Genomic DNA, 113,241 nt, shown 5'->3' with positions numbered 1-113,241 from the left:
TACTGCGCTCCGCCGGTCTCGCCTGGGACCTGCGCAAGACCATGCCGTACTGCGGCTACGAGACGTACGAGTTCGACGTGCCGACCCACCCGGACGGCGACGTCTGGGGCCGCTACCTGGTCCGGCTCGCCGAGATCCGGGAGTCGCTCAAGCTCGTCGAGCAGGCGCTGGACCGGTTGAAGCCAGGCCCGGTGATGGTGGCCGACAAGAAGATCGCCTGGCCGGCGCAGCTCGCCATCGGCGTCGACGGCATGGGCAACTCGCTGGAGCACGTGGCGAAGATCATGGGCCAGTCGATGGAGTCGCTGATCCACCACTTCAAGCTCGTCACCGAGGGCTTCCGGGTCCCGCCGGGCCAGGTGTACGTCGGCATCGAGTCGCCCCGCGGCGAGCTGGGCGTGCACGCCGTCTCCGACGGCGGCACCCGCCCGTACCGGGTGCACTACCGGGAGCCGAGCTTCGTCAACCTCCAGGCCCTCCCGGCGATGGCCGAGGGCGGCCTGATCGCCGACGTGATCGCCGGCGGCGCCTCGCTGGACCCCGTGATGGGTGGATGTGACCGGTGAGCGCGAGGAGTGAGCTTGCGAGCCCCAACCGCCCGCGCGAGGAGCGAGCGGAGCGAGCCCCGCAGTCGCGGGCTGAGAACCGCGCAGTCGCGAACGGAAGGCGGCTCTGATGACGACTTTCACTGAACAGACGCGGGAGCGGGCGCGGGAGATCGTCGCCCGGTACCCGGCCGACCGGTCCCGCTCGGCGCTGCTGCCGCTGCTGCACCTGGTGCAGTCGGAGGAGGGGTACGTCTCCCCGGCCGGCGTCGAGTTCTGCGCCGAGGTGCTCGGCCTGAACAAGGCCCAGGTCGGCGCGGTGGCCACCTTCTACACGATGTACAAGCGCAGGCCGACCGGCGACTACCTGGTGAGCGTCTGCACGAACACCATGTGCAACGTGCTCGGCGGGCAGGAGGTCTACGACACCCTGGCCGAGCACCTTGGCGTCGGCCACGACGAGACCACCGCCGACGGCAAGGTCACCCTGGAACACGCCGAGTGCCTGGCGGCCTGCGACTACGGCCCGGTGATGACCGTCAACTACGACTTCTTCGACGGCGTCGACCCGCAGACCGCCCTCGGGGTGGTCGAGGAGCTGCGCTCCGGCGGCCGGCCGATGCCGACCCGGGGCGCGCGGCTCTGCACGCTGAAGGAGATGGCGGTGCAACTCGCCGGCTTCGCCGACGAGCGCGAGGGCGCGGTGGCCGACGGTGGCCCGGGCGAGCCGAGCCTGCGCGGCCTGCGGCTGGCCGAGCAGCACGGCATCTCGGTGCCGGGCTACGACCCGAACACGCCGATCCGCAGCAAGGCCGAGGCGGACGCTGCCGCCGCGAGGGCGAAGGCCGCGGAACAGGCGAAGCCGGCCCCAGCCGTGAAGCCGGCCCCAGCCGTGAAGCCGGAGCCGGCCGTGAAGCCGGAGCCGGCCGCGGGCGCCGAGGCCCCCGGCACCAGGATCCCGGCCGACCCGACGCCCCCGGCGCCGCGCGACGCGCAGGAGGCCGAGGCCGCCGGCGTCGCCGCGAACGCGCCGGCCGGTGACCGCAAGCCCGCCGGCGACGAGGCCGGTGCGCAGGAGCGCTCGCTCAAGGAAGCGGAGGCATCCGCGGGAGCGAGGAGTGCGCTTGCGGGCCCCAGTCGCCCCCGCGAGGAGCGAGCGGAGCGAGCCCCGCAGTCGCGGGCTGAGAACCGCGCAGTCGCGAGCGAAGGGGGAACCCAGAAGTGACCACTCCTCGGCCGGAGACCCTGGCCAAGCTCACCCCCGTGCTGACCAAGCGCTGGCTGTCGCCGGACGCCTGGCGGATCGGCACGTACGAGAAGCTGGACGGCTACGCCGCCCTGCGCAAGGCGCTCAAGGCACACCCGGACGACCTGATCCAGCTCGTCAAGGACTCCGGGCTGCGCGGTCGCGGCGGCGCGGGCTTCCCGACCGGCCTGAAGTGGGGGTTCATCCCGCAGGGCGACGGCAAGCCGCACTACCTGGTGGTGAACGCCGACGAGGGTGAGCCGGGCACCTGCAAGGACCTGCCGCTGATGACCCACGACCCGCACTCGCTGGTCGAGGGCGTGATCATCGGGTCGTACGCGATCCGGGCCAGCCGGGCGTACATCTACATCCGCGGCGAGGCGGTGCACGCCGCCCGCCGGCTGCGCAACGCCGTGCAGGAGGCGTACGCCAAGGGCTACCTCGGGAAGAACATCCTCGGCTCCGGGTTCGACCTGGATCTGGTGGTGCACTCGGGCGCCGGGGCGTACATCTGTGGCGAGGAGACGGCGCTGCTGGACTCGCTGGAGGGCTTCCGGGGCCAGCCCCGGCTGCGCCCGCCGTTCCCGGCGACCCACGGCCTGTACGCCAGCCCCACGGTGGTCAACAACGTCGGCACCATCGCCAGCGTGCCGTACATCGTGCTCGGCGGGGCCGACTGGTGGAAGACCATGGGCACGGAGAAGTCCTCCGGGCCGATGATCTACTCGCTCTCCGGCCGGATCGCCAACCCGGGCCAGTACGAGTGCACGATGGGCGTCACGCTGCGCGAGCTGCTGGAGCTGGCCGGCGGCATGCAGCCGGGGCACAACCTGCGGTTCTGGACCCCGGGTGGCTCGTCCACCCCGCTGCTCGCCGCCGAGCACCTGGACGTGCCGCTGGACTTCGAGGGGGTGGCGGCGGCCGGCTCGATCCTGGGCACCACGGCCACCCAGATCTTCTCCGACCAGGACTGCCCGGTGTACGCGACGTACCGGTGGCTGGAGTTCTACCACCACGAGTCGTGCGGCAAGTGCACCCCGTGCCGCGAGGGCAACTACTGGATGGTCCGGGTCTACCGGCGGATCCTCGCCGGCCAGGGCACCCACGAGGACCTGGACACCCTGCTCGACACCTGCGACAACATCCTCGGCCGCTCGTTCTGCGGTCTGGGTGACGGTGCGACCAGCTCGGTGACCTCGTCGCTGAAGTACTTCAAGCAGGACTACCTCGACTACATCGAGGGACGTACCGCGCCGAAGCTGTCGGACAAGCAGCTGGTGGGAGCGCACTGATGCGAGCGCGAGGAGTGAGCGGAGCGAGCCCCGCAGTCGCGAGCGAAAGGCAAGCACTGTGACCGACGTAGCCAAGCAGACCGAGACCGTCACGCTCACCATCGACGGGGTCGAGGTCACCGCGCCCAAGGGCGCGCTGCTGATCCGGGTCGCCGAGCAGTTGGGCACCGAGATCCCGCGCTTCTGCGACCACCCGCTGCTGGCCCCGGCCGGCGCGTGCCGGCAGTGCCTGGTCGAGGTGGAGGGCCAGCGCAAGCCGGTGGCCTCCTGCACCCAGACCGTCGCCGAGGGCATGGTGGTCCGCACCCAGCTCACCTCCGGCGTCGCCAAGAAGGCGCAGGAGGGGGTCATGGAGCTGCTGCTGCTCAACCACCCGCTCGACTGCCCGATGTGCGACAAGGGCGGCGAGTGCCCGCTGCAGAACCAGGCGATGTCCACCGGCCGGTCGGACTCCCGGTTCCACGAGCACAAGCGGGAGTACGAGAAGCCGATGCCGATCAGCACCCAGGTGCTGCTCGACCGCGAGCGTTGCGTGCTCTGCCAGCGGTGCACCCGGTTCTCCGAGGAGATCGCCGGTGACAAGTTCATCGACCTGATGGGCCGGTCGTCCGCCGAGGAGATCAACATCTACCGGGACGAGGCGTACGGCGAGGAGGGCGATGCGGGGGACGTCCCGTTCAACTCGTACTTCTCCGGCAACACCGTGCAGATCTGCCCGGTGGGCGCGCTGACCGGCGCGCAGTACCGGTTCCGGGCCCGCCCGTTCGACCTGGTCTCCAGCCCGAGCGTGTGCGAGCACTGCTCGGCCGGCTGCGCCCAGCGCACCGACTGGCGGCGCGGCAAGGTGACCCGCCGGTTGGCCGGCGACGACCCGCAGGTCAACGAGGAGTGGAACTGCGACAAGGGGCGTTGGGGCTTCCAGTACGCCCGCGCCTTCGACCGGCTCACCAATCCGCTGGTCCGCGACTCCGAGACCGGTGAGCTGCGCGAGGCGTCGTGGAGCGAGGCGCTGACCGTCGCCGCCGAGGGGCTGCGGGCAGCCCGGGACGGCGGGCGGGGCACGGCGGTGCTGACCGGCGGCCGGCTGACCGTCGAGGACGCGTACGCGTACGCGAAGTTCGCCCGGGTCGCGCTCAACACCAACGACATCGACTTCCGGGCCCGGCCGGTCTCCCGCGAGGAGTCCGACTTCCTGGCCAGCACGGTCGCCGGGCGCACCGACGTGACCTACGCCGACGTGGAGAACGCCCCGGCGGTGGTGCTGGTCGGGCTGGAGCCGGAGGAGGAGTGCCCGATCCTCTTCCTGCGGCTGCGCAAGGCGTACCTGAAGAAGAAGCTGACGGTGTACGCGATCGCGCCGTTCGCCACCCGCGGCCTGGAAAAGCTCGGGGCCAAGCTGGCCCGGGTGGTGCCGGGCGAGGAGGCGAGCGTGCTCGCCGAGCACGCGACGGTGGCCGAGGCGCTGAGCACCCCGGGCGCGATCCTGGTCGTCGGCGAGCGGCTGGGCGAGGTGCCCGGCGGCCTGTCGGCGGCGGCGGACGTCGCCCGGCGTACCGGCGCGAAGTTGGCCTGGGTGCCGCGGCGCGCGGGCGACCGCGGGGCCGTCGACGCCGGTTGCCTGCCCAACCTGCTTCCCGGCGGCCGGCCGGTCACCGAGCCGGCGGCCCGGGCCGAGCTGGGCGAGGCGTGGGACATCGCGGCCGGGGTGATCCCGAGCCAGGCCGGGCGGGACACCGACGGCATCCTCACCGCCGCCGCGAACGGCCAGCTCGGCGCGCTGGTGGTGGCCGGGGTCGACCCGGCCGACCTGGCCGACCCGCGGCTGGCCGAGCAGGCCCTCGACGCGGTGCCGTTCCTGGTCAGCCTGGAGCTGCGCAACAGCGCGGTGGCCCGCCGGGCCGACGTGGTCCTCCCGGTGGCCCCGGTGGTCGAGAAGGCCGGCAGCTTCCTGGACTGGGAGGGCCGGCTGCGCCCCTTCGAGGCGGTGCTGCACACGGCCGCGATGACCGACGGCCGGGTGCTGGACGCGCTCGCCGCGCTGCTCGACGTGCAGCTCGGCACGGGCGACGTGCTCAGCGTCCGCCGCGAGCTGGGCAGCCTGCCGCCGACCCGGGCCGACCGGCCGTCCGCGCCGTCGGTGGAGCCGGCCACGGTGCCGCAGCCTGGTGCCGGCGAGGCCGTCCTGGCCACCTGGCACCAGCTCATCGACCTGGGCAGCCTCACCGACGGTGACGAGCACCTGGGCGGCACCGCCCGCCCGCCGGTGGTGCGGGTGGGCAAGGGCACCGCCGAGTTGCTCGGCGTCGCCGACGGTGACCCGGTGACGGTGGGCACCGACCGCGGGGCGATCACCCTGCCGGCCGCGATCACCGAGATGCCGGACGGTGTCGTCTGGCTGCCGACCAACTCACCCGGCTCCACCGTGCGGCGCGGCCTCGGCGCGACGTCCGGCGCGGTGGTACGGATCTCCGCAGCCGCGGTCGCCGCGACGGAGCAGGCCCCTGCGGCGGTCGCCGCAGACGAGGCCGGCCGACCGGGTCCGCTCCTCAACACCGGGGGTGTTTCCCAGTGAACGCGGTCTACCTGGCCCAGGACCCGACGCTGGCCGACTTCGGCAAGGACCCGTGGTGGCTGGTCCTGATCAAGGTCGTCTTCGCCTTCGTCGTCGCCGTGCTGGCCACGCTGCTCGGCGTCTGGTTCGAACGGCGGGTCGTCGGCCGCATGGCGGTGCGGCCCGGCCCCAACCAGGCCGGCCCGTTCGGCCTGCTCCAGACCCTGGCCGACGGCCTGAAGATGGCCTTCAAGGAGGACATCCTCCCGAAGGCGGCGGACAAGGTCGTCTTCTTCTTCGCGCCGACCATCTCGGTGATCTGCGCGGTCACCGCCCTGTCGGTGGTGCCGTTCGGTCCGATGGTGAGCATCTTCGGCCACCACACGCCGCTCCAGGTCACCGACGTGCCGGTAGCGGTGCTGGTGCTGCTGGCCTGCTCGTCGATGGGCATCTACGGCATCGTGCTCGGCGGGTGGGCCTCCGGCTCGACGTACCCGCTGCTCGGCGGCCTGCGCTCCAGCGCCCAGATGATCTCCTACGAGGTCGCGATGGGGCTGAGCATCGTGGCGGTGTTCATGACCGCCGGCACGATGTCCACCAGCGGCATCGTCGCCGCCCAGGGGGACGCCACCCGGCTGACCATCCTCGGCACCGAGGTCCCGGCCCCCGGCTGGTACGCGATCCTGCTGCTGCCGAGCTTCATCATCTTCTTCATCTCGACCGTCGGTGAGACCAACCGGGCGCCGTTCGACCTCCCCGAGGCCGAGTCGGAGTTGGTCGCCGGCTACATGACCGAGTACAGCTCGCTGAAGTTCGCGCTCTTCATGCTCAGCGAGTACGTCGCGATGGTGACCATGTCCGCGGTCACCACGACGTTGTTCCTCGGCGGCTGGCGGGCCCCGTGGCCGATCACCCTGTGGGAGGGCGCCAACTCCGGTTGGTGGCCGATGCTGTGGTTCTTCGGCAAGGTGATCGCTCTGGTCTTCGTGTTCGTCTGGCTCCGCGGCACCCTGCCCCGGCTCCGGTACGACCAGTTCATGCGCTTCGGCTGGAAGGTGCTGCTGCCGATCAACCTGGTCTGGATCCTGGTCCTGGCCGGCCTGCGGTCGATCGAGGGCTGGCAGACCAGGGACCGGCTGCTCGCCACCGCGGTCGGCGCGGGCGTGCTGCTGCTGGCCACGCTGCTCTGGCCGAGCCGCAAGCCGAAGCCGAAGCCGTCGCTCCAGGAGCAGGCCAACAGCCGCCCGCACGGCAGCTTCCCGCTGCCACCGATGGACCTGCAAGTGCCACCGAGCCCGCGCACCAAGCGTGTGGTCGCCGAGCGGGAGCCGGCCAACGTCGCCGCCGGCTCGGACTCCAGGGAGGTGTGACGTGGGCGCGATCACCGGAACGTTCAAGGGCTTCGGGGTCACCTTCTCGCACATGTTCAAGAAGGTCGTCACGACCGACTACCCGTTCAAGCCGCCGGTCTCGGCGCCGCGCTACCACGGGCGGCACATCCTCAACCGGCACCCGGACGGCCTGGAGAAGTGCATCGGCTGCGAGCTGTGCGCCTGGGCCTGCCCGGCCGACGCGATCTACGTCGAGGGCGGGGACAACACCGAGGAGAACCGCCTCTCGCCGGGTGAGCGGCACGCGTCGGTCTACCAGATCAACTACGCCCGCTGCATCTTCTGCGGGCTGTGCATCGAGGCCTGCCCGACCCGGTCGCTGACCATGAGCAACGAGTACGAGCTGGCCCGGGACAACCGGCAGGACCTGATCTTCACGAAGGAGCAGTTGCTCGCGCCGCTGCTGCCCGGCATGGAGCAGCCGCCGCACCCGATGCGGCTCGGGGACAGCGAGAAGGACTACTACGTCGGCGCGCTGACCAACCCGGGCACGTCGGCCGGGGCCGAGCACGCGACCAACAGCCCGGGCCGGTACCAGGTCCAGGAGCACCCCGGGGTGACCTTCCCCGGTGCCGAGCAGCACGCCCAGCGGGCGGCGGCGGGCAAGGGGGACGGGGCATGACCACGCAGACGGTGCTCGCCGCGGCGGGCGGGGTGTCCGGCGGCGAGGAGGTCACCTTCTGGATCCTCGCCCCGCTGGCGCTGATCGGCGCGATCGGCATGGTCGCCGCGCGCAACGCCGTGCACTCGGCGCTCTGGCTGGTGCTGACCATGCTCTGCCTCGGCGTGTTCTACGTCCTCCAGGCCGGGCCGTTCATCGGCATGGTGCAGATCATCGTCTACACCGGCGCGATCATGATGCTCTTCCTGTTCGTGCTGATGCTGGTCGGCCGGGACGCCTCGGACTCGCTGATCGAGACGCTGCGCGGCCAGCGGGTCGCCGCGGTGCTGCTCGGGCTCGGCTTCGCCGGCCTGGTCGGCGGCGGCCTCTACCGGGCGCTGGACGGCGTCCAGGCGGTGGGCCTGGAGCAGGCCAACGCCGAGGGGAACGTCCAGGGCATCGCCCGGCTGCTGTTCACGAAGTACGTCTTCGCCTTCGAGCTGACCTCGGCGCTGCTGATCACCGCCGCGGTCGGCGCGATGGTGCTGGCGCACGTCGAGCGGCGCAAGGAAGACAAGATGGACCAGGTCGCCACGATGAAGGCCCGCTTCGCCCCGGGCAACTACCCCGGCCCGAAGCCCGGCCCGGGCGTCTTCGCCACCTCCTCCTCGGTGGCCACCCCGGCCCGCCTGCCCGACGGCCGGCTGACCGAGCGTGGCATCTCGACGGTCCTGCCGGTGCGGGAGCTGACCGCCGAGGACACCTCGCTGAAGGGGACGGACAAATGACCCCGGACTACTACCTGGTGCTCGCCGCGGTGCTGTTCACCATCGGTGCGGCGGGGGTGCTCATCCGGCGCAACGCGATCGTGCTGTTCATGTGCGTCGAGTTGATGCTGAACGCGGCCAACCTGACCCTCGTCACCTTCAGCCGGATCAACGGTGACCTGAACGGCCAGATCATGTCGTTCTTCGTCATGGTGGTGGCCGCGGCCGAGGTCGTGGTCGGCCTCGCGATCATCATGTCCATCTTCCGGACCCGGCGCTCCGCGAGCGTCGACGACGCCAACCTGCTCAAGTACTAGAGGGGCCAGCAGTGGGAGAGATTCTGATGAACGCCCCGGCCGAGCCGGCAGGTGCCGTCACCTACGCCTCGGCGAGCGGGCTGCTCGGCAGCGTCTGGCTGCTGGTGGCGATCCCGCTGGCCAGCGCGGCGATCTTGCTGCTGCTGGGCCGGCGGTCCGACCGCTGGGGGCACTGGCTCGGGGTGGCCTCGATCGGCGCCTCCCTCGTGCTCGGGCTGACCTACTTCTTCCAGCTGCGCGGCCTGGATAACAAGTCGGTCGAGCTGAGCCTGTGGGACTTCATCGCCGTCGGTGACTTCAAGGTGGACTTCGGCCTGCTGTTCGACCCGCTGGCTGCGGTCTTCGTCCTGCTGATCACCGGGGTGGGCTTCCTGATCCACCTGTACGCGGTCGAGTACATGGCGCACGACGAGGGCCGGCGGCGGTTCTTCGCCTACTTCAACCTGTTCGTCGCCGCGATGCTCCTGCTGGTGCTCGGCAACAACTACGTGATGCTGTACTTCGGCTGGGAGGGCGTCGGTCTGGCGTCGTACCTGCTGATCTCCTTCTGGTACGGCCGGCCGAGCGCGGCCACCGCCGGCAAGAAGGCGTTCCTGATGAACCGGGTCGGCGACGCCGGCCTGGCCATCGGCATCTTCATCATGTTCGCCACCCTCGGCACCACCCAGTACGACGAGGTGTTCAACGGGGTCGGCTCGCTGACCGCGACCACGGTGCTGGTGCTCGGCCTGCTGCTGCTGCTCGGCGCGACCGGCAAGTCCGGCCAGTTCCCGCTCCAGGCGTGGCTGCCGGACGCGATGGAGGGCCCGACCCCGGTGTCGGCGCTCATCCACGCCGCCACCATGGTCACCGCGGGCGTCTACCTGATCGCCCGGTCCAACCCGATCTTCTCGGCCAACTCGACGCTCCAGCTCGTGGTGGTCAGCGTCGGCGCGCTGACCCTGCTGATCGGCTGCCTCATCGGCGCGGCCAAGGACGACATCAAGCGGGTGCTGGCCTGGTCGACGGTGAGCCAGATCGGCTACATGTTCCTCGGCGTCGGCCTCGGCGGCGGGGCGTACGCGCTGGCGATCATCCACCTGCTGGCGCACGGCTTCTTCAAGGCCAACATGTTCCTGGGCGCCGGCTCGGTCATGCACGGCATGCACGACCAGGTGGACATCCGCCGCTTCGGCGGGCTCGCGAAGCACATGAGGATCACCTGGATCACGTTCATGATGGGCTGGCTGGCCATCATCGGCATCCCCCCGCTGTCCGGCTACTTCTCCAAGGAGCCGATCATCGTCGCCGCCTTCACGCGGGACGACTGGACGGCCTGGCTCTTCGGCGGGGCGGCGCTGCTCGGCGCCGGGCTCACCGCGTTCTACATGACCCGGCTGTTCGTGCTCACCTTCCACGGCCCGAAGCGGTGGACCGAGGACATCGAGCACCCGCACGAGTCGCCGAAGCTCATGACGATCCCGCTGGTCCTGCTCGCGGTCGGCTCGGTGCTCGCCGGTGGCCTGATGGCGTGGAACGACGGCCTGGCCTCCTGGCTGACGCCGGTGCTCGGCAGCGAGGCCGGCGAGGCGCACCATCCGGTGCTGTCGCACACGGTGATCACGATCCTCTCGCTGCTGGTCACCGTGGGCGGGGCCGGGCTGGCCTGGTTCCTGTTCCGCACCGGCACGGCCACCGAGCCGCAGCCGGCGGGTGTGCTGGTCACCGCCGCCCGGCGCAACCTCTACACGGACGCCGTCAACGAGGCGGTCTTCGAGAAGCCGGGGATCTTCCTCACCCGGGCGCTGGTCTTCCTCGACAACCGGGGCGTCGACGGGCTGGTCAACGGCCTGGCCGCCGCAGTGGGCGGGGGCTCGGGCCGACTCCGGCGGCTGCAGACCGGCTTCGTCCGGTCGTACGCGACGTCCATCCTGGCCGGCGCGCTGCTGGTGGTGGCGGCGTTCCTGGCCGTGCAGGCGGGGTGGCTGGCGTGATCGACCTCTCTACGGCCGCCCCCGCCGGCGGACCACGCAGTGACGACGGAGGTAAGGCCGCATAATGTCCAACTTCCCGTTCCTCTCGGTGCTGACCGTGGCGCCGCTGGTCGGCGCGCTGGTGGTGGCCCTCCTGCCGCGTCGCCGGCCGGACCTGGCCAAGCAGGTGGCCCTCGGGTGGTCGCTGCTGGTGCTGGTCCTGTCGGTGGTCATGTGGGTCGCCTTCAAGACCGACGGTGACCGGCTCCAGTTCCGCGAGTCGTACACCTGGATCCCGCAGTGGGACGCCCGGTTCACCTTCGCCGCCGACGGCATCGCGCTGGTGATGCTGATGCTGATCGCGGTGCTGGTGCCGCTCGTCATCCTGGCGTCGTGGCACGACGCCGAGTCGTCGAAGCGTTCGGTGCCGGTCTACTTCGCCCTGCTGCTCATCCTCGAAAGCACGATGATCGGCGTCTTCGCCGCCGCCGACGTGTTCCTGTTCTACGTGTTCTTCGAGGTCATGCTGGTGCCGATGTACTTCCTCATCGGCAGCTACGGCGGCCACCAGCGGCAGTACGCGGCCGTGAAGTTCTTCCTCTACTCGCTGGTCGGCGGCCTGTTCATGCTCGCCGCGGTGATCGGCCTCTGGGTCGTCGGCGGGAAGACCTTCGACTGGCAGGCGCTGACCCAGGTGGACATCTCCACCGGCACGGAGCGCTGGCTGTTCCTCGGCTTCTTCCTCGCCTTCGCGATCAAGGCGCCGTTCTTCCCGTTCCACACCTGGCTGCCGGACGCCGGTGGCGCGGCCCCGGCCGGGGCCGCCGCGTTGCTGGTCGGCGTGCTGGACAAGGTCGGCACCTTCGGCATCCTGCGGTACTGCCTGCCGCTGTTCCCGGAGGCGTCGAAGTGGTTCGCCCCCTGGGCGCTGGCGCTCGGGGTGATCGGCATCATCTACGCGGCGCTGCTCGCGGTCGGCCAGAACGACCTGAAGCGGCTGGTGTCGTACACCTCGATCGCGCACTTCGGGTTCATCGGGGTCGGCATCTTCGCCTTCACCACCCAGGCCGGCACGGGCGCGGTGCTCTACATGCTCAACCACGGCCTCGCCACCGGCCTGCTCTTCCTGGTGGTGGGGATGCTGGTGGCCCGGCGCGGCTCGGCCCTGATCAGCGACTTCGGCGGCGCGGGCAAGCTGGTGCCGCTGCTGGCCGGGGTGCTCTTCTTCGCCGGTCTGGCCTCGCTGGCGCTGCCCGGCACCGCGCCGTTCGTCTCCGAGTTCCTGGTGCTGATCGGCACCTTCACGGTGAACAAGCCGGTCGCGGTGATCGCGACGCTCGGCATCATCCTGGCTGCCGCGTACGTGCTGTGGATGGTGCAGCGCACCACCCAGGGCACGCTCAACCCGGCCCTGGCCGAGATCGAGCCGATGCGCCGCGATCTCAACCTGCGCGAGAAGGTCGTGGTCGCGCCGCTGATCGCGCTGATCGTGCTGCTCGGCTTCTACCCCAAGCCGGTCACCGATGTCATCAACCCCGCCGTCCGGGCCACCATGGAGGACGTCGGCAGGACCGATCCCGCCCCCGAGGTCGGCAGCATCCAGGAGGCCGCCAAATGACCGAGCTGAAGTTGCCGTCGATCGACTACGCGGCGCTCGCTCCGATTCTGATCATGCTCGGTGCCGCCCTGCTGGGCGTGCTGATCGAGGCATTCGTGCCCCGGAAGCAGCGGCACCTGGCGCAGCTGTCGCTGGGGCTGCTGGCGGTGCTCGCCGCCCTGGTGATGGTGATCGTGAACTCCGGCGACCGGCTGATCACCGCTGGCGGGGCGATCGCCGTGGACGGGCCGACGCTGTTCCTCCAGGGCGCGATCCTGGTCCTCGCCGCGATGGCGCTGCTGCTGATCGGTGAGCGCTCGGTGGAGCGGGGCGGGGCGTTCGTCGCCCAGGCCGCCGTCACCGCCGAGTCGGCCGACGACCGGCGGCAGGCCGAGGGCAGCAACGGGGCGACCGAGGTCTACCCGCTGACCAGCTTCGCGATCGGCGGCATGCTGATCTTCGTGGCGGCGAACGACCTGCTGACCATGTTCATCGCCCTGGAGGTCTTCTCGCTGCCGCTCTACCTGCTCTGCGCGCTGGCCCGTCGCCGGCGGCTGCTGAGCCAGGAGGCGGCGATGAAGTACTTCCTGCTCGGCGCGTACGCCTCGGCGTTCTTCCTCTTCGGCGTGGCCCTGGTGTACGGGTTCACCTCCGGCATCCCGGGCCGGTCGGCGGGCGTCGACTTCGCCACCATCCACGCCGCGGTGACCGAGTCCCCGGCCAGCGAGGTGCTGCTCTTCGGCGGCGTGGCGCTGCTGGCGATCGGCCTGCTGTTCAAGGCCGCCGCCGCGCCGTTCCACGTCTGGACGCCGGACGTGTACCAGGGCGCCCCGACGCCGGTCACCGGCTTCATGGCGGCCTGCACCAAGGTCGCCGCGTTCGGCGCGCTGCTGCGGGTGTTCCACGTGGCGTTCTCCGGGGCGGCGTGGGACTTCACCCCCGTCCTCGGCGCGGTGGCGGTGCTGACCATGCTGGTCGGCGCGGTGCTGGCGGTGACCCAGACCGACATCAAGCGGCTGCTGGCGTACTCGTCGATCGCGAACGCCGGGTACCTGCTCGTCGGGGTGCTCGCGCCGAGCAAGGACGGGCTTTCCGGCACGATGTTCTACCTGGTCGCGTACGGGTTCTCGGTGCTCGCCGCGTTCGCGGTGGTGACCCTGGTCCGGGACGCCGACGGGGAGGCCACCCACCTGTCCCGCTGGGCCGGGCTGGGCCGGCGCTCGCCGTTCTTCGCGGCGATCTTCACCTTCATCCTGCTCGCCTTCGCCGGCATCCCGCTCACCAGCGGGTTCATGAGCAAGTTCGCCATCTTCGCCCCGGCGCTGGACGCCGGCCAGGCGTGGCTGGTGGTGGCGGGCGTGCTGACCAGCATGGTGCTGGCGTTCCCGTACCTGCGGGTCGTGGTGATGATGTGGCTGTCCGAGCCGGGCGAGTCCACCCCGACGGTCACCGTGCCGGGCGGGCTCACCTCGGCGGCCCTCACGATCGGCGTGCTGGCCACGCTGGTGCTGGGCGTCGTCCCGGGCCCGCTGCTCGATCTCGCCAACGGTGCCGCCGAATTCGTCCGATGACCGACCTTTCCCCGCGACGGGGCCGGCACGCGAGCGCGTGCCGGCCCCGTCGCCGTATCCCCCGTCCCGAGCAGGTCGAACGGGTGTGGCATGGTGGATAGCGTGGTGATTCCGGCTGGCGAGCGTTCAGGTGCCACCGGCTCCGTTCGGCGGAGTCGGGAGAGCACTGGTCAGTTCGGCGCGCTCGGCCTGCATCTGGCCGATTCCCGCGTCGAGGCGTCCGTGCTGGGCCTGCTGGAGTCCGTCGAGGCGGAACTGCGGGCCGGGGTGGCCAGCGCCGACCCGCTGGTGACCGAGGCAGCCCGGCACCTGGTGGACGCCGGCGGGAAGCGGTTCCGCCCGCTGCTGGTCGCGCTGGGCGCCCAGTTCGGCGATCCGACCCGCCCGCAGATCGTCCCCGCCGCCGTGGTGATGGAGCTCACCCACCTGGCGACGCTCTACCACGACGACGTGATGGACGAGGCCGCCGTGCGCCGGGGCGCGCCGAGCGCCAACTCGCGCTGGACGAACTCGGTGGCAATCCTGGTCGGCGACTACCTGTTCGCCCGCGCCGCGGACGTCGCGGCCGAACTGGGCACCGAGGCGGTGCGCCTCCAGGCGCGCACCTTCGCCCGGCTGGTGCACGGGCAGATCGCCGAGACGGTGGGCCCCCGGGACGGGCAGGACCCGGTCGACCACTACCTGGGCGTGATCGCGGAGAAGACCGGCTCGCTGATCGCCACCTCGGCCCAGTTCGGCGGCCTGTTCGGCGGGGCGTCCGTCGAGCACACCGAGGCGCTGACCAGGTACGGCGAGACCGTCGGCGTGGCCTTCCAGCTCTCCGACGACCTGCTGGACATCGCCAGCGAGTCAACGCAGTCGGGCAAGACCCCCGGCACGGACCTGCGCGAGGGGGTGCCGACGCTGCCGGTGCTCTACGCGCTCGCCACGGACGACTCCGACGCCGCCTCGGTGCGGCTGCGGGAGATCCTGGCCACCGGCCCGCTCGTCGACGACGACCTGCACGCCGAGGCCCTCGGCCTACTCCGCGAGTCCCCGGCCCTGAAGCGGGCCCGGGAGACGGTCCGCAGCTACGCTGAGGACGCGCGGGCGCAGCTCGCCCCGCTGCCGGACGGGCCGTCCCGGCGGGCGCTGGAATCCCTCTGCGACTACATCGCCGACCGCACGAGCTGACCCCGCCTCAGCGGGCGCGCAGCAGGCGGGCCGCCGTGAGCATCAGGGTGGCCGACAGGAGCATGGCCGCCGCCGCCGCGAGCCACATCGCCGGGTAGCCGAAGGCGGTGGCGGTCGCGCCGAGGGCCAGCGGGCCGAGGCAGCCGCCGGCGTATACCCCGGTCTGGGTGATCGAGGTGGCGGCGGCCGGGGCCTGCGGGTGCAGCCGGGCCACCGCGAAGGTCATCAGCCCGGGCCAGGCCCAGCCCAGGCCGAAGCCGAGCAGCACGCCGGCCACCAGCGGCACCGGCCCGGCCAGCGCGAGCAGGGCCAGCCCCAGGGCACCGACGACGAGCATGCCGGCGATGACCGCGACATGGCCGCCGTCGCGGCGGTCGGCCAGCCAGCCGGAGCCGATCCGGGCGGCCACGCAGACCACGCTGCCGAGGGTGAGGGTCAGCCCGGCCAGGCTCGGCGACAGCCCCCGGCCGGCGGACGAGTCGACCAGGAAGGTGCCGAGCGCGTTCGCGGCGGCAGCCGCCAGCGTCGCGGCCACGCCGACCGTCACCAGGCCCCAGCTCGCCCCGCCGGCTCGTCGGGTGCCGACGGGCCGTTCCGGGTGGGCCTCCCGCGTCGGTACGAGCGCCAGCGCGGCCAGCGCGGCGAGCGCGCCCGCCACGAAGGCCCACCGCCAGCCGGCCGTCACCGCGACGGTCGGCACGGCAAGGCCGGCCAGCAGGGTGGAGAGCGGGACCGCCGCCTGCTTCACCCCGAACGACAGCCCCTGCCGGCGGGGCGGCACGTGCCGGACCAGCGCCGCGTTGCTGGCGAGCTGCCCCAGGGCGTTCGCGGCGGCGCCGAGCGCCAGCAGCACGACCAGCACCGGGTACGACCGCGCCAGCGCCGCCACGGCCAGCATCGACCCGGCGGAGAGCAGGATGCCGGCGCGGGCCACCACGGCCGGGCCGAGCCGTTCCACGAGGACGCCGGAGGGCACCGAGGCGACCGCGCTGACGCCGAAGTACACGGACACCACGAGGCCCAGCCCGGCCGGGGAGAAGCCCAGGTCGGCACCCATCTGCACGGCGAGGCCGCCGACCAGGAAGACGGGCAGGACGCAGGCGACGGTGGTGGCGACGGCCCCCGCGCCGGCCCGGAGGGGGTGGCGGGCGACGGGCGGGGACGCGGGGTGCGGCGCGGTACGGGTCATGGTCCCGCAAACCTACGCGAGCCCACCTCGGACAACTCACCGTGTCGCTCGGCGCACTGACCGTTTAGGATGATCTGGCGTCGTCGATCCGAACAGGCATTTCGCCGAACGCCTGGATTTCATATGGTGTAAGTCCCCGGCGGCGGAGGTGGTTGTGCGCGACCCCTTGGCGGAACCTTCGGATCTCATCCGGAGCGTGTCCCGCGCGCTACGCGTGCTCGAATCGGTCGGTCGTGCCCCGAAGGGGTTGACCGTCAAGCAGATCGCGCGGCGCTGCGAGCTGACCGTGGCCACCACCTACCACCTGGTCCGCACCCTGGCGTACGAGGGCTACGTGATCCGCCGGGAGGACGGCACGTACATCGTCGGGCTGGAGATCGCCGACCGGTACCGCGAGCTGGTCACCGCGTTCCGGGGGCCGGCGCCGGTCGGCGAGTGCCTGCGGCGGGCCGCCCTGGACACCGGGTACAGCCACTACCTGGGCCGGTTCGTCGGCGGCCAGGTGGCGATCACCGCCGTCGCGGAGGGGCCCCGGTCGCCGTACCTGGAGGACATGGTCCCGGGCTTCGACGAGGGGGCGCACGCCACCGCGCTCGGCAAGGCCCTGCTGGCCACCCTCACCGCCGAGCAGCGCTTCCGCTACCTGCGGGAGTACGGCATGCGCCCGTTCACCAACGCCACCCTGACCAGCCCCGAGGCGTTCGAGGCGGACCTGGCGGCCGGCGACCGGCGCGGGATGCAGCTCGAACTGGGCCAGTTCCGGCAGGGCGTGGCGTGCGCCGCGGTGCTGGTCACCCCGGACAAGGACCTGGAGCGCCGGATGGTGCTGGCCTGCGCGCTGCCGGCCAGCGAGATGATGACCTCCGCCCGGGTGGTCCGGGCCAAGCTGCTCACCGTAGCCCGCGCCGTCGCCGACGCCGCCGTCGAGGGCTGAGACGACAGGGCCCCCTCCCGGATCGGGAGGGGGCCGCCGGGCATGCCGCCGCGGGTCAGCTTCCGATCGGGCCGCCGTCCAGGCGCCAGGTGACCACCACGCCGGGCTTGGCGTAGTCGCCGTCCGGCCAGGTGGAGGCCGGGTTCTCCACCGAGGCTCCGGTGATCTCGCCTGGGTGCTGCACCGCCACGAACACCGACCGGTTGTCGCCGGTGATGAACGGCCCACAGGTCTCCGCGCCGAGTGGCACGGTCAGGAACTGCTTGAGGTGCCCCCGCTCCGGACCCTCGACGGCGGTGGCGAAGAGGCCGTCGTTGCTGCCCAGCGCGTTGCCGTCGGTGGAGATCCAGAGGTTGCCGGTGGCGTCGAAGGCGACGTTGTCCGGGCAGGAGATCGGGGAGACCTTCGTCTTGTCGTACCCGGCGAAGTGGGTGGACGGGTCGGTCGGGTCGCCGCAGACGATCGGCAGCGACCAGGCGAACGTCTCCGCCGCGTTGTTGTTGCCGTCCTCGACCAGCTCCAGCACCTGCCCGTGCTTGTTGAGGTTGCGCGGGTTGGCCTCGTCGGCCGGCGCCTTGCCCGGCTTGCCCCGGTCGGTGTTGTTGGTCAGCGCCACGTACACCTTGCCGGTGAGCAGGCTCGGCTCGACGTCCTCCGGGCGGTCCATCTTGGTCGCCCCCACCTTGTCGCCGGCCAGCCGGGTGAAGGTGAGCACGTCCGCGGCGGTCATCCCGTCGACGTACGACCGGTTGCCGCTGACCAGCCTGATCCAGCGGCCCCGGCCGTTGAACGCCCCGTCGGCGGGCAGCGCGCCCGACCCGTCGATCTCGGCGGCCGAGGTGCCGTCGAGCTGGGCCACGTACAGGGTGCCGGACTCCAGCAGGGTCAGGTTGTGCTTGCGGGCCACCCACGAGTCGCCGGCCATGAACTTCTTGTCCGAGACGAACTTGTACAGGTAGTCGAACCGCTCGTCGTCGCCCATGTACGCGACCACGTGGCCGCTGCGCGCCACGATGACGTTCGCGCCCTCGTGCTTGAACCGGCCCAGCGCGGTGTGCTTGCGCGGCCGGCTCTCCGGGTCGAACGGGTCGATCTCGACGACCCAGCCGAAGCGGTGCGCCTCGTTGGGGTGCTTCGCCAGGTCGAAGCGCTCGTCGGCGCGGTCCCACCTGCGGTTGCCGCTCGGGTACCGGTCGGTGGTGCTGATGCCGTACCGGGCCAGCTTCGGCTTCAGCTCCTCCGGCGCGCCGTCGCCGCCGACGAGGTACTGGTTGAAGTTCTCCTCGCCGGAGAGCACGGTGCCCCACGGGGTGACGCCGCCCGCGCAGTTGTTCAGCGTGCCGACGACCGTGCGGCCCTTCGGGTCGGCGGCGGTCCTCAGCCACGCCGAGCCGGCGGCCGGGCCGGTCAGTTCGAACTTGGTGGCCAGCGCGGTGACCCGCCGGTTGTACGCCCGCCGGCCGCCCTCGACCGGCCGCCACTGCCCGGTGCCGTCGACCCGCTCCAGCTCGACCACGCTCATCCCGTGCGCCGCCATGGCGACCTTCACCTGCTCGACGGTGAGCGCGTCCAGGCCGGTGAAGCCGGGGAACATCAGGTCCTCGTTGGTGTACTCGTGGTTGACCACGAGCAGCGCCCGCCGGCCCCGCTTGTCCAGCGGCAGCACGCCGACGAAGTCGTTGTTGTAGCCGAACTGCTTCGCCTGCTTCGCGGCGGTCTGCCCGTGCAGGTCGAACTCCGGCGCGCCCGGCACCACCGGGTCGCCCCAGCGGATCACCACTGCGTGGTCGTACCCGTTGGGGACCACCAGCGTGTCGAGCTTGTTCGGCGGGATCGGCTTGAAGGTCAGCGCACCGCTGCCCACGCCGCCCGGCGGGCGGCCGAACCCGGCGGCCTCCGGCACGACCGGGGTGGCCGGCGCGGCGGACGCGGCGCCCGCGTTGGCCAACGCACCGGCGGCGGCACCGCCGAAGCCGAGGACGAGCGCCCCCACCGCGCCGGCCCGGACCACGCCGCGCCGGGACACCTCGGCGTCGACCAGGTCGCCGAAGTACGGGTTGTCGGAGGAGTTGGGCACCGGGTGGTCACAGGCGTTGCCGCACCGGTACAGACAGGTCATGGCGTCACGGCTGCCGTGGCGGGTGGCGCCCAGCAGAGGGAGCAGCCGGGGACGGTCGCTCATCGGGAGGTGCCTCCTGGAGGGAAGTTTCGGGGCACGCCGGGATCAGCCGTCCGACGTGCGTACCCGGCGGACGCTAGGAGGACGCGGTGAGCGCGGGTCGGCCCGAACGTGAACTGGACGTGAACACCTGCGCCGGGTACGCCCCGTCGACCTGCGGATGAACCGATCGGGGCCGCCGGACGTACTTTTGGCCGAAGGCGCCGCCGGACCATCCGACGGCGCGACCCGCTGGACTCCCCGACGCCCGAGGAGGCCGCCATCAGCGACCACGACGCCCAACTGCTGCGCGCCCTGCACGACGAGCACGCCGACGCGCTCCACGCGCACGCCCTGCGGCTGGTCAACGGCGACCGGACCCGGGCCGAGGACCTGGTGCAGGAGACGCTGCTGCGGGCCTGGCGGCACCCGGAGTCGCTCGACCCGACGCGCGGCTCGGTGCGGGCCTGGCTGTTCATCACCGCCCGGAACCTGGCCATCGACGCCTGGCGGCGGCGCTCCACCCGGGTCGGCGAGGTCTACACCGACGAACTGCCGGAGCCACCGGAGGCGGTCGACGAGGCGGAGCGGGCGGTGGAGGCGTGGACGGTCGCCGAGGCGCTGAACCGACTCAGCCCGCCCCACCGGGAGGTGCTGATCGAGTGCTTCTACCAGGGGCGCTCGGTGGCCGAGGCGGCGGCGCGGCTGGGCGTGCCGCCCGGGACGGTCAAGTCCCGCACCCACTACGCGCTGCGCTCACTACGGTTGGCCCTGGTCGAGATGGGGGTGACCCGATGACCCGCTGCGAGTTCGCACACGACGACGGCGCGTACGTGCTGGGTGCGCTCGCCCCCGCCGAGCGGGCCGCCTACGAGCGGCACCTGGCCGGCTGCGCCTCGTGCCGGGAGGCGGTGGCCGGGATCGCCGTGCTGCCCGGGCTGCTCGGCCGGCTCGACCCGGCGGGGCTGGAGCAGTTCCTGGAGCCGGCGGCCGAGACCTCCCGGGTGGACGAACTGCTCGCCGCCGCGCGGGACCGCCGCCGCCGCGAGCACCGGGCCGCCCGCGGGGCCGCCCGCCGCCGGTACGGCGTGACCGCGCTGGCCGCCGCCGGGCTGGCGCTGCTCGCCGGGCTCGGCGTGGCCATCCTCCGGCCGGCTGTCGAGGTCGCCCCGGCGCCGGCCCCGCGGGTGCCGATGGCCACCATGCGGCCGGTCGACGGCGCGGTGCCGGTGCACGCCGAGATCGGGCTGGCCGGCACCCGGTGGGGCACCGAGGTCACCATGCGCTGCGGGTACGACCGGCGGGACGGCCACCACGAGGCGTACACCTTCCGGCTGGTGGCGCACGGCCCGGACGGCGCGACGGAACAGATCGGCTCCTGGCTGGCCGCCCCCGGCGACGAACTGCGGTTCACCGGTGCCACCCACTTCACCGCCGGCGAACTGGTCCGACTGGAGCTGCTGCGCGGCGACGGCACCCCGATCCTCGCCTACGACACCCGCTAACGCTCACCCTCGCCGCGATCTTGCAGTTGCGGCCCCGGCGGAGCCGACTAATGCGGCGAACCGGGGGCCGCGAGTGCAAGATCGGCGGGGACGGCGGCGCGGCGGGCGCGGCGGGCGTGGCGCAGGGCGTCGGTGGTGAAGACCACCAGGGCCAGCCAGACCAGGGCGAAGCCGGCCAGGCGGGCCGGGGGCATCGGCTCGTGGAAGATCAGCACCCCGCAGCCGAGCTGGAGGATCGGGGCGACGTACTGGAGCATGCCCAGCGCGGTCAGCGGCAGCCGGTTGGCCGCGCCGGCGAAGAACAGCAGCGGGATCGCGGTCGCCGCCCCGGCCAGCACCAGCAGCGCGGTGTGCCCGGCGGAGACGTGGCCGAACGCGGCGCCCCCGGTGGCGGTGAGCCAGCCGAGGTACCCGAGGGCGGGCAGGGCCAGCACCGCCGACTCCACGAAGAGCCCCTCCGCCGCCGGCAGCCCGAGCCGCTTCTTGACCAGCCCGTAGGCGGCGAAGGTGACTGCCAGGGTGAGCGCCAGCCAGGGCAGCTGGCCGTAGTCGACGGTGAGCACACCCACCGCCGCCGCGCCGATGCCCAGCGCCAGCCACTGGGTGGGGCGCAGCCGCTCGCGCAGCACGGTCACCCCGAGCAGCACCGACACCAGCGGGTTGATGAAGTAGCCGAGCGCGGTCTCCACCACCCGCTCGGAGTTCACCAGGTAGATGTAGGTGCCCCAGTTGAGGGCGATCAGCGCGGCGGCGGCGGCGATCCCGGCCAGCGCCCGCGGGCGGCGCGCCAGCGCGCGCAGGAAGCCGACGTTGCGCAGCGCGGCGAGCAGCAGCGCCACGAACACCACCGACCAGACGATCCGGTGCGCCAGGATCTCCACCGGCCCGGCCGGTTCGAGCAGCTTGAAGTAGAGCGGGAAGAAGCCCCAGAGCAGGTACGCGCCGAGGCCGTAGAGGTATCCGAGGCGGATCGGGGTCACGGCTCCACCGTAAGGGGTGAAGCGGGCTCTGGTTCCTTTCCGGTGAGCTGGCTCACCCGCTGGTCGTACTCCATCCAGCGGTCCGGGGCGACCGGGGTGAAGCCGACCTTCGCGTACACCCCGTGCGCGTCGGCGGTGGCCAGCACGATCCGCCGTACGCCGAGCCCGGCCAGGTGGTCGCGGACCGCGCCGGCCAGCCAGGTGCCCAGCCCGTGCCCCCGGGCGGACCGGTCCACGTAGACGTCGCAGAGCCAGGCGAAGGTCGCCCCGTCGGTGACCACCCGGGCCACCGCGACCTGGCGACCGTCTCCGGGCCGGTACACGCCGAACGGCAGCGAGCCGGCGAACGCCCGCTCCACGGTCTCCCGGTCCCGCCCGAGCGCCCAGTACGCGTCGGTGGAGAGCCAGCGGTGCACCAGGTCGAGGTCGAGCCGGGCCGGGTCGGTGCTGAGCAGGTGGCCGTCGTCGCGGGTCAGGGTGATCACGCCCCGACGCTAACCCCGTGGCCGCGGCTCCTCGCCAGCCAATTCCCGCCCACTGGCCCCCACGGGGACGCTCAGTCGCGGTCGAGCAGGGCGCCCAGGAGCCAGGTGACGACGCCGACGAAGAGCGCGCCGAGCACCGCCTCCGGCCAGAAGCCGTCCACGTGGAACGGCAGCCCGGCCTCGCCGGCGATCCAACTCGTCAGCAGGAAGAGCAGGCCGTTCACCACCAGCGCGATCAGACCCAGGGTCAGCAGGTAGAAGCCGCAGCCGACGGTCTTGATGATCGGCTGGAGCACGGCGTTCACCACGCCGAAGATCACGGCGACGAGGACCAGCGTGACGACCGCCTCGGTGGCCGAGCCCGTGTCGAGCGTGATGCCCGGGATGAGCAGGGTGGCCAGCCAGAAGGCCAGCGCCGTGCCGCCCAGCCGGATCAGTAGACCCTTCAGGAAACCCATGGTCACGGATGGTGCCACGGACCCGCCACCGGCGGAACCCTTGACCGGCCGCGTGGGCTGCCGAGCGCCCCGCCCGGTCAGCCCGCCCGGTCAGCCCGCCCGGTCGGCCCCGCGCCGGTCAGCCCCGCGCCGGTCAGCCCCGCCCGGGCCGGCCGATCAGCTGCGACTCGATCGGGGTCGGCGAGAGCAGCGCCCAGCGCAGCGTGCGCCCGTTCACCACCGCCACCATGTCCTCCCGGATCCGGGTCAGCCAGTCCGCCGACCCGCCGAGGCCGAGCGCGGCCCCGGCGAGTGTGGCCTCGGCGGGGCTCAGCGGTTGCAGCACGGCCAGGTCGGCCCGGCCCAACGGGTCGACGTCGGCCGGGGTGAGGTCGTCCCGAACCACCAGGGTGGAGCGCCAGGCCCGACCCGGCCCGGCGGCCGGGGGCATCGGACCGGCGTCCACCACGAGCAGCAACGGCCGCAGTGCCGAGGCGGGGGCGCCGCCCACCGGCCGGCCGGGCGGCAGCACCGGGATCGGCCCGCCGGGCGCGCCGACGCCCCTGACGAACCGCTCCCACGCCCTCGGCCGGGTCGTCTGCACCGCCACCCGGGCACCCAGCGCCATCGCCCGCAACGCCACCAACTGCGCGGCGCGGACCCCGCCGACCAGCATCAACCGGGTGCCCTCCGGCCGGAACAGGCGGATCGTCACGGCCCCGCCCCGACGGTTGGTGCCCACCATCAGCCCGGCCTCGCCGACCGGCAACTCCAGCGCGTCCAGGGCGGCGGCGTCGACGGCCGGGCCCGGGACCGCCGACGCGAGCGGCAACGTGCCGGCCAGCGCCGGGAGCTGCTGGCCGTCGAGCCGGTCCACCTCGCCGCCGGCCGAGTCCACCAGCCCCCGCAGGGTCTGCGCCGCCACCGACAGCTCGCCGGGCGTCCAGGCGGCCAGCCGTACGGTCAGCTCGGCCGGCGGGTCCGCGCCGCCGACGCCGGTGCGGGGGCCGACGCAGAGCGAGACCGTGGTCGCCGCCGCCGGCAGGACGAGCAGCCGGGGCACCAGCCGGCGCCCGCCGTCGGTGCGCACGTCCGGCCCGCGGCGCACCCGGAACGTGGTCTGCAACAGCGCCCCGGTCCGCACCGTCGGCCAGGACTCCAGCACCGGGTCGCCGTCGTCGTGGTGGGCCAGGTCCGCCAGTACGCGCAGCGCGGCGTGCGTGCCGAGTGGGCGGGCGGTCACCGGCCCGAGCCGGCGGACGATCCGCCGGAGCACGCCGGAGAGGGCGATCCGCAGGTCCTCGTCGGTCCACCCGACGACGCGCAGCACCCGGATGGCGAGCAGCGCCCGGTCCCGCCCGGCCAGCCGTCCCTCGGTGAGCTGCCGGTACGAGGTCGCCACCGTGCTGCCCCCGGCCGTGGTGGCCGGCGCGGGTGAGCCGCTGAACAGCAGTTGGAGCCGGACCGGGGGCAGTTCCGGGGAGACCGGCGGCAGCAGCGTCGACGGCGCGGGCAGGCCACGGGGGCCGTCGCCGAGCAGGTCGCCCGGGTCGCCGATCTCCAGCACGGCGGTCAGCCCGCCGGCGTCGTCGACCACCGCGGCCGGGCCGCCGGCCAGCTCCGCCGCGCGTACCGTCGCGCCGGGCGAGAGCAGCTCCAGCAGGGGGCCCGGGCCGGCGGCGGGCGTCGGGGCGCGCCGTCGCCAGAGATGGCCGACGGCGACGCCGAACCAGGTGAACAGCCAGCGGCCCCGAACCCGCACCCACGCGCCCGCCAGCAGTGCCGCGGCCAGCAGCACGGCCGCCCCGGTCGCCACCGCGCCCCGGCCGACCGCCGCGGCGACCGCCGCCACCGCCACCTGAGCGGCGACCACCTGGCCGACCCGCGGCCCGGCCGGCGGTCGCGGGCCGGCGGCGGGGATCCACTGTGGTGGCAGCGGCTGCCGGTGCGCCGGCTGGGCCGGGGCCGTGCTGACCGTCACCGCGCCTCCCCAGCGCTCACCCGGCGACGCCGGACGGAGCCACGGCGTCGGTGCGGCCGGTGCCGCAGCGTCATCGTATGACTCCGGCCCGACGTGGCGGGGCCCGTAGTTGTCCACAGGGGAGCGCGCGGGGTAGCAGAACCGCCACCGGACGGCTACCGTCAGCGACGAGTTCGCTGAGCCCTTCACCCGCACCGGCGCCGCCCGCCGGCGAGGCGAGCGGCGCGTCCACGCGGGCGCGGCCGACGGCCAGCCACCAATCGAGGAGACGAGGTGACGTCCGGGGTGTCCCAGACCCAGGCAGAAGCCGCGGTGATGCAGCAGACCGCCGCGAAGTTCGAGCAGGTGGACCAGTCCCTGCAGGCCATGCTGACCGGCCTGCTGGCCGAGCTGGAGGTGTTGCAGCAGGCCTGGCGGGGCGCCGGTGGGCGTTCGTTCGAGCAGGTGAAGCAGCAATGGTCGCAGGACCAGGCGGCGTTGCAGCGGGCGCTGCGGGAGACCGCCTCCGCCATCCGCACCGCCGGCCAGCAGTACGACGCCTCCGACAGCGAGGCCGCCAGCCGGGTCGCCGGCACCAACCGCGGCATCCAGTTGCCGCTGTAGCACCTTCCCGGAAAGGGGATCATCCGATGGAGCACGGTGTGCTGGTCGTCAACTTCGCCGCCTTGCAGCAGGCCGGCGCGGACATCCAGCGGGCGCTGAACACGCTGGACAACCAACTCGGGCAGCTCGAACGGGACGCCGCGCCGCTGGTGGCGGGCTGGGACGGCGAGGCCCGGCAGGCGTACGAGCAGCGCCAGGCCCGGTGGCGGTCCGCCTCGCAGGACCTCCAGGCGATGCTGCGCGACATCAAGCTCGCCGTCGACGACTCCGCGTCCGACTACCTCGACACCGAGAAGCGGAACGTCAACCTGTTCCAGTGAGCCGTCCCCGGCGGCGTCCGACGGTAGTTCCGGGCACCGCCGGGGACGGCCCCCGCGCGTCCGACGGTGCCCCGGTCCGTCCGGCGCGGTCCGACGGCACCCGGGTCCGGCGGTGCTCCGGCTCGGCGGCACTCGGGTCCGGCTCGGCGACACCTCGTCCGGCGGGGTGCCGGGTGGGGTCTCAGGGCGCCGGCCGCCACCGTCGACGCGCGGCCCGGGGGAGCACCACGGCCAGCAGCACCACACCTGCCATGGCGGTGCCGGTGCCGGCGGCGACGGCCAGCGCCCGGTCCCGGGCCGCCGCGCGTCGGGCCTGCCGGGCGAGCAGGGCGGGATCGGGCCGGTCCGCCGGCAGCGCCCCGGCGCCCTGCTTCCGGCCAGCCGGGCCCGCGCCGGTCTCGGTCACCGCCCGGTACGGGTTGAGCACCCCGGCGCCGTACCCGTCGCCCGAGCCGTCACCCGGGGCCGGATCGGCCGTCGCCACGATCCGCTGCGACACCTCGGCGGCGGTCAACTCCGGCCGGTACTGCCGGACGAGCGCCGCCGTGGCCGCCACGAACGGGGCGGCGTAGCTGGTGCCCTCGACCCGGTGGTGCCCCTGCCCGGGCGCGGCCGTCAGCACCTCCCCGCCGGGGGCGACCAGGTCGACGTACGGGCCGACCTGTGAGAAGCCGGCCCGCCGGCCGTCGGGGCCGATCGCGCCCACCCCGAGCACCCCGTCGTAGGCGGCCGGGTACGGGCGCGGGTTCCCGCCATCGTGCAGGTTGCCGGCGGCGGCCACCACGACCACGTCCCGGGCCACCGCGTAGCGGACCGCCGCCCGGACGTCGGGATGGTCGGCGTACAGCACGAGGGAGAGATTGAGCACGTCGGCGTGGTGGTCGACGGCCCAGCGGATCGCCCGGGCGAAGTCCGCCGCGCCCACCGTCCGCCCCGCCTCGCGCCCCTCGACGACCTGCTGCTCGCTGACCCGCACCGGCAGGATCCGGGCGCGGGGGGCGAGCCCCTGGAACGCGACGCCGGCCCGCGGCATGGCGGCGATGACGCTCGCCACGCCGGTGCCGTGCCCGGCGCAGTCCCGACCACCGTCGCCGCCCGGGTCGAGGAAGTCGGCCCCGTCGAGGACCCGGCCGGCCAGTTGCGCGTGCCGCCGGTCGACCCCGGAGTCGATCACCGCGACGGTGATCCCGGCCCCGGTGGCCAGGGCGGCGAGCCGCTCGGGGGCGTACCGGAGCTGGGGCCAGGGGGTGGCCGCGACCGGCCGGACGGGCGCGAGCGGGGTGGCGCACCCCGGCGTCGCCGCGCGGGCCGCGGCCACCGGGCCGACCGGGCCCGGAGAGCCCGCCGGGTCGGGTCTGGTCGCCGCGCCGACCGGCCCGGCCGCGCGGGGGCTGCCCGCACCCCCCGGGTCGACGGTGCCGGGCCGGTCCGGCGTGGGCCACGGGTCGGCCGCGCGCGTCGGGGCGGCGGGCAGCACGGTCAGCATGGCCACCGCCGCGGCGGCGAGGATCGGGCGCGCGGTGGGCCGGGGCATCGATCGCCTCCGTATCGTGTCGGCTCCAAAACAGGATGTTAGTCCTGTCGGGATCGGTCGGCGGGGCGTCGCCGGCCAGCCATTGTGATCTTGTTACCACCTTGTAGGTTGTACGCGATGCCTATGGCCTGTTCGCGGGAGGAGAGGTGGCCGTGACCGACTGGGAGCCGGCTACCGAGGCCGAAGCGGCGATGCGGGACGCGCTCCGCGCCAACGACCAGGAGCTCTACTTCCGCGTCCTGGCCCGCACCGAGCTGCTGCTGCCGGTCTCCGCGCAGGCGCTGTCCGGGCAGGCCCCGATGGGCTGGGGGACCTGGACCACGGGTGGCCGCACGCACGTGCTGGCGTTCACCTCGTCCGCCGCGTTGCAGGCATGCCTGGGCGGGGCCCCGGCGGGCAGCCGCCGCAGCGCGTACGCCGACCTCGCCGTCGACTGGCCCAACCACGAGTGGTGGCTGGCGGTCAACCCGGGCCTGCCCATCGAGGGGTATCTTCCCGCCTGGTTCGTCTCCCAACTGTCCCGGGGCGACGTGCGGCTGCCCGGCCGCACCATGGGCGCCCGGGCCCGCCTGGAGCGCGCGGAGAACGTCGCCAGGACCAGGGCCACCGCAGTGGTCCCGGGCCGGGACGCCCCGATGTCGCCGGTGCCAAACCCGTCGGAGCCTGCGGTGGCGGGACCGCCGCCGGGCCGCCCCACGACCGAGCCGTACGTCGCCGAGGCGCCCACCGCGCCGCTGGCCGCCGCGCCCCCGGCCATCGTTCCGCTGACCACCGTGCCGCCGGAGCCGGTCTCACCCGGGCCGTCGTTCCGGTCGTCCGGCGGGGCGGGCGAGCCCGCAGCCGGTGCGCCGTACCGGCCGGGAGACGTGGACGGTCGACCTGGCCCCGCCGCAGCCGACGGACCGAACGGCGTCGACCCGGCGCCGGCCGGGTCGGCGTGGCTGAACGTCTCCCGGCGGCGGACGCCCGAGGCGCCCCCCGCGGGTGAGGTGGAGGGCGGGGGCGGCAACGGCCGGCCCACCGAGCCGGCGGCCCCGCCCATCCCTCCCGCCTCCTTCTTCGAGCCGGCGTCCGGCCGCAGCCGGGCCGCCCGGCCGCTCGGCGAGTCCCGTCGTCCCGCTGAGCGGGCCGCCCCGCCGTCCCGGTTCACCGGAGGAAGCCAGCCCTTCCCCCGGCGGCGTCCGGCCTCGGATCCGGTCACCGAGCAACCGCCGCACGCCTTCCACCCCGCCGCCGCGGAGCCGTCGACGGTGGCGTTCCCGCCCGCCGGTGCGGTCCCGTCCGCGCCGCAGCCCGAGCCGTTCCGCCCCGGTGGTGGCGGTCCGGAGGAGGTGACTCGGGCGTTCCGCCCCGGTGGTGCCGGCCCGGAGGAGGTGACTCGGGCGTTCCGTCCGGGTGGTGCCGGCCCGGAGGAGGTGACCCGGGCGCTCCGACCCGCTGACGTCGGGCCCGAGGAGCGGACGCAGGCCCTGCGTACCGGGGCAGTCGACCCCGGGGAGGCCACCCGCGCGTTCCGGCCCGGGGAGGCGACCTCACCCCGTCCCGGCCCCGCCGGTGCCGACGACCGCACCCAGGCCCTGCGTCCCGGCGGCGCGCCGCCGGAGCCGACCCGGACGTCGCCGCAGGCGGAGCCGACTCAGGCGTTCCGGCCTGTCGCGCCGGGCGACGAGCCGACCCGTCCCTTCGGCGTGCCCGGTGGCGCGCTGGCGGCCGAGCCGACCCGTCCCCTCGGCCTGGCCGGTGGGGAGGAGCCGACCCGTCCCCTCGGCCCGGCCGGTGGGGAGGAGCCGACCCGTCCCATCGGGGCCGATGGCGGCGGCCTGCCACGTCGTCGACCCGGGGCCGGCGCGGCCCAGGCGTTCCCGCGTCCCCGCCCCGGTGCGGACGGCGAGGAGCCCGCCCGGTCCCCTGCGGAGCAACCCGCCGCCGCACCCGTCGAGCAGGAGGCGGAGGAGCTGCCGACGTCGGCGGTGGAGCCGGTCTCCGGGCCGCCCGCCTCCCGCCGTTCCTTCTCGCCCATCGTCATCGAGGGCACCATCATCGAGGCGCGGGACCTGCCGGCGACCGAGCCGGCCACCGCGTCGGGCGTCGCCCCCGGCCCGTCCCCCCTCGGCGGCATCCCGACGTCGACGCCCGACCTCGGCGGGCTCGATCCGGTGCCCGAACTCGACCGGATCGACCCGGTCTCCGATCTCGGTTGGCCCGCACCGCCGTCCGTTCCCGACCACGGCCCCCCGGATCCGAGCCAGGGTGGCCACGGCCCGACCCGGGGCGACCTCGACCCGGGGCAGGGCGTACCGGTACCGCCCGGTGCCCCGGTGGGGGCCGGCGCGGTCTCCGGACCGCCCGCCCCGGACGAGCCGGGCCCGACGGCCCTGCTGTTCACCCCGTCGACGCCGTCCGCGCCGGACCCGTCGGTCGGGTCGCTGTTCCGCCCGGCCGCCTCCGGTCACGTCGACCCCGGGCCGGCCGTGGATCCCGCGCCGGCCGTGGACCCCGTGCCGGCCGTGGACCCCGTGCCGGCCGTGGACCCCGTGCTGGCCGTGGATCCCGGGCCGGGCGTGGACCCCGTGCCCGACGTCGACGCCGTGTCGGCCGAGCCGGTGCCCGCCCCGTCGGCCACCGGGGAGCCGGGCCCGGCGGGAGCCGGGGAGCCGGTGGCGGCGCGGGAGCCGGAGCCGGCGGCGACCGCCCCGGCGGCCGACTTCCAGCCGGCGAACGAGGTGGAGGAGGACCTGCTCACCGCCGCCGGTACTGGCAGCACCGACAGCTTCCTCTCCACGCTGTTGCTGGCCCGGGTGCTGCTGCCGGTGGCACCCGACTCGGCGCCCGACAGCCGGCCGGGGGACCCGGGCTTCGTCTGGCGAACCGAGCGGCTGGACGGCGAGACGTACGTCGTGGTGCACACCTCCCCGGAGCGGCTGGCCGACCACGTCGCCGAGCCGGTGGAGACGGTACGGGTCAAGTTCGTCCAGCTCATCCGCCGCTGGCCCGACGAGGCCTGGTCGTTCGCGGTGAACCCGAACACGCCGGTCGGCGCGAAGCTGCCCGGTGGGGAGATCGTGGCGCTGGCCAACTGGGCCGCCGAGGTGGGGCTCGGCGACGACGCCGGGAGCGAGCCGGAGCCCGGGCCGCAGCCGGCCGCCGAGCCGTCCACGGGTGCCGCCCGGCACGTCCCACCGCCCGTGGACCCGAACCTGCCGGTGGTGATGCAGAAGGCGGTCGCCCCGAGCCAGCTCACCTACTACCTGGAGCGCGGCTACGACCGGGTCTCCGGCTTCGTGCACCGGGCCAACGAACTGGCTCACCTGAACACCCCCGCCCAACTGCACGACGCGCTGGGTCTCGGGTACCCGGAATCGCCGTTCTCCCGGGACGCCGCGCAGATCTACGTGCTGCGCTGGCCGGCGCACCGGCCGAGCCTCTACCGGATCCCGTACGGCGGGCAGAACGAGGGCGCCATGCGGGCCATGGAGGGCTGGGTCATCGAGCGCCCACCGTTCCGGGGCAACGGCTTCGCCCCGGGCGACAGCAGCGACGTGGTGGCGGAGTTCAAGGTGGACAGCGCCCGGCTGCCGCACGGCGCGGAGCTGTGGCGGATCGGCGCGGACGGCACCGAGCGGATGGTCGCGATCCTGGACACCGACGCCCTGCTCTGGCGACAGGTCGGTGAGTCCTGATGCGCGACGGCTACGTGGCCCGCTGGGGCGGGCGGGAGTACCAGGCCAGCCCGGACGGTGACGACGTCCGGCTTTACCAGCCGGAGCCCGGCGACGGGTTCGAGGAGATCCGCCCGGGCCGGTACGTCCGGGTGCTCCCGGCGGCCGAGATCGACGAGCTGGCGTACGTCCGGACCACCTGCACCTGGCAGGGGCAGCCGTTCATCGTGCTGGCCGAGCACGACGGCTGGCTGCGGGTGGAGTACACCGGCGGGCGCTGGCCGGTGGCCCGGGCGATGGGGCTGGAGGTCTTCGACTTCGGGGTGTACCAGGGCTGGGCCCCGGCCCGTGAGGTCGCCGACCTGCGCGAGCAGCGCCTCTGACAGCGCGGACGGGGGAGCGGGTCGCCCGCTGACTGAGCCGCTGCCTGACTTCCGCCGGTCAGGACTTGGCCCAGCGCAGGATCTCGCCGAGCACCACGTCCCGGGCCTCGACGTGCGGGAAGTGCCCGACGTCGTCCAGCAGTCGCCACTCGTAGGGGGCCACCACGTACCGGCCGGAGCCCTGGGCGGTACGCGGCAGGGAGGCGGTGTCCAGCGCGCCGTGAAGCTGGAGCGTCGGGGTGATCAGGGGCTTCTGCATCAGCCGGACGAACCGGTAGCCGTGCAGTCGCAGCACCGACCGGAACGCCCACCGGTAGCCCTCCAGGGCGCAGAAGGCGGCCTGCGGGATCCGCATCGCCTCCCGGCAGCGCTCGGCGTACGCGGCGAAGTCCGGACCGTCCACCCAGCGCGGCCCGCCCCAGCGGCGCAGCACCTCCTCGACGGCCGCCGCTTCGTCGCGGGTCAGCACGTGCTCGTAGCGGGGGAGTTGGAACCGCAGGGTCGGCGTCGAGGCGGCGAACTGGCCGCGCGGGTCGGCGAAGATCGCCGCCCGCAGCCGGAGCGGGTGCGGGGCACCGAGCACCACCAGCCGGCGGACCAGCGACGGGTGGAACGAGGCGACGGTCCAGGCGATCAGGCCGCCGGCCCCGGTGCCCACCACGGTGGCGGAACGCTCGCCGAGGCCGCGGATCAGGCCGGCGACGTCGGCGGCGAGGGTGTAGCCGTCGTACCCGCGCGGGGGCTTGTCGCTGGCGCCGTAGCCGCGCAGGTCGACCGCGACCGCCCGGAAACCCGCGTCGGCCACCGCGGGGAGGATGTCGTGCCATGCCCACCAGTGCTCGGGAAAGCCGTGCAGGAAGAGGACCATCGGGCCGGTGCCGGCCTCGACCACGTGGAAGCGGCTGCCGTTCGCGCCGACGAACCGGTGCGTCCACGGCCCCTCGGTGAGGACACAGGTCTCGTCGACGGCCCCGCCACGCTGCTCGGTCATGACCACAGCCTATGACGCTGGCGCTCCCACCCGTCCCGGCGTTCGGGGCGGCCGGCGGGGGCCGGGGTGAAAAGGGCGATGCCCGGGTAGCTGAGCTGCCCGGGCATCGCGGTGGTGCGGTCGATCAGTGGATCAGTGGATCAGGAGAAGCGGACCTTGACCGAGGTGCCGTTCTCCTCGACCACCCTGATCTTGGTGCCGGTGGCCGGGAGCTTGACGCCGTGGTTCGGCAGCTCCGAGTACCAGTACTGCTTGGTGTCGTCGAACAGCGGCTGCGCGGCCTGGCCCCGGACGTACTGGGCCTGACCGTTGATGTGCAGCGTGAACGAGTCGGCCTTGCGCAGGCCGAACGTCGCGTCGTAGACCTGGACGCGGGCCCGCCACGGGTTGCCGGTCAGGTTGTAGAGCGGCGCCGGGTGGGCGTCGATGATCATGTTCCGACCCTCACCCGGGTGCTCGAACGTGTCGTTGTCTGCGAACCGCAGGTTCCAGTACGAGATCAGCAGGCCCTCCTGGTACGCGTAGTGGTCCACGTAGTCCGGGCGGGTGTTGTTGTAGCCGAAGTAGTACGGGCCGGTCTTCAGGTACTTGTCGTACGAGACGTACTTCCGGTGGCCGGCGATGTAGTAGTTGTCGAAGAGCCGGGTGTAGGACCCCGCGACGATGCTCCAGCCCTTGGCCGCCCAGTCGCCGGTGCCGGTCTCGGCGCCGTCGTTGGAGACGGTCTGACCGTCGGCGGTCACCGTGATGTTGTCACCGAAGAAGCCGCCCGCGGACAGGCCGCCGTCGGTGAGGTAGTGGAAGCGGAACTGCACGACCTGGCCGGCCAGCGAGTTCAGCGGGATGTTGATGTCGGTCCACTTGCCCGCGCTGCTGCCGCTGAGGCCCGGGGTCGGGTCGGTGTTCGACACCGGCGGGATCGGCCTGCCGTCCACGGTGCCGGGCAGCGCGCCCCAGGTGGCCCCGCCGTCGGTCGACGCCTCGAAGAAGAGGTAGTCGTAGCCCGACTCGATGTTGAACCGGCCCTTGAGCGACAGCGCCGCCGAGGTCTTCCCGGTGAGGTCGATCGTCCTGGTCAGCGTGTTGTCCAGGTCGTCGTCGTTGCCGGAGAAGAACTGCTTGGCACCCTCGAACGGCTGTCCGTAGTCGAAGGTGTACTCCCGCTGCGGGAGCACCACCACGGCGGCCTGCGGCTTGGCGGAGTTGTACTCCTGCGGGCCCAGCTCCAGGGTCTTCTTCTGGCCGGCCTTGACCACCTCGTAGTCGAGCCAGCCGAGCTGGAGCTTGTTCCAGGCGCCGAGGTCGCCGCCGCGGTCGCCGATGCTGGCGTCCTCCTTGGCGCTGAGCCGGCTCTGGGCCATCAGGGTCCAGTGCTCGTTGTTGTTGTCGCCGCCGTTGAGGTTGTTGTAGTCGTCCGGCAGGCCCAGGTCGTGCGCGTACTCGTGGTAGAAGACACTCCGGCCGCCGTTCTCCGGCTGGATCGTGTAGTCGCGGATCCAGACGCCGGTGTTGCCGATCTGGGTGCCGCCGATCGGGAAGTTCGGCGGGCCGGTGCGCGAGGTGTTGTACGCCGACCAGCGGTGGCTCCAGATCGCGTCCTCACCCTGGTGCGGGTCGGCGTCGGCCTGGTCGCCGCCGGAGTGGACGATCTGGAAGTGGTCGATGTAGCCGTCCGGCTCGTTGAAGTCGCCGTCGCCGTCGTAGTCGAACCGGTCCCACTGGTCGTAGGACTGCATGTCGGCCTTGATCTGGGCGTCGGTGCGGCCCTTGGCCTTCTGGTCGGCGACCCACTGGTTGGCGGCGTCGCGGACCAGGTCCCAGGTGTTCTGGCAGTTGTCGTCGGAGCAGACCGCCGGGTCGCCCGTCGGGTCGTTGTCGGCCTTCGGGTCGTTTGAACGGCCGTAGCGGGCGGCGTTGTACTTGACCTTGACCCAGTCGGTGACCTGGCCGTCCACGGTGTAGCGGCCGGACGACTGGGCCTCGTAGTACTGCTTGACCGACTCGTCGCCCTGCCCGGTGCCGAAGTACAGCTTGCGGAAGTAGTCCGCGCTGTAGTTCGCCTGCCACACGGTCGAGTTGTCCACCGCGCGGTTGGGCTGGGGAATCTGGTTGTGCAGCGGCCCGTCGAAGACGGTCGGACCGGCGATGTCCGGGTTGATGTCCTTGTCCGGGTACGCCGGGTCCCGCTCGTCGCCGAACTCGGCCAGGATCACGAAGATCTTGTCGGTCCGCTCCCGGGCCAGCTCGACGTACTGGTCCTGCTGGCCCGCCTTGGCGTTCCGGGCGCCGACGCTCGCCGCCGCGCTGCCGGCGGTCTCGCCGACCTTGACGACGGTGCTGCCGTTGATCTTCTGCGCCTTGGCCCGGCCGGAGAGGACCTCGCTGAGTCCCTCCTGACGAAGCGCGCGGCGCTTGTCCTCGAACTTGTCCGGCAGATCGTGATCCGCCGTGGCCTCGGTGGCCGACGGGGCGGTCGCCGGGAGCTTCGGAGTCGGCGCGGCGCTGGCGGACGTGCCGACCACCAGTCCCGTCGCCGTCAACGAAAGCCCGAGCAGACCCACTGCGACTTTCCGCACGTGGTACCTCCGGTGTGAAGGAACCGGCCCAACGGGGGTAGGGGCCGGTGAGACGTCCCACTAGTGGGACCAATGGTGAACATAGAGTCTCCTGGGGCAGGTGGGAAGATGCGTACGTCGATTTGTTGCAAACTCTTGTCGGGAATGCGCTTCACCGTCACACCTCCGCCGTTCCCTGACTGGCTGAGCAGCCCGGACGCCGGGTCAGAAATTGCAGTGACGAAGCTCGATCAGTAGGCGTCCCCGCAGACGGGAGGGGCCGATGGCGGCGCCGCCACCGGCCCCTTGGTTGGTCGAGGGATCAGTTTCTGACCACGACGACCATGTTGTCGGTCGGCTTCTTGCCCTGCGTCATGATCGTGATCGTGGTGCCGGTGCCGGCCACCTTCACCGAGTTCTGCGGGTTGCCGGCCGACGACGCAGGCGGGGCCCGCCCGGAGCAGTGTGCTCCGGACGGGCCCCGCCCGATGTCCTGACGCCGAAGGGGTCAGGGCCGCGCCGCGGTCACCCGCACCGAGGCGACGGCGTTGTCCGACGACGTCCGCTTGACCGTCAGCGTGACGCCGTAGTGCACGTTCTCGCTGGCGGGGTTGCCGTTGCCCAGCACGATCGCCCCGCCGCCCAGCGTGACGCCGTAGAACGAACGGGCCGGCGTACCGTCCGGGTTGACCACCCGGGTGGTGTACGGCGCGTTGCCCCGCGACGGCAGCACCACGGAGGCGTCGTTGTCCCGGGCGTACGGCGACCCGTTGCGCATCTCGATGCCCGGGTACCAGGTCTTGGCATCGGTGAAGCCCGGCACCGCCGGCTGCGCGGGGAAGCTCGTGCAGTACTCGCTGTACGGCTCGTCCGTGGCCTCAAGGCACTCGGTGAACGGCTTCGTCTTGTTCAGGCCGAACGCCGCGTTCGACGACTGGGGCCGGCTGGGCAGGTTGTCCAGCACCGACGGGTCCTTCTCGGCCGCCGCGCCCTGCCGCCGGTACGGGTCGAAGTGCGAGTCGACGATCAGCAGGCCGCCCTTCGCGCCGTAGCTCGGCAGGGCGGTCATCTGCCCGGTCACGTGGTTGACGTCGCCGAGCGCGGTGTCCCGGTACCAGACCAGCATGCCCGGGGCGTTGTAGGAGATCCGGTCGACCTTCCACGCCTCGTGCGAGTACACCGTGTCGTACGTGTACTTCAGGCCCTTGTCGAAGCCGTCGAAGTTGCGCCACTCGGCCAGGTAGAAGTGCGCCCGGACCTCGGTGCCCGTGTTGACGTTCCAGCCCGCGCCGGTGGTGTCGGTGAACGTGCCGCCGGTGGCGGTCCAGCCGTTCGCGCCGCCCTCGACGTCGTCGCTCCAGGTGGTGGCCCCGCCGCCGGTGACCGAGAAGTCGTCGGCGAACCAGCCGCGCTCCACGAACGCCTCGTCGGTGGCCTGGCGCAGCCGGAGCTGCACGGTCTGGCCCGCGTACGCCGACAGGTCGACGTAGTCGTGCCGCCAGCCGCCGGTGGAGCCGTGCAGGCCGTACCGCTTGCCGCCGAAGTCGGCCATCCGGCCGTTCGGGTCGGAGTAGTTGTCATCGGTGGTGACCAGCGCGCCGGCGGCGTCGTAGACCTTCTGCTCCGACCAGGTCGCCCCGCCGTCGGTGGACAGCTCGACGAAGCCGAAGTCCCAGTCCTCCTCGATGACGTAGTTGTTCCACATCCAGAACTTCGCGTCGGCCGCCGAGGGCACGCTCACGGTGCGGGACAGCTTGACGTCGGCCCAGTTCTGGTCGGCCCCGCCGTGCCACATCTTCGTGCCGCTGTGCGGCGTGGCGAGGGTGATCACCTTGTCCGGCAGGTCGACCTTGATGCCGTCCGCCGTGCCGACCGGGGTGCGCGAGGTCTGCCCGACCCGGATGATGCGCGGGTCGGAGCCGGGGGAGACGGTCTCCGGCTCGGCCCAGCCGAGCACCCACTTGTCCCAGATGCCCATGTGGGTGGGCAGCGCCTGGAAGATCTCGCCGCTGTGCGACCCGGAGGCCATCAGGTCCCAGAAGTCCACGTCGGAGTCGGCGTTGCCGGAGGTGTCGTAGAGGTCCGGCAGGCCCAGATCGTGGCCGAACTCGTGGGCGAACACGCCGACCCCGGCGTCCTCCGGCTGCACGATGTAGTTCGCGGCCTTGAGGTTCGTGCCGGGAATCGTGTAGCCACCGGGGACGGTGGAGGAGTGCGCCCAGACCGCGTAGGTGCCCTCGGCGCCGCCGCCACGGGACTTGCCCTGGCCGGCGTGCACCAGCACCAGGTGGTCGATCACGCCGTCCGGCTCGAACAGGTTGCCGTCGCCGTCCCGGTCGGCCTGGTCCTCGATGTCGTAGTCGGCCCAGGGGAAGCTCGGGTCCATCGCGGCGAGGGCGTCGATGGCGTCCGTGGCGAGCCGGCCCGCCCCGGCCGGGTTGTTCGGGTGGCCGTTCATCGCCTGCTCGCGGCCGGCGACCCAGTTGCCGTTCTCGTCCTGGAAGCAGCGCGAGGCGGCGTACCAGCCCTCCGAGTGCGGCACGGTGATCCACGGGCTGGCCTGCCCGTCCACCGTGTAGGCGCCCTTGGACATCTCCAGGTACATGTTGTGCATGGTCCGGCCGGCGAGGCTAACGCCCGGCTTACCGTCCGGCCCGGTCAGGTCCGTGCGGACCCGCTCGGTGATGCCCTTCTTCGTGTAGAGCATCTTGTCGTAGTGGGCCGGGGAGAAGTCCGGCACCCACATCGAGTTGTTGTCCTTGTGCGGCAGGGCCGCCGGGTCCGCGATGTTGTTGTGCTTCGGCCCGTTCTGCACGGTGCCGGGGACGCAGGTCCGGTCCTCGAACACCGTCTTCGGGACCATCACGCCGGTGAAGTCGTCGTTGGCCTGGTCGTTGAACTCCACCAGCAGGGTGAGCAGCTTGGCGGTCTGGGTGCTCGGGGCCTGCTTGATCTTCCGGGGGCTCTTGCCGGTCTGGACCGACTTGGCCTCCAGCTTCGCCAGCTGCTTCGCGGTCACCGGGTTGCCAGCGGCGAACTTGCGGTCGTACGCCCGGGACTCGTCCGCCGCGGCGGTGTACACCCCGTCGGTGCCCTTGACCTCCTTGCCGCCGCTGTCCGGCTGCACCTCGGGCTCGGCGTAGTTGATGTAGTACTCGTCCGCCCCGATCGTGGCTGGGGCAGGGCGGGACGTCTCGGCCGACGCGGTTCCGGTCACGGTCAGTGCCGTGGCCGCGAGGGCGATGGCGGGCAGCGCGACGAGTAGTCGTCGGCGTGACCCGGTGCGCGGATTAGTGTGCATGCCGCTCCGTTCTCGGGGCGTGGGAGAGGAATCCGGTCGGTTCGACGCACAGTGACATCCGTCGAACCGACCGATGCGGCTGAACCTAAGGGAGAGCGGGCCCCGTCCGACAGGGGTGGATGGTGCCTCTGGCCGTTCAGCCCGTTACGCCTCCTCCGACCGTCCGATCACGGGGGCCGCGTCCGGCACCGCCGCGTCCGGCCAGGACCGGTGGGCCGCAACACCATGACCCCGACGGCAATCACCTTGACAGACCTGCCAGCGAACGACGGGTGTCGATCGCGTCATCACCGCCGTGGAGGGCGAAGCAGCCGGTGGCGGCCCGGGCCGACCAGCGGCGGGACGTTCAGACCGTCCATGAGTGACGCAAAGACGGGAGGGCGGGACCGGCCGGCCCCGCCCTCCCGTCGCGTTCGGGTCAGTCCTCGTCGGACTTTCCGCCGCCCATTCCCGAGGAGATCAGCTCCATCACCGAGGAGTCCTGGAGGGTGGTCACGTCGCCCAGCGACCGGTTCTCCGCCACGTCCCGCAGCAGCCGGCGCATGATCTTGCCGGACCGGGTCTTCGGCAGCTCCGGCACCAGCAGGATCTGCCGCGGCTTGGCGATCGGGCCGAGGGTCTTCGCCACGTGGTTGCGCAGCTCGGTGATGAGCTTCTCGCCCGCCTCGCCGGAGGTGTCGGCGGTGCCACGCGGGATGGCGAACGCCACGATCGCCTGGCCGGTGGTCGGGTCGGTCGCGCCCACCACGGCCGCCTCCGCCACCGACGGGTGCGACACCAGCGCCGACTCGACCTCGGTGGTGGAGATGTTGTGGCCGGACACCAGCATCACGTCGTCCACCCGGCCCAGCAGCCAGATGTGCCCGTCGTCGTCCTTCTTCGCCCCGTCCCCGGCGAAGTACATGCCCTCGAACCGGGACCAGTACGTCTCGATGAACCGGTTGTCGTCGCCCCAGATGGTGCGCAGCATCGACGGCCACGGCTCGCGCAGCACCAGGTAGCCGCCGCCCCCGTTGGGCACCGACTGGCCCTGGTCGTCGACCACGTCGGCGACGATGCCGGGCAGCGGGGTCATCGCCGAGCCCGGCTTGGCCTCGGTGACGCCGGGCAGCGGCGAGATCATGATCGCGCCCGTCTCGGTCTGCCACCAGGTGTCCACGATCGGCAGCTCGCCCCGGCCGACGTGCTGCCGGTACCACATCCACGCCTCGGGGTTGATCGGCTCGCCGACGCTGCCCAGCAGCCGCAGCGAGGACAGGTCGAAGCCGGCGGGGATGTCCTCGCCCCACTTCATCATCGTCCGGATCAGCGTCGGGGCGGTGTACAGGATGCTGACCCGGTACTTGTCGACGATCTCCCAGAACCGGCCCTTGTGCGGGGTGTCCGGGGTGCCCTCGTACATGACCTGGGTGGCGCCGTTGGCCAGCGGGCCGTACACAATGTAGGAGTGGCCGGTCACCCAGCCGATGTCGGCGGTGCACCAGTAGACGTCCGTCTCCGGCTTCAGGTCGAACACCGCGTGCGCCGTGTACGCCGTCTGGGTCAGGTACCCGCCGGTGGTGTGCAGGATGCCCTTCGGCCGGGCCGTGGTGCCGCTGGTGTAGAGGATGAACAGCGGGTGCTCGGCGTCGAACGGCTCCGCGGCGTGCTCGGTCGACGCCTGCTCCACCGTCTCGTGCCACCACCGGTCCTTGGCCGTCCAGGCGACCTCCTCGCCGGTGCGGCGGACCACCAGCACGTGCTCCACCGACGGGCAGTTCGCCACCGCGTCGTCCACCGTCGGCTTCAGCGTCGACGGCTTGCCCCGGCGGTAGCCACCGTCGGCGGTGATCACCACCTTGGCGGAGGCGTCCTGGATCCGGTTGGTCAGCGCGTCGGCGGAGAAGCCGCCGAAGACCACGCTGTGGGTGGCGCCGATCCGGGCGCAGGCCAGCATGGCCACCGCCGCCTCCGGCACCATCGGGAGGTAGATCGCCACCCGGTCGCCGGCGGTCACCCCCAGCTCGGTCAGCGCGTTCGCCGCCTGGCAGGTCAGCCGGTGCAGGTCGGCGTACGTGATGGTCCGGGTGTCGCCCGGCTCGCCCTCCCAGTGGATGGCCACCTTGTCGCCCCGGCCCGCCTCCACGTGCCGGTCCAGGCAGTTGTACGCCACGTTGAGCCGCCCGCCGACGAACCACTTCGCGAACGGCGGGTTCGACCAGTCGAGCACCTGGTCCCACTGCTTCGCCCAGGCCAGCCGCCCGGCCTGCGCCGCCCAGAAGGCAAGCCGATCCCCGGCGGCCTCGGCGTACGCGTCAGCGGTGACGTTGGCGTTCGCGGCGAGTTCGGCCGGGGGCGGGAACTGCCGGGTCTCGTTCAGCAGATTGGCCAGTGCCTCGCTCATGCGGTGACTCCCTCGTCGCATCCGTGACCTGCGTCTCCTACCCCCGCAGAGGTTAGTCGGGGCGGTCGACGCCCGCGACAGCTCCCGGAGCACACGCGCGCCGAGCGGCCCCCGCCACGCGCCGAACTGTCGCCCGTAGCCCCTCCGGCCGGCCCTGGCGCGCCCGGGCACGCCGGTCGGACCGCCGGCACCGAGACCCGGTCGAGCGCCTCCGGCCGGGAGGGGTGCCCTTCGCGCCCGGCGGGCCGGCGGGTCGCTAGCGTGACGGGGTGACCACCGACCCGCTCGCCCCGCTGCTCGCGCTCGCCGACATCGCCCCCGCCGTCGACCGGGCCCGCGAGCGGGTCGACCAGGCGCTGCGGCACCGCGCGCTGCGCCGGCACGGCGGCCAGGTCGCGGCCGAGGTGAGCCTCCGCTGTGCCGTGGCCAGCGCCGCCCTGGAGGGGGCCGCCCACGACCGCGAGGCGGTCCGCGCCGGTACGGTCACCGACCCGGTGCTCCAGGGCGCGCTGCGGGTGGCCGGGGCGCTGCCCGGGCTGACCGAGCGCTGGCCGAAGGCGCCCCGACAGGTCCTCGCCCGGCTGCACGTGCTCGCCGCCCGGGACGTCGTACCCGCCGACGAACTGGGGCGGCCGGTGGCCGACCCGGTGGTCGGCGCCCGGCTGGACGGCCTGGCCGGGCTGGTCGCCGGCGGCACCACCGTGCCCCCGCTGGTGCTGGCCGCCGTGGTGCACGGCGAGCTGCTCAACCTGCGTCCGTTCGCCGGGCCGTCCGGGGTCGTGGCCCGGGGCGCCGCCCGGCTGGTGCTGATGTCCACCGGCTTCGACCCGCGCGGGCTGGTCGGCGCCGATGTCGGCCACCGCGAGCGCGAGCCGGAGTACGTCGGCGCGGCCGGTGCCTTCGCCACCGGCACCCCAGACGGATTGCGCTCCTGGCTGCGGCACTACCTGACGGCGGTCGAGGTCGGCGCCGACCAGCTCGCCGCCGTCGGCGACGAGATCCTCGCCGCCGCCTGACCCGTGCGCCCTGATCCGCTGCCCGACCCAATGCCTGAATCGTCACCTGGACCGCGCGCCCTGTCGAGGCCCGGCCCGGCCGTGCCGGCCCCGCCTCCTTGGCCTTCCCTCAGTCCCGCCGGATCGCCCGGTTGACCTTGGCCTGGAGTGCCCGCCGGGCGATCGGCCCCAGGTCGTCCACGATCTCGATGAGCACCGCGAGCTGGTCGAGCGCGGACATCGCCTGCTCGGCCGCAGCCCGGTCCACCCCGTCGTAGAGCTCCAGCCCGATGAACGCGGCCGACACGGCCCGGGCCAGGCCGGGCACGTCCGCGATCTCCGCGAACGGGGAGCTGGCGAGCAGGCGACCCAGGACGGTCTCGATCTCGTCCACCCAGAGCTGGAGCGCGTCGGCCGTCGGTGCGGCCAGCCGCGCGTCGGTCTGCGCCCCGGCGAGCATCTGGGCGAGGAACGAGACGTTGCCCAGTTCTCGCTCCTGCTCGTGCAGGGCGCGGCCGACGGCGAGCAGCTCACGCAGCGAGCCGGCCCGGGCCAGCCGCGCCGACCAGTGCCCGATCCGCTCGACCGTGCTGGCCCGGCAGGCAGCGGCGAGCAGGTCGTCCACGCTGCCGTAGTGGTAGAACACCAGCGCCTGGTTCACCCCGGCGGCGGCGGCGATGGTACGGGCCGAGACCCCGGCGATGCCGTGCTCCCGGATCGCGGCGACGGCGCCGTCCAGGAGGCGCTGCTTGGTGTCGGACATCCCTCTCCTCGCGTGCCGGCTTCTCCGGCTCCGGCTACTTGCGTGCCGGCCTCTCCGGCTCCGGCTCGTCGGGCGTTGGCCGGATGCGGCGGTGCGATCATCGCATCGGTCACCAACTGCGCGAGCCAGGCGACCCCGGGCAGCCGCAGCGTCCAGCCGGCCAGCGCCCAGCCGAGGTGGACGTGTTCGAGCGCGCGGGCGACGGCGGACACCCCGCGTTCCCGGTGGCCGTCGCCGCCCACGTACTCCGCCCGCCGCAGCACCCTGTCGTGCGTCGCTGCGGGCCGGAGGGCGAGGCCCGCCGGGCGCCGGCGGGCCAGGAAACGCCACACCGCCGCGCACGGCCCGCAGCCGTCGTCGAGCCAGAGGACCGCGTCCGGCCCCGACGAGTACGGCCGCCAGCGCGGCCACCAGTTCCGGATCCGCCCCCGGTACGCCCGCCAGCCCTCCGGGTACCGGCCGGCGAGGTCGTGCTCCTCGTGCGGCCCGGCGACCGCCGCCGCGAAGGCGACCGCCACCGCGCCCGCGCCGGCCAGCGCCAGGCTCCCGGTCACCGCGGCGGTCAGCAGCACCAGGGCCACCGCGCCGAGCTGCATCGGGTTGGCCAGGTAGGCGTACGGCCCGGTGGTGACCAGCCGCCGGGGCGGATCCCACGGGTACGGGGTGCCGCCGCCCCGGACCGCGAACTCCCGTACGGCGGCGAGCGCCGGCGTCGCCACCAGCAGGGCGACCTGCGCGACGAGCAACAGCCGGGACGCGGGCAGCCCGGTGAGCCCGGCCCAGGAACCGTCGCCGAGCTCGAAGGCCAGGGTCGGCACGAACCACAGCAGCAGGGCGGCGAAGAGGCCGACCTGGAGCAGCGCCCGGGCGGTCAGGTGCCGGCGGTCCGCGCACCACCGGCCGAGCAGTTGGGCGGGCAGGGCCACGACGAGCAGCCCGACCGCCTCCCCGACGAGCCAGTGCGGACCGAGGCGGACCAGCGGGTGCAGGGCGGGCATCGCCACGGCGTCGAACCACAGCAGCAGGCCCAGCGCCAGCGGTAGCGGGAGGACCCGTCGCAGCAGCATCGGCAGCGGGCCCCACAGGGCGGCCCAGCCGATCCACAGGTCCACCGGCAGCCCCCGGTACGCGCCCCGCACGGGTGCGAAGGCGTACCAGCCGGTGCGCCGGGCCGCCTCGTCGAGCGCCGCGATGCCGACGGCGCCAGCGACGAAGGCCAGCAGCGCCGCCGCCCGGACGTTCCGGTCCCGCTCCAGCCGGGCGGCGGCGAGCACGGCCAGCAGGGGCACCGCCAGGCTCAGGTGGCGGGCGACAATCATCGCGGGACCGTCATGTCCAGCAGGTGCCCGACCCCCTCGCCGAGCAGAACGTGCTGCACCGGGCCGAAGTACCAGGACGGGTCGAGGCCGCGCCGGTAGTCCACGCTGATCCGGACCTCGGTGTGCCCGGCGTCGACCGCCCGCCAGCGCAGGTCCGCATGCCGCCAGGTGAACCAGCGGGCGGTGATCGAGGTGTCCTCGACGAAGCGGAAGGTGACCTGCTGCGGCTGGGCGGTCTCGACCTCGGCGAGCAGGTGCCCGCCCGGCCCGTGCGCGCTGCCGTGGTAACCGAACATCCAGCGGTCACCCACGGCCAGGCCGTCGCCGCTGACCTCGGTGGGGGTGGGCGCGCCCAGCAGCCGCAACGGCACGGACCGGACCGGGACGGGCCGGGGGCCGGCCGCGAGCCGCTCGGTGACCCGGTCGACGGGCAGCGCCACCACCCGGACCACCTCGACCGACTGCTCCGGATCCAGCCGGGGCCCGACCCCGCTGCCCTCCAGACCGGGCAGGAGCAGCAGCGGCACGGCGAGGGCCGAGTACGCCCGGGAGGCGTCCTGCAGCGCGCGGATCAGCGCGGTGGTGCCGTGCGCCACCGCGTACACCAGCGGGGCGGCCAGGATGACGCAGACCGCCCCCTCGTGCAGCGCCACCGCCGCCAGCAGCAGCGCGATCGTGGTGACCACGAAGACCCGGCCGTGCGTCGTCCGGCCGGGGGAGAGGGCCAGGGCCGCCGCGAGGATCACCGGGAGGGCCACGAACAGCAGGGCGCTGTCGGCCCGCCCCGCGCGGACCGTGATGGTGAAGACCACCAGCCCGAAGGCCGTGATCAGCCCGGCCAGCACCCAGTTGGCGGCGGTCCGCCGCGGTGGCCGTACGCCCTGCTCCGACATGACACCCTCCCTGTTTTGAGCGGTCGCTCAATCGGAGCATAGGCGGATTTGAGCAATCGCTCAATACGGGTTTCGCCCGGCGGCTGCGGCCTGGCGGCCCCGAGCTGTCGGGGACCGCCCGGACCAGGGAGGCGGGCAGCGGCGGTGGGCGGCGGGCGGGGGCCGCCGGGCGGGCGGGCGCGCCGGGTCGAGGCCGTCACCGGGGGGAGGACGTGCTCGGCTGACGCCGCGTCCGGGCGAGACCCTCGCTCGGGCGGGGCGCTGGGGCGCAGCCGCGCTTGGGCGGGCCGCCCCGGGGGTGGCCCGCGCCCGGGTCCGGGCTGTTTTGAACGAGGCCCACCCCTGGTGGGGCCGCTCCGGGCGGGGCTCCGCGTCCGGGCGCGGTCAGGCGGCGGGGGCGCTCGGGGAGGTGGTCGGGCGCGGTGGACGCCGGTCGGCGGGGTGACCCCGGTCGTCGGTCAGGCGACCGGGGTGGCGCGGGTGCGGCGGTGCCGGCCGTACCAGGCGATGCCGATGGCCACCCCGACGCCGACGCCGAGGGCCGCCGCGGCGACCGGGACGGCGGGGCGTTCCCGCAGCCGACGGCCCAGCGGGATCGGGTGCCGGAACTCCAGCACCGGCCAGGCGTTCTCGCTGGCCAGCTTGCGCAACGCGCGGTCCGGGTTGACCACGCTCGGGTGGCCCACGCACTCCAGCAGCGGACGGTCGCTCATCGAGTCGGAGTACGCGTACGAGTCGGCGAGGTCGTAGTCGCGCAGCCTGGCCAACTCGCTGACCGCCTCGACCTTGCTCGGCCCGGCGGCGTAGAACTCCACCTCACCGCTGTAGCGGCCGTCCGCCACCGTCATCCTGGTGGCGATCACGTCGGTCACCCCGAGCAACTCGCCTATCGGCCGGACCATCTCCTCGCCGGAGGCGGAGACCAGCACGACGTCCCGGCCGGCGGCCTGGTGCTCCTCGATGAGGGCCGCCGCCTCGGCGTACACGTAGGGGTTGATCAGCTCGTGCAGTGTCTCCGCGACGATCTGGCGGACCTGTTCCACCTGCCAGCCCTTGCAGAGCGCGGCGAGGTAGTCCCGGGTCTTGGCCATGGTCTGCTCGTCGGTGCCACCCAGCCGGAACATCAGCTGCGCGTACGCCGACTTGACCACGTCCCGCCGGGTGATCAGCCCATCCCGGTAGAACGGCCGACCGAACGCCAAGGCGCTCGACTTGGCGATGACGGTCTTGTCCAGATCGAAAAAAGCGGCACTTCGGCCCACGGCGCGAAAGTCTAGCCCGATGGACTATCGTCGGCGGATGCCTGGGGTACGGACTCCGGCCCGACCCTGGGGGCGACCCCTATGACCTCTGCCCGTCAGTGACGGTGGTCACACTCTCTGAACACAATTTCGCACTGAGTGGAGGCGACACCACTCGACGTATACCGGTCTGCTCAGGCATGCTTGTGGTTGCGACGAGGACTCACGTGTCGTACGAAGCAGGCTCTCGGCGGTTGCACCCCCCGTGACCGCTGAGCCGGTTCGGCTCAACCCCCCCGGAGCCGAACCGCCCGACGACCCCCGTCTCCCCCCGACGGGGGTCGTCCCTTTTCCGGTCCGCTTCCGTCCCAGGTGACGACCCATTGACCGGGCCGGCCGGGGGTTGTCCGCCTGCCCCCTTCCCAGGCGTCCCTGGGCCGCTGCGCTTCCGGCCGGAGACCGGCCAGCCGTTGATCGAGCTGGCCGAGGTGCTGCTGCACGGACCGCACCCGCCACCCCCTGGGAACGGGAACTGATTACCGCTTACGTCTGCGGTCGCAACGAGTGCCGGTTCTGCCAGGGCGCGCACTCGGCGTTCGCCGCCGCCCTGCTCGACGAGGGCACGACCCTGGTCGACCAGGTACGCGCCGACCTGGACAACGCCCCGGTCGGCCCGGTGCCGCTGCCACACGTACGTGTATGCGTAGTTCTTGCCGCATCCCTTGTACTGCTTGACCGATGCGGCGGTCTGCCCGCCGACGGTGATGTACGCCGTCGCGCCGATCTGCACCGAACTCCCGCAGTGTGGGTTGGTCTCGGCGTGGGCGGGTCCGGCGAACGCCAGCGCCGCGGGCACAGCCAGCCCGGCGACCGCGAGGATGCGCACACTACGTCGCAAGAAGCTCTTCATCGGTGACTTCCATCAATGTACCGGGACCGTCGTGCCCGGTATCGTCATCTATCACGATGATGGCCGCCGAGGCCCGTTCGGTACCTCTTACACCGCTCTGACAACACCTGCCGACGGCGTCTGACATGGGGGATAAATGGAAGACCAGCGTGCCGCCGCCGAGTCGATTCAGGACGCCATGGCCGCCGAGAGGTTCGCCGATCAGTTGCGAACACTGCGGACCGGGGTGGGCAACCCGTCATTCCGGAAGATGGCTGGGCGGTCGGGCCGCATCTCGCACACGACGCTGCACGAGGCCGCCGCCGGGACCAGGTTTCCCTCGTGGGAGACGACGCGCGAGTTCGTCCGGGCTTGCGAGGCGGACGAGGTCCAGTGGCGGCGCCGATGGGAGGACGCTCAGAGCCCGGGGACGGGACACTCCGTCCCGGACGGCGACCTGACGCCGGTCAGCACCGATTCCTCGGCCACGGTCGAAGCTCGGGGCACCCTAGACACGATGACGTCCGGTGTCGTGGCCGCCGAGACGTCCCGCGCCGTGGACACTCTGCCGGCCGGTAGGCCCGCCGTGCCCGGCGTCGCCGCGTCTTCGGACCTCGTGCCGGTGGGCCAACGCGCGCTGCGGGCCGCGGAGCACCCGCAGGCGGCGGCGGAGGACGAGGTCACGGGTGCGCGACGGCACCGGTTGCGGTGGCTCGCCGCCGCGGTGGCGGTGGCGGTGGTCGCCGTCCTGGGCGTCACCGTCCGCGGCCGGTCGTCCCCGGACGGCTCCGGCGCCGTGGCGGCGTCGCCGTCATCGGCAGGGTTCTCGGACGCGTTGATTCCCGGCGACTCGAGCCAGTTCGTCGCCGACGTCACCATCCCCGACGGTACGCGGGTGAAGGTGAACGCCCACTTCGTGAAGGTGTGGGCGCTCGCGAACGTGGGAACGGTCGACTGGCACAACCGCTTCCTCGCGCGGATGAACCCCACCGGTGACGATGACGGTTGCCGGGTGCCGGATCGGGTGGCGATCGGCGACACGCCGCCCGGCGAGCAGGTGATGATCAGTGTTCCGGTCATCGCGCCGAGCCGCCCCGGGAAGTGCTGGGTCAGCTGGAAGATCGTCGACGAGCACGGGCGGGCCTACTTTCCCAGTCGCCGGCCAATATTCTTCATGGTCACCGTCATCGCCTGAGTGCGTCTGGCGGCAGCCGCGGTCAAGCCCGCCGAGCCGCCGCCCCGGTCGATTTCCCGGGTCCCGGCCGCCCGACCGGTGTCAGGGTGCGCATGCTCGATGTCAATCCCGGGTGCCACCCAAGCTGACAACACCAAATTCATCGAGGTCAGTGACGGCCTGACGGATCTGACAGGACAGCCGGGGTACCGAACAGCAGACCCCTTCTCGCAGAGTGATGTTCGTTCCGAACGCGACTCACTACCTACGAGGAGGATCGAGTATGCACCGTCCCTGGATAACCGTCGGGCTCGCCGCGCTCTGCGTGGCAGTCGGCGTCCCGGCCTATGCATGGGCCGGGACGCCGACTGCCGCAGCGCAGCGGACCGTCACCATGGCCGCGGGGCCTGTCGTGGACATGGAGGCCACCGTCCTGGCCGCCCAGATCGACCCCCGCCGTGCCGACCACACACTGACCCCGGGCGCGAAGAGTTCCGTGCTCGCCGTCGAGCAGGCGCTCCAGGCCCAGAAACTGCTGAACACGCAGTGGGTCGACGGCTACTTCGGCACCGAGACCGTCTCGGCGTACGCGGCCTACCAGCGCTCGCTCGGCTACACCGGCCTGGCCGCGAACGGGCTGCCCGGCACGACGTCGCTGACGAAGCTCGGGCGGAATCGGTTCACCGTCGGCAACACGATCGGCCCGGGCGCGAAGGTCCAGCGTGACGGGTACGTCGTCGACGCCCGTACTCAGGCGATGCTGGCCGAGGCCCAGCGTCTGCTCGATCGCACCCTGGTGCTCGAGCAGGGCTCGTACAACCCCGGGGGCGACCCGACGTCGGCCGGTACGCACGACGGCGGGGGTGTGGTGGACATCGCGGTCACCGGCATGACCGCGGCCACGCGTACCGCCGTCGTCCGGGCTCTACGCCAGGTCGGCTTCGCAGCCTGGGTCCGTAACCCGAGTCAGGGTGACTGGCCGTGGCACATCCACGCCGTGGCGATCAACGACACGGACCTGTCCAGCCAGGCGCAGCACCAGGCCGGCGACTACTACCTCGGCATGAACGGCCTGGCCAACCGTGGCCCGGACGACGGCCCCCGGATTCCGATCAAAACCTGGGAGCAGTACCAGCGCGGGCAGTGACCCGCATCCGACCCGATCCACCAACCATCGCCCACTGTCCAGAGAGGACACCATGAACATCCGCAAGAGTCTCGCCGTCGTCGGCGCCGCGCTCGCCATGACCACCTCCATCCTGAGCGTCGCCTCGCCGGCGTCGGCGGCGTCCCGGGACGGGGTCTGCGACAGCGGTGAGTTCTGCTACTACTACAACAGCGACGAGGCCGGCTCGGTCTCGGACTTCACCGGGTCGCTCGGCGACTACGGCACGACCCAGCCGTCGTGCTACGAGTTCAAGGGTGCGGGCAACGGCCAGGGCGTGTGCGTGAAGAACAACGCCGCGTCGGTGTGGAACCGCACCAGCACGACCATACGGGTCTACTTCAACAGCAACTTCGCCGGTGCGAGCCAGGACTTCGCGGCCGGGGCGAAGGGCAACCTCAACGCCACGCTCAAGAACAACAACGCCTCGCACGACATCGTCGGCTCCGGCGGCGGCACCTACCCGGCCGACCCGCGCGCGTCCGAGGCTGTCGCGTTCGCGAGGGCGCGGCTCGGGCACACCGACTGGAACAACCAGTGCGAGCTGTTCGTCGAGCGGGCGTTCGGCACCAGCGGCCGGTTCGCCACGGCGCTCACGCACTACAACTGGCAGAAGAACAACGGGCGCATTCACACCGGCTCGGTGCCGCCTGCCGGAACGGCGGTGTTCTTCACGTCCACCACGTCGGCCGGGCACGTCATGCTCTCCATCGGCGGCAACAGCGCCATCAGCACCGGACCGAGCGTCTACCAGACCAACTCGTTCCGGGACCGGTCCGACTACCTGGGCTGGGCCTACGTCCCGAGCAGCTGGTGACCCGGCATGCGCTCGCACGCGCACCGGAGCAGCGCCCAGGCCAACCTCCAACACCTGCTCCACTTCTGAGAGGCGGCTGCGGATGACCATCCTGAAAAGAGCTTCGGGCATTCTGGCCGTCCTGGTGGCAGCGCTCGTCGGCGTCGCGGTGGCGCCGGGCGCCGCATCCGCCGCCGGCCGGGACGGGGTCTGCGACAGCGGTGAGTTCTGCTACTACTACAACAGCGACGAGGCCGGCTCCATCTCGGACTTCACTGAGTCGCTCGGCGACTACGGCACGACCCAGCCGTCGTGCTACGAGTTCAAGGGTGCGGGCAACGGCCAGGGCGTGTGCGTGAAGAACAATGCCGCGTCGGTGTGGAACCGCACCAGCAAGACCGTGCGGGTCTACTTCAACAGCAACTTCGCCGGTGCGAGCCAGGACTTCGCGGCCGGGACGAAGGGCAACCTCAACGCCACGCTGAAGAACAACAACGCCTCGCACGAGCTGCTGAGCACAGGCGGGCCGACGGGCTGCAGTACCGACGGCACCAACAGCACGCTGCCGAGCACTATCCTGGTCTACCGGGTCGGTCTCGGGCGAGTCGACCGGGTCGACTTCAAGACGTACGTCAAGAACGTCCTCCCGAACGAGTGGGTGACGAACTGGCCGGACGCCTCGCTGGAGGCCGGTGCCGTAGCCGTCAAGAGCTACGGCTGGTACTGGGCGCTGCACTCGACCCGGAAAACCCCCGGCGGACAGTGCTACGACGTCCGTGACGACACCGCCGACCAGGTCTACCGGCCGTCGTCGGCGCAGGCGTCGACGTCCTCCGCGGTGGACAGCACCTGGTCGGCCCGGATGACCCGGAGCGGCAACATCCTGCAGGCGCACTACTGCGCGACCACGACCGCGTGCGGTGGCTGGGTGACCGGGGACTGGCTGTCGCAGTACGGCTCGCGTGATCTCGCGAACGCGGGCAAGAACTACCAGGCGATTCTGCACTACTACTACAGCAACGTGGCCCTTTCCTGACGTCACGCGCCAACCGCGCCGCCCGTCGCAGATCCGCGACGGGCGGCGCGCTCGTGCCTGCGGTACGTTACGGCGCCACCCGTCGGCCGGAGGCGACGCGGCTAGACGCGGATGCGACCGTGGGCATCGCCGATCTCGAAGCCGCCCTGACCACGCCCTGCCGAACCGGCGACGGTCAGGGTGCCCGGGGCGAAGAAGCGGCGGCTGCGGCGATCGCCGCAGCGACGCACTCATAGTCCTTGACCAGGGCGCCGACCAAGCGCGGATCGGGCTCGACTGCCTCGACCAACCCACGCACCAGGTCGCGGATCCTGGCCTCGGGCGACGACTGACGGATGCCGGGGTGCCGCCGATGGAAGCTGTGCCAACGGCGGAGTCCGACGTCGACCAGGCGCTCGCGGTCGCTGGGTGAGGCGATGGGGCATCCCCGATCCCACCGGTCGGCCAATGCCGCCAGTGCCACTGCGCGAGCCGATTCGGCCATCCTCGCCTCCCTGCCGTTTCCACTGCCCCGGTGCCGACCGACACATGCCCAGGGCCAGTGATTTCGCCGGGTGCAACCTGTCGCCACCCTCCGCGCCCGCCACCTGCTCCGGGCTGCGGTGCCGTAGCAGATCGACCTGGCCTTCGGGCGTTATCCACAGGGACCCCGGTTGTCCACAGGTGAGCGCGCGCCATCGGCAGGGTCTGCTGATTCCCGGCACGCTCTCCGGCAGCACCCCCGAGCCCAACTGCTGGAGGCCGCGATGCCACCCCGTACCTCGTTTCCGCCGCCCCGGCGGCTGCCCCTGCTGGTGACCTCGGACGACGACCTGCTCGACGACCTGCTCCGGCTCGCCGCCGCCGGCGGCACCGAGGCCGAGGTGGCCGCGGACCCGGCGGCGGCCCGGTCTCGCTGGGCACCGGCACCGCTGGTGCTGGTCGGCAACGACCAGGCCCAGGCGTGCCTGCGGGCGCGGCTGCCGCGCCGGCCACGGATGGTCCTGGTGGGCCGGTCCGGGCAGCTCGACCCCGGTTGGGAGATCGCCGAGCTGATCGGGGCCGAGCACGTCGCCATCCTCCCGGCCGCCGAGCCGTGGCTGGTGGACCGGTTCGCCGAGTGCGCGCCGGACCGCGCCGGCAACGGCGCGGCCCGGGTGGTCGCGGTGCTCGGCGGGCGGGGCGGCGCCGGGGCGAGCGTCCTCGCGGGCGGACTGGCCGTCACCGCCGCCCGGGCCCGACTGCGCACCCTCCTCGTCGACGTCGACCCGCTCGGCGGCGGGCTGGACCTGGTGCTCGGCTGGGAGCAACTGGAAGGGCTGCGCTGGCCGGCGCTCACCGACGCCGACGGGCGGGTCGACCCGCCGGCGCTGGTCCGGGCCCTGCCCAGTCGGGGTGACCTGGTGGTGCTCTCCTGGGATCGGGGGGACCTGCTGGCCCTGCCCGCCCCGGCGATGGCGGCCACCCTGGAGGCGGCGCGCCGGGGCCGGGACTTCGTCGTGGCCGACGTGCCCCGACACCTCGACGACCCGGCCGTGCTCGCGTTGCAGGCCGCCGACCAGGCATTCCTGGTCGTGCCGGCCGAGCTGCGGGCCACTGCGGCGGCGGCCCGGGTGGTCGCCGCCGCCGCGCCGCACTGCGCCCAGCTCTCCGTCGTCGTACGCGGCCCGGCCCCGGGGCGGTTGAAGGCCGTCGAGGTGGCCCGCGCCCTGGGGCTGCCGCTGGCCGGCACGCTGCGACCGGAGCCGGGACTCTGCCGGGGGCTGGAGCGGGGTGAGGCACCCGGCGCAGACGGGCGAGGCCCGCTCGCGGCGCTCTGCCAGCGGATCGTCGGCGAGCTGACCGGCCTGCCCGTGTCAGGCGCGGCATGACCGCGCCCGTCGGCGGCGAGGAGCTTTCCAGCCGGGTACGCCAGCGCTTCGCCGCCGCGGCCACCCCGGTCACCCCGGCCGCCGTCGTCTCCGCCGTACGCGCCGAGCCGGCTGCGGCGGTTCTCGGCGACACCGCCGTGCTCCGGATCGCCGGCCGGGTGCACGACGACCTCGTCGGCGCAGGTCCGCTGGCACCCCTGCTTGCCGATCCGGAGGTGACCGACGTGCTGGTCAACGGGAATCGGGTGTGGGTGGACCGGGGGCAGGGCCTGCGCCAGGTCGCGATTCCGGTCGGCACGATCGACGACGTACGCCGGCTGGCCCAGCGCCTCGCCGCCGGGGCGGGCCGCCGCCTGGACGACGGCTCCCCGTACGCGGACGCCCGGCTGCCCGACGGGACCCGGCTGCACGCCGTGCTGCCTCCGGTCGCGACCGACGGGCCCTACCTCTCCCTGCGTACCTTCCGGCAGCGCCCGTTCACCCTCGACGACCTGGTCCGGCAGGGCACCGTGCCCCGGCCGGCCGCCCCGGTGCTGGCCGCCGTGGTGGCGGCCCGGCTCGCGTACCTGGTCGTCGGCGGCACCGGCTCCGGCAAGACGACGCTTCTCAACACGCTCCTGGGGCTGGTTCCGGGGACCGAGCGGATCGTCCTGGTCGAGGACGCCGCCGAGCTGCGGCCCGTGCATCCGCACGTGGTCGGGTTGCAGGCCCGCACGGCGAACGTGGAGGGCTCCGGCGCGGTCGGGCTCAGCGACCTGGTCCGGCAGGCCCTGCGGATGCGGCCCGACCGGCTGGTCGTGGGGGAGTGCCGGGGCGGTGAGGTCGTCGACCTGCTCGCCGCCCTGAACACCGGCCACGACGGCGGCGCGGGGACGCTGCACGCGAACGCCCCGTCGGACGTGCCGGCCCGGCTGGAGGCGCTCGGGATGCTGGGCGGGCTGCCCCGGGCTGCCCTGCACGCCCAGGTCGCCGCCGCGCTCCAAGTGCTGCTCCAGGTCCGCCGGGGTGCCCGGGGTCGGGTGCTGGAGTCGGTCTGCCTGTTGCTCCCCGAGGGACCGGACCGCCTGGTCACCGTCGTTCCCGCCTGGGTACGCGGCCACGGGCCGGGACCCGCCGCCGCGGCCCTCGGCACGCTGCTGCGCGAGCGTGACGTGCCTGCCCCGCCCGTCCTCTGCGAGGTGTGGCCGAGCCGCCCCGAACGGGAGGGACGCCCCGAACGGGAGGGCCGCCCCGAGGCGGCGGGCGGTCGCCGCCACGGAGGACCCGAGTGACCACGGCGAGTTGGCTGGTGGCGGCCCTTCTCGCCGTCGCCGCAGCGGCCGTGGCGTGGCCACTGCACAGCAGCCGGTCCCGGCGACGGCGGTTGCTCGGTTCGCCTCCGGACCGGCCGTCGTCGGCCGGTGACCCGACCGATCGGGTCGATGCCGTACGTATTCCGGCGGGAAAGGTCGCGCCGGGCGCCGTCGGCAGGGCGTCGGACCGGCCGCGGGACTCCGTTGACGACCGGGATCCCGCGCTGCACCCCTGGAACGGGGCAGGGCAGGGGGAGCACGGTGGCCGGCGCGCTGCCCCGGGGACGCCGTCCGGCCCACGCCCGTTCTCCGCCCCGTCCGATGAGTCCGGCCTGCGGTCGCCATCCCGCTCACCATCCCACCCGTGCAACGTCCGGCCCACGCTCCTTCTCCGGCACAGCGCCGTTCTCGGGCCCGTCGGGCCCGTCCCCGAGGTCCGGTCCGTCCAGGCCGCCAGGCCCGTTCGGCTCCGGCGGACGTTCTGGGCCGCCCGGTCGTCGGGACGCGCGCCGACCGACTGCCGTTCTGGACCGCTCCGAGCCCACCCTGCCGGGGCAGCGAAGCTCCCTGTTGGCTTCGCTGCTCCCTTGTGTTGGGAACTGGCGTACCGGGTTGTCGCCGGGGAGGTCTCCGGCGAGCCGCCGTCGACCGGGGGTACCCGGGTGGCTGTCCGACTCGCCCCGGCGAAGCCTGCTGCTGGCGGGAGCGGCGGGCGCCGGGACGGGTGGCTTGCTGGCCGGGCCGGTGGCTGCCGTGGTGGTCGGCGCGTACGGGGCGTTGGCCGCGCGGGCGGTGCTCCGCAGGGGCCTCGCGCGTGCCGGTCAGCGCGCCCGACGGCACAGCCTGGACCAGCTCAGCGCCCTCGCTGCGGACCTGCGCGCCGGCGGTGTCCTGCGAGGCGACCGGTCGGCATCCGGAAACGTGCCGCACTTCGACCAGCCCGCACCCGGGGCTCCGCCGGGCGGAGCCGGCTCGGCGCACGATCCGGGGGTGGTCCCCGGTCCGGCCACGGACGCCGGCGGGCCGGTCGTTCCGCCCGATCCGGACCGGTTGGGGCGGTTGGCCCAGGCGGCGATCCGGCTCGCGGACCGGACCGGTGCTCCCCTGGCCGACCTGCTGGAGCGGATCGAGGCCGACGCCCGGGCGACCGACCGAGGGCTGGCCGGTGCGGCAGCGCAGGCGGCCGGGGCTCGGGCCACTGCTTTGCTGCTCGCCGCCCTGCCGCTCGGCGGTATCGGGCTCGGGTACGGGGTCGGCGTCGACCCGGTCGAGGTTCTGCTGCACACCCCCCTTGGAGGCGGATGCGCGATCGCGGCTGTTGTCCTCCAGTCGGCCGGGCTGCTCTGGACGGAGCGCCTCGGCACAGCACCGGACGGGAACCGCTGATGACCCCGCAGGCGGTGGCCGCCGGTTGCCTCGTCGCGGCGGCGCTCGCCCTGTCCGTCGGGTCGCGTGCGGGCACCACCCGTCGCCTGCGCGGCCTGCGGGGGCGGGCCGGGTCGACCGGGAGGTCAAGACCGGCGTGGTGGCCCGACCGGATCCGCCTCGGATCGGGGCTTGCCGGGGTGGCTGCCCTCGTGGTCATCGGTGGCTGGCCCGGTCTCTTGGGTGGCGCCGTCGTCGCCGTCGTGGCGGACCGGGGGCTGCGCCGGATCGAGCCCCCGGCCGTACGGGAGCGGCGGCTCCGGGAGGCCGCCGACCTGCCTCTCGCGGCGGACCTGCTCGCAGCCGCGCTGCGGGCCGGTGCGCCGGTCGACCGTTCCGTGCTGGCGGTCGCGGAGGCCCTCGGCGGCCCGTTGGCCGCCCGCCTGGGCCGGGTCGGCCGGACCCTGCTGCTCGGTGGCGGCCCCGAGGAGGCGTGGGCGCACCTCGTCCCGGTGCCGGGTGCCGAGCGGTTGGCCGGTGCCGCGCTGCGTTCGTCGAGCAGCGGCGCGGCGTTGGCCGGCGCGCTGACCCGCCTCGCCGACGACCTGCGCGCCGACCGGTCCACCGCCGCCGAGGCGTCGGCCCGTCGGGCCGGGGTCCTCATCGTGCTGCCGCTGGGGCTCTGCTTCCTGCCGGCCTTCATTCTCGCCGGCCTGGTGCCGGTGATCGTCGCCGTCCTCGGCGACGTGCTGTGAGTGCCGCCGGCCGGCCGGTCGGCGGATACCGTTGAGAAGGGACAAGCATGCGTAAGATTCTCACCCGACTGCGGGGCGACGCCGGGATGAACACCGCCGAGTACGCAGTCGGCACCCTCGCCGCCGTCGCGTTCGCCGGCATCCTGCTCAAGGTGCTGACCTCGGGCAACGTGCAGTCCGCGCTGACCGCCGTCATCGACCGGGCGCTGAAGTGACCGACCGCCGGCAGGCTGGGGGCGACCGGGGGACGTCCGTGCGGCGGCCGGAGGCGGTTCGGCCGACCGGTTCGGCGCGGCTAACGGTCCGGTCGCCACGGGAGCGCGGGTCGTTCACGGCCGAACTGGCCGCCGGCCTGCCGGCGTTGCTGCTGCTCCTGCTCGCCGGTCTCACCGCGGTGAACGCGGTCGTCACCAGGGCGGGCTGCCTGGGAGCGGCCCGGGAGGCGGCACTGGCCGCCTCCCGGGGCCAGCCCGGCGGTGCGGCGGGCGCTGCGGCGGCTCCGGCTGGGGCCGACGTCTCGGTCGCTGTGGACGGCGAGCGGGTCACCGCGACGGTGCGGGCGCCGGTGCGTGCCCTCGGTGCGCGCCTACCCCGGATCATCGTGACGGCCACCGCGGTCGCCGCCGTCGAGCCCGGCGCCCCAGGTCCGCAACCGTGACCACCCGGCTCGGTTGTGTGGTCCCGTCGGGGTGGGCCGGGCGCACAGGCACGGTCGACGGCGTCGGGCGTGCTGCCGGGACGTCCCTGATGGGGAGCTTCGCTGCGACCACCAGCCCTGCCGGCGGGGGGTTCACCTCGTGCATCCGTGTTCGCCGGCGAGACGCCGGGGCGGCCCGTCGAGGGGGCGAGCGGGGCGGGGCGACGGTGTGCCTGCTCGCCGCCGGGATGGTGTTCGTCGTGGTGGGCCTGTTCGGTGCCGCGGTCGGTGCGGCGCGGATGGCCCGCCAGCAGGCCCGGGTAGCGGCGGACTTCGGTGCGCTCGCCGGGGCGGGGCGGGCCCTGGCCGGTGGTCCGGAGGCATGCGCGTACGCCGACGAGGTGGTCCGGGCCAACGGGGCGCGACTGACCGGTTGCCGGCTCGACGGGCTGGACGCCGTGGTGACGGCGGAGGTGACGGTCGCCCCGGTGCCCGGTCTCACCCGGGTCGCCATCGTGACCTCCCGGGCCGGTCCTCCGCGTGGCTGACCTGGACCGTGCGCGCCGATCCGGGCCGTGCCGATCCGGGCCGTAGCGGCGACAAGGCACCCGGGCATCCCGATGCCGCCCTGCCGCCGCCCGTCCGTTCGCCCGGCGGTTCCGGGGCCGGTGATATGCGGTCAGCGGCTCTGCAGGGCGTCCAGGCCGATCGCCATGGCGATCACGAGGCGGCGGTCGATCTGCGGGTTCTGCACCTCGACGACGTACCGGTCGCGCAGGCCCCACTTCTTGACGACCGAGAAGATCGGCTGACCACCGGCGACGAAGTCGAAGTGGTACGGCAGCCAGGACAGCGAGTCCACAAACCGGCGCAGCAGCGCCACCGGCATGCTCCGCTCCTGACCCGTGACCTGGGGCAGTCCGGCCTGCTCGACGTGCCACGTCGAGCGGAGCAGCGACTGGGCGAAGTCCTTGCGGAACAGCCCGACCGGGTTGCCGGCGTGGTCGGTCACGTCGTACGTGGCGCCGAGGTCGAGTCGCTGCCGGGCCTTGAAACCGAGCAGCGGGTGCTGCTTGGTGTCGTCGGTGTAGATGGTCACCTGCTCCTTGAAGGCGAGCCGCTTCTGCTGCGCGAACGCGAGCAGCTCACCCTCCGACCCGTCGGGGGCGACGGCGTGGACCTCGTACTGGTTGACCATCATCCGGATCCGCTGCCGGATGTGGAACTGCTGCTGGTGCTGCAAGGTGTCGAGCTGCATCAGATCTCCTTCGAGGGTCGCCGGAGTCTCGCACAGCCCCCGCCTCATCGCCTGCCCCGGCGCCGCCTGCCCCGTCGAGCAGCCCGGCGTCGGGCAGCCCGGCGTCGGACGTTCCAGCGTCGAGCAGCCCGGCGGCGGGCGTCCCGGCATCCGGCGCATCGGCGGGGCCGGGCTGCCGGGGCGGGTGGTCGGTCGGCAGGTTGGCCAGCACCACGTCGAGGACCCGGACGGCGTCCGGCTTCGACAGCGGGTTGTTGCCGTTGCCGCACTTCGGGGACTGGACGCAGGACGGGCACCCCGCCTCGCAACCGCACTCGGCGATCGCGTCGCGGGTGGCCCGGAGCCACTGCGCCGCCGTCCGGTACGCCCGCTCGGCGAAACCCGCCCCGCCCGGGTGGCCGTCGTACACGAAGACGGTGGGGGCCTCGGTGTCCGGGTGCAGCGCCGTGGAGAGCCCGCCGATGTCCCACCGGTCGCAGGTGGCCATCAGCGGCAGCAGCCCGATCCCGGCGTGCTCGGCGGCGTGCAGCGCCCCGGGCACGTCCGCCGGAGCGATCCCCGCCGAGGTCAGCGACTCCGGGGACAGGGTGAACCAGACCGCGACGGTGCGCAGCTCCCGGGCCGGCAGGTCCAGCGGCCGGGTGTCGATCACCTCGCCGGAGGCGATCCGCCGCCGCTGGTACGACACCACCTGGCTGGTCACGTCGACCTCGCCGAGGAACAGCCCGACCGGCCCGGCGTCGACGTACGAGCGCACCGAAGCCACGGTCAGCGAGGTGACGTCCCGGGCGTGGGTGGACCAGTCCGGCTCCTCGGGGTGCACCAGCGCGCAGCCGTCGGCCAGGTCGAGCGCGTCGACCACGTACGAGACGCCCTGGTGCAGGTAGACCGCGCCGGGGTGGAGCAGGAAGTGCGACGAGCCGCCGTCCACGGTGCCGAGCAGCCGCCCGGTGGCCGCCTCCACCACGCACACCGGGGCCCCGCCCTCGCCGCGCAGGTCGACCTCGGGCCGCTCCCGGTGCCGCCAGTACCAGCCGGTCGGCCGCTGCCGCAGCGCCCCCGCCGCGACCAGGTTGTCCACCGCTTCCTTGGCTCCCTCGCCGAAGAGTTCCAGGTCGGCCGGGGTGAGCGGGGCCTCGGCCGCCGCGCAGGCGAGCTGCGGGGCGAGTACGTACGGGTTGGCCGGGTCGAGCACGGTCGCCTCGACCGGCCGCCCGAACAGCGCCTCCGGGTGGTGCACCAGGTAGGTGTCCAGCGGGTCGTCCCGGGCCACCAGCACCGCGAGGGCCTCGTCGCCGGAGCGCCCGGCCCGGCCGGCCTGCTGCCACAGCGACGCCCGGGTGCCCGGCCAGCCGCAGATCAGCACGGCGTCCAGCCCGACCAGGTCGACGCCCAGCTCCAGCGCGTTGGTCGAGGCGAGCCCGAGCAGGTCGCCGTGCAGCAGCGCCCGTTCCAGCTCGCGCCGTTCCTCGCGCAGGTAGCCGGCCCGGTAGGCGGCCACCCGGTCGCCCAGCCCGGGGACCGCCTCGTCGAGGGCGCGGCGGGCGTTGGCGGCCACCACCTCGGCGCCCTTGCGGGATCGGACGAAGGCGAGGGTGCGTACCCCCGCGGCGACCGTGTCGGCGAGCAGGTCGGCGGTCTCCCGCAGCGCCGACCGGCGCACCGGCGCGAGGTCGGCGATGGCGGTGTCGGCGTCGGCGGGCAGCAGCGGCGGCTCCCAGAGGGCGAAGGTCACCCCGCCGCGCGGGGAGGCGTCCTCGGTTACGGCGGCCACCGGCACGCCGGTGAGCCGCCCGGCCGCCGTCGCCGGGTCACCCGACGTGGCCGAGGCCAGGATGAACACGGGGGTACGGCCGAAGCGGGCGCACTGCCGGCGCAGCCGGCGCAGCACGTGCGCGACGTGCGAGCCGAACACCCCCCGGTAGGTGTGGCACTCGTCGACGATCACGTACGCCAGCCGGCGCAGGAAGCCCGGCCAGTGGGCGTGCCCGGGGAGGATCCCGTGGTGCAGCATGTCGGGATTGGTCAGCACGAACCGGGCGTGCCGGCGGATCCAGTCCCGCTCGGCGCGCGGGGTGTCCCCGTCGTAGCAGGCGGGGCGTACCCCGTCGAGTTCCAGGCCGGCGACGGCGCGGAGCTGGTCGGCGGCGAGCGCCTTGGTCGGCGCCAGGTAGAGCACGGTGGCCCGGGGGTCGGCGAGCAGGGTGGCCAGCGCCGGTAGCTGGTACGCCAGGGACTTGCCGGACGCGGTCCCGGTGGCGACGACGACGCTCCTGCCCGAGTACGCCAGGTCGGCGGCCCGGGCCTGGTGCCGCCAGGGTGCGACCACGCCGCGCCGGGCGAACGCCGCCCGCAGCGGCTCGGGGGTCCACTCGGGCCACGGGGCCTGCTCCCCGGCCCGGGCCGGCACCCGCTCGACGTGGGTGACCGGGTCGGCGCCGGTACGCGCGCGCAGCCGGCGCAGCAGCTCGGCCGGGGCCCCCACCGGCGGGCGGTCGGGGCCGCGGCCTGCGGATACGGTGGCTGCGGGGCTCACGTCCTGCACTCTCGCACAAGTGTTCGGAGTTGACTGGCGGGGGTGTGGGTAAGGGGGAGCCTCCGCCGGTGACCCTCACGAACGTCCCCGGCGGGGATGGTTAGATGCCCAGGAGAGTTTACGACTCTTGCGAGGAGGACCGATGGAGCTGTCGCTGGCGACCCGTGCCGTGGGGGAGCACACGGTGCTCGAGGTCGGCGGTGAGGTGGACGTCTACACCGCACCCCGGCTGCGGGAACGGCTCCTGGAGCTGATCGACGGTGGGGCCCGGTACGTCGTGGTCGACCTGGGCCGGGTCGACTTCCTCGACTCCACCGGCCTCGGCGTGCTGGTCGGCGCGCTCAAGCGGCTGCGTTCGGTCGGCGGGAGCTTCGCGCTGGTCTGCGACAAGGAGCCGCTGCTCAAGATCTTCCGGATCACCGCGCTGGACCAGGTGTTCCCGCTGTACCCGACGGTCGACGCGGCCATCGGGGCCGATCCGACCGGCGCCGGCGCCTGATGGCCACGGTCCGGCTCTCCTTCTCTCCGGCCCCGGTGCACGTCCGTACCGCCCGGCTGGTCGGCGTCGCGGTGGCCCGGCGGGCCGGCGTGCGCGAGGACCTGCTCGACGAGGTGCGCCTGGCCATCGGCGAGGCGTGCACCCGGGCGGTGGCCCTGCACCGGCAGTACCACGTGCCCGACCCGGTGCTGGTGGAGATGTCCGACGCCGGGTCGTACTCGGTGCGGGTGGTGGATCGGGCGCCGATCGAGGCGGGCATCGGCCTGGCCGCGCTCGACGCCGACCAGCTCGCCGCCGAGTCGCTCGACGAGGACGACCTGACCACCGGCGTGGGCTTCGCCCTGCTCGCCGGCTTCGTGGAGGATCTCCAGGTGCGCCCGGTCGAAGAGGGCGTCGGCACCGAGGTCCGGATGGTCTGGCCGGTGGGCCGCTGACCTCCCGCTGATCCACCGATCAGCTTCACTGGCTGACTAGCCGCTCAACCAACTGATCCGCTGCTCAGGCCGCGACTCCCGACCGGGAGGGCGGCCCGTCCGTCGTGTCCGGGCCTTATATCAGATTATTTCTCATAACACAGCGACGAAGATCATCCGGACACGGTGCCCTCCGGTGTGACCTCCGGCACTACGGAGGGCTACAGTACGCGGGTTGTCAGCAAGTGATCCTTCCCGCAGCCAGCGGGTATGGGTGTTCATCGCTGGTCCGCTGGGGTGGGTTGGCGCGCTTGCGAGTCCGCATCCAGGCGTCGGTCTGTGCGTCTCCACCGGCCGGCGCGAGCGTTCGGTACAGGAGGACACAGATGTCCGGGACCTTGGCCGCCGACGGCGGCGCACTGTCCCTTACCGGAGCCAACCTGACGTACGTCGTCATCGCCGCGGTCATCGCGCTGGTGGCACTCGTCTTCGCCGCCGCCTTGACCAAGGCCGTGCTGGCAGCCGGTAAGGGCACCACCAACATGCAGGAGATCTCCGGGGCGGTACAGGAGGGGGCCTCGGCCTACCTGCTCCGGCAGTTCAGGACCCTCGCGATCTTCGTGGTGATCGCCGTGGTGCTGCTCTTCCTGCTGCCGGTGCACGACACCGACGGCAGCGAGACCGCGGTGAAGATCGGCCGGTCCGCCTTCTTCGTGGTGGGCGCCCTGTTCAGCGCGTTCATCGGCGGCGCCGGCATGTGGCTGGCCACCCGCGCGAACCTGCGGGTCGCCGCCGCGGCCCGGGAGGCGACCGGCGGCCGGGAGGGCGCCATGAAGATCGCCTTCCGCACCGGGGGCGTGGTCGGCTTCCTCACCGTCGGTCTCGGCCTGTTCGGCGCGGCGCTCGTGGTCCTGTTGTTCAAGGGCGACGCCCCGACCGTGCTGGAGGGCTTCGGCTTCGGCGCCGCCCTGCTGGCCATGTTCATGCGGGTCGGCGGCGGCATCTTCACCAAGGCCGCCGACGTCGGCGCCGACCTGGTCGGCAAGGTCGAGCAGGGCATCCCCGAGGACGACCCGCGCAACGCCGCCACCATCGCCGACAACGTCGGCGACAACGTCGGTGACTGCGCCGGCATGGCCGCCGACCTGTTCGAGTCGTACGCGGTCACCCTGGTCGCCGCGCTGATCCTCGGCCGGGCCGCCTTCGGCAACGACGGCCTGGTCCTCCCGCTGATCATCTCCACCATCGGCGTGCTGGTGGCGATCGTCGGGGTCTTCATCACCCGGCTGCGCGCCTCCGACCGCAACGGCCTGACCGCGATCAACCGGGCCTTCTACATCTCCGCCGTGGTCTCCGCGGTGCTGGTCGCGATCGCCTCCTACGGCTACCTCAAGCCGACCTGGGCCGCCCTGCTCGGGTCGGAGTGGCGGGCCGGCCTCGGCGTCGAGGGCGGGGACCCGCCGCTGGGCCCGCGCGGCGTCGCCATCGCCGCGGTGGTCATCGGCATCGTGCTGGCCGCCGCGATCCAGGCGCTGACCGGCTACTTCACCGAGACCAACCGGCGCCCGGTGCAGGACATCGGCAAGAGCTCGCAGACCGGCGCGGCCACGGTCATCCTCGCCGGCATCAGCATCGGCCTGGAGTCGGCGGTCTACTCGGCGCTGCTGATCGGCGCGGGCGTCTTCGGCGCGTTCCTGCTCGGCGGCGGCTCCATCACGCTGTCGCTGTTCGCCGTGGCGCTGGCCGGCACCGGCCTGCTCACCACCGTCGGCGTGATCGTCGCGATGGACACCTTCGGCCCGATCTCGGACAACGCCCAGGGCGTGGCCGAGATGTCCGGCGACATCGACGAGAACGGCGCCCGGATCCTGACCGAGCTGGACGCGGTCGGCAACACCACCAAGGCGATCACCAAGGGCATCGCGATCGCCACCGCGGTCCTGGCCGCGACCGCGCTGTTCGGCTCGTACACCGACACGCTGCGCACGGCGTACGCCGACGCGGGCGTGGGTGACGTCGGCGCGGAGATCCTCAACTCGCTGAACGTGGCGAATCCGCGCAACCTGGTCGGCCTGATCATCGGCGCGGCGGTGGTATTCCTCTTCTCCGGTCTGGCCATCAACGCGGTGTCCCGCTCGGCCGGCGCCGTGGTGATGGAGGTCCGCCGGCAGTTCCGCGAGCTGCCCGGGATCATGGACCGCACCCAGCGTCCCGAGTACGGCAAGGTCGTCGACATCTGCACCCGGGACGCGCAGCGCGAGCTGATGACCCCCGGCCTGCTCGCCATCCTCGCCCCGATCGCGGTCGGCTTCGGCCTCGGGCCGGGCGCGCTGGCGGCGTACCTGGCCGGGGCGATCGGCGCCGGCACCCTGATGGCGGTGTTCCTGTCCAACTCCGGTGGCGCCTGGGACAACGCCAAGAAGCTCGTCGAGGACGGCGCGTACGGAGGCAAGGGCTCCGAGGCGCACTCCGCCACGGTCATCGGCGACACCGTCGGCGACCCGTTCAAGGACACCGCCGGCCCGGCGATCAACCCGCTGATCAAGGTGATGAACCTGGTCTCGCTGCTGATCGCGCCGGCCGTCGTGGCGTGGAGCATCGGCGACGAGCGCAACGTCGGCCTGCGGGTCGGCATCGCGGTGGTGGCCGCGCTGATCATCGTCGCGGCGGTGGTGTTCAGCAAGCGCAAGGGCGTCGCGATGGGCGACTCCGAAGGCAGCGGCAGCGGCAGCGGCAGCGCGGACCAGCGGCCGGAGGCGGTCAACGCCTGAGCGGTGAGACAGCGGGTTCCCGGCCGGTCCACCATCCGTAGCCGGGAACCCGCCGTCGCCGGAACTCCAGCTCACGGCCTGCCCGGCCCGGACCGGCGCAGCGGGGGCGGCCGGGCTGCGGCAAACCGACCGGTGGCACATCGGCACGGAGGCCGTACGCTGCTTCGCATGCGCACGTGCCGGGCGGCGACCGCCGGAAAGCTCACGGTGGTCCTCGCCACGCTCGTCCTGACGCTGACCGCCTGCGGCGGCGGCCCCAGCCCCCGGGCCTGGGCGGCGTCGGTGTGCGAGGCGCTCACCCCGTGGCGCGCCGAGATCAACAAGCTGACGAGCAGCACCCAGCAGCAGATGACCGCGCAGACCACCCCGGCGCAGGCGAAGGAGAACCTGGTGCGGCTCTTCGGCGGCGCGGAGCAGGCCAGCGAGACGGCCCGCCGCAAGGTCGACGAGGCCGGCGTCCCGGAGACCGACCACGGCGAGGAGATCTCGCAGGGCTTCCAGGCGTCGCTGGGCAAGGTGCGCGACGCGTACGGCCGGGCCCGGGGCACCATCGGCGGCCTGGGCACCGGCGAGCCCACCGCCTTCTACGACGGCGTACGCGCCGCCGTGGACACCCTCAACAAGGAGTACGACGCCAGCGCCCTGGACACCAGCCGGCTCAGCTCCGAAGAACTCAAGAAGGCCTTCGACGAGGTCCCGGAGTGCCGCTGACGCCCCCCGACCGACCACCCGACCCGGTCCGGCAGCTCTCGCTGTTCGGCGCCGAGGCGGCGGACCCGTCCGTCGCCGATCTGGCCGGCCTGCTCGCCGGCCCGGGGGAGATGGTCCGGATGGGCGGCACCGCGCGGCTGTCGATCGTGGTGGACGCCGCCTGGCGGGTGCACGTGCTCGTCGCCGAGCTGGCCCGGCGCGGGCTCGCCGCCGGCTGGGAGGCGCTGGGTGACCAGCGGCACCTGGTGCGCACCTCGTACGCCAGCACGTTGGCCCCGCTGGCCCTCGCCTGGCTCCGCGACCCGCCGGCGCAGGCCCCCGGCGGCCCGGCCCCCGGCAGCCCGGTGAAGCGGCCACCCGCCGGGTTCCACCTCAACGGCCGGCGGCTGCGGCTCTGGGTAGCCGCTGCCGGGAAGGCGGAGCCGCCCGGCTTCCTGCTCCGCCTCGGCGTGGACGACGAGGCGTGCCGGGAACCGGTCGGCGCCGCCCTGGCCGCCGTCGGCCTGCCGGCGGCGCTGCTGGACGCGGAGGCGGGCGGCCCGGCGTACCGGATCACCGGCCGTCGCCGCCTGTCCCGCCTGGCCGACCTCCTGGGCGACCCCCCACCCACCGCCCCACCCGATTCCTGGCCCCACCACCCCTGACCCCCAGGTGCCCGCGATCATGGAGTCGTGCTGCCCCGTAAAAGCGGCGTAGTGGCATAAACCGCCCACCGCAGGTCCATGATCGACGTGGGGCGGGTGTCCGATGGGGGACAGTTCGGCGGTTTGTTGGCGGCGCGAACGGGCTGGTGGGCCATCCGCCGACAGGGCGTCATCGTCACAGTGGCCCGCTCGGGACCCTACCCACGGTGTACGGTGGCGCCGTCCGGCAAGACCGCCGACCGGTGCGGTGAGGGGACGGCCCCCGCACGGTGGGCGGTTGGCCGCCCGCGAAACCCGAAACGTGGGCGACGCGTTACGTTGGACATCCGGACCGCCGGCGGTTCCGGCGGACCGAGGGTGGTCCGCGCCCCGGACCCGGCCGGCCACGAGCAGGAGTGAGGTCGCAGGAGACGTGCCGAGCAACGCCAGGACCACCCGTCTGGTCATCGTCGAGTCACCGGCGAAGGCCAAGACGATCTCGGGCTACCTCGGCCCGGGGTACGTCGTGGAGGCCAGCTTCGGTCACGTCCGCGACCTGCCGCGCAACGCCGCCGACGTGCCGGCCAAGTACAAGGGCGAGCCGTGGGCCCGCCTCGGCGTCGACGTCGACAACGGCTTCCACGCCCTCTACGTGGTCTCGCCCGACCGCCGGCAGCAGATCAGCAAGCTGGTGAAGCTGGCCAAGGAGGTCGACGAGATCTTCCTGGCCACGGACGAGGACCGCGAGGGCGAGGCGATCGCCTGGCACCTGGTGGAGACGCTCAAGCCCAAGGTGCCGGTCAAGCGGATGGTCTTCCACGAGATCACCAAGCCGGCGATCCAGGCCGCGGTGGCCAACCCGCGCGAGATCGACCGCGACCTGGTCGACGCCCAGGAGGCGCGGCGCATCCTCGACCGGCTGTACGGCTACGAGGTCTCCCCGGTGCTGTGGAAGAAGGTCATGCCGAAGCTCTCGGCGGGCCGGGTGCAGTCCGTGGCGACCCGGATCGTGGTCGAGCGGGAGCGGCAGCGGATGGCGTTCCGCACCGCCGAGTACTGGGACATCCTGGCCACCCTGGCGGTGGCGAAGCCGGGCGAGGGGCCGCGCACCTTCAACGCCACCCTGGTGGCGCTGAACGGCGACCGGATCGCCACCGGCAAGGACTTCGAGCCGACCACCGGCCGGGTGAGGCCCGGGGCGGGCGTGGTGCACCTCGACTCCGGTGGGGCGCGCGGGCTCGCCGCCCGGCTGGAGGGCCGGCCGTTCACGGTCACCCGGGTCGAGGAGAAGCCCTACCGCCGCCGCCCGTACGCGCCGTTCATCACCTCCACCCTCCAGCAGGAGGCGGCCCGCAAGCTGCGGTTCTCGTCCCAGCAGACGATGCGCACCGCGCAGCGGCTCTACGAGAACGGCTACATCACCTATATGCGTACCGACTCGGTGAACCTGTCGGAGACCGCCATCACGGCGGCCCGCCGGCAGATCGTCGAGCTGTACGGCGAGCGCAGCGTGCCGCCGGAGCCGCGCCGCTACACCGGCAAGGTGAAGAACGCCCAGGAGGCACACGAGGCGATCCGCCCGGCGGGGGACAACTTCCGCACCCCGGGCGACGTGGCCAAGGAGCTGTCGGGCGAGGAGTTCAAGCTCTACGAGCTGATCTGGCGGCGCACCATCGCCTCGCAGATGACCGACGCGGTCGGCTCCAGCGTCTCGGTGCGCATCCGGGCGGTCTCCTCCGCGCAGGAGGAGGCCGACTTCGGCGCGACGGGCAAGACCATCACCGACCCGGGCTTCCTGCGGGCGTACGTCGAGTCGTCCGACGACGAGAACGCCGAGGCCGAGGACGCCGAGCGCCGGCTGCCCAACCTGGTCAAGGACCAGCCGCTGACCGCCGACGAACTGGCCGCGCAGGGCCACCACACCCAGCCGCCGTCGCGGTACACCGAGGCGTCGCTGGTCAAGGCACTGGAGGAGCTGGGCATCGGCCGCCCGTCGACGTACGCGTCGATCATGCAGACGATCCAGGACCGGGGGTACGTGACCAAGCGCGGCCAGGCGCTGATCCCGTCCTTCCTGGCCTTCGCGGTGATCGGCCTGCTGGAGCGGCACTACCCCCGGCTGGTCGACTACAACTTCACCGCCAGCATGGAGAACGAGCTGGACGAGATCGCCGGCGGCGACCACGCCGCGGTCGACTTCCTCACCGCCTTCTACTTCGGCAGCGCCAACGGCGCCGGTGACCAGACCATCGCCCGCTCCGGTGGGCTGAAGAAGCTGGTCACGGAGAACCTCAGCGAGATCGACGCGCGCAGCGTCAACTCCATCCCGCTGTTCACCGACGACGAGGGGCGCGAGGTCGTCGTCCGGGTCGGGCGCTACGGGCCGTACCTCCAGCGGGAGCTGCCCGGCGGCGAGCCGGCGGCGCACGGGGAGGGCGAGGAGGGCGGCGGCCAGGGCGACCGGGCCCCGATCCCCGAGGGGCTGGCCCCCGACGAGCTGACCCCCGAGAAGGTGCACGAGCTGTTCCTCGGCGGGGGCGGCGAGCGCAAGCTCGGCGACGACCCGGCCACCGGGGAGCCGATCCTGCTCAAGTCCGGCCGGTTCGGCCCGTACGTGGCCAGCGGCGAGCGAAAGTCGTCGCTGCTGCGCTCGCAGTCGCCGGACTCGCTGACCCTCGCCGAGGCGTTGAAGCTGCTCAGCCTGCCCCGGCTGGTCGGGGTGGCCCCGGACGGCGGCGAGGTGGTCGCCAACAACGGCCGCTACGGCCCGTACGTCAAGCAGGGTGACGAGTTCCGCTCGCTGGACTCGGAAGACAAGATGTTCACCGTCACGCTGGACGAGGCGCTGGCCCTGCTGGCCGCCCCGAAGACCCGCCAGCGCCGAGCCGCCGCGCCCCCGCTGCGGGAGATGGGCGTCGACCCGCTGACCGAGAAGCCGCTGGTCATCAAGGACGGCCGGTTCGGCCCGTACGTGACGGACGGCGAGGTCAACGCGTCCCTGCGGCGTGGGCAGACCCCGGAGGCGCTGAGCATCGAGGAGGCCTCCGAGATGCTCGCCGAGAAGCGCGCGAAGGGCCCGGCGCCGAAGAAGACGGCGGCGAAGAAGGCCCCGGGGAAGAAGGCCCCGGCCAAGAAGACCACAGCCGCCAAGAAGACCGCCGCGACGAAGTCGACCGCCAGCAAGTCGACGGCGGCGAAGGCGGCGGCCAAGAAGGCCACCCCGGCGAAGAAGACTCCCCCGAAGAAGGCCGCCACCCCCGCCGACTGACGCCTCCCGTCGAGGTCTTGGAAGGTAGCGCCCCTCCCGGGCGTTTCCCTCCAAGATCCCAACGGTTCAGGCGCCGAAGAGTTGGTCCAGGTGGGGGGTTCTGAAGATGCCGTTCGGGTCCAGACGGGTGCGGACGGACTGGAAGTCGGCGAACTTCGGGTACACCGGGGCCAGCGACGCCGCGTCGCGCCAGTGCAGCTTGCCCCAGTGTGGGCGACCGCCCAGACCGGCGGCGACCTGCTCGAAGGCCCGGAAGTACGGCTCGAACGGCATCCCGACGTACTGGTGGACGGCGATGTACGCCGACTCGCGCCCGTACCCGTGTGACAGCCAGATGTCGTCCGGGGCGGTGAACCGGACCTCGACCGGGAAGATCACCTTGAACGGGAGCCCGTCGACGATCCGGCGCAGCGCGTCCAGCGCCTCGGGCAGGGCGGCGCGCGGCAGGCCGTACTCCATCTCCACGAAGCGGACCCGGCGCGGAGTGCAGAAGACCGTGTCGGAGCGGCCGGTGTAGGTGCGCTCGGTGAGCGCCCGGGCGGAGACCGCGCTGATCGTCGGCACCAGTGTGGGCACGGCCCGCCCGAGCCGGCACGCGCCGGCGAAGACCGTGTTGGACAGGAACTCGTCGTCCAGCCAGCCGCGCCAGCGGGCCAGCGGCCGGTCGTCGGCCGGTGTCCGGTCGTTGACCTTGACCTGCACCCGGTCGGTGTACGGGAACCAGTAGAACTCGACGTGGTCGTGGGCGGAGATCAGGGCCGGCAGGTCGGACAGCACCTCGGCGAGCGGGGCGGGTCGCTCGTGGGCGCGCAGGGTGAAGGCGTCCACGCAGCGCAGGGTCACCTCGGTCAGCACCCCGAGGGCGCCGAGGGAGACCCGGGCGGCGGCGAACACGTCCGGGTGCTGCTCGGCGGAGCAGTGCAGCACCTCGCCGGTGCCGGTGACCAGGGTGAGCGCCTCGACGAAGGTCGACAGGCAGCCGTACGCGGCCCCGGTGCCGTGGGTCCCGGTGGAGATCGCCCCGGCGACGGTCTGCGCGTCGATGTCGCCGAGGTTGGGCATGGCCAGCCCGTTGGCGGCGAGCAGGGCGTTGAGGCGGTGCAGCGGCATCCCGGCGGGTACGGTGACCAGGCGTCGTTCCCGGTCGATCCGGGCCCCGGTGTCGAGTTCGGTCAGCTCCATCCGGCGGCCGTCGGTGCGGGCGACGGGGGTGAAGGAGTGGCCGCTGCCGACCGCCCGGATCCGTTCGCCGGCCGCCCCGGCGGCCCGGACGGCCTCGGTGACGTCGGCGACCGTGCGAGGGCGGAGGATGGCGGTGGCGGTGCTGCGCTGGTTGCCGGCCCAGTTGGTCCAGGCGCTGGTGGTGAGCGGTGCGGTGCTGGCCATGCGCGCTCCTCGACATGAATATGAACTGACTTCATATCAGGAACGTTGTGCCTGGTAAATACCGCAATCGAGGTCCGCTCGTTGTACCGGTAGTCACGTACTCGTGACGTGTAGATATGTTCATCCGTCGAAGGGGGGTGACCGAGTGTCCACACCAGCCGCCACGACCGGGCCGCTGCGCCGGGTACCGGTCCAGGGTCGAAGCGTGGCGCGGGTCCAGCGGATGCTGGACGCCTGTGCCGAACTCGTCGACGAGGTGGGGTACGAGGGACTGACCACGACCCTGCTCGCCGAGCGTGCCGAGGTGGCGATCGGGTCGGTCTACCAGTTCTTCCCGGACAAGCGGGCGATCGTGCAGGCGCTGACCCTGCGCACGATGGAGTCCTACCTCCAGCGGCTCGACGAGCGGTTCGCCTCGGACGACCTGACCCACTGGTGGGACGGCGTCGACGCGGGGATCGACGAGTACATCACGATGCACCGCACCGTCCCCGGGTTCCGCACCCTGCACTTCGGCGACGTGGTCGACCTGCACCTGCTCGACGAGCAGCGGGACAACAACGGCGTGATCGCCGACCAGTTGGACCGGGTGCTCACCGAGCGGTTCGGGATGGCCGACGAGCCGCGCCTGCGGTTCTGCCTGGAGATCGCCGTCGAGGCCGCGGACGCGCTGATCAAGCTGGCGTTCCGGCGCAACGCCGAGGGCGACGAGCGGGTGCTCGCCGAGGCCAAGGCGCTCATCCGCGAGTACCTGCACCGGCACGTCACCGCCTCGGCCGACGCCGCCGCCTCGCCCGCCACCCCCTCCTGATCCCGGCCGCCGGGGGCGGCCCGACCTCCTGGAACCGCTCCGGACGGCTACAGGAACGCGTGGCCCTCCCCCCGGTAGGTGGGGACGCTGCCCACCACCCGGTCGCCCTCGACCAGGTGCAGCTCGTTGACGTGCTCGCAGGGCTCACCGGCCTTGGCGTGCCGGAACCAGACCCGGTCGCCGACCCGCAGGTCGTCCGCCGCCCGGCCGGCCAGCGGCGTCTGCACCTCGCCGGCCCCCTCCGCGCCGAGCAGCTTCAGCCCGGTCGGCAGCCAGGGGGCGGGCAGGCGGGTGTCGGCGGCCGGGCCGGAGGCGATCCAGCCGCCGCCGAGCACCGTGGCCAGCCGGGGGGCCGGGCGGCGGACCACCGCGCAGGCGAAGAACGCCGCCGGGGTGGGGCGCCAGGCGCGGTACGCGTCGAACAGCGTTGGCCCGTACAGGCCGGACCCCGCGGTGACCTCGGTGACCGCGGGGTCGGCGCTGGTCGCCGCCACGCTGCCGGTGCCGCCGCCGTTGACGAACTCCAGCTCGGCATGCTCGCGTACCGCGGCCACCGCCGCGCTTCGGCGGGCCAGCAGCTCCCGGTAGGAGCCGCGCTGGGCCACCCGGATCGCGGCGGCCAGCGCCGCCCGTCCCGGCGGCGCATCGCCCAGCCCGGCGATCTGCGCCTCGTACGACATCAGGCCGACCAGCCGGAAGCCGGGCCGGCCGGCGACGGCGGCGGCGAGCGCGCCGGCCGCCCGGGCGCTGTGCACCGGGGAGCGGCGCACCCCGACGTGCACCCGCCCGCGCAGGGGCCGCCAGGAGGCGTCCAGGTCGATGCAGACCCGCAGCGGGGGGCGACCGCCCGGCGGGCGGACCGCGTCGATGAGGTCGAGCTGGTCGGTGCCGTCGACCATCAGGGTGACGGCCCGGGCCAGCTCCCCGTCGCCGGCCAGCTCGGCGAGCGCCCCCCGGTCGGCCGTGGGGTACGCCACCAGCGCGTCGTCGGTCACGCCGGTGCGGACCAGCCAGCTCGCCTCGGGCAGGGTGAACGCCATCACCCCCGCCCAGCCGGGTCGGCCCAGCACGCGGCCGAGCAACCCGCGGGCGCGCACGGACTTGCTGGCGACCCGGATCGGCTTGCCGCCGGCGCGTGGGGGCAGCGCCGCGGCGTTGGCGTCGAACGCCGTCAGGTCGACCACCGCGTACGGCGGGTCGAGGTGGGCGGTCGCCCGGTCCAGGCGCTCGCGAAGTTTGTCGCTTTCGGTGGCCACGTGTGCACGCTAACTGTCAAACGGTCAATGCGAAATACCTTCGCGTATGCCTGGCTGGGGCCGGTTGCCCCGGCGGCCTAGGCTCGGCGAGCAGGCAATGTCGCGGACGGGGCGACCCCCGGCCGGGACTAGAGTGTTGCACCGGGACTGCCCAGCGTTGGGTCGGCACGTGGAGGTACGGCCATCGAAAGCCAGAACAGCGGCGAGTCGCCCGGCGTGTCGTCCGGCGACCGGCCCGACAACGCCACCACCGGCCCGTCCGCCGCTGCGGCCGGTGCCGCGTCCGGTCCCCGGGCCGCCGCCCCGGCCGACGCCGGCTCCCAGGGCGCCGACCCGGCCGACGCCGGCTCCCAGGGCGCCGACCCGGCCGAGGCCGCCACCGACGAGGCCGGCGGCCAACCCGGCGCTCCCGCCGGGGGCGCGGCCACGAGCCAGGCCGCCGACCGGTCCGGGGCCGCCGCGATCCGCTCCGTGCTGCGCATCCAGCCGTTCCGCCGGCTGTGGATCGTGCTCGGCGCCGCCTCCTTCGGCGACTGGCTGGGCCTGCTCGCCACCTCCGTCTTCGCCGCCGCCCAGGTCTCGGGCAGCACCGCGCAGGGCGCCGCGTTCGGCACCCTGATCGCGATCCGGCTGCTGCCCGCGCTGATCCTCGGCCCGGTGGCCGGTGTCCTCGCCGACCGGTTCGACCGGCGCTGGACGATGGTCATCTGCGATGTGCTGCGCTTCCTGCTGTTCGCCTCCATCCCGCTGTTCGCGCTCACCGGGGCCAGCGGTGGCCTGGTGGTCGGCTGGGCGGCGGTCGCCACCTTCCTGATCGAGACGATCACCCTGCTGTGGATCCCGGCCAAGGAGGCCGCGGTCCCCAACCTGATCCCGCGCGCCCGGCTGGAGGCGGCCAACCAGCTCACCCTGATCACCACGTACGGCCTCACCCCGATCGCCGCCGCGCTCGGCCTGGCCGTGCTCGACCGCAGCATCCGGGGCGCGGCCGGCGGCGAGATCCCGTCCTGGGCCGAGCCGGCGCAGATCGCGCTCTGGTTCAACGCCTTCTCCCGGCTGGCCACCGCTCTGGTCGTCGCGTTCGGGATCAAGGAGATCAGCCAGGCGCAGACCGACGAGGCGGAGCGCACCGGGCAGGGCATGCGGCACCAGTTCACCGAGGGCTGGAAGTACATCGGCCAGACCCCGCTGGTGCGCGGCCTGGTGCTCGGCATCTTCGGCGCGTTCGCCGGCGGCGGCATCGTGATCGGCACGGCGAAGTTCTTCGCCGCCTCGCTCGGCGCCGGCGACGCCGCGTTCTATCTGCTCTTCGGCGCGATGTTCATCGGCCTCGCCGTGGGCATCGGGCTCGGCCCGATGATCGTCCGGGACATGTCCCGGCGGCGCTGGTTCGGCATGAGCATCGTGCTGGCCAGCGCGTCCGTGCTGGTGCTCGCGTTCGCCATCCACCTGTCCATGGCGATGCTCGGCGCGGTCCTGGTCGGCGCGGGGGCCGGGATGGCCTTCCTCGCCGGCACCACCCTGCTCGGCGGCGAGGTCGCCGACGAGGTGCGCGGCCGAGTCTTCGCGGTGGTGCAGATCGGCACCCGGTTGGTACTGATCCTGGCCATCGCGCTGAGCAGCCTGCTGGTCGGTGTCGGCGGCTCCCGCAAGCTGACCATCGCCGACCTGGGCGTCTCCGTCTCGTCCACCCGGCTGCTGCTGCTCGCCGCGGGCGCCGCCGGCATCTTCGCCGGGATCAGCGCGTTCGGGCAGATGGACGACAAGAAGGGCGTGCCGGTCCTCGCCGACCTGTGGGGATCGATCCGGGGCCGCCCGCTGATGCCGGCCGAGCAGTTCGTCTCCAGCGGGCTCTTCGTGGTCTTCGAGGGCGGCGAGGGCGCCGGCAAGTCGACCCAGCTCGCCGCGCTCGCCGAGCGGTTGCGCGGGCAGGGCCGGGAGGTGTTGGTGACCCGGGAGCCGGGGGCCACCGGAATCGGCGAGCGGATCCGCTCGCTGGTGCTCGACACCGCCGCCGAGGCGCCGTCACCACGCGCCGAGGCGCTGCTCTACGCCGCGGACCGGGCGCACCACGTGGCCACCGTGGTCCGGCCGGCGCTCGTCCGGGGCGCGGTGGTGATCAGCGACCGGTACGTCGACTCGTCGCTGGCGTACCAGGGCGCCGGGCGGACGCTGCCCGTCGACGAGGTCTCCTGGCTCTCCTCCTGGGCCACCGGCGGACTCAAGCCCGACCTGGTGGTGCTGCTCGACGTCGAACCGCACACCGGGCTGTCCCGGGTCGCGGCGCGCAACGCCGGGGCCGACCGGCTGGAGGCCGAGTCCGTCGCCTTCCACGAGCGGGTCCGGTACGCCTTCCTCGACCTCGCCGCGAACGACCCCAAGCGGTACCTGGTGCTCGACGCGTCCCGCCCGGTCGGGGAGACCGCCGAGCTGGTGGCCCGGCGGGTGCAGGAGTTCCTGGTCGACCCGGCCGGCATCGTGCACCCCCGCCCCGCCCAGGGGCCGGACACCTCGGTGCAGCCGGAGTTATCGGACACGGAGCTGGTGACGATGGAGCACCGGACCTGATGCCCGACGTCTTCGCCGACCTGGTCGGGCAGGACGACGCCGTCGACACGCTGCGCCGGGCCGCCGCGTCCGCCGCAGCCGTGCTGCGCGGGGCCGCCGCCGCCCACGCGGCGGCCACCGCCGGCCCGGTCGACCCCGACGACGCCGACGCCCTCGCCGCCGAGGCGGAGGCCGAGGCCGCCGAGGGGGCGGGCGGGGCAGACCCCGGGGCGGGGATGACCCACGCGTGGATCTTCACCGGGCCACCCGGCTCGGGCCGCTCGGTGGCGGCCCGAGCCTTCGCCGCCGCCCTCCAGTGCCTGCGCGGCACCGGCTGCGGCGAGTGCCAGGGCTGCCACACCACGCTCGCCGGCACCCACGCCGACGTCCGGCTGGTGGTGCCCGAGGGGCTCTCGATCGGGGTGGGCGAGATGCGCGCCCTGGTGCTCCGGGCGGCGAGCACCCCGTCCGGCGGCCGGTGGCAGGTGGTGATCGTCGAGGACGCCGACCGGCTCACCGAGGCGGCCGGCAACGCGCTGCTCAAGGCGGTCGAGGAGCCGCCGCCGCGGACCGTCTTCCTGCTCTGTGCCCCGTCCACCCACCCGGACGACGTCTCGGTGACCATCCGGTCGCGCTGCCGGGTCGTACCGCTGCGGCAGCCGGCGCCCGAGGCGGTGGCCGAGGTGCTGGTCCGCCGAGGCGTCGCGCCGGAGGTGGCGCGGTGGGCGGCGGCGGCGGCGCAGGGGCACGTGGGCCGGGCCCGGCGGCTCGCCGGCGACCCGGAGGCCCGCAGCCGGCGCGACGCGGTGCTCGCTGTGCCGCGCCGGCTGACGGGGGTGGGCGCCGCCTTCGACGCGGCGTCCGCGCTGATCGAGGCGGCCGAGGCAGAGGCCGAGGCGGCCGTGGTGGAGAGCGACGCCGCCGAGCGGGCCGCGTTGCAGACGGCGCTCGGCGCGGGCGGCACCGGCCGGGGCGCGGCCGGGGCGATGCGCGGGGCCGCCGGTCAGCTCAAGGAACTGGAGCGGCGGCAGAAGTCGCGGGCCACCCGGGCCCAACGGGACGCCCTGGACCGGGCCCTGGTCGACCTTGCCGGCTTCTACCGGGACGCGCTCACCATGGCACTGCGCGCGCCGGTCGCCCCGGTGCACACCGACACCGCCGCGCTGGCCGAGGCCGGCGCGCAGCGGTGGGCCGCCGAGGGGGCGCTGCGCCGGCTGGAGGCCGTGCTGGAGTGCCGGGCCGCCATCGAGGCGAACGTCAAGCCGCGGATCGCCGTGGAGGCGATGATGCTGACCCTCTGGAAGGGCTGACCCCTCCCCACCCCTGCCCGGTCCACAGGCCATCGACAGGCGCGATTGGTGTGCGGTACGGTCCCGTATGCCGCGGTGACGGTGGCGGCACACTCAGTGAGTGCACTGCCGGGAGGAGTCCGCGATGCCTCGGGGGGAGATCGACGAGGCCTGGATCGAGGAGGCGGTGCGGCGCTACCGCCGCATCGAGTCGTTGCAGGCCGAGTTCGACCAGGCGGTGGCGACCGTGGAGGTCACCGTGCGCTCCCCGGACGGGCTGGTCGAGGTGGTGGTCACCGCCGGGGGCCGGATCACCGACGTGCGGTTCCTCGGCCCGCTGCACAACCGTCACCCCCGGGACGTCGCCGGCTCGGTGCGGGCCGCGGTGAGCGCCGCCGCCGACGCCGCCCAGTGGGCCCGGGAGAAGCTGCACAACGAGACGTTCGCCGCGTACCGGCCGCTGGCGGGGGCCTGAGATGGACGAACTGCGCGCCCTCGCCGCCCGGTTGGACGAGGCGAGCGGCACCCTCGACGCACTGGCCCGCGAGGTGACCGCCGCCGACCCGCCGCACCCGGCGTTCGGCGTGCACGTCCCGGGCCGGCCCGGCGAGATCGGCCGGGCGCTGCACCGGCGGTGGACCGAGGCGACCGGCGACCGGGCCCGAGAGGCGACTCTCGCCGCGAGCCGGCTGTCCGCCGCCGCGTCTGCCGTCCGGGGCGCCGCCGACCGGTACGCGGGCGTCGACGAAGCGGCCCGACGCCGGCTGCGCCGGGAGGTCTGATGGACGCCCTGGACCGCCTCGCCGAGCCCGGCCTCGACCTGCTCGGCCGGGTCGACACGCTGCTCGCGGGCGGGGCCCCCGAGGGGCACCGGCTCTGGCCGCTGCTGCGCCGGATGCAGGTGCTCCCCGGCGAGGCGGTGCGGGGCTTCCTCGATCTGCACCCGGCGCCGCTGGCCGACGCCGGCCACGCGGTGCGCGGGCTCGTCCGGGAGTACGACAAGGTCTGTCACCTCCTCACCGACCCCGCCGCCTGGTCCGGACCGGCCGCGTCCGCGTACGACCAGGCCCGCTCCGCCCTGCTGGGGCACCTCGACGAGGGCCCGGAGAGCCTGGTGGGCCGGCTGGAGTCGACGGCCGGATACGCGGACGCCCTCGCCGACTGGGTGGAGGGCAGCCGGCTCGCGCTGGCCCGGGCGCTGGCCGACGTGCTCGGCTCCGCCGAGGCGGTCCGGGTCCGCGTCGCCACCGCGCCGGGGGCCGAGGCCGGCACCGTGGGGCCGCTCGCGGCGGCCGACGTCGCGTACCGGGTGCTCTCGGTGCTGGGGGTGGCCTACGACGGTGCGGAAACGCTGCTGCGCCAGTGGTCGCCGAGCCTGGCGGAGACGACCTGGCGCGGGCCGGCGGGCGGCCCGACCCGCTACGACACCGTCACCCGGGTCGGCCGCTGACCACGTCCGCGCCCGTCGCCGGCAGGGCTGGCGCGGCCACGGCGTCGCGCCGGTGGCACCGGTGTGATCCGGGCTTCCGGCGGCGACGCCGTGGCCTTCCCCTGCACCCCCCGCAGGTCTGCCCCCCACTCAACCGCCCCGGCCGGCGTTTGTCGTCCGGCTGGGCGGGAATCAGCCGTCCGGGCGAGGCGTATCGGGACGAGGGGCCGGCGCGGGTCGGACGATTCGACGTCGATGGATCGCTGCGCCGGGTGACCGGACGGCGACCGGTGGGGTGGGTGGTGGGGGTCGCCCCGTCGTAGGGTGAGGGCATGGGCATGCTCTGTGCGGTCAGCTTCAACCGGTACGGGCGGCTCTACTACCTCGACCCGGGCGAGTTCCGCCCGCAGGTGGGCGACCGGGTGCTGGTCCCCACCGACGACGGTCCCGAGGTGGCGGAGTGCGTCTGGGCCGCGCAGTGGGTCGGCGAGGACACCGACGGCTTCCCCAAGCTGGCCGGGCTCGCCGGGGACGACGACCTGCGTCGCGACGAGCTGCTGCGGCGGCGCAAGGCCGAGGCGAAGGTGGCCGCGAAGCGGCTGATCCGCGAGCACGGCCTGCCGATGAAGGTGGTTGCCGTTGACCACGTCCTCGGCACCGACGGGGGCGGCGACCGCACCACGGTCTACTTCACCGCCCCGCACCGGGTCGACTTCCGCTCCCTGGTCCGCGACCTCGGGGCGACCCTGCACTGCCGGGTCGAGTTGCGCCAGCTCTCCGCCCGGGACTCCGCCCGGGTGCAGGGCGGCATCGGCTCCTGCGGCCGGGACCTGTGCTGCGCCACCTTCCTCACCGACTTCGAGCCGGTCACCATCCGGATGGCCAAGGAACAGGACCTGCCGCTGAACCCACTGCGGATCTCCGGCGCCTGCGGCCGGCTGATGTGCTGCCTGAAGTACGAGCACCCGCTCTACCAGCGGTTCCAGGAGTCCGCCCCGTCCATCGGCAGCCGGGTGAGCACCCCCGAGGGCGACGGCCGGGTGGTGGGCCACAGCATCCCCCGCGACTCGGTCACCGTCCGCCTGGACGCCGACGGCTCCCGCTGCTCATGCAGCAGGGCCTCGGTCTGCGCCCCCCGCCAGGCCCACGACCAGCACTACACCCCCTGACCCGGGTCAGGGACGGAGGGTGATCGGGGGTTCGGCCAGGTGGGGGGTCAGGGGGGTCTTGGGGGCCAGCCAGGAGGCTGTGGGGGAGGCGTCGGGGTTCAGTTTCCAGTCGCGGGCCACGCGGTCCACGGCGATCGGGTAGATGGTCAGCGTGCCGTCCGGGTCGATGCGCATCCGCAGGAACGCCTTGGCGTCCTCGATGCCCTGGCCGGCGAAGAGCTCGTTCAGGTTCACCCCGAACGCGCCGGCGACCAGCAGGTACGCCGCCACCAGCTCGGCGGCCAGGAACCCGATCACCGGGCCGTAGACCACCGCGGCGGCGGCGGCCGGTAGCGGCCAGGACCAGTCGTAGAAGGGCAGCGACAGCCATGCCCAGGTGCCGGCGGCGGCCAGCGCCACGTGGGCCAGCCCGTGTCCCACCCCGAGCAGCCAGTGCCGTACGTGCCGCTTCCCGCCCGCGCTGGGCGGCTTCGCGAAGAACGCCGCCCCGAGCATCGTCACCATCAGCATCGCCACCAGCGGGACGCTGAACAGCCGCTGCTCGGTTCCGCTGGCCCGGTTCGCCGCCACCCCGGCCATGGCCAGCATGAGCAGCGTGTGCAGGCCGCCGAGCAGGGTGCCGAAGCCCGGGTTGCGCAGCGGCAGCCGGCCGAAGACCCCCCAGCCGTACCGCCGGGAGCGGGCCTTTTCGGGGTAGCGGGCCATCAGGTCGTACGCGCGGGTGCGGCTGGCCCGCCGGGACAGGGTGTCGCGCGGCGGCACCTCGATCCGCTCGGGCAGATGGTGGGTGGGGTACAGGTAGGCCCCGCCGCTGCCGCAGGTGATCAGCTGCCGGTCCGGGCCGGCGTACCGGGCGTAGTGGTGCAGGTCGCCGGAGACGAGCAGCCGCACCCGCGCCCCGGTCGGCGCGACGATGGTGCGGACGAAGTAGTCGATCGAGTCGTACGCCGTGGGGTGGTCGACGGCCTTGACCCAGGTCGGCGCCGGCACGGCGATGATCACCCGGCTCTGCGGTCCCAGCTTGCGGGCCACCGCGTCGAAGTAGGTGAGCTGCGGGTCGTCCAGGTACGAGCCGGACTGGTCGTCGAGGCCGAGCAGCCACCAGTCGGCGGGCAACTCCACGGCGAAGTACGAGCGGGACTGCCCGGTGCCCCAGCCGCCGAAGTGCCGGTCCCGGGTGCGGACGAACAGCCGCAGGAAGGCGGTCAGCCCGTCGTACCAGTCGTGGTTGCCGGGCACCGCGAACAGGGTGGGGCGCTCGGGCGGCGTGCCCGGCAGCGCGGCCTGGTACGGCCCCTTGCACCGGTCCTCGTAGGCGGCGTAGGACGCCGACGGGTAGACCTGGTCGCCGCCCATCACCAGGGTCCGCGCCCGGGGCAGCCGGTGCCCGTCGACCTCCAGCTCCGGCTGGGCGAGCAGGTACGCGACCGAGTACGTGGCGTTGAAACCGTCGCCCAGGTCGGCCACGTAGTCCAGCCACAGCCCGCCGTCCGGCCCGACCTGGCGGAAGATCCCGTCGCCGAACGCGTTCTGTAGCTCCCGTTTGTCCAGGTACGCCCCGAACAGCACGGCCAGCAGCGTACGCAGGCCGGTGCTGATCAGCAGGAGCGGCGCGAGCCACGGCACGGGCTTGCGCGGGGTGAAGCCCAGCTCCAGCGGGTCGGTGCTGCGCGGCCGACGCGCCGCCCCGGCGTCGGCGCTGTCGTCGTCCGGGCAGTCGGCGTCGTCCGGGCCATCGACGGGGATGCGGTCGTCGGTCACCTGGGGCAGCGTAGTCCCGGCCGGGCCTCCGCGCTGTCGGGTGCGGGCACCGTCGGCCGGCTGACCCACGTCGAGGCGGAGGGATCCGATTGGGGCCGCCGCCCGGGTGTGCCGTACACTTGACGATCGTTGCCGCCTTAGCTCAGTCGGCTAGAGCGACGCACTCGTAATGCGTAGGTCGACGGTTCGATTCCGTCAGGCGGCTCGGGGTAGCAAAAGGCCCTGGTCACTTCGGTGACCAGGGCCTTTGCCGTTGCTCGTATCGGTGTCCGGCTATCAGGAAGATCGGCGGCGGCGGCGCTCGGTGACAAGATCGGTGACAGTGGCCGTTCTCCAGCCGCGCAGGCTGGCTCGGACCGAACATCGCGGCCTCCATCGCGCGGCGGCGACGAGTTGGCTCTACCCGATGCCGGTACCTTGCAGGTCGTGCGGATGTCCGTGTGCCCCAACGTCTCCTGAACGATGGAGATGTCCACACCCATTTCCAGCAGCGCCGTTGCGGTGGAATGCCGCATCACATGCACGCGGGCTTCCGGCACCCCAGCTTCCCGGAGAATCTCCTTCCACTCCGCCCAGTCGACGCGCGGATCTATCGGCCGGCCGTCCCGATGGCAGAACACGTAATCGTTCGCCTTCCACCAGGTGCCCGCCTCGCGCATTTCGGCCTTCTGCGCCTCCTGGTGCTCCCGCAGCAACTAGGCCACCCCGGGCGGCAACGCGACAACACGCGGATGCGTAGCGTGCTCATCTTCGGACGCGTAATCACCAGTCCTCCATCCCTGTTTGTTCGGGCACGTTGATGCGTGTCCCTCGCAATCTATGCGCAGGCACAGCAGCGGGCAGCCGCCTTTCCCTTGTGCCGCTTGCAGTCTTTCGGGCAGCTCGAACCGGGTGCAGCCTTGCGATTCTTCGGCGCGGCCGGGCACCTGCGCGTGCGGTCGTCGCAGCCGTGCCGCCAGGCCGAGCCGCTGCAGCTGCCCGTCGTGACGACCTCGTTGTCCAGGGTCCAGATCAGATATGGAGCTGACGTCTGCCCTGCCGGGGCCGATGGCGAGCCCTACGTACCAGCGGGCGCTGACTGCGGCAGCGCCGCGCCACCTCCGCCGACTCGTCTCGCGACAGGGATTCCCGAGCCGTCGTCGGCGCGCCCGGCGGGTCCATCAGCTTCGCCACGTTCCGGGTAACCCGCCCACGCCGCAGCGCGATCTCCAGCCCTCGCCGGATCACCGCGTGCGTCTTCAGGACGTGCCCCTCCGAGCACGGCTTCGGCTTCTTCGAGTACATCGCCTTGTACAGCCGGTCGAGATCCTCGGTTTCTAGCGCGTCGACCAGGAGCCCGCCGAGGTGCGGGAAGATCCAGTTGCGGCAGCGGGACCAGTAGTCGTCGAGGCTGCGCCGGGCGAGCTGCTTCGCGCCGTACGGGGCGATGTCGGTCAGCCAGGTGGTGAACCACTGCTCGACGGTCGGCGTGCGGCCGACGCGCGGCTTGTGGCCGGCGTCCACCTTCTTCAATAGGTCGCGGAGCTTGCCCCGTACATCGGCTTCCGTCTTGCCGGACCGGTGCCGGCGGTCGAGCTGTCCGTTCGGCTTTCGGCCGACAGTCACCTTGGCGTGGTAGAGCCCGTCGGGGCCGAGGGTGACCGGCACGTCCCGCCAGGTGCGGCACATCCGCTGCTCCAGTCCGCCTCGCTCACCGGCGACGCCAGGCCGAAGTAGCGGATCATGGTACGGATCTCCTGCTTCTCGGCCTCGGAGACGTTGGGATCGCGCAGCCCGGCGAGCGACCTCCTGCATGTCGGTTCCGATCAAGCGGCTCGGACGATTCGCGGCTCCCGTCCTCGGCCTGGTACGCGCGGATCGGCACGCGGGCCTTCGCGAAGCGGACCTGGCTGGCGCGCGAGGTCCTTTGTCCTGCCGCTGCTGCCGTCCAGCGTCGCCGAGCTGACCCCGGTCGCCTTGACGATCTCGTCAATGGTCATGCCGCGCTCGCGGGCCTCGCGTAGCGCGCGGTCAACGAGACGACCGAACTTAGCGGCCCTGACCTGCGCAGATGTTGACATGCGCAGACGGTATTTCCCGTGATCAGGAAGGCCTTCATCCTGGAAGAATTCCCGATCTCGACGACGCCGCGGCGGGCTGAGGCCGCATCGGTCGGACCAGGACGCAGCCCCCCAGCAAGCTGGTGCTCTGCATGGCTTGACCATAGACGTACAGGAGATCAGCAAGAACTGACCGAGTATGAGTCCTTCCACGATGTCGAACCCGGCCGGTGGCGGCGTACGGTCTTCTCGAACACGAGAAAGGATTTCTCAGTGATTCCCGAGATTGAGAAGACTGCCCCGCCCGCAACCCGCGACCTGTATCCCGTCAACGACGTCGCCTACCGGCTCGGTGTCACCCCCCGCAAGGTCTGGATGCTGATCTCCAAGAACCGCATCCGGACCAAGCGGCTCGACGGCCGCCGGCTTGTCCCCGCCGACGCCCTTGCCGAGTTCATCGCCAACCTGCCGGACGGCGACTCCGACAAGGCGAAGGCGCGGCGCCCCGACGCACCCGGGTGGCGGATCCGGTGGCACCGGACCAGGTGCCGGTGCTGGCACCGACTGGCCGCCTGCACCGCCGCCTCGGCGAACTCGGCTACCGCGGCTCGGTGAGCAGTTGGAACTGGTCGCCGCCGTCACGCAACCGCCGCGTTTGCACCCCGGGCCTGCGTGCCGCGCGATCAGCCGGGCCGGCCGGGGCAGTCGGGCCACGCTGAAAGCCGACGCCGGTCAGGTAGCGGCACCGACACGGCGCGGCCCCCGGCCGGTGCAACGGCGCGAGGGCTCCACACCCGGACACACCGGCTTGCGGCGGGAATCCAGATGCACCCGAACCCTATCCCGGCCGAGCAGCCGCGCACGATCAAGGCCCGGTACCTGGCGGCCGGCCTGTCCGTCGTCTACGGCGACGGCACCCGCGACCTGGTCGCCGACGTGGTACGCGACGGCGACGACGTCACGGTGACGATGGCGGACGGCGCGGCGGCGTCGTACGACGTCGAGGAGGGCGTCACGGTCCTGCGGACGACCAAGGACGAGCTGACGATCCCCGCTGGCGCGGTCGACGTCCTCGCCGCCCGGATCGCCGACGTCAACGCCGAGGTCGCCGAGGTCGAGTTGGATAGCACGCCTACGAGCTGGTGCTCGCCGGGGTCGCCGCCGGCCTGCCCATCCCCGACGAGACGTGGATCCCGTCGAACAACACCGTCTTCACCGTCCACCTGGCCGACAACGACCCGGCCAGCGTGGACAGCTGGGCCGCCTTCCTCGGACTGGAGACGCCGGCCTACGGCAGCACCATGCGGGGGCCCCGGCGGCCGTTCCGGTCCTACGAGGCGAAGGGGCGGAACTGCCCGGGGATGCCGGGTTGGTTGGTGGACGTGCAGAGCTTCTGCGACGTCGCCGAGCTGGAGGCGCAGCAGGCCGGCGGTGTCCAGTGACGGCCCCGGACCTGCCCCCGGTGCAGCCTCTCGGCCCTACCCCCGGCACCGGCTCGGCAGCCGCCCGGCCCCCGACGACGCGACGGGTCTGCGCTACGACCGCGGCGACCTGGAGGAGCAGCCCACCACCGGCGTGCTGCCGACCGGGGTGGAGGGCTGGTCCGCGACCGGCCGCCGGACCTCCGCCGACGTGTTCACCGTCCAGCTCAAGCCCTGCTGCGGCGACGTGCTGCTCGGCGAGTACTGCGACTGCGCGGAGTTCGCCGCCGGCCTCGACCTCGCCCCGGTGATCGTGATGCCGCCCTTCGACCTGCGCCGGCTCGCCGAGCAGCACGTGACGGCCGCCGAGTGGGACCGGCGCGAGCGGGGCGCTGCGTGATGGCCGCCCTGATCATCGCCGTCGCCGTGCTCGCCGCCACCGTGGCCGTCCTGGTCCGGCTGCTGGTCCTCGCCGACCGGCAGATGCGCTCCCTGTCGGTCCGGGTGCGGCACCAGGCGGACCGCATCCGAGCCGGGCGGAGAGCCCGGTCCGCATGGACGGTGGACCTGCTGCTCGGCGGCCTGCGACCAGCTGACCGCCCGCAACGAAGGCCCTGCGCGAACTGGACGCCCGGCAGGGCCGTCGCCCCTCGCTGACCGACTGGTGGCAGGCGTACGTGGCCGAGCTGCCTCTGACCCACCCGGGAGATGCCCGATGACGACCACCGACACCCCGACCACCGCGCTGGACCTCGACGCCATCCGCCCCGCCACCGACCTGCTGATCACCCAGCTCCGCGAGGCGCTCGGCGAGATCAAGGCCCACACTCACCCGGCCAGCGGTGAGGACTTCAACTGCCTGAACCTCGTGAGCTGGCTCGGTGAGCGCATGGGGCCGGTCTTGCGCCGGCTCGCCGACGAGCAGGCCGAGACCCGGAAGTGGCAGGAGCGGAACGCCGCGCTGGCCGACGAGTTCACCGCCGAGGCGGACCGGTTCCGCGCCGCCCTGGCCGCCGAGCAGACCCGGACCTCCCGGCTGGAGGACGCGCTCGCCGCCACCGAGCAGCAGGCCGCCTCCATGCGGATCGCCCTCGACCGGGCCGACGCCGAGGCGGAGGGCCGATGAGCACCGACGAGCTGGCCCCGCTGCACCCCGACGCCACCGGCCTCACGCTCTTCCGGGCCTCGAACGACGACTGCCGCGCCTACAGCGAAGGTCAGCGAGTTCACCAGGGCCGGGCCGGCGTCGCGCGCTTCCTCCACCGCCTCCGCGCGCGCCTCGGCTACATCCGCAGCAGTTCCGCCGACGAAGTCGGCCAAGCCATCGACGTTCTCCAACGCCGACGAGGACATCGTCCAGGACTACGAGGTGACGTCGTCGCGGGCGCACGCCTACATCAAGCAGAGCTCCGCCTGACGGTCGTGCCGCCGCGGCGACAGCCCGGTGAGCCGCGCTACACCGGCCTGCCGGCCGGACGCCGTCCAGGCCGGCCCCGACTACAGCCCGCTGCACCGGCGGACCGGCTCCGCCTCAACCCGACCACGTGGCAGGACCCCGGCCCGGGCGCTGCCCGCCGGCCCGGAGGAGCGCACCGGCGTCATGCCGGCCGTGACCGCCGCCGACACGGCCGTCATCCCTGCGGTGCCGGCGTCCCGTGACGACGTGCTCGCCGAGATGCGCGCCGACCTGGGCGCCCCGGCCGGGCCCCTCGACCAGTGGGCCACCGCCGGCCACCCCACCACCGACACCCGAGAGGAGCAGCAGGCGTGACCGATCTGGACCTGCGGCTCGCCGACCTCGTCGGCACCACGACGACCCGCCCACCCCGCCGCCGGCGCCCACGCACCACCCGAACTCAGCGAGTTCGCCCCGCATAACCAGCAAGGAAGCGCCAGCGGATCACCGACTGGTTCGCCGACGACACCAGCCAGGTGTTCCGGCTGTTCGGGTACGCGGGCACCGGCAAGACCACCCTCGCCCGACACATCGTCGAAGGCCTAGGTGTGTCCGCCCTCTACGCCGCGTTCACCGGCAAGGCCGCCTACAACCGGGCAAGGGCGCGACAACGCGTCCACCGTCCACAGCCTGATCTACCAGCCTGGCGGAAAAGGCCCTGAAAGCGGCTGGAGGAGCGCGAAGGCGCAGCTGCGCGACACCGACATTGGCCGAGCAGGCCGAGCTGGCCCGGCAGGTTGCACGAGCAGTCGAAGATCGACTCCCGGACTGGATCCTCCGCGACGACCAGGCCGCGCGAACCTCCTCGTCCTCGACGAGGGCTGTCGAGTGGTCGGCGAGCGCATGGCCTACGACCTGCTCAGCTTCGGCACGCGGATCCTGTGCCTCAACGACCAACCCGGCACCCCGGTCGACGGCGGCGGCTACTTCATCAACCACGCCGCCGACCACCTGCTCACCGAGATCCACCGGTCCGCCCTCGACTCGCCGGTCACCCGCATGGCCACCGCCATCCGCAACTCGGAACCCGGCCGGCGCGACTACGGCATCGGCGGCCGCGACGGCGACTCCGGCCGCGTCGACCGCCTGTCCATCGCCGACCTGCTCGCCTTCGACCAGGTCCTCGTCGGCCGCAACGCCACCCGCTGGCAGGCCGTGCACCTCCTCCGGGCCCTGCGCGGCCTCATCGGCGCCCTACCAGTCCGGCGGCCGGATCGCCCTGGCGGGCTTCCGGCAGGCCGAGGTGTTCGCGGCCAGCAGTTCGACGTCATGGCGCTCTGGACTCCGACCGGCCGGACCAACGCCTGGTCGTCCGCGACGACAGCGGGGAGCGAGCCTTCCTGTCGGCGTCGGCTTCAAGGACCTCGAAGGCCGAGAAGCAGGTAGCGCGACGGCCGCGGCACCATCTCGCCGCCACGTTCGCCCAAGCCATCACCACCCACAAGAGCCAGGGGTCGCAGTGGCCGCGGGTGCTGGTCGTCGACGAGTCTTCGGTGTTCTACGGCGCGGCGTACCGCGAGCACGCAAAGACGCTCGGGCCGGCCACGGCCGCCATCGAGGAATCCGGCGGCCGCCGCGCTGAAGCCGCACCGCCGTCACGCGGGCAGCCAAGCAGGCCGTCATCGTCCCCAGCCTCAACGGAGTCCTCGCATGAGCCAGATCGACATCGGCGCCGATCAGGACCGCGTTGACGCCTTCAACACAGAGCACTCGGTCGGCAGCTGGGTCCGCTACTGGACCGGCACCCGCCAGGACCCGGCCAAGAGCGGTCAGACCCGCACCGAGGCGCAGCTGCTCAGCGGCCACACCCCGGTTGTCTGGGTGACCGGTCACGGCGCGCCCTGACCCACGTCGACGTGATCCCGGGCCAGCCGGAGGACATCGAAGACGACAGCCGAGACCTGCCCAACCTCTACGCCGCCGCCGAGCGGGTCGGCGAGTACATCGCCGCCAACGGCGACGGCATCTACGACGTCATCGGCGGCCACCCGCTGTACGCCCGCGACCTGGAGGCCCTGCGCCAGGCCGCCAACGACGTTGAGCAACTGCGCGAGATGCTGCTCAACGAGCGCGAGGGCTTACCTGCGCGAACCCGGGACCGCGCATGACCGCCGCTGTCTCCGACGCCGAGCTGGCCGCGCTCATCGCGTCCCTGCGCATCGACCAGCCCGCCCCCGCGCCGGCGCCGGCCGGCCCGCCGCCGTCAACGGTCGCCGAGATGCGGGAGGTCCTGGGCGACCTCGACGCGTCCCGGCCCCGCAGCCAGCAGACCCGCCTCGGCCCGTCCGAACTCGGCACCCCGTGCCAGCGGCAGATCGCCATGAAGCTGGCCGGCATCGTCCGTCAGCCGGAGGACAAGCGGCCGCCGTGGGCGCCGATGCAGGGCACCGCCATGCACGGACTGATGGAGGAAGCCCTGCGCTTCCACAACCAGCAGCTCGGCCGCGACCGGTGGGTCATCGAGGAGAAGCTGACCGTCGACCCCGGGCTGCCCGGCGTCGACCCGATCACCGGCCACGGCGACGCCTTCGACACCGACCACGCGTGCGTCGTCGACTGGAAGTACACCGGCGTCACCGCGCTGCGTGCGGTCAAGCGCAAGACGGTTCCCAACGCCGAGCTGGTCAAGCCGGAGTACCGCATCCAGGCACACCTCTACGGCCGCGGCCACGAACGCGCCGGCCGGGACGTGCGCTACGTGCGGCTCGTCTTCCTGGCCCGCTCCCACGACTACGCCGACAGCGCGGAGTGGACGGAGGAGTACCGACCCGACATCGCCGACTGGGCCATCGACCGGTACTTCGCCACCCGACCTCATCGGCCCCCACGGCCTGGACATTGACCTGGCCGACCGGTGGCCCGCCGTGCCGGCCACCCCGGCAAGGCGTGCGACTGGTGCCCATTCCGCCGGGTCGGCGGGCCACAACACGACGCCACCGGCACCTGGGCGACACCGACCAGAAGATCACCAATCAGCTCCGCGGCCTCATTCGCGTAGCACACCACCCCTCAAGAAGGAGAACGTCATGAACGTCATGGACGCAAACGCCCTGCTCATGGGTGGCGGAGTCAAGTCCGTCAACTGGAAAGACAACCCGATCGGCCACACCGTCATCGGCACCATCGCCGAGACGCCGAAGGTCGAGCAGATGAAGAAGTTCAACTCCGACGAGCTGGACTTCTGGCCCTCGGGTGACCCGAAGATGCAGATCGTCGTCACCCTCCAGACCGACCAGCGGGACCCGGCCAACGAGCAGGACGACGGCAAGCGGCGCCTGCACATCTCGCCGCGGATGATGAGCCCGGTCCGGGAGGCCGTGCAGCGGATCGGCGCGAAGGGCCTGGAGATCGGCGGCCGGCTCGCCGTGCGGCGGGTCGGCGGCAGCGGCGCCGTCGGCGACCCGTACACCTTCGCCGCCGAGTACGGCGCCCCCGCGATCGACCCGGCAGCCTCCTCGGTGGCAACGGTGGCGGGCAACGCGCGAGCCGGTGTGCGCCCCGGCAGCGCCGATGTACCGGCGCCCCGCCGCCGGCAGCGGCGCGGATCCTCGGCATCACCCAGCCCGCCTCGCGGCATCCCGGCCGGCATGGACAGAAGTGGGCCGCCCTGCCCGAGGTGCAGCAGCGGGCCATCGCCGCCGCCATGGCCCCTACCGCAGGCGCCGGCATCCCGTTCCTGACCCGCGCTCAACCGTTCGCGGCCCCGCCCCGCCCTTCGGGGCGGGAAGCTGCCCGCAGATCGGAGCATCGAGCAGAAGGCCATCGACGGCAGGCAGCGCGGCGGGCATGCCATCGACCTGGCCGCCGTCCGCCGCTGGCTCGGGATCCTCGGCGACTCTGGCCACGTGCATGTGTGCTCCACCGGCGACTGGACCCGGCCGCATCTTCGGCGACCTCGACGCCGCCACCGTACGCCAGCTACGCAAACCAACAGGGCCGCGAAGGCATCTACCTCCGGATCACCACCCTGCGCACCGACCGCACCATCGGCGGCCGCGGCGGCGCCACCGACTCCGCCGCCCTGCCCGCCCTCTGGGCCGACCTCGACCTCGCCGGCCCCGGCCACGCCGAACAGGACCTCCCCCCGGACGAGACCGCCGGCCGCGCCGTCATCGCCGCCACCGGGCTCCCGGAGCCAACCATCTGGGTGCACTCCGGCGGAGGCCTCTACCCGATCTGGCTCCTCACCGAGCCGCGCACCATCACCCCCAAAACAACCTCGACCAGGCCAAGGCCCTCGCCCGGGACTGGCAGCGGATCATCCCGAACACGCCGCCGCCTCCATGGGCTGAGCGTTGCAGCCCGCGGCGTCGGCGGCCCTCGCCCAGGTGCTCGCGCATCCCCGGCACCGTCAACCGCAAGGAAGGCCTCGCCCGGCCCTGCCGCATCGTCGGCGCCATCCCGCACCGGTACACCGTCGCCCAGCTCCAGGTAGCCCTCGACGCCGCCATGCAGCGCATCGCCCCGGCCCCGGCAACCCCACCGACGGCGGCCAGCCCGATCATCAGCGGACCCACCAACGGCACCCGAGCACCCGGCCAGGTCCACCCCGGCGAGGACTTCAACGCCCGCACCGAATGGTCACAGGTCCTCGGCGTTGCCGGGTGGCGCGACGCCGCTTGCGACGACGACGTCACCTACTGGACCCGACCGGGCAAGCCCACCGGCATCAGCGCCTCCACCAACGCCCTCGGCACCGACCGACTCCACGTCTTCACCACCAGCGCGGCCCCGCTTGACGGCGGCGAGTCCTACAGCAAGTTCGGCGCATACGCGGCGCTGCACTTCGGCGGCGACCACAAAGCCGCAGCCCGGGCACTCGGCCAGCAGGGCTTCGGCAGCGGACTGCCCGACCCGGCCACCGAACAGGCCACGATGATCCGCGACCTCGTCGGCCACCTCCACCAGCCCGGCCCGGCCACCGCCACGCCGACTGCCGCCGGCAGCCCTGCGACCGAGCCGACCCGGCCGACCCGGCCCACACGCCCTTACAAGGATCTGGACCCCGGAGATCGACGTCCGCAACCCGGCCGTCGCCGCCGACTGTACGCGAAGAGGCGGGGCATGAGCTCGCCGGCCTGTTCCACCGCCTCGACGCCATCGTCCCCTCGCGAGGGTGAAGACGAACACGTGCCCATCACCGACGTCGAGACCAACGACGGCCCCGCCCGGTACTTGATCAACGACTCCACCCTTGCCAACGGATCACCTACACCTACGGCTGCTTCCGCTGGACCAGAAAAGGCGAAGAGGACGTGCCCGTCAGGCTCTTTCCCGGCCCGCCGCACGCACCGCCATGGCGTGCCCGGCATGCCCAGCCTGCAGGTGCTGCGCGGCGTCATCCACCCCGTCGTCCGCCCCGACGGCGGCCTCATCGAAGCCCCCGGGTACGACCCGGCCACCGGACTCGCCTCCGGGCCGGCCTCGTCGACCCCGACGGCCCACCGACGGCGACGTCCGCGATGCCGTGAAGCTGCTCCTGGAGATGATCGACGGATTCCCCTTCATCTCGAGCACTACCGCCCTTCCCCTCCCGGTGCCCTGCTCACCCGCTGCTGCGGTCGCTGACCCCGCCGCCGTACAAGCTCCACGCCATCGAGGCCACAGCCCGGCTCCGGCAAGACCCTGCTCGCCAGCATCCACGGCGGGGTGTTCCGCGCTGAGCTGCCCGAGGACGACGCCGAGCTGCGCAAGCAGATCACCGCCATCCTCTCCATCACCACCGGGCCCGTCGTCGTCCTCGACAACGTGAGCGGCGCACTGAAGAGCAGCACCCTCGCCGGTCTGCTCACCACCGACCTGTGGGACGACCGGCCCTTGGGCTCCACCTCCTGGACGCGGTCCACCAACGACCGCATCTGGACCGTCACGGGCAACAACATCTCCATCGGCGGTGACCTGCCGCGGCGCACCATCCGCACCGTCATCGACCCCGGCCAGCCCAACCCAGAACTGCGCACCGGCTTCGCCATCGACAACTTGGAAGGCTGGGTGAAGGAACGGCGCGGGGAATTGCTCCACGCACTCCTGACCTTGGTGCGTGCCTGGGTGGCCGCCGGAAAGCCGCTACCGGTCGAAAGAGCCAGCGACACGCCCGATGGGTCCGCACCGTAGAAGGCATTATCACCACCGCCGGAATCGCCGGCCAATTCGATCACGTCTCCACTCAGGTGGAAGTCGGCACCGACGACGACGAATGGTCGGTTTTCTTGGCTGCCGTGTTCAAGGCGTATAAGGATCGGGCCTGGACGGCAAAAGAGCTCCTCAGCGACGTCGACACCGGCAACCTCATCGCGCCTGGGCTGATTCCTGCGGAAGCGCTGCCGGACGAGCTCGCCGCCAAGGCCGCCAAGGCGCCGAAAGGTCCGGTGGGCATCGCCAAGTCTCTCGGTCGGTGGCTCGCCAACCGCGAGGGCCGGTGGGCCGGTGGTCTGGCTGTCCGCTGCATCGGCAAGGACCGCGACGGGATCAAAGAGTGGCAGATACGGGCGAACTCGGACAGGGGCGGGTCTGGACGGTTGCGGGGTTTGAGGGTTGCCGGGTTTCTTTCGGCTTGCGCGCCCCCTGAACGACCAAGCGACTACACATCGTAACCGATTGGTTGGTGGCACTCCCGTCACCAGAAAACCCGGCAAACCCCCAACCCCCGCAGGCGGTCAACCGAGGCGGACCCGATGAGCAGCGCCATCTCCACCACCGCCACCGAAGCCCGGTGCCCCGCACAACACACGCAGCACTCCTCTGCGCGCCCTGGACGAAGGCCTCCCCGTCGCGTCGACACCACCCGCTGCTGCCCGACCGCCGCAGAAATCAACGCACTCCTCGATGGCCGATGGACCTACACCCACACCGCCAACAAACACCTCGTCATCCGCGACGAACACCGAATCGCCGCCAACACAATGCGCGGCACCGTCCACGCAGAACACAAATGCACCGGCCCCACCGCTCACCATCGAAATGATCGGAAAGTGGCCAACCCCCGCGTAATCGGACTCGACTCTCAATAACTGCCACCGGAATCGCATGGTGCGACGGCAGCACCACCATCGCGACGAAGAAGACCGGTGGCCCGGCACTCGCACATCACCGACGAGGTATGCCGCGCCGTCGACGGCCGCTCCATCGACCTCGTCGTCATCGAAGACCTCCCACCCACGCCAGCGGGCCGCCATCACCGGCATGGTCCACGGCGCCGTCCGCGCCTGCTCCACCTCCGACTTGGCCCCTCATCACCCCCGCGAGCTTGAAGAAGTACGCCACCGGCCGCGGCAACGCCGGCAAGCCCGAGATGGCCGTTGCGCTCTACAAGCGGGCCGGCCGCGAGCTCGCCGACGACAACCAGGTCGACGCCTGGTGGCTGCGCGCCGCCGGCCTCGACCACCTCGGCCACCCGCCGGCCGACATGCCGAAGAACCACCGGGCCGCCCTGGACGCCGTCCGCTGGCCCACCGCCGCCCAGCTCGCCTGACCCGGAAGGACACCGCCATGACCTACGCCGACCGCATCCCGCTCATCCGCCCCGCCGACGCCCTCCGCCAGGCCCGCACCGCCGGCATCTTCGCCCCGGACCGCCCGGCGCCCACCGACGCCGACCGCATCGAGGCCGAGCGTGACGACCTCCGCATCCAGCTCGGCCGCGAGCAGGCCGAGACCCGCAACATGGTCCGCGACCGCGACGAGGTGATCCGCGAGCGCGACGAGGCCCGCCGGGCGTGCGACGACGCCACCGCCGACTACTGGCAGGGCATCGTCACCACCGTCTGCGGCGAGCGCGACGAGGCCCTCGGCACCATCAGCCAGGCCTGGGCCGCCCTCAACGCCGCCGGCCTGGCCAGCCCCACCGCCTCCGTCGCCGAGCTGATCGGCCAGCTCACCGCCGAGCGCGACGAGGCCCGCCGGGAGCGCGACAAGCTCGACGCCGAAGGCCACCAGGAAGTGGAAGACGCGGCTCGTCGGCGAGCCTCGACCGCGAGAAACCGCCGTCAAGGAGCTACGAGCGCGTCGAGCAGATGGCCGACAACCTCGCCGCCGCCATCGCCCGCGCACCGGCGCCAGATCGGCGAGCACCAGCAGCATGAACTGCCCCTGGGAGGCATGCTGGGCCGCCACCGAGCGGGCCGAGGCCGATCCCCGCCGCGACCCCCAGTTCCGCCCCGGACCGCGCGCAGGACGAGCCCGCCGAAGAGCGCACCGAGTACGGCGTCCGGCTCATCCTCGCTGACGGCACCACCGAGACGCTCGACAGAGTCGACCTCGCCCTCGCCGAGCTGACCGTTGCCCGCCACGCCCGGGCCCGCGCCGACAACCGGGCTGGCGGTGCACACGTCAGCGCCGAGTCGCGGACGCTCACCCCCTCGGCGTGGTCGGTGCGTACCGGACCCGTCGACCCGGCGTGCGAGCAGCACTCGCTCGGCCCCGAGTCGACCTGCACCACCACCTGCCCGGCCAACCCGGCCAACACGCCGGTGGAGGGCTGACCGGTGGCCGCGACCCCGCACTCCGCCCGCGTGTTCATCGCCGTCGACCCGGTCCAGGACTACGAGGAGACCCTGACCATCCTCGGCGTGTACGGCTCCCTCGCCGCGCAGGTCGGCGCGGCGGCACGCCCCGCCCCCACGGCGTGCCGGGTGGCCAGGCCGCTCCACCGAAGTGCGGGAGTGGGTCGGCGACGAGCATCGCCAAGACCTGGACGTACCACCGGCGACCGGATGGCCCAGGAGGCTGACCGGTGCAGGGACAGATGGAACTGTTCGCCACCGATGCGCCCGCCATGGAGACCGCCGCCCCCGTCCGCACCTGGGCCGACGTGCGCCGCGGCGAGCGGCGCACCTACAACGTGCCCGGATCGCCATGGCGCGGCACCTGGACCGTCCGCCGCATCGAGCAGCACCCCAACGCCCCGTACGCGCTGATCGTCGGACTTGGTTAACGAGGACGGCCGCGTCTGGCAGTCGTGCCCGCGACACCCCGCCGACATGCTCGTGACCGCCCGCCGCGTCGGCGTCTCCGCCGCCACTGAGGATGGCGGGGACAGCCGCCGCCGACACCTGGACCCGCGACAGCGCCCTCGTCGTCGCCCTCGCCGCCGACCGGGCCGCCCAGGCCATCCGCCGCTCATCACCAAGGAGGACCAGGTGAGCCAGCCGTGGCGCCGATCCAGCCGCGCCGACCCTCGGGCCCTACCCCTCGCCGACCGCCACTACAACCGCCAGAAGCCCGGCTCGCCGCAGTTCGTCCCACCCGGACGCTGCCTCGTCCTGCTCACCGACCCCGCCGACGCGCTCTGGGTCACCTCCTGGCCCATCGCCGCCTACGTCCGCCATGCCTGGGCCGGCGCGTGGATGAACAGCCTGTTCCGCCGGGAGCCGGAGTGCGAGTACCTCGCCTCCGACCTCATCGCCGCCGCCGTCGCCGCCACCCGCGCGCACTGGCCCGATGTCCCGCCCCTCGGGATCGTCACCTTCGTCGACCCCACCAAGACCCGCCGCAAGCGCGACCCGGGCCGCTGCTACCGCCGCGCCGGCTTCACCCCGGTCGGCGAGACGAAGGGTGGACTGCTCGCCCTCCAGCAACTGCCCGCCGACATGCCCGACCCGATCGACGCCCGCCCCCCGGCCGCCGCCGGTGGCCAGGGCGACCTGTTCGACCTCACCGCCTGAGGAGCACCGTGATCAGCCCGCACCACCTCCACGCCCTGGCCGCCGCCTGGTCGCTTCACGCCGCGCTCGCCCGGCTCACCAAGCTCACCGAGGACGAGGCCACCCAGATCCTCGCTGAGTGCCTCGAAGCCGCCGACAGCCTCCGCTCCCCGAGCTGGGGCAGCCGCCGCAGCGGCGGCCACAGCGACCCCGTGAGCGGCCTCCTGCTTGCCAGCCAGCGGACGGAACGGATCAACCGGTGGGCGACGCTGGCCGAACGCGCGGAACGCCGCCTCACCGGCATCGCCGGCATGCTCCGAACGCCGGCAGACCTCGGACCGCTCGGCCAGATCATCACCGCCATCCCGCAGCTCCAGCCCGGCACCGCCGCCGTCGTCCACCGGCACCTGGTCGACGAGGACACCTGGGTCCGCGCCGCGGTCGGCCTCAGCCCAGACCGCAAGCCCTTGCCCGGCGTCGCCTGCCCGCACTGCGGGGAGCGGCAGCTCGTCGTGCAGGCCGCCGGCCCCGTCGAGGCCTGGACCGTCGTCTGCGCCACCGGCCGGCTCTGCGTCGGCCGCGGCTGCCCGTGCGGGATGCCCGGCGCGGTGGAGGGTGCCGCTCACATCTGGCCCCGGGCCGCCGTCCTCGGTGCGGTCGCGGGGCCGCACACGAACCCGCTGACCCGACCGACGAGAGGACCGACCATGCCGGTAGAGATCGCGAAGTGGAAGACCGTCCACGCCATCTGCCACCACGTCTACGGCGACGAGTGGGACGACGAGGAGGCAGCCCAGGCGTACGACGAGGAAGGCAACGGCCTCTGCGCCGACTGCGGCTGACCTCCGGCCAGGTGCGACCGTGCGCCCCGGGCCGCCCGACCGTCGAAGCCCAGCAGGTAATCCGGCTCGGCCAGCGTCGATGACGCCGACTGGCCGCCGCGCTGACCAGCAACCTCGGCAAGCGTGACACCAGCAGCGATCAGGGCCTTGATCGTCGTGTCGGCGTCCTCGAAGCTGAGCAGCTTCCGGACCCCGTCCTCGTCGCCTTTCACGGCAACGGCGAGGATGGCCACCGTGACGGCGGTCTCTTCAGGGGTCATTGAGCCAGGGTGCCGCACGAGGGCTGGCCCTGCCGCACCGGACAGCCAGTGCGCTGGGCGCTTGCTCGCATATTCGCAACCGGCACTCGAAAGCAGCGCATCACCGCGTCGCTGTTATGTGTGGCGCGACCCGCATCAGCCTGAGGAAGGTACGGTTAGGACCGTGATCACCGTGGAGGGCCGGGAGTGGGGCACCGCCCTCGCCGAAGCCTGGGCCCCGACGTCACCGTCGCCATGGTCACCATGGCGCGACCACCGAGGACTCGGCGGCGCGCCGGCTACAGCCCCGCTCGACGAGGCCGCCGCCATCGAGCACATACCGGAACCTCGGCGCGCGGACGGCCTCGTCGGCACTGCCGCCGCCTGACCGCATCATTTGTTCACATCCCGCGTAGGCGGAGTGTGCCCACAGCCAGCCGGTTGACCTCAGGTCCCGCCGGGCAACACCGGGGACGGGACGCAGGGGCGTGACGCGGGCAGGCCGACGTGGTGGCCGGCCTGCCCTGCATACCGGGAACCACCGAGGGCACCGCGAAGTCCGGGGGAGGTGACCATGCCCACCGCGACCGCGGCCTGGGCTGGGAGCACCAGCAGGCCAGAGCCCGCGCCCTCGCCGTCCTCAAGCCAGGCACGCCCTGCCACAAGTGCGGCCACCCGATGGACAAGGCCACGCAGAAGCTCGACCTCGACCACCTCAGGCCCCGCGTGTACGGCGGCACCGGTGGACCCCGCCGCCTGGCCCATGCCTCCTGCAACCGACGCGAAGGACAAGCGATCGGCCAAGCGCGACGACGCGTTGCAGCACGAGCGCAGCAGCCTGCGGTCAACTCCCGCCCTTGGTGACGCAGGGTGCGGGTAGGGGGGCACCCTGACGACGCAGAGTGATGCACCCTGACCCTCCGCTCTTCCGTCAGGTTTCTCTCCCCCCGCGCCGGATCTTGGAGGCGGCCATGGCCACGTCGGCAGCGGAACGGCAGCGGCGGTCGCGCCGTCACCGTGCTGGTGACCACTCGCTTTGCGACCCGGCACGTTGTGACGGTGTGACGGTCACACCTGATGTCACAGCCGCTATGGCGCGGTGCCATGAAGCCGGCCGAGGTAACCGCCGGACCTCGGCACCAGGCCCGCCGAGTGTGGCAGCAGGTGCACGACGAGGGGCCGGAGCTGAAGCCGGCCGAGCGGGTGCTGCTGGAGGAGGCGTGCCGGACGGCCGACCGGTTGGACGTGCTCGACCGGATCCTGCGTGGCGATGAGGACTCCTGGATGACCTTTCAGGCGATGTCCGAGGACGGCGACGTCGTCCGGGTGGTGCTGAACAACGCGCTGGCCGAGGCGAGACAGCAGCAGGTGGCGCTCAAGCAGTTGCTGGCAGAGCTGCGGCAGTCGAGCACGGGGTCGTGGGTGGCGGCAGGTCGGGAGAACGCCGCATGTGGCGGCGGCGGCCTACGGAAAACGGCAGCGGTGGCGTACGGATCTCACCGCTCAGTTGCTCGGCGGGCGCAGCCCGCGGGACGACACCAGCCCCGCCTCGGTCGACTCGTACGGGCCGGAGGCGAAAGTCGAGCTGATGCGCCGGGCCGGGCGGCCGCTCGACGCCTGGCAGGAGGGATTCGATCCACGCCATGCTCGCGGTCCGCGGACGGCAAGTGGGCGTGCTCCAGTTCGGTGGTGCTCCCGCCAGAACGGCAAGTCGGCCGTGCTGGAGGCCCGGGCTCTGGCCGGTCTGCTGCTCCTCGGTGAGCGGCTGATCATGTGGTCGGCGCACGAGTACAAGACGGCGATGGAGCAGTTTCGCCGGGTCGTGTGGATTCTGGGTCGGCTCGGCACGAGGCTCAACGACAACCTGTACGACGTTGACGGCATTCTCATCAAGGTCATCAACACCAACGGTGAGGAGTCGCTGGAGCGCCTCGACACCGGCGCCCAGATCAAGTTCGTCGCTGGGTCGAGGCCGGTCGCGGGTTCAGCGGCGACGTGAACCTCATCGACGAGACGTTCGCGTACACGCCAGTGCACCAGGCGGCGCTGATGCCGACTATAGGCGCCCGGCCGATCCGCGTCGTCGCCGTCGCCGCCTGACCGGCGAGACCGGCGAGGTGATGTTCGCGCTTCGGCGCCGGGGCGACCCGGGCGCACCGAGGGGTGAGGATGACCCGCCGTGGACGCAGGATCCGGCCCTCGGGTACCGGGACTGGGGTCTTGCCGGCGACCTGGACCACCTCGACAAGGTTGAGGCGACCAGCGGCTGTGGGCGGCGAACCCCGGCCCTGGGTATCCGGGATCGGCCTGGAGCATCGCGCAGGGTTTCCGGGCGATGTCGAGGAACTGGGCGCGAGCAGTTGGAGCATCTGGCCTCGGTGGGTCGGTGGGCCAGGCCAGGTGGCAGGTCATCGGCGAGGCCGAGTGGTCAGACGCGCAGGACCCCGCGTCGCAGCGATGGACGGCCGGCGATCGGCGTGTATGTACCGGACCGGTCGTACACGGCGCGATCGGGCTGGCTGGGGCGGCTGTGGGCGGCGGTCGGCACATCGAGGTGGCCGGCGACGGCACCGTGCTGGATTACCGGCCGGGCACCGGGTGGGTCGTGGCCCGGCTGAAGGAACTGGAGCGGCATCAGCCGAGCGTGTTGGTGATCGACGACAAGGCGTTGGCCGAGGAGGCGGAGGCCGCCGGGTTGACGGTGCACCGGGCGAACGTCGGGGACATGGTGGCCGGCTGCCAGCTCCTCTACGACGGCATCTGCGGTCCGGACGTGGGTGGCCGGGATGTGGCGCACATCGGCCAGGGCGTGCTCACCGATGCCGCGCGGGGCGCGGTGAAGCGGGACGTGGGCGGGTCGTGGGCTTGGGCGCGCCGGGACGTGGCTGTCGATACCACCACCCTGGCGGCCGTGGGCGCGGCCTGTTCAGCCACTCCGCGCCTCGGCTGCTGGCCAGTCGCGGATCCCGCTGGCCGCATTCGCCGCTCGAGACCGAAGGAGGTCCCCCGGTGGCAGTGCTTGAGTACGCCGACGTGACGCGGGTGGACCGGGTGGACCGGATACCGCGCAGGCCCGCTGGTGGCCGGCCCGGGCGATTTCTGGGGCTGCTGGCGGCGTTGCTGGTCGGGATCGGCCTGGCGTTCGCCGTGTTCGCCGTGCTGTGGCTGGCGTGCACCTGGTGCGCGGCGGCGGTGAAGGTCGGGTGGGACGACGCCCGGGCTGCCCGGCAGGCGCGCGTCGACGAGGCGATGAGGCGGGCGGACGATGGCGTCAGCGCTTGAGCGGGTGACCGCCCGGCATCAGGCGATGCGACGGCCCGGCGGCGAGGTGAAGGGCTGGTCGGAGCCGCCATTCTGGCGGATGGAGCAGCTGCGCAACGCGCTGATCGGCTCGTCGGCCCCGGACCGGGAGCGCATCGAGCACGAGTTCGAGGGCTACGTCCAGGGCGCGGGCAAGGGCAACGCGGTGGTGTTCGCCTGCTGCTACGCCCGGCTGCGGGTGTTCGCCGACGTGCAGATGCTGTGGCGGGACCGCGTCGACGGGCAGCTCGGCCCGTTCTACGACTCGCCGGAGTTGGCGTTGCTGCGGCGGCCGTGGCCGACGGGCACGCTGGCGAACCTGCTGGCGTGGATGGAGGTCGACGCCACGTACGCGGGCAACTCGTACTCGACGTGGTGCGACGACGTCGGCCGGTTCGGTCGAGCCGCCCGCGGCCCGGGCCTGCGGTTGACGCGGCTGCGGCCGGACTGGGTGACCCTGGTGATCGGCTCCCACTCGGAAGACCCATTCGCGGTCGACGCCCGGGTGGTGGGGCTGCTGTACGAGCCGCCGACGTCGGGGCTGGGTGCCAGCACGCGGGCGAAGCCGGTGCTGCTGACGCCGGACGAGGTGTGCCGCACTCGCCGATCGGCCCAGCCACCCGTTCCGGGGCATGTCCTGGTTGACGCCGGTGCTGCGGGAGATCGGCGCGGACCTGGCGGCCACCGAGCACAAGTCGCGGTTCTTCGAGAACGGCGCCGCGCTGAGCACCGTGGTCAGCCTCGACAAGGACGTTACGCCGGAGAAGTTCGCCGAGTTCGTCGAGCTGTTCAAAGCCCAGCACGAGGGGCCGCGCAACGCGTACAAGACGCTGTTCTTCGGTGGCGGCGCGGACGTGACGATGCGCGGGGTGGACCTGCGCAGCCTGGACTTCAAGGCGGTGCAGGGCGGCGGGGAGACCCGGATCGCGGCGGCGGCCGGCGTGCATCCAGTGGTGGTGGGCCTGTCCGAGGGCTTGTCCGGGTCGAGTCTGAACGCCGGGAACTACAGCGCCGCTCGGCGCAACGTCGGCGACGGCACGCTGCGGCATCTGTGGGGTGAGGCGGCGGCCAGCCTGGAGACGCTGTTCCCCCTGCCGCGGCCGGCGGCGGAGCTGCGGCCGGACACCCGGGACACGGCGTTCGTGCGGGAGGACGCGAAGGACGTCGCCTCGATTCAGCAGACCCGGGCGACGGCGCTGCGGTCGCTGCTGGATGCCGGCTACGAGCCGGACGCGGCGGTCGAGTACCTGCGCACCGACGACCTGGCCCGCCTGGTGGGCCGACACTCCGGCCTGTTCAGCGTGCAGCTTCAACCGCCCGGCGCCGGCCAGGGCGATCCGTTGACCGAAGGAGGCGCGGCGTGACGTTCGAGGTTCGGAAGATCGCGTACGCGGTGACCGTCAACGTGGTCGACGGGGTGCCGCAGTGTCCGTGCCATCAGGAACCGATGGTCAAGCGCAGCGAGGGCTGGATGTGCGCGGACGGCGCCGTCGTCCTCGACGCGCTCGGGCCGGCCATGGCCCGGCTCGACATGCTGATGGGGGTGGCGTGATGCAGGTCAAGGCGCTGCGCGGGGTGGAGATCAAGGACGTCGACAAGGGCACCGTCGAGGCGGTGTTCTCGACGTTCAACGTGATCGACTCCGACCGGGACGTCACCCTGCCGGGCGCGTTCGAGGACGGCGCGCCGTGGAAGATCAGCGCGTACGGGCACCGGTCGTGGATGGGTGTCCTGCCGGTCGGCAAGGGCACCGTCCGCACGACGAACACCGAGGCGATCCTCGACGGCCAGTTCTTCATGGACACCACCCACGGCCGGGACACGTTCGCCACCGTGAAGGCGATGGGTGAGTTGCAGGAGTGGTCGTACTCCGTGCACCCGACCAAGGAGTCCTACGGCGAGTTCGAGGGCCGGCAGGTGCGGTTCCTGGAGCAGCTCGGTCCGGCGAAAGTGTGCACAGCCGGTCCTCTGGGCGCCGGGATCGGCACCCGCACCCCTGGCAACGAAGTCCGACGGCGGGCTGCTGCTGCACGAAGATCGAAGAGGCGCTGGCGGCCATGGGCGTGGTCGACAGCGCGCGATGACCAGCGCAAGCGGAAGTGGGCGCTCTCGCTGAGCGAGGCAAGTCCCTGTCACGGGTCAACGCCGATGCCCTCGCCCGCCTCGGTGACGAGCTGAAGCGGCTCGGCGAGGCGTACGAGGCGCTGAAGGCCGGCGACCCGGGCACCGACCCCGACGGCGAGGCGGCCGAGGCCGTCGCCCGCGAGCCTGCGGGCCGTCGCACAGCAAGAGCGTAGGCGGCGACGACACCCAGGAGATCGAGTTCCCGGCGCTGAAGGAGGCGCAGGGCAAGCTCGACGCGAAGAACAAGGAGCTGTTCGCCGTCCTCGACGAGGCCGGTCCGGACTACGACATGAAGCTGGTGAAGTCCCTGCAGGGCGACACCATGGCGAAGGTCGAGTGGATCCGGGCGAAGAACGCCGAGATCGACGAGGTCGGCAAGGAGGTCGAGGGCCTGCGGCAGGTGGCCAAGGCCGCCGCCCGTCGTGGCGCCGCCGGCCGGGAGAAGGGTTCCGAGCCGGACTCGACGAAGGCCGGCCGGACCGGGCAGGGCCAGCCGGAGCTGAAGTCGTTCGGTGAGCTGTTCGTCGGCTCGGCCGCGTTCAAGGGCAAGCAGGGGTCGATCGGTCCGGAGGCCACTCTCGACCTCGACCTGAAGACGCTGATGCAGACGTCGGCCGGCTGGCTGCCGGAGACGACCCGCACCGGCCGGATCGTCGACTACGCCACCCGCCCCATCCAGGTTCTCGACTACATCCCCACCACCACGACCGCCCAGGCCGCGGTGGTGTACATGGAGGAACGACCTTCTATGCCGCGGCGGAGACCGCCGGGCGAACACCTTCCCGGAGTCGGCGCTGGCACTCACTGAGGTGTCCAGCCCGGTTCGGAAGGTCTCCACGTTCATCCCGATCACCGACGAGCAGCTGGAGGACGTCGACCAGGCCCGCGGCTACGTCGACAACCGGCTGCGGTTCATGCTGCGCCAGCGCATGGACGGCCAGGTGCTGGTCGGTAACGGCACCGCCCCGAACCTGCGCGGCATCAACAACGTTGTCGGCATCCAGACGCAGGCCAAGGGCACCGACCCGACCCCGGACGCCTTCTACAAGGCGATGACCCTGATCCGGACCGTCGGGCGGGCGATCCCGGACCTGCACATCATGCACCCGCTGGACTGGCAGGACATCCGGCTGCTGCGCACCGCCGACGGCGTGTACATCTGGGGGTCGCCGAGCGAGGCGGGCCCGGGCGCTGTAGGGCCTGCCGTGCCGGAATCGCCGCTGAACGCAGAACACGGGCCTGACGCTCGACACCTCTACGGAGCTGTCGATGCGCCAGGGCATCGTCGTGCCGGGTCTCAACAGCCACGGCACGTAGCGTCGAGGAGCAGCAGGCGGTCCGCGCGGACGTGCTTGCCGCGTTCATCTACCGGCCCACCGCGGTCTGCACGGTCACCGGTATCTGAAGACGGCGCCGGGGGCGAGGCCGGTCGATCCGCCGCCCGGCGCGCAGAGGACATCGACATGCCGATCCTCACGGGCGGTCAGGTGATGCCGGGCAACGGCATCCTGGCTTGCCGCAAGGCGGGCGCGCTCACCGCGAACAACTTCGCCGGCCAGTGCGTCGTCGGGTCGCTGGCCATCGACACCTCGGCGGGCGTGCTCTACATCTGCGTACAACGGCACGACCACGGCGGCCGTGGGTGACTGTCCGGGTCGCAGACCTGATGTACTGTCCAGCGACTCCAGGGACCAGGAGCAGCAGATGGCGGGAAACATCAAAGGCGGACCGGCGAATCTACCGCACGACCGACGGGCAGCAGTTGCGGGAGAACGACCCGCGCGGCGCGTACTGGCGTACGCGGTCGGCGACGGCGATGGTGCGCAGACGGGAGGCGGACCTACCGCGCCCTGGTCGACGAGGGCACCGCCGAGCACGAGTGCAAGGGCTGATGCAGCCGGCTGGCCACCCAGATCGCCGACGCGCAGCAGGTCATCGCGAACACCCCGGGCTCCCCCGGCGGCCGGGCATGGCCACGGAACCGGATCGCGCGGCAGCCGACCAGGTCGACGCCGGGTCGATTTCCTGCTGCCCGGCCGGGACCACACCTCGCCGGTGGCGATCGTGCAGGAGTTCGCGGCCAGGACAGCCGGACACCAGCGGCCGCGAAGGGCCTGCGCGCCGACACGAAGGCGACGGCGAAGCCGGCGGACAAGGCCGTCGACAAGCCCGCCGACAAGGCGTCGGGGAACTAACCCGTGTATGACGTCGGAGACACGGTCACGCTCAGCGCCACGTGCCACGACGCGGCGGGTCAGCCGGCGAACGCGGCCACCGCGACGCTGACCGTGACCCGGCCCGACGGGACCGTGGACCCACAGACGCCGACGAACCCGCCGGCGTCTGCGGGCCTACCAACTTGCTGTGTTACGGCCGGCGTGGTCCGCTGGACGTTCACCGGTGGGGTGCCCGACCAGGCATACCCGGACGTGGTGAACGTCGCGGACGCGTCCTGGCCGGCCATCGTCGGACTCGGCGAGACCAAAAACCACCTGAACATCGACCCGACCAACACCACCCACGACGACGAGCTACGCGGGTTCATCCTGTCCGCCTCGGAAGTGGTGGAGTCCATCGTCGGGCCGGTCATACCGCACCGTCGGGGGAACCCGCACGGCGGCGGCGGGCATCAGGTGGTGCTACGGCAGCGGCCGGTGCTGTCGGTGACGAGCGTGGTCGAGAACGGGGCGACCATGCCGCCGTCGGAGTACACGGTGACTCCGGCCGGGGTGCTCAGCCTCGGCTCGTCGTACTGGTGCAACCCCACGGTCACCTACGTCGTCGGCCGGCTCGCCGTGCCCGCCGCCGTGCTCGACGGCACGAAGGAGCTGATCCGCATCAACTGGCGACCCCAGACCGGCGGCAACGGGTCGGTGTTCGACCAAGGCCGCGGCGACACGTTCGGCCCGACCGGGCAGGGCGAAGTCCGGCTGGGGTTCTTCGTGCCACCGTCCATGCGGCGCTGGAAACGTGCACGGCCCACCGCTGGTGGCGTGATGGCGACGTCCAGCATTCCCGCCGCCGTGGACTACCTGGTGGCCACCGCCCGAACGCTGCCGGGCCTGACGTCTGACTCGGTGTCGGACGGCTTCCCGGCTGGCGTCGCCAACCCAGCGTTCGCGGTCGGCGTGGTCCCGTTCGACGACGGCGACACCGCGAACGAGGTCGTACACGCCCAGCTCGGCGCATATGGAACGCGAGACGTACGAGATTCCGTGCGAGATCGCTGTCGGCGTCGGCGGTGGCGAGGAAGCCGCGAAGGCCGTCCGCGACCAGGCGTTCGGCATCTTCGACGCGTTCGTCACGGAGATCCGCCGCGACCGGACCCTCGGTGGTGCGCTGCACTCCGGCGCTGCGCTTGTGACGCGGGTGCGCATGGATCAGACCGCGACCCCTGAGGAAGCCGGCCGGGGCCGTATCTGCTCGATCAAGCGCGGTCCGCTGCGACAGCCGAAGTTCGAGGAGGGCTATGGCGAGGGTGAAGCAGCCGTACGACGAGGCGCGGTTCGTGCCGTGGATCGGCCGGTCGGTCGCGCCGGGCGACATCGTCGAGGTCCCGGACGAGGACCTGGCGAACTACCTGGAGGCCGGGTGGACGGCCGCGCAGGACAAGGACACCAAGAGGGCCGTCGAGAAGCTCGACAAGCCCCCGACCAGCGGTGAGGAGCAGGGCTGATGGCGATCGGATCGGGGCTCGGCTCGTCGTTCGGGCTGGCGCCGGAGGTCACTTACGGCACGTACGTCGCGCCGAGCCGCTTCGAGGAACAGCTCCAGCTCAAGGAAGCGGAAGACCACCTACCAGGTGGCGGGGTCAGCGGCCGGGCGGATGGTGCATCCGGGTGGCCGGCGGTATGTCACGACCCGGGGTGCGGGGCGGCAACCTGTCGATGGGGGTCTACTCCAAGGGTATGGGCCTGCTGCTGGGCGGGTTGATGGGTGGCACGGTGTCTCCGGTGCAGCAGGGGGCGACGGCGGCGTACCTCCAGACGCACCCGCTCGCCGACCCGGCCGGCAAGAGCTACACCATGCAGGCCGGCGTCCCGGACCTGGGCGGCACGGTCCGCCCGTACACGTACCTGGGCTGCCAGATCACCGCCGCGGAGTTCAGCTGCGAGGTCAACGGTGGCCTGACGGTGTCGATCGAGGTCGACGCGCGGGACGTCTCCGAGGCGCAGACCCTGGCCGCGCCGTCGTACCCGGTCGTCAACGAGTTCCACTTCGCCCAGGCCGCGCTGAAGCTCGGCACGTACGGGGCGGAGGCGCTCGTCGACGGGATCCGGTCGATGTCACTGCGGATCGAACGGCCGAAGCACGACGGCGGCCCGTACATGGGCTCTGCCGGGCTGCGCAGCCAGGGCGTGCTGAACGCCTGGTCGGCGGTGTCCGGCACCAACCCTACCTGACGAAGGCCGACCTGGCGGACCGGACGCCTCGGACACCCCGACCGCGCTGGTGTGGGAGTTCGTGGGCGCGAATCCTTTCGACATACTACGAGACGATCCGCTTCAAGGTGCCGATGATCTTGCAACCCAGACGGTGACGCCGACGGCTGACCCGGTCCGGGCGTGGTCAGCACGTCATTCCTGGGTCAGCCCAGCGACGGCACGAACGCTGATGACGATCGATGCATCGTCGGACACCACGCTCGATGCGAATTCCAGGTCCAGGGCGACCGCTTCCAGGTCGTGGCCCGCCGGCTGCACGTACGGCCGCTGAGCGGAGGACCTGGTGGAGTTGCGGAAGGGCATCCTCGACGCGGTGCCGGCGCTCAAGGCCGCGGTCCGGGCAGACGCTGCGGCGTACCTGCCGGATCGGTACGCCCGGGAGCTGGTGCCGTCCATGCGGATGACGACGGCGACCACGACGACCGGCGACCAGGTGACCGGTACGGATGCCCTGGCCGCGAAGGGCTGCGGGGTAACCCCCGGCAGGTCGCCGGCCTGGAGGGCGGACGGCTCAAGCACCCGGTGTTCGGGCGCAGCCGCCCGCTGAAGCGGCACGCGAAGCACCGGGCGACGTCCCGGGCGAACCCGTGGGTGACTCAGGCGGTGAAGCCGAAGTTCGTCACGGAGCCGATGACGGCCGCCCGGCCGGCAGGTGCGAGCAGGAAGGCGGCGGTGGACCGCGTCCTCGACCAGATCTGCGAGAGGCTGACCATGGCGATCATCCAGGTACGGCTGTGCAGGCGAACCGTGGTGACGAAGTACGGCGTTGACGAGGATGTCGCTGCCCGCGAGGCTGACGCTCATTTCCGAGGCGCTCAAGGATCCAGCGGCGGGCGAGCTGGAGGCGATAGACGCGGCGATCGAGGCCCCCCTCGCCGCGTTCATGCCGCACCTGGAGCGGGGTCCGCTGAAGCTGTCGCAGGCCCGGTGGGTGGCGGCGTGGCTGGCCATGCGGCAGGCGACCGGCTCGACGCGGCGGCTGACCGACTTCCAGGTGCGGCTGCTGCGGGCCGAGCTGGTGCGGGAGGACGAGCAGCGCCCCCCGGCTGGTGGGACCTCGGGGTCTTCCTCCGAGGTCGCCGGGTAGCCGTCCTGCTCGCCGCGATCGAACCGTTCATGACGTTCGAGGCGCGAGGTGCTGCGTACGAGCTTGCGCCGGATGACGGCACCCGGCGGGCCCGTGACCACCTGGTGTGGTGGGACAACAACCGCGGCGACCTACGACCTATCGCTGTGAGGGGGTGCCGTGGCTGAGCAGGTGCGCTTCGACGTCGTCGGCCGGGACGCTGGCGCGTCGAAGACCTTCAAGGACGTCGGTGACGCGGCGGCGAAGACCGGCGACGAGGTCGCCAAGCTCGGCACGAAGGCCACCGTCGCCGGTGAGCAGGTCGAGGGCCTGGGCGACAAGACCCGACGGTCCGGCAAGGAGGCTGACGAGGCCGGCGACGAGTACCGCGGCCTGGCGGCCGACATCGCCGTAGCCGAGGCCGCGATGCGGTCCCTGGCGGCGGAGATCGACCGGACCGGCAACAAGGACCTCATCAAGGACCTGAACCGGCAGCGGTCCGAGCTACGGAAGCTGAACAACGTCCAAAAGCTGCTGCCGGACCTGGAGCAGCAGGGCGAGGAAGCGGCGTCCGGCTTCGCCGCAGCGTTCGTGGCCCGAGTCGGCCCGTTGATCGCCCGGGCGCCCCTCGGCCCAGTGGGGGCGGTGGCCGCCGCCACGCTGGCCGCGTTCCTGGTGCCTACCCTCTCGGCGGCGGTGGCCGGGGCGGTCGTCGGCGGGGTTGGTGTCGGCGGTGTGGCTGGCGGGATCGCGTTGGCCGCCCGGGACGCACGGGTGAAGGCCGCCTCGGCTGATCTCGCCGACACGGTGATGGGTGACCTCGACGAGGTCGGCGCCCAGTTCGTGCAGCCGACGATCGCCGGGATCGGTGAGATCCGGGCCGCCTGGAACGACATCTCCGACGACATCGACGGTGCGCTGGGCGCCGCCGCCGAGTACGTGCAGCCGCTGGCCCGTGGGGTCGGTGACCTGATGCGGGAGCTGGCGCCGGGGATCCGGGACGCCGCTGAGGCGGCCGGGCCGATCGTGCGGGAGATTTCCGAGGGCCTGCCCCGGCTGGGCGACGCCCTGTCCGACATGCTGTCGACCTTCGCCGACGACGCCGACGAGGGCGCATCGGCGCTGCGGTACGTGTTCATGGTCGGCGAGTCGGGCATCCGCACCGTCACCACGCTCGTCGATACCTTCGCCGACCTGTACCGGGGTGTCCTCGATGTGGCCGATGCCGGCTACACGGCGGCGGACGCGCTGTGGGGCTGGAACCCGCTGTTCTCGGACCGGATCGACGACGGCCGGGCGAAGGTCGACGAGCTGAAAGGCGCTCTCGGCAGCACCGCCGTCATCGGGAAGATCGCTGGCGACGAGGCAATGACCGGGCTGGAAGGTCGACGAGGCCGCAGGATCTGCTACCGCCGAGGTGAAGTCGTTCCAGGAGCAGTTGCGGGAACTGCGCGACCAGAACCTCGCCGTCATCGACACGGAGATCGCATTCGAACGCTCCTTGGACGACACGGCGGCGGCGGCGAAGCGGGCCAGCGGCGGCGTTGAGACCAACAGTGAGGTCGGCCGGAAGAACCGGGAAGTCCTGAACGGGCTGGTGCGGGACACGAAAGCTCATGCGCAGGCGGTGCTCGAACGGACGCAGAGCGAGGACCAGGCCGCCGCGGTGACCGAGCGGGGCCGGGCGGCGTTCATCCGCAGCGCCGTGGCGATGGGGGCGTCTCGCAGGCGGGCTGAGGAAGTTGGCCGCTGAGATCGTGCCGGGATCGAACATTGAGCGTGAGGTCAAGGTCGACACCAGCCAGGCTGGTATAACCTGAGGCCGTCCGGGGGCTGATGGCGATCCGGTCAAGCGGGTGGTGATCACCACCAGCACAACAGGTGGTGGTGCGCTCCGAGGGCCGCAACGTGCCGGCGGCACCGGCATCGGCGGCCAGGCCGGTGGCCGGACCGGTGCGAGGCCGGTGGACGTACTGGGTGGGTGAGCGGGGCGCGGAGCTGGTGGTGAAGGCGATCGGTGAGGACGTACGTGCACGACGCGGGCCGGTCGGCGGCCGTGGCGTGCGCTGCGGCGGCCGCGCCGGCCCGGGCCGCAGGCGCAGCCGGGCGATGAAGCCCAGGCCTGACGACGCGCTGGCCGAGCAGTTCGGCCGGCAGATGGAGCAGGCGCTGACCCAGGTGGCCGGATGCCGATGGTCGGATCGACTCTGGCCGGACCGCTGACCTCTACACGCGGGCGGGGTGGCGAGGGCGTGGACACTGTCCAGTCGATGCGATCTCGGCCACGCCGACGGTCCGGCTCGACCTCAACGACGACATCAGCTGGGGCCTGCGGTACGAGGGCACGGACCTGTCGCCGCCGGAGCTGCGGCGGGGCATGTCGCAGACGCTCCTGACCGACGGGGCGACGGTCACCGCGGCGGTGTACGACAACCGGACGCTACGGCTGCGCCTGGAGCTGATCGTCTCCAGCGCGGACACGGCGGCGTCTCGCCTCCAGGCCCTCAGCCGTGAGCTGGACCGGCCGACCAACGTGCTGCGCTGGCAGCCGGGCACCACCGCGCCGGTGTTCTTCCGGACGCTGAGGTCGCCGATCAACCGCATCACGGAGGTGGCGGGGTCGACGATGCTGCGGTTGGTCGACGTGGACATTCTCGCCGAGCCGTTCGCGTACGGCCTGCGCGAGACGCTGGCCCCGGTCACCGTGCCGAACAACCCGGCGAGCCCGGGCGGCTGCTACCTCGACATCGCCGGCGCGGTGACGGCGAGAACGCCTACCTGCGGCTCGGCGGCGACGTCATGACGCGCGTCTACGACTACCCGCGCGTGGCGATGGGCATCCGCCGGCGGGGCGCCGTCGCGAATGCCGATGAACTCCAGGCGGGCGACGACCACCGGCACCGCCGGCGCTGGCGCAACGTGCCCGCTGATGAGCAGGACCGGGCCGACTTGCCGGATCACCCCGACCTCGTTGATGGAGCGGCGGCTGTACGCCGCATCGTGGCCGGCGGTCCCGCCACCCGGATGCGCGGCGGTACCGAGATCCTGGCCCTGGACGGCACTCGCGCAGATCTCCGACGTGTGGTCGGCTGGTCTACGGCGGCACCGCAACGGCCGATCTACAACACGCCGGTGACGGTCGCGACGGGGCGGTCGCCTGCGACCTCGGCACCATCCAGCTGCCGGTGGGCGCTGACCCGGTGTACGACGGCTACTCGGCGACCGAGACGCCGGTCGGCGGGACCAGGATCGCCGTGTACGCCCAGCGTGTGTCCGGCACAGGCACCCTCGACGTCGACCTGCTGCAACCGGTGCCGGCGGACGATCGGTACGCGGTGGCCCGGGTGTGGTCGGACTCCGGGTCGGCGGCCGGGATCGTCGACGGCGCCAGGCACATGGTGTACGCGGTCGGCGCGGGCGGTGAGGTGCGGATGCCGGCGCAGCCGGATTCCCCGGTCGGTGGCCTGCCCCTGATCTCGCCGGGGGTCACCAACCATCGTGGCTGGTCGACGGCGAGGTCGGACGATGACCTCGACATCGACGCTCACCCCGTACTACTGGCCGCGCTACCTCTACGCGCGCCCACCGTCGAGCTGAGGAGGTGCCGTGAGCCCCGACGAGCCCATCGAGCAAGTTGTGTACCCCGATGGCGTCACCTCCGCCGAGGTGCTGGCCGAGCTTGTCACCATCCGCTGGCGGGACAGCGACGGCACCGTGATCTGGGAGGAAGCTCGAGCCAGGCAGACGCGTGGGCCTGCCCATCCCCCTGACGGTCCGGCTCCGCACCCCCCGCGTGGACCGGCACGTCACCGTCGACGCCCGGACCTGGTGATGCGGTGGACCGACCCGGGCGGGTACGCCTCGTGCACGGTGCCACTGGCCCGGCCGCTGACCACCCAGCCCGACGAGATCGCCTGACTACGGGCAGGTCACCGTGTACGACGCCCGCGACGGCAGCGTGGTGTGGGACGGCCGGATGGAGGACCCGGGCCGGGGGAGCTGTTCAGGCGGCGACGGGCAGATCACAGGACACGAAGCAGCCGTCGTAGGCCCGCAGGCCGTTGCCGCTGATCTACGATGGCGCGCTGGCAGTAGCGACTACTTCAGGCTGCGGTCAGCGTGGCCAGGGCGACCGTCGGCGGCGGGGACGACCCCGGCGGCAGCGGCAAGGACGCGCTCGTGGTCCAGTTCCCCGACGGGCTGCACATCTCGAACACGTCCCGGGTGAGCGCCCGCTACGACGGGATCGCTTTGGCCGGTCAGGATCGCGCTGATCGGATACGCCTGGGATGGCGCGCTCAACGATGCCAATATGAACGTCGATGCAATCCTGAGCACCGGCGGTGGCGCGAACGACACGGCCCGCACGGCGACGATCAGCACCAACGGCGGCCCGTACGCCACCCGTGTGGTCGGCACCAACTGGGCCAATGGCAGGGACACCCTCGACCTGCGGTACTGGCGCACAGCAGCGAACTGCTGCGTTGCCGCTGATCTGGCGTGGGCCAGCTTCACCGGCCATTGCGGTCGTGGCGATGCGTTTCGACGCGACCGGCGATGAGCAGACCACGGGGTGCACGCGGATGCAGAAGTGCTCGCCTCCGAGGTGGTCCTTGATCTCATCGGCCTGCCGGCTACGACGGCGCGACCGCCACCATCGCGGCGACGACGCACGCAATCGATCAGCTCCATGCCGGACGAGGTCACCGCCGCCAGGTGCTGGAGTTCTCGCGCTGGAGTCGCGGGCACGGCTGGCGGGCATGGGAGCGCACCGACGCCGGCCGAGCACCGGTTCGAGTGGGTGCAGCGCCCGGTCGGTACGAATGCGGCGTCGTCGGCGGCTACGACTCCCAGGGCAGCGCCGACGAACTTCCACAACATGGTCACCGTCCGCTGGCGCGACTCGGCCGGGCGCAGCCGGTTCGTGTTCCGGTCGTCGGTGGTGCCGGAGCTGGTCGCTGCTGGGCTCAACCGCCAGGCGTCGATCGACCTCGGCTCCGACGTCGGTTCGTCAGCGGACGCGATCAGGGCCGGGGACCAGTTTTTGGCCGAGCACCAGTACGCCCTCAACGGCGGCCGACTCGGGGTCGCCCGGCCGATCTCGGCGGAGACCGGCGGATGGTCATGCCTAGATCCGCCCCGGCCTGATCCAGGTGCGCGGCATCCTGCCCAGGATCGACGCGCTCAAGCGCATTCGACCGAGACGGCGTCAGGTCGCCCATCGTCTCCAGCGAGTACCGGGCGTCGGACGCGCGGCCACATTGGGCTGACTCGGGCGCGCACCACCCGCGGCTGCTGGCCGCTGATGCGCCGCGCCACCCGTCCTGCCGCCGCGGCTGGAGGCCGATGTCCTGTCCCTGCCCGAGCTGCGCCGGTGACGGCATCGTCATGACCGCCGGCATCAGTGGCGCCGCGACTCGGCGGGCTGCTGGAACCCGGGCGGTGCCGACCTGCGGCACCGTGCTGGCGACCGGCCCTGTCCTGGCCGGAGCTGCTGAACGCCGCGGCCCCTCACCCGCAACGCCGGAGGACCATCGTGACGAGCGCCCTGCCCCGCTGCTGGCCGTCCGTCAGCTGCTGCTTCGGCTACCTCGACATCAACAAAGAGGGCACCGCCCCGCGCCGCCGACCTGGACCCGGCGGTCGGGATCGTCGGCGACCCGCCCACATCGGCCCGGCTACCACTGCGGCTCGGACCGAGTTCGTCGGGTGTCGGCAAGGTCAACTGCTCCATGGTCAGTCCCCGTCGGGCTGGGCTGGCCGGCTGGGCGTGCGCCCTGGACGTCGGCGACTGGTCCGTCCGCGTCGGCGGCAAGACCCATGACCTGCGGTCGTTCTCCCTGTGGCTGGTCGCCCAGTGCAAGGCGGGCACGGCCGACACCCGGGACATCCGTGAGGTCATCTACTCCCGGACGGCAAGACCGTCAAGCGGTGGGACAGCTCGGCCAGCGCACGACGGCGAGCAAGTCGCACCGCCCACAGCGCACACATCAGCTACTTCCGGGACGCCATCAAGGCGGGACGGGACCAGACGGCGGTGTACCGCCGGCACCTCACCACTGTCGGCCTGATCAAGGCCCCCACCAGCAAGGAGAGCACCATGACTGCGATTTCCTGGCCATCACGAAGGACCGCTGAAGGTCGCCGCCGAGATGTCCGCCTGCCCCTGGGCGGTGCCGGCCGGCTTCGGCGGACCGCGCACAGGATGTGCTGGTCGACCAGACGGCCGCGCTTGGTCACGGCCAACAGCAGCCTGGCTGCTTCTCGACAGCCGCACGCCAGGTCCTGGAACTGCTCACCGGGTCAGGCGACCAGACGGCCGCCGAGGTCGCCGCCGCTGGTAGCGCAGGCCAGGACCCGGCGGCGCTCG

General features: G+C 72.8%; 110 protein-coding genes, 1 tRNA gene and 3 pseudogenes (1 of these 114 only partly in view). 85 read left to right on the top strand and 29 right to left on the bottom strand.

Annotation, left to right across the window (positions count from 1 at the left end):
* The 12 genes from OOK41_RS00575 to OOK41_RS00520 all read left to right on the top strand — a co-directional run.
* Positions 1-566, top strand: the 3' end of a protein-coding gene (locus OOK41_RS00575; protein ID WP_117668426.1) for an NADH-quinone oxidoreductase subunit D. The gene continues 760 nt to the left of window position 1, outside the view; only the last 566 of its 1,326 coding nucleotides appear in the window; its start codon lies off the left edge, out of view; the stop codon is at positions 564-566.
* A 109-nt stretch (positions 567-675) separates the two neighbouring features.
* Positions 676-1,770, top strand: coding sequence for an NADH-quinone oxidoreductase subunit NuoE (gene nuoE, locus OOK41_RS00570; protein WP_266262414.1), 1,095 nt, complete (start codon positions 676-678; stop codon positions 1,768-1,770).
* On the top strand, positions 1,767-3,083 hold the full coding sequence (nuoF, locus tag OOK41_RS00565) for an NADH-quinone oxidoreductase subunit NuoF (protein ID WP_117668427.1): 1,317 nt from the start codon (positions 1,767-1,769) through the stop codon (positions 3,081-3,083). Before nuoE ends, nuoF begins: the two co-directional genes overlap by 4 nt.
* A gap of 58 nt (positions 3,084-3,141) precedes the next feature.
* Entirely contained in the window at positions 3,142-5,655 is a 2,514-nt protein-coding gene (locus OOK41_RS00560; RefSeq protein ID WP_266262413.1) for an NADH-quinone oxidoreductase subunit G, read from the top strand.
* Positions 5,652-7,004 carry an NADH-quinone oxidoreductase subunit NuoH gene (nuoH, locus tag OOK41_RS00555; protein WP_117668429.1) on the top strand — a complete coding sequence of 451 codons (1,353 nt, stop codon included), beginning with the start codon at positions 5,652-5,654 and terminating at the stop codon, positions 7,002-7,004. Before OOK41_RS00560 ends, nuoH begins: the two co-directional genes overlap by 4 nt.
* 1 nt (position 7,005) lies before the next feature.
* Positions 7,006-7,647, top strand: coding sequence for an NADH-quinone oxidoreductase subunit NuoI (nuoI, locus tag OOK41_RS00550; RefSeq protein WP_117668430.1), 642 nt, complete (start codon positions 7,006-7,008; stop codon positions 7,645-7,647).
* Positions 7,644-8,414 carry an NADH-quinone oxidoreductase subunit J gene (locus OOK41_RS00545; protein WP_266262412.1) on the top strand — a complete coding sequence of 257 codons (771 nt, stop codon included), beginning with the start codon at positions 7,644-7,646 and terminating at the stop codon, positions 8,412-8,414. Before nuoI ends, OOK41_RS00545 begins: the two co-directional genes overlap by 4 nt.
* Positions 8,411-8,710, top strand: coding sequence for an NADH-quinone oxidoreductase subunit NuoK (nuoK, locus tag OOK41_RS00540; RefSeq protein WP_117668432.1), 300 nt, complete (start codon positions 8,411-8,413; stop codon positions 8,708-8,710). Before OOK41_RS00545 ends, nuoK begins: the two co-directional genes overlap by 4 nt.
* Before the next feature lie 26 nt (positions 8,711-8,736).
* Entirely contained in the window at positions 8,737-10,683 is a 1,947-nt protein-coding gene (gene nuoL, locus OOK41_RS00535; protein WP_266267700.1) for an NADH-quinone oxidoreductase subunit L, read from the top strand.
* 64 nt (positions 10,684-10,747) lie between these two features.
* The gene (locus tag OOK41_RS00530; protein WP_117668433.1) at positions 10,748-12,280 is read left to right on the top strand and encodes an NADH-quinone oxidoreductase subunit M; all 1,533 of its coding nucleotides are present in this window, start codon (positions 10,748-10,750) and stop codon (positions 12,278-12,280) included.
* Positions 12,277-13,830 (top strand): NADH-quinone oxidoreductase subunit NuoN, encoded by a 1,554-nt coding sequence (gene nuoN / locus OOK41_RS00525; protein WP_266262411.1) that lies wholly within the window; start codon positions 12,277-12,279, stop codon positions 13,828-13,830. Before OOK41_RS00530 ends, nuoN begins: the two co-directional genes overlap by 4 nt.
* Positions 13,831-13,920: 90 nt before the next feature.
* Positions 13,921-15,003, top strand: a complete 1,083-nt coding sequence (locus tag OOK41_RS00520; RefSeq protein WP_117668435.1) for a polyprenyl synthetase family protein — start codon at positions 13,921-13,923, stop codon at positions 15,001-15,003.
* A 7-nt stretch (positions 15,004-15,010) separates the two neighbouring features.
* On the opposite strand, the gene OOK41_RS00515 is transcribed toward OOK41_RS00520, so the two are convergent.
* On the bottom strand, positions 15,011-16,192 hold the full coding sequence (locus OOK41_RS00515; RefSeq protein ID WP_266262410.1) for an MFS transporter: 1,182 nt from the start codon (positions 16,190-16,192) through the stop codon (positions 15,011-15,013).
* Positions 16,193-16,346: 154 nt separating this feature from the next.
* On the opposite strand from OOK41_RS00515, the gene OOK41_RS00510 reads away from it, so the two are divergent.
* Positions 16,347-17,126: an IclR family transcriptional regulator gene (locus OOK41_RS00510; protein WP_117668437.1), complete on the top strand. Its 780-nt coding sequence runs from the start codon at positions 16,347-16,349 to the stop codon at positions 17,124-17,126.
* Positions 17,127-17,181: 55 nt separating this feature from the next.
* On the opposite strand, the gene OOK41_RS00505 is transcribed toward OOK41_RS00510, so the two are convergent.
* A complete protein-coding gene (locus OOK41_RS00505) occupies positions 17,182-19,308 on the bottom strand; it encodes a PhoX family phosphatase (protein WP_266262409.1) in 2,127 nt (708 codons plus the stop codon).
* A 279-nt stretch (positions 19,309-19,587) separates the two neighbouring features.
* Here OOK41_RS00505 and OOK41_RS00500 point away from each other — a divergent pair, with 279 nt between their 5' ends.
* Together OOK41_RS00500 and OOK41_RS00495 are read left to right on the top strand one after the other, a co-directional pair.
* Positions 19,588-20,082 (top strand): sigma-70 family RNA polymerase sigma factor, encoded by a 495-nt coding sequence (locus OOK41_RS00500; RefSeq protein WP_266267699.1) that lies wholly within the window; start codon positions 19,588-19,590, stop codon positions 20,080-20,082.
* Positions 20,079-20,789: an anti-sigma factor gene (locus OOK41_RS00495; RefSeq protein WP_266262408.1), complete on the top strand. Its 711-nt coding sequence runs from the start codon at positions 20,079-20,081 to the stop codon at positions 20,787-20,789. The genes OOK41_RS00500 and OOK41_RS00495 overlap by 4 nt, the downstream gene beginning before the upstream one ends.
* Before the next feature lie 47 nt (positions 20,790-20,836).
* Here the strand turns inward: OOK41_RS00495 and rarD are convergent, their stop codons facing one another.
* From rarD to eccE, 4 genes are all read right to left on the bottom strand, one after another.
* Positions 20,837-21,769, bottom strand: coding sequence for an EamA family transporter RarD (rarD, locus tag OOK41_RS00490; protein ID WP_266262407.1), 933 nt, complete (start codon positions 21,767-21,769; stop codon positions 20,837-20,839).
* The gene (locus OOK41_RS00485; protein WP_266262406.1) at positions 21,766-22,254 is read right to left on the bottom strand and encodes a GNAT family N-acetyltransferase; all 489 of its coding nucleotides are present in this window, start codon (positions 22,252-22,254) and stop codon (positions 21,766-21,768) included. Before OOK41_RS00485 ends, rarD begins: the two co-directional genes overlap by 4 nt.
* Positions 22,255-22,325: 71 nt before the next feature.
* Positions 22,326-22,712 (bottom strand): phage holin family protein, encoded by a 387-nt coding sequence (locus tag OOK41_RS00480; RefSeq protein WP_266262405.1) that lies wholly within the window; start codon positions 22,710-22,712, stop codon positions 22,326-22,328.
* A gap of 133 nt (positions 22,713-22,845) precedes the next feature.
* Positions 22,846-24,627 carry a type VII secretion protein EccE gene (eccE, locus tag OOK41_RS00475; protein ID WP_266267698.1) on the bottom strand — a complete coding sequence of 594 codons (1,782 nt, stop codon included), beginning with the start codon at positions 24,625-24,627 and terminating at the stop codon, positions 22,846-22,848.
* A gap of 330 nt (positions 24,628-24,957) precedes the next feature.
* Between eccE and OOK41_RS00470 the strand changes: the two genes are divergently transcribed.
* On the top strand, positions 24,958-25,275 hold the full coding sequence (locus OOK41_RS00470; RefSeq protein WP_117668464.1) for a WXG100 family type VII secretion target: 318 nt from the start codon (positions 24,958-24,960) through the stop codon (positions 25,273-25,275).
* 26 nt (positions 25,276-25,301) lie between these two features.
* Positions 25,302-25,595: a WXG100 family type VII secretion target gene (locus OOK41_RS00465; RefSeq protein WP_117668444.1), complete on the top strand. Its 294-nt coding sequence runs from the start codon at positions 25,302-25,304 to the stop codon at positions 25,593-25,595.
* A 181-nt stretch (positions 25,596-25,776) separates the two neighbouring features.
* Here OOK41_RS00465 and mycP read toward each other — a convergent pair whose 3' ends face one another.
* A complete protein-coding gene (mycP, locus tag OOK41_RS00460; RefSeq protein ID WP_266262404.1) occupies positions 25,777-27,129 on the bottom strand; it encodes a type VII secretion-associated serine protease mycosin in 1,353 nt (450 codons plus the stop codon).
* A 152-nt stretch (positions 27,130-27,281) separates the two neighbouring features.
* On the opposite strand from mycP, the gene OOK41_RS00450 reads away from it, so the two are divergent.
* Positions 27,282-30,809 carry an SseB family protein gene (locus OOK41_RS00450; RefSeq protein ID WP_323136147.1) on the top strand — a complete coding sequence of 1,176 codons (3,528 nt, stop codon included), beginning with the start codon at positions 27,282-27,284 and terminating at the stop codon, positions 30,807-30,809.
* On the top strand, positions 30,806-31,171 hold the full coding sequence (locus tag OOK41_RS00445) for a hypothetical protein (RefSeq protein ID WP_117668445.1): 366 nt from the start codon (positions 30,806-30,808) through the stop codon (positions 31,169-31,171). Before OOK41_RS00450 ends, OOK41_RS00445 begins: the two co-directional genes overlap by 4 nt.
* A 58-nt stretch (positions 31,172-31,229) precedes the next feature.
* Here OOK41_RS00445 and OOK41_RS00440 read toward each other — a convergent pair whose 3' ends face one another.
* Positions 31,230-32,162: an alpha/beta fold hydrolase gene (locus tag OOK41_RS00440; RefSeq protein WP_117668446.1), complete on the bottom strand. Its 933-nt coding sequence runs from the start codon at positions 32,160-32,162 to the stop codon at positions 31,230-31,232.
* A gap of 140 nt (positions 32,163-32,302) precedes the next feature.
* Positions 32,303-34,723, bottom strand: coding sequence for an immune inhibitor A domain-containing protein (locus OOK41_RS00435; protein WP_266267696.1), 2,421 nt, complete (start codon positions 34,721-34,723; stop codon positions 32,303-32,305).
* A gap of 368 nt (positions 34,724-35,091) precedes the next feature.
* Here OOK41_RS00435 and OOK41_RS00430 point away from each other — a divergent pair, with 368 nt between their 5' ends.
* Positions 35,092-35,214 (top strand): hypothetical protein, encoded by a 123-nt coding sequence (locus OOK41_RS00430; RefSeq protein WP_266262403.1) that lies wholly within the window; start codon positions 35,092-35,094, stop codon positions 35,212-35,214.
* Between the two features lie 11 nt (positions 35,215-35,225).
* On the opposite strand, the gene OOK41_RS00425 is transcribed toward OOK41_RS00430, so the two are convergent.
* The gene (locus tag OOK41_RS00425) at positions 35,226-38,018 is read right to left on the bottom strand and encodes an immune inhibitor A domain-containing protein (protein WP_266262402.1); all 2,793 of its coding nucleotides are present in this window, start codon (positions 38,016-38,018) and stop codon (positions 35,226-35,228) included.
* 418 nt (positions 38,019-38,436) lie between these two features.
* Positions 38,437-40,401: an acetate--CoA ligase gene (gene acs, locus OOK41_RS00420; RefSeq protein ID WP_266262401.1), complete on the bottom strand. Its 1,965-nt coding sequence runs from the start codon at positions 40,399-40,401 to the stop codon at positions 38,437-38,439.
* A gap of 269 nt (positions 40,402-40,670) precedes the next feature.
* Here acs and OOK41_RS00415 point away from each other — a divergent pair, with 269 nt between their 5' ends.
* On the top strand, positions 40,671-41,417 hold the full coding sequence (locus tag OOK41_RS00415; RefSeq protein ID WP_117668451.1) for an oxidoreductase: 747 nt from the start codon (positions 40,671-40,673) through the stop codon (positions 41,415-41,417).
* 109 nt (positions 41,418-41,526) lie between these two features.
* Here OOK41_RS00415 and OOK41_RS00410 read toward each other — a convergent pair whose 3' ends face one another.
* The 5 genes from OOK41_RS00410 to OOK41_RS00390 form a co-directional block, all read right to left on the bottom strand.
* Complete coding sequence (locus tag OOK41_RS00410; RefSeq protein WP_266262400.1) at positions 41,527-42,159, bottom strand: TetR/AcrR family transcriptional regulator; 633 nt, start codon at positions 42,157-42,159, stop codon at positions 41,527-41,529.
* Entirely contained in the window at positions 42,054-43,478 is a 1,425-nt protein-coding gene (locus OOK41_RS00405) for a methyltransferase (RefSeq protein WP_266262399.1), read from the bottom strand. The genes OOK41_RS00410 and OOK41_RS00405 overlap by 106 nt, the downstream gene beginning before the upstream one ends.
* Entirely contained in the window at positions 43,475-44,371 is an 897-nt protein-coding gene (locus tag OOK41_RS00400; RefSeq protein WP_266262398.1) for a hypothetical protein, read from the bottom strand. Before OOK41_RS00400 ends, OOK41_RS00405 begins: the two co-directional genes overlap by 4 nt.
* A gap of 458 nt (positions 44,372-44,829) precedes the next feature.
* Positions 44,830-45,633: an HAD family phosphatase gene (locus OOK41_RS00395; RefSeq protein ID WP_266262397.1), complete on the bottom strand. Its 804-nt coding sequence runs from the start codon at positions 45,631-45,633 to the stop codon at positions 44,830-44,832.
* A gap of 202 nt (positions 45,634-45,835) precedes the next feature.
* Positions 45,836-46,522: a hypothetical protein gene (locus OOK41_RS00390; protein WP_266262396.1), complete on the bottom strand. Its 687-nt coding sequence runs from the start codon at positions 46,520-46,522 to the stop codon at positions 45,836-45,838.
* Positions 46,523-47,018: 496 nt separating this feature from the next.
* Here OOK41_RS00390 and OOK41_RS00385 point away from each other — a divergent pair, with 496 nt between their 5' ends.
* From OOK41_RS00385 to OOK41_RS00370, 4 genes are all read left to right on the top strand, one after another.
* Positions 47,019-47,696, top strand: a complete 678-nt coding sequence (locus OOK41_RS00385; RefSeq protein ID WP_266262395.1) for an NBR1-Ig-like domain-containing protein — start codon at positions 47,019-47,021, stop codon at positions 47,694-47,696.
* 262 nt (positions 47,697-47,958) lie between these two features.
* Positions 47,959-48,822 (top strand): peptidoglycan-binding protein, encoded by an 864-nt coding sequence (locus OOK41_RS00380; protein WP_266262394.1) that lies wholly within the window; start codon positions 47,959-47,961, stop codon positions 48,820-48,822.
* A 52-nt stretch (positions 48,823-48,874) separates the two neighbouring features.
* On the top strand, positions 48,875-49,657 hold the full coding sequence (locus OOK41_RS00375; protein WP_266262393.1) for a peptidase inhibitor family I36 protein: 783 nt from the start codon (positions 48,875-48,877) through the stop codon (positions 49,655-49,657).
* An 82-nt stretch (positions 49,658-49,739) separates the two neighbouring features.
* The gene (locus OOK41_RS00370; protein WP_266262392.1) at positions 49,740-50,672 is read left to right on the top strand and encodes a SpoIID/LytB domain-containing protein; all 933 of its coding nucleotides are present in this window, start codon (positions 49,740-49,742) and stop codon (positions 50,670-50,672) included.
* Between the two features lie 175 nt (positions 50,673-50,847).
* Here the strand turns inward: OOK41_RS00370 and OOK41_RS00365 are convergent, their stop codons facing one another.
* Positions 50,848-51,156 carry a hypothetical protein gene (locus tag OOK41_RS00365; RefSeq protein ID WP_266262391.1) on the bottom strand — a complete coding sequence of 103 codons (309 nt, stop codon included), beginning with the start codon at positions 51,154-51,156 and terminating at the stop codon, positions 50,848-50,850.
* Between the two features lie 262 nt (positions 51,157-51,418).
* Between OOK41_RS00365 and ssd the strand changes: the two genes are divergently transcribed.
* The 7 genes and pseudogenes from ssd to OOK41_RS00330 all read left to right on the top strand — a co-directional run bounded on the left by ssd (position 51,419) and on the right by OOK41_RS00330 (position 57,119).
* Positions 51,419-52,522, top strand: a complete 1,104-nt coding sequence (gene ssd, locus OOK41_RS00360) for a septum site-determining protein Ssd (protein ID WP_266262390.1) — start codon at positions 51,419-51,421, stop codon at positions 52,520-52,522.
* Positions 52,519-53,793, top strand: coding sequence for a TadA family conjugal transfer-associated ATPase (locus OOK41_RS00355; RefSeq protein ID WP_266262389.1), 1,275 nt, complete (start codon positions 52,519-52,521; stop codon positions 53,791-53,793). The genes ssd and OOK41_RS00355 overlap by 4 nt, the downstream gene beginning before the upstream one ends.
* Positions 53,794-54,879: 1,086 nt before the next feature.
* A pseudogene (locus OOK41_RS00350) lies at positions 54,880-55,200 on the top strand (hypothetical protein); the annotation flags it as partial.
* Entirely contained in the window at positions 55,200-55,934 is a 735-nt protein-coding gene (locus tag OOK41_RS00345) for a type II secretion system F family protein (RefSeq protein ID WP_117668522.1), read from the top strand. The pseudogene OOK41_RS00350 and the gene OOK41_RS00345, both read left to right, overlap by 1 nt.
* Before the next feature lie 47 nt (positions 55,935-55,981).
* Positions 55,982-56,149 carry a DUF4244 domain-containing protein gene (locus OOK41_RS00340; RefSeq protein WP_007074167.1) on the top strand — a complete coding sequence of 56 codons (168 nt, stop codon included), beginning with the start codon at positions 55,982-55,984 and terminating at the stop codon, positions 56,147-56,149.
* Positions 56,150-56,187: 38 nt separating this feature from the next.
* The gene (locus tag OOK41_RS00335) at positions 56,188-56,592 is read left to right on the top strand and encodes a TadE family type IV pilus minor pilin (RefSeq protein WP_117668598.1); all 405 of its coding nucleotides are present in this window, start codon (positions 56,188-56,190) and stop codon (positions 56,590-56,592) included.
* A gap of 89 nt (positions 56,593-56,681) precedes the next feature.
* On the top strand, positions 56,682-57,119 hold the full coding sequence (locus tag OOK41_RS00330) for an Rv3654c family TadE-like protein (RefSeq protein WP_266262388.1): 438 nt from the start codon (positions 56,682-56,684) through the stop codon (positions 57,117-57,119).
* 131 nt (positions 57,120-57,250) lie between these two features.
* Here the strand turns inward: OOK41_RS00330 and OOK41_RS00325 are convergent, their stop codons facing one another.
* Together OOK41_RS00325 and OOK41_RS00320 are read right to left on the bottom strand one after the other, a co-directional pair.
* Positions 57,251-57,829, bottom strand: coding sequence for a hypothetical protein (locus OOK41_RS00325; protein WP_117668524.1), 579 nt, complete (start codon positions 57,827-57,829; stop codon positions 57,251-57,253).
* 193 nt (positions 57,830-58,022) lie between these two features.
* A pseudogene (locus OOK41_RS00320) lies at positions 58,023-60,365 on the bottom strand (DEAD/DEAH box helicase); the annotation flags it as partial.
* 142 nt (positions 60,366-60,507) lie between these two features.
* Between OOK41_RS00320 and OOK41_RS00315 the strand changes: the two are divergent.
* The 6 genes from OOK41_RS00315 (at position 60,508) to topA (ending at position 68,650) form a co-directional block, all read left to right on the top strand.
* The gene (locus tag OOK41_RS00315; RefSeq protein ID WP_117668525.1) at positions 60,508-60,864 is read left to right on the top strand and encodes an STAS domain-containing protein; all 357 of its coding nucleotides are present in this window, start codon (positions 60,508-60,510) and stop codon (positions 60,862-60,864) included.
* A complete protein-coding gene (locus tag OOK41_RS00310; RefSeq protein WP_117668526.1) occupies positions 60,864-61,298 on the top strand; it encodes an ATP-binding protein in 435 nt (144 codons plus the stop codon). Before OOK41_RS00315 ends, OOK41_RS00310 begins: the two co-directional genes overlap by 1 nt.
* A gap of 365 nt (positions 61,299-61,663) precedes the next feature.
* Positions 61,664-64,048 (top strand): sodium-translocating pyrophosphatase, encoded by a 2,385-nt coding sequence (locus OOK41_RS00305; RefSeq protein WP_266262387.1) that lies wholly within the window; start codon positions 61,664-61,666, stop codon positions 64,046-64,048.
* A 168-nt stretch (positions 64,049-64,216) separates the two neighbouring features.
* Positions 64,217-64,759 (top strand): hypothetical protein, encoded by a 543-nt coding sequence (locus OOK41_RS00300; protein WP_266262386.1) that lies wholly within the window; start codon positions 64,217-64,219, stop codon positions 64,757-64,759.
* Entirely contained in the window at positions 64,750-65,403 is a 654-nt protein-coding gene (locus OOK41_RS00295; protein ID WP_266262385.1) for a hypothetical protein, read from the top strand. Before OOK41_RS00300 ends, OOK41_RS00295 begins: the two co-directional genes overlap by 10 nt.
* Positions 65,404-65,815: 412 nt before the next feature.
* Entirely contained in the window at positions 65,816-68,650 is a 2,835-nt protein-coding gene (gene topA, locus OOK41_RS00290; RefSeq protein ID WP_266262384.1) for a type I DNA topoisomerase, read from the top strand.
* Between the two features lie 66 nt (positions 68,651-68,716).
* Here the strand turns inward: topA and OOK41_RS00285 are convergent, their stop codons facing one another.
* Positions 68,717-70,036 carry a D-arabinono-1,4-lactone oxidase gene (locus OOK41_RS00285; protein ID WP_266262383.1) on the bottom strand — a complete coding sequence of 440 codons (1,320 nt, stop codon included), beginning with the start codon at positions 70,034-70,036 and terminating at the stop codon, positions 68,717-68,719.
* A gap of 145 nt (positions 70,037-70,181) precedes the next feature.
* On the opposite strand from OOK41_RS00285, the gene OOK41_RS00280 reads away from it, so the two are divergent.
* Entirely contained in the window at positions 70,182-70,847 is a 666-nt protein-coding gene (locus OOK41_RS00280) for a TetR/AcrR family transcriptional regulator (protein WP_243639576.1), read from the top strand.
* Between the two features lie 47 nt (positions 70,848-70,894).
* On the opposite strand, the gene OOK41_RS00275 is transcribed toward OOK41_RS00280, so the two are convergent.
* Positions 70,895-72,103 (bottom strand): amino acid deaminase/aldolase, encoded by a 1,209-nt coding sequence (locus tag OOK41_RS00275; protein WP_266262382.1) that lies wholly within the window; start codon positions 72,101-72,103, stop codon positions 70,895-70,897.
* A 471-nt stretch (positions 72,104-72,574) separates the two neighbouring features.
* Here OOK41_RS00275 and tmk point away from each other — a divergent pair, with 471 nt between their 5' ends.
* The 6 genes from tmk to OOK41_RS00245 all read left to right on the top strand — a co-directional run bounded on the left by tmk (position 72,575) and on the right by OOK41_RS00245 (position 78,537).
* The gene (tmk, locus tag OOK41_RS00270) at positions 72,575-74,671 is read left to right on the top strand and encodes a dTMP kinase (RefSeq protein ID WP_117668601.1); all 2,097 of its coding nucleotides are present in this window, start codon (positions 72,575-72,577) and stop codon (positions 74,669-74,671) included.
* Positions 74,671-75,960: a DNA polymerase III subunit delta' gene (locus OOK41_RS00265; RefSeq protein WP_266262381.1), complete on the top strand. Its 1,290-nt coding sequence runs from the start codon at positions 74,671-74,673 to the stop codon at positions 75,958-75,960. The genes tmk and OOK41_RS00265 overlap by 1 nt, the downstream gene beginning before the upstream one ends.
* Before the next feature lie 124 nt (positions 75,961-76,084).
* Positions 76,085-76,414: a YbaB/EbfC family nucleoid-associated protein gene (locus OOK41_RS00260; protein ID WP_266262380.1), complete on the top strand. Its 330-nt coding sequence runs from the start codon at positions 76,085-76,087 to the stop codon at positions 76,412-76,414.
* Position 76,415: 1 nt separating this feature from the next.
* Positions 76,416-76,721: a hypothetical protein gene (locus tag OOK41_RS00255; protein ID WP_266262379.1), complete on the top strand. Its 306-nt coding sequence runs from the start codon at positions 76,416-76,418 to the stop codon at positions 76,719-76,721.
* Entirely contained in the window at positions 76,721-77,389 is a 669-nt protein-coding gene (locus OOK41_RS00250) for a hypothetical protein (protein WP_266262378.1), read from the top strand. The genes OOK41_RS00255 and OOK41_RS00250 overlap by 1 nt, the downstream gene beginning before the upstream one ends.
* A 311-nt stretch (positions 77,390-77,700) precedes the next feature.
* Positions 77,701-78,537: a regulatory iron-sulfur-containing complex subunit RicT gene (locus tag OOK41_RS00245; protein ID WP_266262377.1), complete on the top strand. Its 837-nt coding sequence runs from the start codon at positions 77,701-77,703 to the stop codon at positions 78,535-78,537.
* Positions 78,538-78,543: 6 nt separating this feature from the next.
* Here OOK41_RS00245 and OOK41_RS00240 read toward each other — a convergent pair whose 3' ends face one another.
* On the bottom strand, positions 78,544-80,298 hold the full coding sequence (locus OOK41_RS00240; protein WP_266262376.1) for a metallophosphoesterase: 1,755 nt from the start codon (positions 80,296-80,298) through the stop codon (positions 78,544-78,546).
* A 131-nt stretch (positions 80,299-80,429) separates the two neighbouring features.
* Between OOK41_RS00240 and OOK41_RS00235 the strand changes: the two genes are divergently transcribed.
* Positions 80,430-80,503 (top strand) — tRNA-Thr (locus tag OOK41_RS00235).
* Between the two features lie 229 nt (positions 80,504-80,732).
* Here OOK41_RS00235 and OOK41_RS00230 read toward each other — a convergent pair.
* Positions 80,733-80,957: pseudogene (locus OOK41_RS00230) on the bottom strand (tyrosine-type recombinase/integrase); the annotation flags it as partial.
* 352 nt (positions 80,958-81,309) lie between these two features.
* On the bottom strand, positions 81,310-81,966 hold the full coding sequence (locus OOK41_RS00225) for a hypothetical protein (RefSeq protein ID WP_266262375.1): 657 nt from the start codon (positions 81,964-81,966) through the stop codon (positions 81,310-81,312).
* Between the two features lie 644 nt (positions 81,967-82,610).
* Here OOK41_RS00225 and OOK41_RS00220 point away from each other — a divergent pair.
* From OOK41_RS00220 to OOK41_RS00130, 19 genes are all read left to right on the top strand, one after another.
* Positions 82,611-82,952, top strand: coding sequence for a hypothetical protein (locus OOK41_RS00220; RefSeq protein WP_266262374.1), 342 nt, complete (start codon positions 82,611-82,613; stop codon positions 82,950-82,952).
* 527 nt (positions 82,953-83,479) lie between these two features.
* A complete protein-coding gene (locus tag OOK41_RS00215) occupies positions 83,480-83,779 on the top strand; it encodes a hypothetical protein (protein WP_266262373.1) in 300 nt (99 codons plus the stop codon).
* Positions 83,769-84,158, top strand: coding sequence for a hypothetical protein (locus tag OOK41_RS00210; protein ID WP_266262372.1), 390 nt, complete (start codon positions 83,769-83,771; stop codon positions 84,156-84,158). The genes OOK41_RS00215 and OOK41_RS00210 overlap by 11 nt, the downstream gene beginning before the upstream one ends.
* On the top strand, positions 84,158-84,415 hold the full coding sequence (locus OOK41_RS00205) for a hypothetical protein (protein WP_266262371.1): 258 nt from the start codon (positions 84,158-84,160) through the stop codon (positions 84,413-84,415). The genes OOK41_RS00210 and OOK41_RS00205 overlap by 1 nt, the downstream gene beginning before the upstream one ends.
* Positions 84,416-84,473: 58 nt before the next feature.
* Positions 84,474-84,884, top strand: a complete 411-nt coding sequence (locus OOK41_RS00200) for a hypothetical protein (protein ID WP_266262370.1) — start codon at positions 84,474-84,476, stop codon at positions 84,882-84,884.
* A 318-nt stretch (positions 84,885-85,202) separates the two neighbouring features.
* On the top strand, positions 85,203-85,529 hold the full coding sequence (locus tag OOK41_RS00195; protein WP_266262369.1) for a hypothetical protein: 327 nt from the start codon (positions 85,203-85,205) through the stop codon (positions 85,527-85,529).
* Between the two features lie 513 nt (positions 85,530-86,042).
* On the top strand, positions 86,043-86,600 hold the full coding sequence (locus OOK41_RS00190; protein WP_266262368.1) for a hypothetical protein: 558 nt from the start codon (positions 86,043-86,045) through the stop codon (positions 86,598-86,600).
* Between the two features lie 264 nt (positions 86,601-86,864).
* Positions 86,865-87,059: a hypothetical protein gene (locus tag OOK41_RS00185; RefSeq protein ID WP_266262367.1), complete on the top strand. Its 195-nt coding sequence runs from the start codon at positions 86,865-86,867 to the stop codon at positions 87,057-87,059.
* Positions 87,060-87,070: 11 nt separating this feature from the next.
* The gene (locus tag OOK41_RS00180; protein WP_266262366.1) at positions 87,071-87,322 is read left to right on the top strand and encodes a hypothetical protein; all 252 of its coding nucleotides are present in this window, start codon (positions 87,071-87,073) and stop codon (positions 87,320-87,322) included.
* Complete coding sequence (locus tag OOK41_RS00175; RefSeq protein WP_266262365.1) at positions 87,319-88,056, top strand: hypothetical protein; 738 nt, start codon at positions 87,319-87,321, stop codon at positions 88,054-88,056. Before OOK41_RS00180 ends, OOK41_RS00175 begins: the two co-directional genes overlap by 4 nt.
* 184 nt (positions 88,057-88,240) lie before the next feature.
* Positions 88,241-88,894 carry a hypothetical protein gene (locus tag OOK41_RS00170; RefSeq protein WP_266262364.1) on the top strand — a complete coding sequence of 218 codons (654 nt, stop codon included), beginning with the start codon at positions 88,241-88,243 and terminating at the stop codon, positions 88,892-88,894.
* Between the two features lie 769 nt (positions 88,895-89,663).
* Positions 89,664-90,782: a hypothetical protein gene (locus tag OOK41_RS00165; protein WP_266262363.1), complete on the top strand. Its 1,119-nt coding sequence runs from the start codon at positions 89,664-89,666 to the stop codon at positions 90,780-90,782.
* 81 nt (positions 90,783-90,863) lie between these two features.
* On the top strand, positions 90,864-91,328 hold the full coding sequence (locus OOK41_RS00160; protein WP_266262362.1) for a hypothetical protein: 465 nt from the start codon (positions 90,864-90,866) through the stop codon (positions 91,326-91,328).
* 56 nt (positions 91,329-91,384) lie between these two features.
* Positions 91,385-91,807 carry a hypothetical protein gene (locus OOK41_RS00155; RefSeq protein WP_266262361.1) on the top strand — a complete coding sequence of 141 codons (423 nt, stop codon included), beginning with the start codon at positions 91,385-91,387 and terminating at the stop codon, positions 91,805-91,807.
* 653 nt (positions 91,808-92,460) lie between these two features.
* Entirely contained in the window at positions 92,461-92,685 is a 225-nt protein-coding gene (locus OOK41_RS00150; RefSeq protein ID WP_266262360.1) for a hypothetical protein, read from the top strand.
* A 17-nt stretch (positions 92,686-92,702) separates the two neighbouring features.
* Positions 92,703-93,488: a hypothetical protein gene (locus OOK41_RS00145; protein ID WP_266262359.1), complete on the top strand. Its 786-nt coding sequence runs from the start codon at positions 92,703-92,705 to the stop codon at positions 93,486-93,488.
* A gap of 457 nt (positions 93,489-93,945) precedes the next feature.
* Positions 93,946-94,146 (top strand): hypothetical protein, encoded by a 201-nt coding sequence (locus OOK41_RS00140; protein ID WP_266262357.1) that lies wholly within the window; start codon positions 93,946-93,948, stop codon positions 94,144-94,146.
* Positions 94,147-94,351: 205 nt separating this feature from the next.
* Positions 94,352-94,876 carry a hypothetical protein gene (locus OOK41_RS00135; RefSeq protein ID WP_266262356.1) on the top strand — a complete coding sequence of 175 codons (525 nt, stop codon included), beginning with the start codon at positions 94,352-94,354 and terminating at the stop codon, positions 94,874-94,876.
* Positions 94,877-94,884: 8 nt separating this feature from the next.
* Positions 94,885-95,697, top strand: coding sequence for a hypothetical protein (locus OOK41_RS00130; RefSeq protein ID WP_266262355.1), 813 nt, complete (start codon positions 94,885-94,887; stop codon positions 95,695-95,697).
* Here OOK41_RS00130 and OOK41_RS00125 read toward each other — a convergent pair.
* Entirely contained in the window at positions 95,616-95,957 is a 342-nt protein-coding gene (locus tag OOK41_RS00125) for a hypothetical protein (protein WP_266262354.1), read from the bottom strand. The two genes, OOK41_RS00130 and OOK41_RS00125, sit on opposite strands and share 82 nt — an antisense overlap.
* Before the next feature lie 163 nt (positions 95,958-96,120).
* Here OOK41_RS00125 and OOK41_RS00120 point away from each other — a divergent pair, with 163 nt between their 5' ends.
* From OOK41_RS00120 to OOK41_RS00105, 4 genes are all read left to right on the top strand, one after another.
* Entirely contained in the window at positions 96,121-96,324 is a 204-nt protein-coding gene (locus OOK41_RS00120; RefSeq protein ID WP_266262353.1) for a hypothetical protein, read from the top strand.
* A 1,062-nt stretch (positions 96,325-97,386) separates the two neighbouring features.
* Positions 97,387-97,935 (top strand): hypothetical protein, encoded by a 549-nt coding sequence (locus tag OOK41_RS00115; protein ID WP_266262352.1) that lies wholly within the window; start codon positions 97,387-97,389, stop codon positions 97,933-97,935.
* 387 nt (positions 97,936-98,322) lie between these two features.
* Positions 98,323-98,973 (top strand): hypothetical protein, encoded by a 651-nt coding sequence (locus tag OOK41_RS00110; protein WP_266262351.1) that lies wholly within the window; start codon positions 98,323-98,325, stop codon positions 98,971-98,973.
* Positions 98,946-99,218 carry a hypothetical protein gene (locus tag OOK41_RS00105; RefSeq protein WP_266262350.1) on the top strand — a complete coding sequence of 91 codons (273 nt, stop codon included), beginning with the start codon at positions 98,946-98,948 and terminating at the stop codon, positions 99,216-99,218. Before OOK41_RS00110 ends, OOK41_RS00105 begins: the two co-directional genes overlap by 28 nt.
* Before the next feature lie 276 nt (positions 99,219-99,494).
* Here the strand turns inward: OOK41_RS00105 and OOK41_RS00100 are convergent, their stop codons facing one another.
* On the bottom strand, positions 99,495-99,836 hold the full coding sequence (locus tag OOK41_RS00100) for a hypothetical protein (protein WP_266262349.1): 342 nt from the start codon (positions 99,834-99,836) through the stop codon (positions 99,495-99,497).
* A gap of 32 nt (positions 99,837-99,868) precedes the next feature.
* Here OOK41_RS00100 and OOK41_RS00095 point away from each other — a divergent pair, with 32 nt between their 5' ends.
* The 8 genes from OOK41_RS00095 (at position 99,869) to OOK41_RS00060 (ending at position 105,763) form a co-directional block, all read left to right on the top strand.
* Positions 99,869-100,600, top strand: coding sequence for a phage portal protein (locus OOK41_RS00095; RefSeq protein ID WP_266262348.1), 732 nt, complete (start codon positions 99,869-99,871; stop codon positions 100,598-100,600).
* Positions 100,597-100,788, top strand: coding sequence for a hypothetical protein (locus OOK41_RS00090; protein ID WP_266262347.1), 192 nt, complete (start codon positions 100,597-100,599; stop codon positions 100,786-100,788). The genes OOK41_RS00095 and OOK41_RS00090 overlap by 4 nt, the downstream gene beginning before the upstream one ends.
* A complete protein-coding gene (locus tag OOK41_RS00085) occupies positions 100,788-101,414 on the top strand; it encodes a hypothetical protein (RefSeq protein ID WP_266262346.1) in 627 nt (208 codons plus the stop codon). Before OOK41_RS00090 ends, OOK41_RS00085 begins: the two co-directional genes overlap by 1 nt.
* Before the next feature lie 235 nt (positions 101,415-101,649).
* Positions 101,650-102,168, top strand: a complete 519-nt coding sequence (locus tag OOK41_RS00080; protein WP_266262345.1) for a hypothetical protein — start codon at positions 101,650-101,652, stop codon at positions 102,166-102,168.
* Position 102,169: 1 nt separating this feature from the next.
* Positions 102,170-103,006 (top strand): phage major capsid protein, encoded by an 837-nt coding sequence (locus OOK41_RS00075; RefSeq protein ID WP_266262344.1) that lies wholly within the window; start codon positions 102,170-102,172, stop codon positions 103,004-103,006.
* A gap of 552 nt (positions 103,007-103,558) precedes the next feature.
* A complete protein-coding gene (locus OOK41_RS00070) occupies positions 103,559-104,758 on the top strand; it encodes a hypothetical protein (RefSeq protein ID WP_266262342.1) in 1,200 nt (399 codons plus the stop codon).
* Between the two features lie 71 nt (positions 104,759-104,829).
* Complete coding sequence (locus tag OOK41_RS00065; protein WP_266262341.1) at positions 104,830-105,036, top strand: hypothetical protein; 207 nt, start codon at positions 104,830-104,832, stop codon at positions 105,034-105,036.
* A gap of 175 nt (positions 105,037-105,211) precedes the next feature.
* The gene (locus OOK41_RS00060; protein WP_266262340.1) at positions 105,212-105,763 is read left to right on the top strand and encodes a phage tail tube protein; all 552 of its coding nucleotides are present in this window, start codon (positions 105,212-105,214) and stop codon (positions 105,761-105,763) included.
* 174 nt (positions 105,764-105,937) lie between these two features.
* Here the strand turns inward: OOK41_RS00060 and OOK41_RS00055 are convergent, their stop codons facing one another.
* Entirely contained in the window at positions 105,938-106,063 is a 126-nt protein-coding gene (locus OOK41_RS00055) for a hypothetical protein (RefSeq protein ID WP_266262339.1), read from the bottom strand.
* A gap of 25 nt (positions 106,064-106,088) precedes the next feature.
* Here OOK41_RS00055 and OOK41_RS00050 point away from each other — a divergent pair, with 25 nt between their 5' ends.
* A complete protein-coding gene (locus tag OOK41_RS00050; RefSeq protein WP_266262338.1) occupies positions 106,089-106,352 on the top strand; it encodes a hypothetical protein in 264 nt (87 codons plus the stop codon).
* A gap of 49 nt (positions 106,353-106,401) precedes the next feature.
* On the opposite strand, the gene OOK41_RS00045 is transcribed toward OOK41_RS00050, so the two are convergent.
* The gene (locus OOK41_RS00045) at positions 106,402-106,527 is read right to left on the bottom strand and encodes a hypothetical protein (RefSeq protein ID WP_266262337.1); all 126 of its coding nucleotides are present in this window, start codon (positions 106,525-106,527) and stop codon (positions 106,402-106,404) included.
* Between the two features lie 44 nt (positions 106,528-106,571).
* On the opposite strand from OOK41_RS00045, the gene OOK41_RS00040 reads away from it, so the two are divergent.
* The 5 genes from OOK41_RS00040 (at position 106,572) to OOK41_RS00020 (ending at position 109,674) form a co-directional block, all read left to right on the top strand.
* On the top strand, positions 106,572-106,892 hold the full coding sequence (locus tag OOK41_RS00040) for a hypothetical protein (protein WP_266262336.1): 321 nt from the start codon (positions 106,572-106,574) through the stop codon (positions 106,890-106,892).
* Positions 106,893-107,051: 159 nt separating this feature from the next.
* Positions 107,052-108,419 (top strand): hypothetical protein, encoded by a 1,368-nt coding sequence (locus OOK41_RS00035; protein ID WP_266262335.1) that lies wholly within the window; start codon positions 107,052-107,054, stop codon positions 108,417-108,419.
* Entirely contained in the window at positions 108,373-108,624 is a 252-nt protein-coding gene (locus OOK41_RS00030) for a hypothetical protein (RefSeq protein WP_266262334.1), read from the top strand. The genes OOK41_RS00035 and OOK41_RS00030 overlap by 47 nt, the downstream gene beginning before the upstream one ends.
* 128 nt (positions 108,625-108,752) lie before the next feature.
* On the top strand, positions 108,753-109,094 hold the full coding sequence (locus OOK41_RS00025) for a hypothetical protein (RefSeq protein ID WP_266262333.1): 342 nt from the start codon (positions 108,753-108,755) through the stop codon (positions 109,092-109,094).
* A gap of 154 nt (positions 109,095-109,248) precedes the next feature.
* Positions 109,249-109,674 carry a hypothetical protein gene (locus OOK41_RS00020; protein ID WP_266262332.1) on the top strand — a complete coding sequence of 142 codons (426 nt, stop codon included), beginning with the start codon at positions 109,249-109,251 and terminating at the stop codon, positions 109,672-109,674.
* Between the two features lie 408 nt (positions 109,675-110,082).
* On the opposite strand, the gene OOK41_RS00015 is transcribed toward OOK41_RS00020, so the two are convergent.
* Positions 110,083-110,409, bottom strand: coding sequence for a hypothetical protein (locus OOK41_RS00015; protein WP_266262331.1), 327 nt, complete (start codon positions 110,407-110,409; stop codon positions 110,083-110,085).
* A gap of 68 nt (positions 110,410-110,477) precedes the next feature.
* On the opposite strand from OOK41_RS00015, the gene OOK41_RS00010 reads away from it, so the two are divergent.
* Together OOK41_RS00010 and OOK41_RS00005 are read left to right on the top strand one after the other, a co-directional pair.
* A complete protein-coding gene (locus OOK41_RS00010; RefSeq protein ID WP_266262330.1) occupies positions 110,478-110,789 on the top strand; it encodes a hypothetical protein in 312 nt (103 codons plus the stop codon).
* Positions 110,790-111,183: 394 nt separating this feature from the next.
* Positions 111,184-111,432 carry a hypothetical protein gene (locus OOK41_RS00005; RefSeq protein WP_266262329.1) on the top strand — a complete coding sequence of 83 codons (249 nt, stop codon included), beginning with the start codon at positions 111,184-111,186 and terminating at the stop codon, positions 111,430-111,432.
* Positions 111,433-113,241 lie beyond the last annotated feature (1,809 nt).

Source organism: Micromonospora sp. NBC_01655 (assembly GCF_026339755.1).
GTDB lineage: Bacteria > Actinomycetota > Actinomycetes > Mycobacteriales > Micromonosporaceae > Micromonospora.
Note: the sequence above shows the minus strand (reverse complement) of the source record. Positions and strands in the feature narration are given on the sequence as shown.

What these genes read in the sequence shown, in the direction of transcription:
- OOK41_RS00080 (WP_266262345.1), top strand. Translation starts at nt 101,650, where the DNA reads ATGAAGCTGGTGAAGTCCCTGCAGGGCGACACCATGGCGAAGGTCGAG.
- OOK41_RS00265 (WP_266262381.1), top strand. Translation starts at nt 74,671, where the DNA reads ATGCCCGACGTCTTCGCCGACCTGGTCGGGCAGGACGACGCCGTCGAC.
- OOK41_RS00345 (WP_117668522.1), top strand. Translation starts at nt 55,200, where the DNA reads ATGACCCCGCAGGCGGTGGCCGCCGGTTGCCTCGTCGCGGCGGCGCTC.
- OOK41_RS00300 (WP_266262386.1), top strand. Translation starts at nt 64,217, where the DNA reads ATGCGCACGTGCCGGGCGGCGACCGCCGGAAAGCTCACGGTGGTCCTC.
- OOK41_RS00085 (WP_266262346.1), top strand. Translation starts at nt 100,788, where the DNA reads ATGCAGGTCAAGGCGCTGCGCGGGGTGGAGATCAAGGACGTCGACAAG.
- OOK41_RS00430 (WP_266262403.1), top strand. Translation starts at nt 35,092, where the DNA reads ATGATCGTGATCGTGGTGCCGGTGCCGGCCACCTTCACCGAGTTCTGC.
- OOK41_RS00260 (WP_266262380.1), top strand. Translation starts at nt 76,085, where the DNA reads ATGCCTCGGGGGGAGATCGACGAGGCCTGGATCGAGGAGGCGGTGCGG.
- nuoN (WP_266262411.1), top strand. Translation starts at nt 12,277, where the DNA reads ATGACCGAGCTGAAGTTGCCGTCGATCGACTACGCGGCGCTCGCTCCG.
- OOK41_RS00250 (WP_266262378.1), top strand. Translation starts at nt 76,721, where the DNA reads ATGGACGCCCTGGACCGCCTCGCCGAGCCCGGCCTCGACCTGCTCGGC.
- OOK41_RS00530 (WP_117668433.1), top strand. Translation starts at nt 10,748, where the DNA reads ATGTCCAACTTCCCGTTCCTCTCGGTGCTGACCGTGGCGCCGCTGGTC.
- OOK41_RS00380 (WP_266262394.1), top strand. Translation starts at nt 47,959, where the DNA reads ATGCACCGTCCCTGGATAACCGTCGGGCTCGCCGCGCTCTGCGTGGCA.
- OOK41_RS00005 (WP_266262329.1), top strand. Translation starts at nt 111,184, where the DNA reads ATGAACGTCGATGCAATCCTGAGCACCGGCGGTGGCGCGAACGACACG.
- OOK41_RS00170 (WP_266262364.1), top strand. Translation starts at nt 88,241, where the DNA reads ATGAACGTCATGGACGCAAACGCCCTGCTCATGGGTGGCGGAGTCAAG.
- OOK41_RS00095 (WP_266262348.1), top strand. Translation starts at nt 99,869, where the DNA reads ATGTCCTGGTTGACGCCGGTGCTGCGGGAGATCGGCGCGGACCTGGCG.
- OOK41_RS00175 (WP_266262365.1), top strand. Translation starts at nt 87,319, where the DNA reads ATGACCGCCGCTGTCTCCGACGCCGAGCTGGCCGCGCTCATCGCGTCC.
- OOK41_RS00330 (WP_266262388.1), top strand. Translation starts at nt 56,682, where the DNA reads ATGGGGAGCTTCGCTGCGACCACCAGCCCTGCCGGCGGGGGGTTCACC.
- nuoE (WP_266262414.1), top strand. Translation starts at nt 676, where the DNA reads ATGACGACTTTCACTGAACAGACGCGGGAGCGGGCGCGGGAGATCGTC.
- OOK41_RS00440 (WP_117668446.1), bottom strand. Translation starts at nt 32,162, where the DNA reads ATGACCGAGCAGCGTGGCGGGGCCGTCGACGAGACCTGTGTCCTCACC.
- OOK41_RS00310 (WP_117668526.1), top strand. Translation starts at nt 60,864, where the DNA reads ATGGCCACGGTCCGGCTCTCCTTCTCTCCGGCCCCGGTGCACGTCCGT.
- OOK41_RS00060 (WP_266262340.1), top strand. Translation starts at nt 105,212, where the DNA reads ATGTCACGACCCGGGGTGCGGGGCGGCAACCTGTCGATGGGGGTCTAC.
- OOK41_RS00205 (WP_266262371.1), top strand. Translation starts at nt 84,158, where the DNA reads ATGGCCGCCCTGATCATCGCCGTCGCCGTGCTCGCCGCCACCGTGGCC.
- OOK41_RS00545 (WP_266262412.1), top strand. Translation starts at nt 7,644, where the DNA reads ATGACCACGCAGACGGTGCTCGCCGCGGCGGGCGGGGTGTCCGGCGGC.
- nuoL (WP_266267700.1), top strand. Translation starts at nt 8,737, where the DNA reads ATGAACGCCCCGGCCGAGCCGGCAGGTGCCGTCACCTACGCCTCGGCG.
- OOK41_RS00520 (WP_117668435.1), top strand. Translation starts at nt 13,921, where the DNA reads ATGGTGGATAGCGTGGTGATTCCGGCTGGCGAGCGTTCAGGTGCCACC.
- OOK41_RS00465 (WP_117668444.1), top strand. Translation starts at nt 25,302, where the DNA reads ATGGAGCACGGTGTGCTGGTCGTCAACTTCGCCGCCTTGCAGCAGGCC.
- OOK41_RS00495 (WP_266262408.1), top strand. Translation starts at nt 20,079, where the DNA reads ATGACCCGCTGCGAGTTCGCACACGACGACGGCGCGTACGTGCTGGGT.
- OOK41_RS00425 (WP_266262402.1), bottom strand. Translation starts at nt 38,018, where the DNA reads ATGCACACTAATCCGCGCACCGGGTCACGCCGACGACTACTCGTCGCG.
- OOK41_RS00145 (WP_266262359.1), top strand. Translation starts at nt 92,703, where the DNA reads ATGACCTACGCCGACCGCATCCCGCTCATCCGCCCCGCCGACGCCCTC.
- ssd (WP_266262390.1), top strand. Translation starts at nt 51,419, where the DNA reads ATGCCACCCCGTACCTCGTTTCCGCCGCCCCGGCGGCTGCCCCTGCTG.
- OOK41_RS00045 (WP_266262337.1), bottom strand. Translation starts at nt 106,527, where the DNA reads ATGATCGCCATGGTCAGCCTCTCGCAGATCTGGTCGAGGACGCGGTCC.
- mycP (WP_266262404.1), bottom strand. Translation starts at nt 27,129, where the DNA reads ATGCCCCGGCCCACCGCGCGCCCGATCCTCGCCGCCGCGGCGGTGGCC.
- OOK41_RS00200 (WP_266262370.1), top strand. Translation starts at nt 84,474, where the DNA reads ATGACGACCACCGACACCCCGACCACCGCGCTGGACCTCGACGCCATC.
- acs (WP_266262401.1), bottom strand. Translation starts at nt 40,401, where the DNA reads ATGAGCGAGGCACTGGCCAATCTGCTGAACGAGACCCGGCAGTTCCCG.
- OOK41_RS00390 (WP_266262396.1), bottom strand. Translation starts at nt 46,522, where the DNA reads ATGAAGAGCTTCTTGCGACGTAGTGTGCGCATCCTCGCGGTCGCCGGG.
- OOK41_RS00340 (WP_007074167.1), top strand. Translation starts at nt 55,982, where the DNA reads ATGCGTAAGATTCTCACCCGACTGCGGGGCGACGCCGGGATGAACACC.
- OOK41_RS00375 (WP_266262393.1), top strand. Translation starts at nt 48,875, where the DNA reads ATGAACATCCGCAAGAGTCTCGCCGTCGTCGGCGCCGCGCTCGCCATG.
- OOK41_RS00015 (WP_266262331.1), bottom strand. Translation starts at nt 110,409, where the DNA reads ATGTCGAGGTCATCGTCCGACCTCGCCGTCGACCAGCCACGATGGTTG.
- OOK41_RS00410 (WP_266262400.1), bottom strand. Translation starts at nt 42,159, where the DNA reads ATGTCCGACACCAAGCAGCGCCTCCTGGACGGCGCCGTCGCCGCGATC.
- OOK41_RS00315 (WP_117668525.1), top strand. Translation starts at nt 60,508, where the DNA reads ATGGAGCTGTCGCTGGCGACCCGTGCCGTGGGGGAGCACACGGTGCTC.
- OOK41_RS00065 (WP_266262341.1), top strand. Translation starts at nt 104,830, where the DNA reads ATGGCGAGGGTGAAGCAGCCGTACGACGAGGCGCGGTTCGTGCCGTGG.
- OOK41_RS00185 (WP_266262367.1), top strand. Translation starts at nt 86,865, where the DNA reads ATGAGCCAGATCGACATCGGCGCCGATCAGGACCGCGTTGACGCCTTC.
- OOK41_RS00405 (WP_266262399.1), bottom strand. Translation starts at nt 43,478, where the DNA reads ATGATTGTCGCCCGCCACCTGAGCCTGGCGGTGCCCCTGCTGGCCGTG.
- OOK41_RS00370 (WP_266262392.1), top strand. Translation starts at nt 49,740, where the DNA reads ATGACCATCCTGAAAAGAGCTTCGGGCATTCTGGCCGTCCTGGTGGCA.
- OOK41_RS00480 (WP_266262405.1), bottom strand. Translation starts at nt 22,712, where the DNA reads ATGGGTTTCCTGAAGGGTCTACTGATCCGGCTGGGCGGCACGGCGCTG.
- OOK41_RS00285 (WP_266262383.1), bottom strand. Translation starts at nt 70,036, where the DNA reads ATGGCCAGCACCGCACCGCTCACCACCAGCGCCTGGACCAACTGGGCC.
- OOK41_RS00385 (WP_266262395.1), top strand. Translation starts at nt 47,019, where the DNA reads ATGACGTCCGGTGTCGTGGCCGCCGAGACGTCCCGCGCCGTGGACACT.
- OOK41_RS00505 (WP_266262409.1), bottom strand. Translation starts at nt 19,308, where the DNA reads ATGAGCGACCGTCCCCGGCTGCTCCCTCTGCTGGGCGCCACCCGCCAC.
- OOK41_RS00365 (WP_266262391.1), bottom strand. Translation starts at nt 51,156, where the DNA reads ATGGCCGAATCGGCTCGCGCAGTGGCACTGGCGGCATTGGCCGACCGG.
- OOK41_RS00165 (WP_266262363.1), top strand. Translation starts at nt 89,664, where the DNA reads ATGCAGCGCATCGCCCCGGCCCCGGCAACCCCACCGACGGCGGCCAGC.
- OOK41_RS00355 (WP_266262389.1), top strand. Translation starts at nt 52,519, where the DNA reads ATGACCGCGCCCGTCGGCGGCGAGGAGCTTTCCAGCCGGGTACGCCAG.
- OOK41_RS00255 (WP_266262379.1), top strand. Translation starts at nt 76,416, where the DNA reads ATGGACGAACTGCGCGCCCTCGCCGCCCGGTTGGACGAGGCGAGCGGC.
- OOK41_RS00020 (WP_266262332.1), top strand. Translation starts at nt 109,249, where the DNA reads ATGTCGCAGACGCTCCTGACCGACGGGGCGACGGTCACCGCGGCGGTG.
- OOK41_RS00305 (WP_266262387.1), top strand. Translation starts at nt 61,664, where the DNA reads ATGTCCGGGACCTTGGCCGCCGACGGCGGCGCACTGTCCCTTACCGGA.
- OOK41_RS00225 (WP_266262375.1), bottom strand. Translation starts at nt 81,966, where the DNA reads ATGTGCCGCACCTGGCGGGACGTGCCGGTCACCCTCGGCCCCGACGGG.
- OOK41_RS00515 (WP_266262410.1), bottom strand. Translation starts at nt 16,192, where the DNA reads ATGACCCGTACCGCGCCGCACCCCGCGTCCCCGCCCGTCGCCCGCCAC.
- nuoK (WP_117668432.1), top strand. Translation starts at nt 8,411, where the DNA reads ATGACCCCGGACTACTACCTGGTGCTCGCCGCGGTGCTGTTCACCATC.
- OOK41_RS00125 (WP_266262354.1), bottom strand. Translation starts at nt 95,957, where the DNA reads ATGACCCCTGAAGAGACCGCCGTCACGGTGGCCATCCTCGCCGTTGCC.
- OOK41_RS00400 (WP_266262398.1), bottom strand. Translation starts at nt 44,371, where the DNA reads ATGTCGGAGCAGGGCGTACGGCCACCGCGGCGGACCGCCGCCAACTGG.
- OOK41_RS00245 (WP_266262377.1), top strand. Translation starts at nt 77,701, where the DNA reads ATGGGCATGCTCTGTGCGGTCAGCTTCAACCGGTACGGGCGGCTCTAC.
- OOK41_RS00325 (WP_117668524.1), bottom strand. Translation starts at nt 57,829, where the DNA reads ATGCAGCTCGACACCTTGCAGCACCAGCAGCAGTTCCACATCCGGCAG.